At 67.4% G+C, this 113618-nt stretch carries 96 protein-coding genes and 1 tRNA gene (2 of these 97 running past the window's edge); 59 read left to right on the top strand and 38 right to left on the bottom strand.

The window, feature by feature from the left end; translation table 11 throughout:
- Positions 1-1259, bottom strand: the 5' portion of a protein-coding gene (gene recQ, locus H6A07_RS02790; RefSeq protein ID WP_204813225.1) for a DNA helicase RecQ. The gene continues 664 nt to the left of window position 1, outside the view; 1259 of the gene's 1923 nt are visible here — the first part of the coding sequence; its start codon is at positions 1257-1259; its stop codon lies beyond the left edge, outside the window.
- Positions 1260-1399: 140 nt separating this feature from the next.
- Here recQ and H6A07_RS02785 point away from each other — a divergent pair, with 140 nt between their 5' ends.
- From H6A07_RS02785 to H6A07_RS02775, 3 genes are all read left to right on the top strand, one after another.
- Positions 1400-2140, top strand: a complete 741-nt coding sequence (locus tag H6A07_RS02785; RefSeq protein WP_204813216.1) for a sigma factor — start codon at positions 1400-1402, stop codon at positions 2138-2140.
- On the top strand, positions 2137-2898 hold the full coding sequence (locus H6A07_RS02780; RefSeq protein WP_204813213.1) for an anti-sigma-I factor RsgI family protein: 762 nt from the start codon (positions 2137-2139) through the stop codon (positions 2896-2898). The genes H6A07_RS02785 and H6A07_RS02780 overlap by 4 nt, the downstream gene beginning before the upstream one ends.
- Before the next feature lie 101 nt (positions 2899-2999).
- On the top strand, positions 3000-3965 hold the full coding sequence (locus H6A07_RS02775) for a PepSY domain-containing protein (protein WP_204813211.1): 966 nt from the start codon (positions 3000-3002) through the stop codon (positions 3963-3965).
- 72 nt (positions 3966-4037) lie between these two features.
- Here H6A07_RS02775 and H6A07_RS02770 read toward each other — a convergent pair whose 3' ends face one another.
- Positions 4038-5183, bottom strand: coding sequence for an Mbeg1-like protein (locus H6A07_RS02770; RefSeq protein ID WP_204813202.1), 1146 nt, complete (start codon positions 5181-5183; stop codon positions 4038-4040).
- Between the two features lie 160 nt (positions 5184-5343).
- On the opposite strand from H6A07_RS02770, the gene H6A07_RS02765 reads away from it, so the two are divergent.
- Positions 5344-5790, top strand: a complete 447-nt coding sequence (locus H6A07_RS02765; RefSeq protein WP_204813200.1) for a MarR family winged helix-turn-helix transcriptional regulator — start codon at positions 5344-5346, stop codon at positions 5788-5790.
- 33 nt (positions 5791-5823) lie between these two features.
- The gene (locus tag H6A07_RS02760; RefSeq protein ID WP_204813190.1) at positions 5824-6669 is read left to right on the top strand and encodes a DegV family protein; all 846 of its coding nucleotides are present in this window, start codon (positions 5824-5826) and stop codon (positions 6667-6669) included.
- Positions 6670-6681: 12 nt separating this feature from the next.
- On the opposite strand, the gene H6A07_RS02755 is transcribed toward H6A07_RS02760, so the two are convergent.
- A complete protein-coding gene (locus tag H6A07_RS02755; protein WP_204813188.1) occupies positions 6682-7263 on the bottom strand; it encodes a TetR/AcrR family transcriptional regulator in 582 nt (193 codons plus the stop codon).
- 181 nt (positions 7264-7444) lie between these two features.
- On the opposite strand from H6A07_RS02755, the gene H6A07_RS02750 reads away from it, so the two are divergent.
- The 4 genes from H6A07_RS02750 (at position 7445) to H6A07_RS02735 (ending at position 13450) form a co-directional block, all read left to right on the top strand.
- A complete protein-coding gene (locus tag H6A07_RS02750; RefSeq protein ID WP_204813186.1) occupies positions 7445-8146 on the top strand; it encodes an ABC transporter ATP-binding protein in 702 nt (233 codons plus the stop codon).
- A 3-nt stretch (positions 8147-8149) separates the two neighbouring features.
- Positions 8150-11698 (top strand): FtsX-like permease family protein, encoded by a 3549-nt coding sequence (locus H6A07_RS02745; protein ID WP_204813184.1) that lies wholly within the window; start codon positions 8150-8152, stop codon positions 11696-11698.
- Between the two features lie 158 nt (positions 11699-11856).
- Positions 11857-12729, top strand: coding sequence for a helix-turn-helix domain-containing protein (locus H6A07_RS02740; protein ID WP_204813182.1), 873 nt, complete (start codon positions 11857-11859; stop codon positions 12727-12729).
- A 13-nt stretch (positions 12730-12742) separates the two neighbouring features.
- Positions 12743-13450 carry a hypothetical protein gene (locus tag H6A07_RS02735; RefSeq protein ID WP_204813180.1) on the top strand — a complete coding sequence of 236 codons (708 nt, stop codon included), beginning with the start codon at positions 12743-12745 and terminating at the stop codon, positions 13448-13450.
- 113 nt (positions 13451-13563) lie between these two features.
- Here H6A07_RS02735 and H6A07_RS02730 read toward each other — a convergent pair whose 3' ends face one another.
- The 3 genes from H6A07_RS02730 to H6A07_RS02720 are packed head-to-tail and all read right to left on the bottom strand — an operon-like array spanning position 13564 to position 15935.
- Positions 13564-14370 (bottom strand): amino acid ABC transporter ATP-binding protein, encoded by an 807-nt coding sequence (locus H6A07_RS02730; RefSeq protein ID WP_239471004.1) that lies wholly within the window; start codon positions 14368-14370, stop codon positions 13564-13566.
- A complete protein-coding gene (locus H6A07_RS02725; protein ID WP_342636545.1) occupies positions 14363-15016 on the bottom strand; it encodes an amino acid ABC transporter permease in 654 nt (217 codons plus the stop codon). Before H6A07_RS02725 ends, H6A07_RS02730 begins: the two co-directional genes overlap by 8 nt.
- A 52-nt stretch (positions 15017-15068) precedes the next feature.
- Positions 15069-15935: a transporter substrate-binding domain-containing protein gene (locus H6A07_RS02720; RefSeq protein WP_204813178.1), complete on the bottom strand. Its 867-nt coding sequence runs from the start codon at positions 15933-15935 to the stop codon at positions 15069-15071.
- Between the two features lie 330 nt (positions 15936-16265).
- Here H6A07_RS02720 and H6A07_RS02715 point away from each other — a divergent pair, with 330 nt between their 5' ends.
- A complete protein-coding gene (locus H6A07_RS02715) occupies positions 16266-16865 on the top strand; it encodes a manganese efflux pump MntP (RefSeq protein ID WP_204813176.1) in 600 nt (199 codons plus the stop codon).
- 24 nt (positions 16866-16889) lie between these two features.
- Here H6A07_RS02715 and yihA read toward each other — a convergent pair whose 3' ends face one another.
- Positions 16890-17477 (bottom strand): ribosome biogenesis GTP-binding protein YihA/YsxC, encoded by a 588-nt coding sequence (gene yihA / locus H6A07_RS02710; RefSeq protein WP_204813174.1) that lies wholly within the window; start codon positions 17475-17477, stop codon positions 16890-16892.
- A gap of 209 nt (positions 17478-17686) precedes the next feature.
- On the opposite strand from yihA, the gene H6A07_RS02705 reads away from it, so the two are divergent.
- The gene (locus H6A07_RS02705) at positions 17687-18619 is read left to right on the top strand and encodes a fructosamine kinase family protein (protein WP_342636544.1); all 933 of its coding nucleotides are present in this window, start codon (positions 17687-17689) and stop codon (positions 18617-18619) included.
- Positions 18620-18626: 7 nt separating this feature from the next.
- Here H6A07_RS02705 and H6A07_RS02700 read toward each other — a convergent pair whose 3' ends face one another.
- Complete coding sequence (locus tag H6A07_RS02700) at positions 18627-20270, bottom strand: OPT/YSL family transporter (RefSeq protein ID WP_204813170.1); 1644 nt, start codon at positions 20268-20270, stop codon at positions 18627-18629.
- A gap of 110 nt (positions 20271-20380) precedes the next feature.
- Between H6A07_RS02700 and H6A07_RS02695 the strand changes: the two genes are divergently transcribed.
- The 10 genes from H6A07_RS02695 to H6A07_RS02650 all read left to right on the top strand — a co-directional run bounded on the left by H6A07_RS02695 (position 20381) and on the right by H6A07_RS02650 (position 34801).
- Entirely contained in the window at positions 20381-21166 is a 786-nt protein-coding gene (locus H6A07_RS02695; protein ID WP_204813168.1) for a type III pantothenate kinase, read from the top strand.
- Between the two features lie 345 nt (positions 21167-21511).
- Complete coding sequence (locus H6A07_RS02690) at positions 21512-22513, top strand: substrate-binding domain-containing protein (protein WP_204813166.1); 1002 nt, start codon at positions 21512-21514, stop codon at positions 22511-22513.
- A gap of 108 nt (positions 22514-22621) precedes the next feature.
- On the top strand, positions 22622-24139 hold the full coding sequence (locus H6A07_RS02685) for an ATP-binding cassette domain-containing protein (RefSeq protein ID WP_204813164.1): 1518 nt from the start codon (positions 22622-22624) through the stop codon (positions 24137-24139).
- Positions 24136-25236, top strand: a complete 1101-nt coding sequence (locus H6A07_RS02680; protein WP_342636543.1) for an ABC transporter permease — start codon at positions 24136-24138, stop codon at positions 25234-25236. The genes H6A07_RS02685 and H6A07_RS02680 overlap by 4 nt, the downstream gene beginning before the upstream one ends.
- Position 25237: 1 nt before the next feature.
- On the top strand, positions 25238-26272 hold the full coding sequence (locus tag H6A07_RS02675; RefSeq protein ID WP_204813162.1) for an ABC transporter permease subunit: 1035 nt from the start codon (positions 25238-25240) through the stop codon (positions 26270-26272).
- A gap of 167 nt (positions 26273-26439) precedes the next feature.
- Positions 26440-27936, top strand: a complete 1497-nt coding sequence (gene araA, locus H6A07_RS02670; protein ID WP_204813160.1) for an L-arabinose isomerase — start codon at positions 26440-26442, stop codon at positions 27934-27936.
- 61 nt (positions 27937-27997) lie between these two features.
- Complete coding sequence (locus H6A07_RS02665; protein WP_204813158.1) at positions 27998-29608, top strand: xylulokinase; 1611 nt, start codon at positions 27998-28000, stop codon at positions 29606-29608.
- A 56-nt stretch (positions 29609-29664) separates the two neighbouring features.
- Positions 29665-30375 (top strand): L-ribulose-5-phosphate 4-epimerase, encoded by a 711-nt coding sequence (locus H6A07_RS02660; protein ID WP_204813156.1) that lies wholly within the window; start codon positions 29665-29667, stop codon positions 30373-30375.
- 199 nt (positions 30376-30574) lie between these two features.
- Positions 30575-33058 carry a phosphoketolase gene (locus tag H6A07_RS02655; RefSeq protein ID WP_204813154.1) on the top strand — a complete coding sequence of 828 codons (2484 nt, stop codon included), beginning with the start codon at positions 30575-30577 and terminating at the stop codon, positions 33056-33058.
- Between the two features lie 738 nt (positions 33059-33796).
- Entirely contained in the window at positions 33797-34801 is a 1005-nt protein-coding gene (locus H6A07_RS02650) for a substrate-binding domain-containing protein (RefSeq protein WP_204813152.1), read from the top strand.
- 57 nt (positions 34802-34858) lie between these two features.
- On the opposite strand, the gene H6A07_RS02645 is transcribed toward H6A07_RS02650, so the two are convergent.
- On the bottom strand, positions 34859-35839 hold the full coding sequence (locus tag H6A07_RS02645; protein WP_204813141.1) for a serine hydrolase: 981 nt from the start codon (positions 35837-35839) through the stop codon (positions 34859-34861).
- A 156-nt stretch (positions 35840-35995) separates the two neighbouring features.
- Between H6A07_RS02645 and H6A07_RS02640 the strand changes: the two genes are divergently transcribed.
- Both H6A07_RS02640 and H6A07_RS02635 read left to right on the top strand, forming a co-directional pair.
- A complete protein-coding gene (locus H6A07_RS02640) occupies positions 35996-36661 on the top strand; it encodes a TetR/AcrR family transcriptional regulator (protein WP_342636542.1) in 666 nt (221 codons plus the stop codon).
- Positions 36661-41295 (top strand): 2-hydroxyacyl-CoA dehydratase, encoded by a 4635-nt coding sequence (locus H6A07_RS02635; RefSeq protein WP_204813137.1) that lies wholly within the window; start codon positions 36661-36663, stop codon positions 41293-41295. The genes H6A07_RS02640 and H6A07_RS02635 overlap by 1 nt, the downstream gene beginning before the upstream one ends.
- A 227-nt stretch (positions 41296-41522) precedes the next feature.
- On the opposite strand, the gene H6A07_RS02630 is transcribed toward H6A07_RS02635, so the two are convergent.
- A complete protein-coding gene (locus H6A07_RS02630; RefSeq protein WP_204813135.1) occupies positions 41523-42848 on the bottom strand; it encodes a CapA family protein in 1326 nt (441 codons plus the stop codon).
- 148 nt (positions 42849-42996) lie between these two features.
- Here H6A07_RS02630 and pepT point away from each other — a divergent pair, with 148 nt between their 5' ends.
- The 5 genes from pepT (at position 42997) to H6A07_RS02605 (ending at position 47518) form a co-directional block, all read left to right on the top strand.
- Positions 42997-44247, top strand: a complete 1251-nt coding sequence (pepT, locus tag H6A07_RS02625; RefSeq protein WP_204813133.1) for a peptidase T — start codon at positions 42997-42999, stop codon at positions 44245-44247.
- Between the two features lie 4 nt (positions 44248-44251).
- On the top strand, positions 44252-44791 hold the full coding sequence (locus tag H6A07_RS02620) for a hypothetical protein (RefSeq protein ID WP_204813131.1): 540 nt from the start codon (positions 44252-44254) through the stop codon (positions 44789-44791).
- Positions 44792-44799: 8 nt separating this feature from the next.
- Positions 44800-45654, top strand: coding sequence for an HAD hydrolase family protein (locus tag H6A07_RS02615; RefSeq protein ID WP_204813129.1), 855 nt, complete (start codon positions 44800-44802; stop codon positions 45652-45654).
- A complete protein-coding gene (locus tag H6A07_RS02610) occupies positions 45651-46445 on the top strand; it encodes an HAD family hydrolase (protein ID WP_204813127.1) in 795 nt (264 codons plus the stop codon). Before H6A07_RS02615 ends, H6A07_RS02610 begins: the two co-directional genes overlap by 4 nt.
- A gap of 377 nt (positions 46446-46822) precedes the next feature.
- Positions 46823-47518, top strand: a complete 696-nt coding sequence (locus tag H6A07_RS02605) for a copper homeostasis protein CutC (protein WP_342636541.1) — start codon at positions 46823-46825, stop codon at positions 47516-47518.
- Positions 47519-47713: 195 nt separating this feature from the next.
- Here the strand turns inward: H6A07_RS02605 and H6A07_RS02600 are convergent.
- The 4 genes from H6A07_RS02600 to H6A07_RS02585 form a co-directional block, all read right to left on the bottom strand.
- Positions 47714-47790, bottom strand: a tRNA-Met gene (locus H6A07_RS02600).
- 116 nt (positions 47791-47906) lie between these two features.
- Positions 47907-49241 (bottom strand): H2O-forming NADH oxidase, encoded by a 1335-nt coding sequence (nox, locus tag H6A07_RS02595; RefSeq protein ID WP_204813125.1) that lies wholly within the window; start codon positions 49239-49241, stop codon positions 47907-47909.
- Positions 49242-49563: 322 nt separating this feature from the next.
- A complete protein-coding gene (locus tag H6A07_RS02590) occupies positions 49564-50688 on the bottom strand; it encodes a hypothetical protein (protein WP_204813123.1) in 1125 nt (374 codons plus the stop codon).
- A gap of 400 nt (positions 50689-51088) precedes the next feature.
- On the bottom strand, positions 51089-52291 hold the full coding sequence (locus H6A07_RS02585; RefSeq protein WP_204813121.1) for a Wadjet anti-phage system protein JetD domain-containing protein: 1203 nt from the start codon (positions 52289-52291) through the stop codon (positions 51089-51091).
- 167 nt (positions 52292-52458) lie between these two features.
- On the opposite strand from H6A07_RS02585, the gene H6A07_RS02580 reads away from it, so the two are divergent.
- The 3 genes from H6A07_RS02580 to H6A07_RS02570 all read left to right on the top strand — a co-directional run bounded on the left by H6A07_RS02580 (position 52459) and on the right by H6A07_RS02570 (position 54707).
- Positions 52459-52896, top strand: a complete 438-nt coding sequence (locus tag H6A07_RS02580; RefSeq protein ID WP_204813119.1) for an FxLYD domain-containing protein — start codon at positions 52459-52461, stop codon at positions 52894-52896.
- 19 nt (positions 52897-52915) lie between these two features.
- Complete coding sequence (locus tag H6A07_RS02575) at positions 52916-53335, top strand: XRE family transcriptional regulator (protein ID WP_204813117.1); 420 nt, start codon at positions 52916-52918, stop codon at positions 53333-53335.
- A gap of 157 nt (positions 53336-53492) precedes the next feature.
- Positions 53493-54707, top strand: coding sequence for a serine/threonine protein kinase (locus tag H6A07_RS02570; protein WP_204813115.1), 1215 nt, complete (start codon positions 53493-53495; stop codon positions 54705-54707).
- On the opposite strand, the gene H6A07_RS02565 is transcribed toward H6A07_RS02570, so the two are convergent.
- Positions 54704-55312: an HAD family hydrolase gene (locus tag H6A07_RS02565; RefSeq protein WP_204813113.1), complete on the bottom strand. Its 609-nt coding sequence runs from the start codon at positions 55310-55312 to the stop codon at positions 54704-54706. The two genes, H6A07_RS02570 and H6A07_RS02565, sit on opposite strands and share 4 nt — an antisense overlap.
- 401 nt (positions 55313-55713) lie before the next feature.
- Here H6A07_RS02565 and H6A07_RS02560 point away from each other — a divergent pair, with 401 nt between their 5' ends.
- The 5 genes from H6A07_RS02560 (at position 55714) to H6A07_RS02540 (ending at position 59854) form a co-directional block, all read left to right on the top strand.
- A complete protein-coding gene (locus H6A07_RS02560) occupies positions 55714-57048 on the top strand; it encodes a Sau3AI family type II restriction endonuclease (RefSeq protein WP_204813111.1) in 1335 nt (444 codons plus the stop codon).
- Positions 57049-57110: 62 nt separating this feature from the next.
- The gene (gene dcm, locus H6A07_RS02555; RefSeq protein ID WP_204813109.1) at positions 57111-58412 is read left to right on the top strand and encodes a DNA (cytosine-5-)-methyltransferase; all 1302 of its coding nucleotides are present in this window, start codon (positions 57111-57113) and stop codon (positions 58410-58412) included.
- Positions 58405-58767 (top strand): arsenate reductase family protein, encoded by a 363-nt coding sequence (locus H6A07_RS02550; protein ID WP_204813107.1) that lies wholly within the window; start codon positions 58405-58407, stop codon positions 58765-58767. Before dcm ends, H6A07_RS02550 begins: the two co-directional genes overlap by 8 nt.
- Entirely contained in the window at positions 58767-59447 is a 681-nt protein-coding gene (locus tag H6A07_RS02545; protein WP_204813105.1) for a pentapeptide repeat-containing protein, read from the top strand. Before H6A07_RS02550 ends, H6A07_RS02545 begins: the two co-directional genes overlap by 1 nt.
- A complete protein-coding gene (locus H6A07_RS02540; protein ID WP_204813103.1) occupies positions 59438-59854 on the top strand; it encodes a PaaI family thioesterase in 417 nt (138 codons plus the stop codon). Before H6A07_RS02545 ends, H6A07_RS02540 begins: the two co-directional genes overlap by 10 nt.
- A 43-nt stretch (positions 59855-59897) precedes the next feature.
- On the opposite strand, the gene H6A07_RS02535 is transcribed toward H6A07_RS02540, so the two are convergent.
- The 3 genes from H6A07_RS02535 to deoC form a co-directional block, all read right to left on the bottom strand.
- Positions 59898-61091, bottom strand: coding sequence for a 6-phosphofructokinase (locus tag H6A07_RS02535; RefSeq protein ID WP_204813101.1), 1194 nt, complete (start codon positions 61089-61091; stop codon positions 59898-59900).
- Positions 61092-61197: 106 nt separating this feature from the next.
- Positions 61198-62127 (bottom strand): type I phosphomannose isomerase catalytic subunit, encoded by a 930-nt coding sequence (locus tag H6A07_RS02530; RefSeq protein WP_204813099.1) that lies wholly within the window; start codon positions 62125-62127, stop codon positions 61198-61200.
- Positions 62128-62142: 15 nt separating this feature from the next.
- Complete coding sequence (deoC, locus tag H6A07_RS02525; protein WP_204813097.1) at positions 62143-62853, bottom strand: deoxyribose-phosphate aldolase; 711 nt, start codon at positions 62851-62853, stop codon at positions 62143-62145.
- Positions 62854-63062: 209 nt separating this feature from the next.
- Here deoC and H6A07_RS02520 point away from each other — a divergent pair, with 209 nt between their 5' ends.
- The 7 genes from H6A07_RS02520 (at position 63063) to H6A07_RS02490 (ending at position 68962) form a co-directional block, all read left to right on the top strand.
- Complete coding sequence (locus tag H6A07_RS02520; protein ID WP_204813095.1) at positions 63063-63497, top strand: PTS sugar transporter subunit IIA; 435 nt, start codon at positions 63063-63065, stop codon at positions 63495-63497.
- A gap of 43 nt (positions 63498-63540) precedes the next feature.
- On the top strand, positions 63541-64038 hold the full coding sequence (locus H6A07_RS02515) for a PTS system mannose/fructose/N-acetylgalactosamine-transporter subunit IIB (protein WP_204813093.1): 498 nt from the start codon (positions 63541-63543) through the stop codon (positions 64036-64038).
- Positions 64039-64106: 68 nt separating this feature from the next.
- Positions 64107-64946 carry a PTS mannose/fructose/sorbose/N-acetylgalactosamine transporter subunit IIC gene (locus tag H6A07_RS02510; RefSeq protein ID WP_204813091.1) on the top strand — a complete coding sequence of 280 codons (840 nt, stop codon included), beginning with the start codon at positions 64107-64109 and terminating at the stop codon, positions 64944-64946.
- Positions 64947-64960: 14 nt separating this feature from the next.
- Positions 64961-65815, top strand: a complete 855-nt coding sequence (locus H6A07_RS02505) for a PTS system mannose/fructose/sorbose family transporter subunit IID (RefSeq protein ID WP_204813089.1) — start codon at positions 64961-64963, stop codon at positions 65813-65815.
- 154 nt (positions 65816-65969) lie between these two features.
- Positions 65970-66674: a GntR family transcriptional regulator gene (locus H6A07_RS02500; RefSeq protein ID WP_204813088.1), complete on the top strand. Its 705-nt coding sequence runs from the start codon at positions 65970-65972 to the stop codon at positions 66672-66674.
- Positions 66675-66820: 146 nt separating this feature from the next.
- Complete coding sequence (locus tag H6A07_RS02495; RefSeq protein WP_204813086.1) at positions 66821-68242, top strand: amidophosphoribosyltransferase; 1422 nt, start codon at positions 66821-66823, stop codon at positions 68240-68242.
- A 12-nt stretch (positions 68243-68254) separates the two neighbouring features.
- Positions 68255-68962 carry a YdcF family protein gene (locus H6A07_RS02490; RefSeq protein WP_204813084.1) on the top strand — a complete coding sequence of 236 codons (708 nt, stop codon included), beginning with the start codon at positions 68255-68257 and terminating at the stop codon, positions 68960-68962.
- Between the two features lie 137 nt (positions 68963-69099).
- Here H6A07_RS02490 and H6A07_RS02485 read toward each other — a convergent pair whose 3' ends face one another.
- From H6A07_RS02485 to H6A07_RS02465, 5 genes are all read right to left on the bottom strand, one after another.
- The gene (locus H6A07_RS02485) at positions 69100-70314 is read right to left on the bottom strand and encodes an NADP-dependent isocitrate dehydrogenase (protein ID WP_204813082.1); all 1215 of its coding nucleotides are present in this window, start codon (positions 70312-70314) and stop codon (positions 69100-69102) included.
- 349 nt (positions 70315-70663) lie between these two features.
- On the bottom strand, positions 70664-72268 hold the full coding sequence (locus tag H6A07_RS02480; RefSeq protein ID WP_204813080.1) for a DUF3825 domain-containing protein: 1605 nt from the start codon (positions 72266-72268) through the stop codon (positions 70664-70666).
- Positions 72269-72313: 45 nt separating this feature from the next.
- Positions 72314-73159: a tRNA (guanine(46)-N(7))-methyltransferase TrmB gene (gene trmB / locus H6A07_RS02475; RefSeq protein WP_204813072.1), complete on the bottom strand. Its 846-nt coding sequence runs from the start codon at positions 73157-73159 to the stop codon at positions 72314-72316.
- A 52-nt stretch (positions 73160-73211) separates the two neighbouring features.
- Positions 73212-73856 carry a 5'-deoxynucleotidase gene (gene yfbR / locus H6A07_RS02470; protein WP_342636540.1) on the bottom strand — a complete coding sequence of 215 codons (645 nt, stop codon included), beginning with the start codon at positions 73854-73856 and terminating at the stop codon, positions 73212-73214.
- A complete protein-coding gene (locus tag H6A07_RS02465; protein ID WP_204813070.1) occupies positions 73856-75523 on the bottom strand; it encodes a putative manganese-dependent inorganic diphosphatase in 1668 nt (555 codons plus the stop codon). The genes yfbR and H6A07_RS02465 overlap by 1 nt, the downstream gene beginning before the upstream one ends.
- 157 nt (positions 75524-75680) lie before the next feature.
- Between H6A07_RS02465 and ettA the strand changes: the two genes are divergently transcribed.
- The 5 genes from ettA (at position 75681) to H6A07_RS02440 (ending at position 83132) form a co-directional block, all read left to right on the top strand.
- Complete coding sequence (gene ettA / locus H6A07_RS02460; protein ID WP_204813068.1) at positions 75681-77360, top strand: energy-dependent translational throttle protein EttA; 1680 nt, start codon at positions 75681-75683, stop codon at positions 77358-77360.
- A gap of 258 nt (positions 77361-77618) precedes the next feature.
- On the top strand, positions 77619-78587 hold the full coding sequence (locus H6A07_RS02455; protein WP_204813066.1) for an L-lactate dehydrogenase: 969 nt from the start codon (positions 77619-77621) through the stop codon (positions 78585-78587).
- Positions 78588-78742: 155 nt separating this feature from the next.
- Positions 78743-79498, top strand: coding sequence for an ABC transporter ATP-binding protein (locus H6A07_RS02450; protein ID WP_204813064.1), 756 nt, complete (start codon positions 78743-78745; stop codon positions 79496-79498).
- Positions 79498-81300 carry a putative ABC transporter permease subunit gene (locus tag H6A07_RS02445; protein ID WP_204813062.1) on the top strand — a complete coding sequence of 601 codons (1803 nt, stop codon included), beginning with the start codon at positions 79498-79500 and terminating at the stop codon, positions 81298-81300. Before H6A07_RS02450 ends, H6A07_RS02445 begins: the two co-directional genes overlap by 1 nt.
- Positions 81301-81389: 89 nt before the next feature.
- The gene (locus H6A07_RS02440; protein WP_239471003.1) at positions 81390-83132 is read left to right on the top strand and encodes a Tat pathway signal sequence; all 1743 of its coding nucleotides are present in this window, start codon (positions 81390-81392) and stop codon (positions 83130-83132) included.
- A 12-nt stretch (positions 83133-83144) separates the two neighbouring features.
- Here the strand turns inward: H6A07_RS02440 and H6A07_RS02435 are convergent, their stop codons facing one another.
- Genes H6A07_RS02435 through H6A07_RS02425 form a run of 3 tightly spaced genes read right to left on the bottom strand, consistent with a single transcriptional unit; the run spans position 83145 to position 86518 of the window.
- Positions 83145-84155, bottom strand: a complete 1011-nt coding sequence (locus H6A07_RS02435; protein ID WP_204813059.1) for an asparaginase — start codon at positions 84153-84155, stop codon at positions 83145-83147.
- A gap of 6 nt (positions 84156-84161) precedes the next feature.
- Entirely contained in the window at positions 84162-84983 is an 822-nt protein-coding gene (locus H6A07_RS02430) for an HAD family hydrolase (protein WP_204813057.1), read from the bottom strand.
- A 53-nt stretch (positions 84984-85036) separates the two neighbouring features.
- Positions 85037-86518: a DUF1846 domain-containing protein gene (locus tag H6A07_RS02425; protein ID WP_204813055.1), complete on the bottom strand. Its 1482-nt coding sequence runs from the start codon at positions 86516-86518 to the stop codon at positions 85037-85039.
- A gap of 209 nt (positions 86519-86727) precedes the next feature.
- On the opposite strand from H6A07_RS02425, the gene H6A07_RS02420 reads away from it, so the two are divergent.
- The 3 genes from H6A07_RS02420 to H6A07_RS02410 are packed head-to-tail and all read left to right on the top strand — an operon-like array spanning position 86728 to position 89824.
- On the top strand, positions 86728-88149 hold the full coding sequence (locus H6A07_RS02420) for an alpha/beta hydrolase-fold protein (protein ID WP_204813053.1): 1422 nt from the start codon (positions 86728-86730) through the stop codon (positions 88147-88149).
- Complete coding sequence (locus H6A07_RS02415) at positions 88150-89364, top strand: ATP-grasp domain-containing protein (protein WP_204813051.1); 1215 nt, start codon at positions 88150-88152, stop codon at positions 89362-89364.
- The gene (locus tag H6A07_RS02410) at positions 89354-89824 is read left to right on the top strand and encodes a GNAT family N-acetyltransferase (protein WP_204813049.1); all 471 of its coding nucleotides are present in this window, start codon (positions 89354-89356) and stop codon (positions 89822-89824) included. The genes H6A07_RS02415 and H6A07_RS02410 overlap by 11 nt, the downstream gene beginning before the upstream one ends.
- Before the next feature lie 230 nt (positions 89825-90054).
- Here H6A07_RS02410 and epsC read toward each other — a convergent pair whose 3' ends face one another.
- The 5 genes from epsC to H6A07_RS02385 all read right to left on the bottom strand — a co-directional run bounded on the left by epsC (position 90055) and on the right by H6A07_RS02385 (position 94494).
- Complete coding sequence (gene epsC / locus H6A07_RS02405; protein ID WP_204813047.1) at positions 90055-90669, bottom strand: serine O-acetyltransferase EpsC; 615 nt, start codon at positions 90667-90669, stop codon at positions 90055-90057.
- On the bottom strand, positions 90669-91580 hold the full coding sequence (cysK, locus tag H6A07_RS02400; protein ID WP_204813045.1) for a cysteine synthase A: 912 nt from the start codon (positions 91578-91580) through the stop codon (positions 90669-90671). Before cysK ends, epsC begins: the two co-directional genes overlap by 1 nt.
- A gap of 111 nt (positions 91581-91691) precedes the next feature.
- The gene (pth2, locus tag H6A07_RS02395; RefSeq protein ID WP_204813043.1) at positions 91692-92126 is read right to left on the bottom strand and encodes an aminoacyl-tRNA hydrolase; all 435 of its coding nucleotides are present in this window, start codon (positions 92124-92126) and stop codon (positions 91692-91694) included.
- A gap of 46 nt (positions 92127-92172) precedes the next feature.
- Positions 92173-93351: a cation diffusion facilitator family transporter gene (locus H6A07_RS02390; protein ID WP_204813041.1), complete on the bottom strand. Its 1179-nt coding sequence runs from the start codon at positions 93349-93351 to the stop codon at positions 92173-92175.
- Positions 93352-93396: 45 nt separating this feature from the next.
- Positions 93397-94494, bottom strand: a complete 1098-nt coding sequence (locus H6A07_RS02385) for an acyltransferase family protein (RefSeq protein ID WP_204813039.1) — start codon at positions 94492-94494, stop codon at positions 93397-93399.
- A 192-nt stretch (positions 94495-94686) separates the two neighbouring features.
- Between H6A07_RS02385 and H6A07_RS02380 the strand changes: the two genes are divergently transcribed.
- The 7 genes from H6A07_RS02380 to H6A07_RS02350 all read left to right on the top strand — a co-directional run bounded on the left by H6A07_RS02380 (position 94687) and on the right by H6A07_RS02350 (position 104114).
- On the top strand, positions 94687-95190 hold the full coding sequence (locus H6A07_RS02380; RefSeq protein ID WP_204813037.1) for a prepilin peptidase: 504 nt from the start codon (positions 94687-94689) through the stop codon (positions 95188-95190).
- Between the two features lie 220 nt (positions 95191-95410).
- Positions 95411-96301 carry an HAD family hydrolase gene (locus H6A07_RS02375; protein ID WP_204813035.1) on the top strand — a complete coding sequence of 297 codons (891 nt, stop codon included), beginning with the start codon at positions 95411-95413 and terminating at the stop codon, positions 96299-96301.
- Positions 96298-97167: a methylenetetrahydrofolate reductase gene (locus tag H6A07_RS02370; RefSeq protein ID WP_204813032.1), complete on the top strand. Its 870-nt coding sequence runs from the start codon at positions 96298-96300 to the stop codon at positions 97165-97167. Before H6A07_RS02375 ends, H6A07_RS02370 begins: the two co-directional genes overlap by 4 nt.
- A gap of 3 nt (positions 97168-97170) precedes the next feature.
- Positions 97171-97884: a vitamin B12 dependent-methionine synthase activation domain-containing protein gene (locus H6A07_RS10355; protein ID WP_204813030.1), complete on the top strand. Its 714-nt coding sequence runs from the start codon at positions 97171-97173 to the stop codon at positions 97882-97884.
- A gap of 69 nt (positions 97885-97953) precedes the next feature.
- Positions 97954-100398 carry a homocysteine S-methyltransferase family protein gene (locus tag H6A07_RS02360; protein ID WP_204813028.1) on the top strand — a complete coding sequence of 815 codons (2445 nt, stop codon included), beginning with the start codon at positions 97954-97956 and terminating at the stop codon, positions 100396-100398.
- Between the two features lie 171 nt (positions 100399-100569).
- Positions 100570-102396 carry an NAD(P)-binding protein gene (locus H6A07_RS02355; protein WP_204813026.1) on the top strand — a complete coding sequence of 609 codons (1827 nt, stop codon included), beginning with the start codon at positions 100570-100572 and terminating at the stop codon, positions 102394-102396.
- A complete protein-coding gene (locus tag H6A07_RS02350; RefSeq protein WP_204813024.1) occupies positions 102390-104114 on the top strand; it encodes an NADH-dependent [FeFe] hydrogenase, group A6 in 1725 nt (574 codons plus the stop codon). Before H6A07_RS02355 ends, H6A07_RS02350 begins: the two co-directional genes overlap by 7 nt.
- 243 nt (positions 104115-104357) lie before the next feature.
- Here the strand turns inward: H6A07_RS02350 and H6A07_RS02345 are convergent, their stop codons facing one another.
- The 4 genes from H6A07_RS02345 to H6A07_RS02330 all read right to left on the bottom strand — a co-directional run bounded on the left by H6A07_RS02345 (position 104358) and on the right by H6A07_RS02330 (position 109312).
- Entirely contained in the window at positions 104358-105602 is a 1245-nt protein-coding gene (locus H6A07_RS02345) for a hypothetical protein (protein WP_204813022.1), read from the bottom strand.
- Between the two features lie 59 nt (positions 105603-105661).
- Positions 105662-108046 (bottom strand): DEAD/DEAH box helicase, encoded by a 2385-nt coding sequence (locus H6A07_RS02340; RefSeq protein WP_204813020.1) that lies wholly within the window; start codon positions 108044-108046, stop codon positions 105662-105664.
- Between the two features lie 274 nt (positions 108047-108320).
- A complete protein-coding gene (locus H6A07_RS02335; protein WP_204813018.1) occupies positions 108321-109043 on the bottom strand; it encodes a LytTR family transcriptional regulator DNA-binding domain-containing protein in 723 nt (240 codons plus the stop codon).
- Positions 109040-109312: a hypothetical protein gene (locus H6A07_RS02330; RefSeq protein WP_204813016.1), complete on the bottom strand. Its 273-nt coding sequence runs from the start codon at positions 109310-109312 to the stop codon at positions 109040-109042. The genes H6A07_RS02335 and H6A07_RS02330 overlap by 4 nt, the downstream gene beginning before the upstream one ends.
- A gap of 294 nt (positions 109313-109606) precedes the next feature.
- Between H6A07_RS02330 and H6A07_RS02325 the strand changes: the two genes are divergently transcribed.
- Positions 109607-110524: a DUF5104 domain-containing protein gene (locus H6A07_RS02325; protein WP_204813014.1), complete on the top strand. Its 918-nt coding sequence runs from the start codon at positions 109607-109609 to the stop codon at positions 110522-110524.
- Here H6A07_RS02325 and H6A07_RS02320 read toward each other — a convergent pair.
- From H6A07_RS02320 to H6A07_RS02310, 3 genes are all read right to left on the bottom strand, one after another.
- Positions 110521-111846: an ATP-binding protein gene (locus H6A07_RS02320; protein ID WP_204813011.1), complete on the bottom strand. Its 1326-nt coding sequence runs from the start codon at positions 111844-111846 to the stop codon at positions 110521-110523. The genes H6A07_RS02325 and H6A07_RS02320 overlap by 4 nt on opposite strands.
- Before the next feature lie 105 nt (positions 111847-111951).
- The gene (locus tag H6A07_RS02315) at positions 111952-113010 is read right to left on the bottom strand and encodes a zinc-binding dehydrogenase (protein WP_204813009.1); all 1059 of its coding nucleotides are present in this window, start codon (positions 113008-113010) and stop codon (positions 111952-111954) included.
- Between the two features lie 79 nt (positions 113011-113089).
- Positions 113090-113618 carry the 3' end of an MFS transporter gene (locus H6A07_RS02310; protein WP_204813007.1) on the bottom strand. Its footprint extends 920 nt past the window's final position, so the window shows 529 of its 1449 coding nt (coding positions 921-1449); the start codon falls outside the window, past its right edge; its stop codon occupies positions 113090-113092.

Raw genomic sequence — 113618 nt, 5'->3', positions numbered from 1 at the left:
CCGCAGTACGCGGGCGCCTCCTCGCCAAAGTAGCGCAGGATGTGGGCGCGCAGGCACTCGGTGGTGGTGGCGTAGAAGACCATCTGGCGCAGCCGCTCGGCGTCGCGCTCGGCCAGGGTCGCGCGCTCCTCCTCCGTGAGGTCCTCGCGCGGCTCGCTCCGGGAGAGCAGGAACTCGGCCGTGTGCACGTCGCCGGGGGAGTAGAGCAGCAGGCACTCGGCGCGCGTGCCGTCGCGGCCGGCGCGCCCCGCCTCCTGGTAGTAGTTCTCCAGGCTGAGCGGCAGGTTGTAGTGGACCACGTAGCTCACGTTGGATTTGTCGATCCCCATGCCAAAGGCGTTGGTCGCCACCATCACGCGGGCGCGGTCGTAGAGAAATTCGTCCTGGTTGCGCTCGCGCTCGGCTGCGGGCAGGCCCGCGTGGTAGCGCGTGGCGGCCAGCCCCTCGTCGCGCAGCGCCTCGCAGACCTCCTCCACCGCGCGCCGGCTCGAGCAGTAGACGATGCCGGAGCGCTCGGCGCGCTCACGGCAGAAGGCCACGAGCGCACGGTCCTTCTCGGCACGCCCGCGCGGGCGCTCCACGGCAAAGAAGAGGTTGGGGCGGTCAAAGCTGGCCAGGACCTCGAGCGGGTCCCGCAGCGCCAGCGCCTCGCGGATGTCCCTGCGCACGGCACGGGTGGCGGTGGCCGTGAGCGCCATCACCGGCGGCCGCGCGGGAAGGGCCTCCAGGAAGTCAACGATTCGCTGGTAGCTGGGTCTGAAGTCGTTGCCCCACTGCGAGATGCAGTGTGCCTCGTCCACGGCGAGCAGGCTCACGCCGCGCGCGGTCACCGTCTCCACGAAGGCCGGGTCGTCGAGGCGCTCGGGCGCCACGTAGAGCAGGCGCAGCGCGCCGGAGGCGACGCCGTGGAGCACGCTCGCCCGCTCGCCGGCCGAGAGCGTGGAGTTGAGGTAGCTCGCGGCCACGCCCATCTGGCGCAGTGCCCCCACCTGGTCGGCCATGAGCGAGATGAGCGGGGAGACCACGATCGTGAGGCCGTCGAGCGCAAGCGCCGGCACCTGGTAGCAGATCGACTTGCCCGCCGAGGTGGGCATGACGGCCAGCACGTCGCGCCCGGCGAGCGCGGCGTCCACGATCTCTGCCTGGTGCGGGCGGAACTCCTGGTAGCCAAAGGTCTGGCGCAGTATGTCGAGCGGCGTGGGCACGCGCACCCCCTCGGGCGGACGGTTCTTCTCGTCCTTCCATTGTGCGCCTTTCACGGGACGGCACGCCTCTCGCCGTTTCTTACGCGTGGCTTACATTCCGGCCGTTGCCGGTCGGTAACCTGAGTTGCTCAGGCAATCATCGCCGCGACCCCGAAATCGGGGCACGTCGCGCGCATTCTTTCACAGGGGGCACGATGAGACGAGACGGGGATCTGGTGACTCGGGTCCTTGCCGCAAAGCGGGATCCTCGCCACGCAGACGACCTCGTACGCGACTACCTCCCGTTCATCAGGTCGGAGACCGCAAAGTTCATGGGGCGGTCGCCGCAGCAGGGGAGAGACGACGAGCTGGGGATCGCCATGTTCGCATTCCACGAGGCAGTGCTCTCATATGATCGGGTGCGGGGCGCGTTTCTGCCGTTTGCGGCGATGAACGTGCGCAATCGTCTCGTGGACTTTGCGCGCAGGGAGCGCCGCCACGCCGACGTGCTTTCCCTCGACGAGGGGCGCCCCGACGGCGACGAGGGGGACGGACGTCCGCTCGTGGAGACCATCGCCTCCGAGCGGGACGAGATCGGCGAGCGCCAGACGCGCGAGGCCTCTCGTCGCGAGATTGCCCAGTTTGGCGCGGAGCTCGAGTCCTTTGGCCTGACCTTTCTCGACGTGTCCGAGAACTGCCCCAAGCAGCAGCGCACGTTCGAGGCGTGCCGGCGCGTGCTCGACTGCGCGCGCAGGAACCCCGAGCTGCTCGACCGCCTGCTGCGGACGAAGAAGCTGCCGATGGCGGAGCTCTCTCGCAGCTCGGGGGTGGAGCGGAAGACGATCGAGCGGCATCGCCGCTATCTCGTGGCCGTTCTGCTCGCCTTCACGAACGGGTTCGAGATCATTCGCGGTCACCTGCGAAAGATCGTTCCGACAGGGGGTGACGGGCGATGAGCTATCTCGTCATGGAGTGCCGCCCGGCCTATGCCGTGGTCCTGGACGAGCAGGGGAGGTTTGCCCGTGTGCCCAACCTCGGCTACGAGGTGGGGCAGAGGCTCGACGACGTGGTGATGCTCGAGGCCGAGGTGCTTTCGTTCGAGCAGGCGAGGCCGAGAAGGGCGCGGCGCGGGCTCGTTGCGGCGCTCGCGGCCGCTGCGTGCCTGTGCGCGCTCGTCATCGGTGGCTTTGCGGTGTGGCAGACGCCCATCGGCACGGTTCACATGAGCATCAATCCCGAGGTGGGCATCGACGTCAACCACTTCGATCGAGTCGTTGGAATCGAGGGAGAGAACGAGGATGGCGAGAAGCTCATCGAGGGCTTCTCGTACTACGGGCGCCCGATTGACGAGGTCTCTGATGACCTTGCGCTGCGGGCCAAGGATCAGGGCTGCCTCGTGCCGGGCGGGACGATCAAGATCAGCGTCGAGTCCGATGACGAGGAGTGGCGCGTCGCGACGGAGGACCGCCTCATCGTCGAGCTTGAGGTGCATCTGGAGCAGCCGGTGGCCCCCGAGCCTGAGGTTGTCGAGGCGGACCCCGTTGAGGAGCCTCCGGAGCAGGTCGCGCCGGAGGCGGAGGCTCCGGAGGCGCCCGCCCCCGCGCCCGTACAACCCGCTCCCAGCTATGACGACGACTGGGATGACGATGACGACGGGGACGATGACGACTGGGATGACGATGATGACGACGGGGACGATGACGACGATGACTAGTCGGGAGAAAAAAGTTATTGGGCGACCCCGGTTTTGAGACGGTCTCTCCGCACCCTCTCACCGTACGGCAAGAAAAGGGCTCAACCACCAAGGAGGACACCATGAAGACCACGAGCCTGAAGATGAGGGGCATCATCGCGACCGCGGCCGTCGGCGCCGCCCTTGTGGCAACCCTGGGAGGGTGCGGGGCCGCCCCGGAGGCGACCCAGGCCACTTCGACGGGGGCGCCTGCGGAGACGGCGTCGACGAGGGCGGCGGGCGTTCTGCTCCTGAGCGTCAACCCCGAGATCGAGATCGAGTATGACGAGAAGGGCCTCGTGACCGAGGTCGAGGGCGTCAACGACGAGGGCAAGGGCATCGCGGACGGCTACAGCGGGTTTGAGGGCCGGGAGTGCCGCGAGGTCGTGTCCGAGCTCGTGACCGAGATCTACGAGTCCGGACACTTCAACCAGACGATCGATGGCCACGACCGCAACGTCGTCGTCAAGCTCGAGCAGGGGTCGGAGTATCCCGGAGACGACTTCCTCGCGGGGATCGAGAGCGACGTTCGCTCGACCGTTGGCGGCTTTGGCCTGCAGTCCGACGCGCTTGCCGTTGCCCCGGAGCAGCTCGATGAGCGCGGCTACATTGGAATCGATGCCGCCAAGGACATCGTGCTCGCTCAGCTCGGCCTGAGCGAGGCGTCGTTCAACGACCATGAGTACGAGCTTGATGACGGTGTCTACGAGCTTGAGTTCACCTCGGGTGGCGTTGAGTACGAGTACGAGGTCGACGCGAGGACCGGTAAGGTTCTCGAGGCCGACGTCGACGGGAACGACGACTGGGCCGGACGCGACTCCTGGGACGACTGGCACGATGACCGCTATGACCGTGACGACGACTGGGATGACGATCGCGACGATGCCCAGGACGACTGGGATGACGATCGCGACGATGCCCAGGACGATTGGGATGACGATCGCGACGACTGGGACGACCAGGACGATCGCGACGACTGGGACGATGACGACGACCGCGATGACGACCACGACGACTGGGACGATGATGACGACCGCGATGACGACTAACTGACGGCGCACGCGAGTCAATCGGGGCGGGGCGGCTCATCACGAGCGCCCCGCCCTTCTCGTCCTCCGGCTCTAGAACAGCTCCGAGAGCCCCTTCGCCCCGGCGCGCGCCGCCGACGCCGCGAGCTTGCCGAGCGCGGGGAGCAGCACGTCGCGCGACTCCTGGTCGAGGTTGCGGGCGGCCTCCGTGAGCAGCGCGGGCGCGTCCGCCCCGCTGAAGATCACGGCTCCCACGCTTGGTGCGCCGGACGCCGCGAGCGCTCGGAAGAGGGCATCCACCACGCGCGGCGTCTCCTCGGGTGAGAGCGACGCGAGCCAGGTGTCCATGAGGTCGTGCGTGAAGACGGCCGACGGGGCCAGGGCGTCGGCGTAGGCGAAGTCGTTCCCGTCCACCTCCCAGGTGAAGACGCTGTGCTGCTCGATGCCGCGCGCCGAGCTGCGAACTACGTGCGGCTCGACGGGCGTGTCCATGAGCATCCCGACCACGGATTCCTCGGGTACCGTGCGATGGACGAGGTCGCGCACGGGCTCGAAGTCCTTCTCGTCCAAGAAGCCCGCCTTGAAGCCGGGGCCGTCGTGGTCAAAGACGCGCACGATGTGCGAGCGCACCTCCTCGGGAGCGCGCAGCGCCGCGTAGGTGGCGAGGTTGCCGCCCTTGGAGTGGCCGCCCACGTAGAGGCGCCGCGGCAGGCGACGGGCAACGGCGCGCAGGTAGTCGGCCGCCATGCGCTGAGCGGGGACGGGCGGGTCCAGGGCCATGTCGAAGTTCTCGCGCCAGCCGGTGAAGCTGTCGTCGGTGCCGCGAAAGCCCACGTAGGCAAAGTCGCGCTCCGCGCCGGCGGGCGAGCGCCACACGAAGGCGGTCGCCGAGAACTGCACGTGCGCGTCCTCGTCGAAGCGCGAGGCGCAGTCACGCAGCTCCAGGTCGCGGAAGCGTGGGCTTGCCACGAGCGCCGCCAGCTCGCGTTTGACCCCGTCGGGCGCGAGGCCGCAGAAGAGCCCGTCGAAGCGCTCGGCGCGCAGCAGGTCGGAAAAGCGCGTCGGCCGGCGCAGTCGGGCGCGCAGCCGATCGAGCGCACCCCCGTCCCACAGCGCGTCGGGGATGACGCCCTCGCCGCGCACCATGCAGAACTGCGAGAGCGCCGCCGAGTCCACCGGGCCCAGCGGGCGCTCGTCGAAGCTCTCCAGCGCGGTCTCCAGATAGTCGAAGAGGTCCATGCGTCGCCTTTCTCGCTTCTCCTGAGATACCCGATTGCGCGGGCGAGAAGACCGGCGCGCCCGAGCGGCATGACGGAACCGTGGTGAGGGGCCTGAAGATGTTGACAAGGTAACAACTTCGTCGCTACTGTGGACGCGTCGGCAGACGTCGGGAGGCACCATGGGGGAGACCCGCTTCGAGGACTTCGTGGGCATCATCGGTGCCCTGGGCAAGGAGATCCAGCGCATCAAGACCGCCGAGGCCAAGCGCCTGGGGTTTCGCGGCTCGGACGTCATGTGCCTCTACTACCTCGTCAAGCACCCCGAGGGCCTGACCGCCGCCGAGCTCGCGCGCATGGTCGACGTGAGCCGCGCCGCCGTCTCGCGGACCGTGGCGCACCTCGCGGAGGACGGCTTCGTGGAGGTGGGCGGCTCCGACGAGGAGGCCTCGCGCTACCGGGCGCCCATCCGCCTGACCGAGAAGGGCCGCGAGGCCGCGCGACCGCTCGACGACATCATTCACCGAGTCCTCGACGAGGCCGGCGGGGAGCTCGCCACGCGCCAGCGCCTGCAGATGTACGATTCGCTCAACCACATCCTCGAGAGGCTCAGGACCTTCGGGCGCTAGCGTCCCGACCGGGCAGACAGAAGGAGACAGACCATGGCCGTTCGCATCATCACCGACTCCGGCTTTGACATCCCCGACCAGAGCGACCCGCGCCTCACGGTGCTGCCGCTGGGCATCACCTTCGGAGAGACCACGTACGCGGACGGCGTGGACCTCACCAACGACCGCTTCTACGAGCTGCTCATAGAGAGCGACGAGCTTCCCAAGACGAGCCAGGCCACGCCCTTTGCCTACCAGCAGGTCTTTGACCAGGTTCGTGCGGCGGGGGAGGAGGCCGTGGTGATCACGCTCTCCTCGGCGCTCTCCGGGACCTATCAGAGCGCCGTGACCGCGGCGGCGGACTATCCCGAGGTCCACGTGGTGGACGGCAAGAACGCCACGATCGGCCAGGGCATCCTCGTGCTCTACGCGTTGCGCCTCGCGGACGAGGGGCTCGGCGCGGCCCAGATCGCCGAGAAGGTCGAGGGCGCCGTGGGCCGCGTCTGCCTGCTCGCGCTTCTCGACACCCTCGAGTACCTGCGTCGCGGCGGCCGCATCCCCAAGAGCGTGGGTATGATCGGCGAGGTACTCTCCATCAAGCCCGTGGTGGGCGTGGAGGACGGCGAGGTCGTGATGCTCGGCAAGGCGCGCGGCTCCAAGAACGGCCGCAGCCAGCTGCACCAGCAGGTCGAGAAGTTCGGGATCGACTTCGACATGCCGGTCCTGCTCGGCTACACGGGCCTCTCGGACAAGGTGCTGCGCAAGTACCTCGAGGACAACCGCGCCATCTGGGAGGGCCGGGTCGCCGAGGACGAGCTGCCGATCACGTCCGTGGGCGCCACGATCGGCACGCACGTGGGCCCGGGCGCCATCGCGCTCGCGTTCTTCCGTAAGAACTAGCGGCGGCGCGGACTAGCGGGCATCGGGCGCCGGCCCCGCCGCCGGCGCTCCCTGGGCGATGCGCAGCACGATCTGGATGAGCTGGTCGATGGGCATCGGGTCGTCGTCGGCGGTCCAGATGCGGATGATCGCGAGGATGCCGGAGAGGTAGAACTCTCGGACGATGGCGCGCGTCCGGGCGTCGGTCTCGTCTCCGGGCAGGAAGAAGCGGTCCACGAGCGGGCTGATGATTCTCTTGAGCCGGTCCGAGAACGCGGGGTCCCCGTGCGGGCCCAGCAGGACGCGCGTGTAGTCGCGCGAGCGCTGCGCGAGCCGCAGGATGAGGCCCATGTGCTGCGAGAACTCGAGCGTGTCCCCCTTGAGCAGGCGCTCCTGGACCAGCCGCTCGATGTTGCCGAGCACCGTGCCCTCGATCTCCTCGAGCAGCTCGTAGACGTCGTGGTAGTAGAGGTAGAAGGTCGCGCGGTTGTACCCGGCGCGGTCCGTGATCTCGCGGACGGAGATCCGCTCGACGGGGCGCTCGGCGTAGAGCCCCCAGAACGCCTGACGGAGGTTGGCGCGCGTCTGCTCGGTGACCTGCGGCTGCTTCCTCATGGCCGCCTCCCTCCCGATGTGGAGAAGGGACAGTCCCTTTTCCACGTTTGCCTCCAGATTTGTGGACGTGGCGAGAAGGGCGCGACACTTGCGCCGCGCCTGTCGAGCACAGGTTCTTCTCGCCCGGCGCCCCCAGTATACTTCGATGTAGACAACACGCTGTCGAGCAATCGGAGCTGGGATGGCCTACATCGAGTTCACGGACGTCGTGCGGACCTACGGCGAGGGCGACGCCAGGATTAACGCCCTCGACGGCGCGAGCTTTATCGTGGAGCGCGGCGAGCTCGCCGTGATCCTGGGCGCGTCCGGCGCGGGCAAGACCACGGCGCTCAACATCCTGGGCGGCATGGACAGCGCCACCTCGGGAACCGTGGTGGTGGACGGGCGCGACATCTCGTCGGCGGGCGAGAGTGACCTCGTGCTGTACCGTCGCGCGGACGTGGGGTTTGTCTTCCAGTTCTACAACCTCGTGCCCAACCTCACGGCGCTCGAGAACGTGGAGCTGGCCACGCAGATCTGCCCGGACTCGCTCGACCCGGAGGAGACGCTCGCCAAGGTGGGCCTGGCCGAGCGCCTGGCCAACTTCCCGGCGCAGCTCTCCGGCGGCGAGCAGCAGCGCGTCTCCATCGCGCGCGCCCTGGCCAAGAACCCCAAGCTGCTGCTCTGCGACGAGCCCACGGGCGCGCTCGACTACCAGACGGGCAAGCAGATCCTGCAGCTCCTGCAGGACATGTGCCGCGTGGAGGGGATCACGGTCGTGATCGTCACGCACAACGCGGCGCTCGCGGACATGGCCGACCGCCTCATCCGCTTCAAGAGCGGCCGCGTGACCTCGATGACCGTGAACCCCGCGCCCAAGCCGATCGCGGAGATCGAGTGGTAGCGCATGGCCGCCCGCCGGAACACCTCCGCCTTTGCCAAGGGGATCCTGCGCACGGTGCGCGGGAGCCTCAAGCGCTTCGTGGCGCTGACCACGATCACGGCGCTCGGCGTGACGATGCTCGTGGGCCTGCGGGCCGCTTGCGTTGACCTGCGCAACTCCGCGGACCGCTTCTTTGACGAGCAGAACCTCTTTGACGTGCGCGTGCAGTCCACGCTCGGCCTCACGAACGAGGACGTGTCGGCGCTCGCGGCGCTGCCGGGCGTGGAGGCCGCCGAGGGCGGCTGGTCGGAGACCGTCTACACGACGGTGGGATCCGCCTCGGAGAAGGTGGACGTCAAGGCGCTCTCGCCGGACGGGATGAACGAGCCGCTCGTGCTGGAGGGGCACCTTCCCGAGCGCGACGACCAGGTGGCGGTGACCAAGCGCTTCCTGGACGACTCCGGCCTCTACCTGGGCGACACCGTGACCTTCCAGGGCGCGGACGACGGCGACGAGGACGCGACCGAGGTCTTTGAGCGCAAGGAGTACACGATCATCGCGGTGGTCCTGGACCCGATGGAGATCAACGCGGGCGAGGGGACGATGTCGTTCCGCTCGAGCGGCGGCTCGCAGTACTCGTTCTTCGTGCTGGACGACAACGTGGTCGACCCGGAGACCTACACGGTGGCCTACCTCGCGGTCGAGGGGGCCGAGGCGCCGCTGTGCTACTCGGCCGAGTACGAGGACACGGTCGACGGGGTCTTCCAGAGCGTGGAGGACGCGCGCGCCGAGCGCGAGCGGGCGCGCGGCGAGGGGCTGCGCGCGGATGCGACGGCCGAGGTGGACGACGCCGAGGCAGAGGCGCTCGAGGAGCTGGGGGACGCCGAGGCGGAGCTCGACGACGCCCAGGCGGAGATCGACTCCGGGCGCGCGGAGCTCGACGACGCGGCGGGCGAGCTCGCCTCCCAGGAGGCGGACGCCCACCGGCAGCTGGGCGACGCCCAGGCCGAGATAGACTCCGGGCGTGCGCAGCTCGCCGCCGCCGAGGACGAGCTCGACGCGCGGAGCGCGCAGGTCGAGGCGGGGCTGCAGACGATGGCCGCCGAGCTCGGCTGCAGCGTGGACGAGATTCCCGGCGCGCTCTCCTCCGCGCACGACCAGTCCGTCGCGGGACGGGCGAGCCTCGAGACGGTGGCGGGCATGGTCGCGCAACTCGCGGGGGACGCGTGGCCCGGCGCGGAGTGGGAGGCGCTGAGCTCCGCCACCACCGCCGAGGAGGCCGACGCGGCGGCCGCCGCCTTCAACGCCGCGATAGAGCCCTTCGTGTCCGAGACGCAGGGCGCCGTATCCGACATCGTCACGATCGTCGAGTCCGACGCGGTCCAGGAGTTCATCGCCCAGTACCACGAGCTCCCCGAGGAGCAGCGGCAGCAGATCGAGGAGATCATCGCCGGGACGGACCCTGCGGTCCAGGACGCCCTCGAGCGCGTCCTCGCCGGCGACGTGAGCCAGATCGTCTCTCAGCTCGACAGTATGAGCCAGACGCTCGGCCAGGCCTACGAGCTCGGCAGCGGGATGGCGGCGGTCGTCGCCGGCGAGGTGCAGCTCGCGGAGGCCGAGTCCGGCTATGCCACGCTCGTCGACGCCCGCGCCCAGATCTCCGCCGGCTACGAGCAGGTCGCGGCGGGCAGGGAGGAGCTGGACGCCGGCGCGACGCAGCTCTCCGAGGAGCGGGCGAGCGCCCTCGCCCAGATCGCCGACGGCTGGGACCAGATCGAGGACGGGCGGGCCGAGCTGGACGACGGCCAGGCGGAGCTTGACGAGGGCCGCGCCACCTTCGAGCAGGAGCGTGACGACGCGCTTGCCGAAATCGCTGACGCCCGCGAGGAGATCGAGGACCTCCCTGACGCCACGTGGTACGTGCAGGATCGCTCGAGCCTCTCGAGCTACGCGAGCGTGGACTCCGACGCCTCCTCGATCGAGGCCATCGGCACGGTGCTGCCGGTCGTCTTCTTCGTGGTGGCGGTGCTGATCAGCCTCACCACGATGACGCGCATGGTGGAGGAGGAGCGCGGGCTCATCGGCGTCTACAAGGCGCTCGGCTACGGGCGCGGGCGCATCCTCTCCAAGTACGTGCTCTACGCGCTGGCGGCGTGCGTGCTCGGCTGGCTCGTGGGCACGCTGCTGGGCTTCGTCGTGCTGCCGAGCATCATCTTCACGATCTTCTCGACCATGTACGCGCTGCCGGGCTTTGTCTACGGCTTCGACGCGGCGTACTCTGCGGTGTCGCTCGCGCTCTTCACTGCGGGAATCGTGGGCGCGACGGCCCTCACCTGCCGCCACGAGCTGCGCGAGACCCCCGCCTCCCTCATGCTGCCCAAGGCGCCCAAGGCCGGGTCACGCATCCTGCTGGAGCGCGTGGGGCCCCTCTGGCGGCGGATGAGCTTCCTGAACAAGGTCACGGCGCGCAACCTCTTCCGCTACAAGCAGCGCTTCTTCATGACCACGCTCGGCGTGGCGGGCTGCGTGGCGCTGCTCGTCACCGGCTTTGGCATCCGCGACACGGTGCTCTCGCTCTCGCCGCGCCAGTACGGCGACGCGGGCGTGACCGGCTACGACCTCATGGCCGTGACCTCGGCGGACGACCTGGACGCCGCCGCCGACGAGCTTGCCGCCGACCCGGGCGTCTCGGACCTCGTGCGCGTCTACACCGACAACCTCACGGTGAGCTACGGCGACGACCAGGAGACCGTGCAGCTCGTGGTGGTGCCGGAGGGGGTGAGCCTCGAGGGCTACGTGCGCCTGGTCGCCGAGGACGGCTCGACGGTCTCCCTGGACGAGGCGCAGGTCGCCATCACCAAGAACGCGGAGCAGGTCATGGGCTTCGCCGTGGGCGACGAGCTGGGCCTGCAGGACTCCACGCTCGCCGAGGGCGAGACCGCGCCGCGCGCGATCGTCCTCAGCTACCTGGGCAACACGCTCTACATGACCGAGGCAGCCTACGAGGAGGCGTTCGGGGAGGAGCTGGAGCCCAACGGGCTTCTCGCCCATCTGACGGGCTCGGCGGACGAGCAGGTCGCGCTCTCGGAGCGGCTCTCCGAGGACAGCCGCTACCTCTCCGTGGTCTCCACGCAGAAGCTCGTGAACGACTTCTCCAGCGCGTTCACGCTGATCAACACTGTGGTCTACGTGGTCATCGTGCTGGCGGCGGCGCTGGCGTTCACCGTGGTCTTCACGCTCTCCAACACCAACATCTCCGAGCGCGAGCGCGAGCTCGCCACCCTCAAGGTCCTGGGCTTCAAGCGGCCCGAGGTTCACCGCTACATCAACACGGAGACGCTCATCCTCACCGGGATCGGCGTGGTCATGGGCCTGCCGCTGGGATATGCGCTGGCGCGCAGCCTCACGTGGATCCTGCGCATGCCGTCGCTCTACTTCGACGTGGTGGTGGATCCGCTCACGTACGTGATCGCGGCGGTCATGGCCTTTGCGTTTACGCTGGTGGTGAACCTTATCACCAACCGAGCGCTCGACCGCGTGGACATGGTCGGCGCCCTCAAGTCCGCGGAGTAACAGGAGTAAGAGGGGACGGGTTTTTTGTCTGCCACTAGTTTGGTGGCAGACAAAATAACCTGTCCCCTCTGTGGCAACCGAGGTTCATACGGCGTTTGCCACGGGCGCCGTGTCTGTGCGCCCTATACTCGCGTCAGGCGAGAAGAACGGAGGCGCGCATGGACGGCTCCCGGATCCCCCAGGCTTCGCCCGAGGTGGAGCGGCGCTTCGAGGAGCGCGGCCTCACGGACCGCGAGCGAGACGCGGTGCGCTCCGCGCTGCGCGGCATGACGGCGGCGGCAGCGGCGGAGGTCATGGGCGTGAGCGCCTCGACCGTGGGAAGCCTGCGTCAGCGCGCCTATCGCAAGCTCGGCGTGCGCGGCGCTGCTGAGCTGGGCGAGAAGGACGAGGACTCGTCTGCGGACGCGACTCCCGCAGACGACGCCGTGCGCGCGGCCCTTCTCGCCCATGGGCTCAGCGAGACCCAGGCGGACGTGCTTACCCTCGTGGCGGCTGGCCGCAGTTCGGCGGAGATCGCGGAGGCGCTCTCCATCGCGCTCGGCACCGTGAGCTCGGCGCGTGCGAACGGGTACCGGATGCTGGGCGTCCACTCCCGCGAGGAGCTGGCGGCCTTGCTCGCCGAGGAGGCAGCCGCCCCACGGCGACGCCGGGCGTGTCGGCTCGCTGCCGCGTGCGTGGCGGCGGTCGTGGCCGTTGCCGTGACGGTTGCCGTCTGGCAGGGCGCAACATCGGCGCTGACTGAATTCCCTTCTGATGAGGGGGTTGTAACGCATTTCAACGTAAACGAGCGCGGACTGACCTATGGGTCGATTGAAGACGTCGAAGTCCTGTCTCCCTCTGGAGACACCCCGTTATCGGACAATCTCCCCGACCTTATCCGCGTGCGCGGCCGCAGCGGAAACGAAGGATACGTTTACAGCGAGGACCTATTGAAGGGAGGGACGGGTAGAGAAGTCCCTGTATTTGAGAAGGACGGCATTACGGTAATAGATGAATTTATTATTCAACAGATATGGAGTGGAGATGAATAGAATAAGGTAATTTATGGTGTCGGACCTGGCGTTGATTGCCGGTGCAGTGCTGGTCCTGACGATGGCTCCAGCTCATGCATATGCTGCAGAAACACGTGGAAGCAGTGTGTATAAAACATACGACGGTGTTAACTATGAGGCTTACAATACGCTCTCAACTGCTGCGCTGGCTATGGCAACCCCAAGAATTGTTGCCTCAAAGACCTTGCCGGCTGGAAGTCTCGGTCTAGACGCCATGCTTGTGGAGAATGGATCAATCATTGATTATGTTACAAGATATACAGGTGTAAGTGGCAGCTCTCTTAGAGCCACCGCTTCAGCGGAATTCGTTTCTGGAAGGCAATATCGTGCTTGGGGTAGAGCGCGCGTTTATGACGGATCGGCAATGGGAGAATATCGGATACTCGATATACCACAGAGCCCTATACTCGCTTCCAGAACCATTGAAATGTCCAGATATGGGGTTACCAATGGAGGCAAGACATACGGTTCAATTACCCTCAGCGACCAATTGGGGTTTGAACCTGATTTAATTCAAGCGGTCGCAGAAAACGGGGCTACTGGGTATGTCCGCAGAGAAGACCTCTGGACTCCAGAGCCGGATAATCCCCAGGAAGCAGTTGTCGAGTACGGAGTGGAGAGGACCAGATCAATTCCCGTCTACAATCTTGCAGGAAGCGTAGTCGGATGGTTCTCTCTCCGATATGGAGGGACCGACTAACACGTTGGATTCGCCTTCAGTTAATGGCGAATGGGCGGAATCATCCGTAATTCGAACATTGGTTGATGGTACGCCAAGGTAAGGGACTTGCTAAAAAGGGGTCTGACCCCTTTTTAGCAAGTCTCGCGCTGGGCGAGGAAGGCGCGGGTGCGCTCCTCGCGTGGGTGATCGATGACCTGCTCGGCCGGGCCTTCCTCCACGATCACACCGCCGTCCATGAAGATCACGCGGTCCGCGACCTCGCGCGCAAATCCCATCTCGTGCGTCACGATCACGAGCGTCATGTTCTCTGCGGCGAGCTCCTTGATCACGCGCAGGACCTCGGCCGTGAGCTCGGGGTCGAGTGCGCTTGTGGGCTCGTCGAAGTAGACGATGTCGGGATGCATGGCCAGCGCCCGGGCGATGCTCGCACGCTGCTGCTGGCCGCCGGAGAGCTGGCAGGGCACCTTGTCCTCGTTGCCTGAGAGGCCCATCTTGGCCAGGAGCGCCCGGGCCTCCGCCTCCGCCTCGGCGCGGCCGCGCCTCTGCACGCACACGGGTGCGTCCATCACATTGCGCAGCACCGAGAAGTGCGGGAATAGGTTGTAGTTCTGGAATACGAGGCCAAAGCGGGCGCGCGCCGCAGCCAGGACGTTCTTGTCGCCATACGCACCGCTGCGGGCGACCGTGACGTTCTCGTAGGAGAGGTCGCCGCCGTCGAGGCGTTCGAGCAGCGTAAGGCAGCGCAGCAGCGTGGACTTGCCGCCGCCGGACGGGCCGATGATAGCCACGACCTCGCCGGGCGCCACGGAGAGCGAGATGTCGTGCAGGACCTCCACGTCGCCGAAGCTCTTGCGCGCGTGCGCGAGGCTGACCACGGGGCGCGCGGAGCCGACGTTCTTCTCGGCCGTGTCCTTCTCGGCTGTGCGAGCGCTAGTCATGGTAGTAGCTCAGCTTTCTCTCGATGCGCCCGGCGACGAAGTCGATGAGCAGGTTGAAGACCCAGTAGAACGCCGCCGCGATGGCAAAGGGCAGCATGGAGACCTGGCTCGCCACGAGCTGCTTGGCCACGGTGAACATCTCGATGACGCCGATGGAGAAGGCCAGCGACGTGTCTTTGACCAGCGTGATGACCTCGTTGGTCATGGCGGGCATGATGCGCTTGACCACCTGCGGCAGCACGATGCGCACGAACGTCTGCGCGCGCGAGTAGCCCAGGACCTCGGCGGCCTCGTGCTGGCCGCGCGGGATTGACTGGATGCCGGAGCGGTAGATCTCCGCGAAGTAGGCCGCGTAGTTGACGATGAAGGCCACGATTGTGGCGTACCACTTGCTGTCCGTGGTGAGGCGGATGCCAAAGACGTAGTACGGCACGAAGTAGATGGCAAACATCTGCAGCATGAGCGGGGTGCCGCGCATGATCGAGATGTACAGGCGGGCGAGAAGCGCGAGCGGCTTGAAGCGGCTCATGCGCGCGAAGGCCACGAGCATGCCGAGCGGCAGCGACCCCAGCAGCGTGAGTGCGAAGATCTGAAGGCTCACGAGGAATCCCTCGGAGAGCATGCCGGTCATGGTGAGAAGATCCACGGCGTTCCCTTCCTGCAAAGTTGTCTAAAAGGGTCAGACCCCTTTTAGACAACTACGCGAGGCACCAGTTGTCGTAGGAGATGCCGTCGGCGGCGTACTTGTCGCAAAGGTCGGCCACGAAGCCGTCCTCGTCCATGGCGCGGAGGGTGTCGGTGACCGTGGCGGCGGTGGCGTCGTCACCCTTCTTGAAGCCCACGGCGTAGTGCTCCTCGGAGAGGAACTCGTCCAGCTGGACGTAGGCGTCGGGCTTGGCGGCGAGCTGGTAGGCGGAGATGGAGAGGTCACAGGCCACGGCGTCCACGGCGCCGGACTCGAGCTGCATGAAGGCGGTGTTGTAGTCGCCGATGGTCTCGAGGCTGCCGAAGGTGGCGGCAAGGTCGGCCTGGGTGGCGTCGTCGCCGGCGAGCACGTTGTAGGCGGCGGAGTCGACTTGCGTGATCACGGCCTTGCCCGCGAGGTCGTCGAAGCTCGTGATGCCGGAATCGGCGCGCACGACGACGACCTGGCCGTTGATCATGTACGGCTCGGAGAAGGTGTAGTCGTCCTCGCGACCCTCCATCGTGAAGCCGTTCCAGATGCAGTTGATGGCGCCGCTGTCGAGCATGGTGTCCTTGGCGTCCCAGTCCACGGGCTCGAGCTGGACCTCCCAGTCGTTGCGGGCGGCCACCTCCTGGGCGAGGTCCAGGTCAAAGCCGGTGTACTCGCCGTCGTCGCCCACATAGCCGTAGGGCGGGTAGGAGGAGTCGAAGCCCACGATGAGCTTGCCGGTGGAGGCGGCGCCGGTGTCGACGGTTCCGGACGTGGCGTCGGCGGCGGGCTCGGCATCGTCGCTGGTGGCGGGTGCACCGCCGCAGCCGACGAGCGCGACGGAGGAGAGGCCGGCGGCGGCGAGGGAGATGAACGACCTTCTGTTCAACATGGGTGATCCTTTCACGAGGTTCTTCTCGGCGGGTGGTACTTTACTCAACTAAAGTGCACGGTCGAATATACGCTTTAGCGCAGTGGAGCGCAAGGCGGTTTTCATGCTGGTAACAGATGTGGGCCGCAGGTTGCTCCGGGTTGCTGTGCCAATCGTTAGGGCGCAAATAATTAGCATACACTGGATGTGTGAACCTGAAAGTTCTTCCCGCGTTTTACCGAGAAGCGCTGAGCCAGTGTATGCTAATCGCCGGTAGGGGGAGCGCCAAGCCCTGCTTCCCCGATCCTGTGGTAACTTCTCTTGTGCCGTCGGCCGGAGAGGGGAGACGACATGGGAATCGCCGAGCTGCTGCTCATAGCCGTGGGGCTTTCGATGGACGCGTTTGCCGTCTCCATCTGCCGGGGCCTGGGGATGCGTCGGCTCAACCTGCGCACGGCTGCGGTGCTGGCGTTCTTCTTCGGCGGCTTCCAGGCCCTGATGCCGCTTATCGGCTGGGCGCTCGGCAGCCAGTTCATGTGGCTCATCGGGCCGGTCGACCACTGGGTGGCGTTTGCGCTGCTCGCCTTCATCGGTGGCAAGATGCTCTGGGAGGCGGTTCACGAGGAGGGCGAGAAGGACGGCGAGGCAGGCGGCTGCGACTGCGGGGCCGGGGATACGAGCGGCATCGACCTGCGCGAGTTCCTCGTGCTGGCGGTGGCCACCTCGATCGACGCGCTCGCGGCGGGCATCTCGTTTGCGGCGCTCAACGTTGACATCGTGCTCACGGTGTCGCTCATCGGCGTGATCACGTTTGCGCTCTCGTTTGCCGGCGTGGCGGTGGGGCACTTCTTCGGCGCGCGCTACGAGAAGCCCGCGAGCGTGGTGGGCGGCGTCGTGCTCATCCTGATTGGCCTCAAGGTGCTGCTCGAGCACCTGGGCGTGCTGGCGTAGAAGGCCGTTCGGTGCGTCCCGCGCTTAAAGGCACGCCTCGGCGATGCGGCGGCGGAGGTCGTCGATGCCCTGGCCGGTCTCGGAGGACGTGACGATCACCTGGTCGCGCCCGATGCCCAGCTGGCGCGCGATGGCGGCCGCCTGCTGTGCCTGCTTGGAGCGGCCGAGCTTGTCCGCCTTGGTGAGTGCCACCACGAAGGGCAGCTCGCTCTGCTGCAGGAAGCCCACCATCTCATGGTCCAGGCGCTGCGCGTCGTGACGGATGTCCACGAGTGCGATCACCAGGTTGAAGCTGCGCTCCTGCGCAAAGTAGCCGGATATGAGGTCCGCCCAGCGCTGCTTCTCCTTCTGCGAGACCCTGGCAAAGCCGTATCCCGGCAGGTCGACAAAGCGGATGCCGTCCACCTCGAAGAAGTTGATGTTGGCGGTCTTGCCCGGCGTGGCCGAGACCTTCACCAGGCCCTTCCGCCCGAACAGCTTGTTGAGCAGCGAGGACTTGCCCACGTTGGAGCGTCCCGCCACCGCGACCTCGGGTGTGGTGGAGGCGGGGAGCTGCGCCACGGTGCCGTACGAGGCCTCGAAGCGCGCGGTCTGGTAGTTGATGCCGGCCATGGGTGTCCTTTCGGGTGCGACTGCGTGAGGCAATTCTAGCGTGTGGGCGGCTGCGGGGCGACTGGGGCGCGAGGAGGGGCCCGGGCTTGCAAAACGCTCCTTCGTGTGATGTTTCGACCGCCTCGGCTGCAAAACGGTCTCTCGCGTGATGGGGTTTTGCGGCAAAATGTGAAAGTGATTCGAATCTTAATACGCAATCCTGCGCAAACGTGAACTTGAAAAATCGATGTGCCGCTCTGAGAGGAAATTCGCATCACACGAAGAAGAGTTTTGCACTCGGGACGGGCAAAATATCACACGAGCGCCGGTTTTGCATCGTAGGGGGAGACATGGAAGAGACGTTCGTGAAGACGGCGGGGTTCGGGGACAACCTGCCCGGGGAGGCGGCGGCCCTGCGCTGGCTCGCGGAGGCGGAGCCCGCAGGGGGCATCCGCGTCGTCCGCGTGCTGCGCGTGTCTCCCGACGAGCTCGTGGAGGAGCGCGTCGCGACGGGCGTCCCGTCCGCAGCGGCGGCCCGGCGCATTGGCGCCGGGCTGGCGCGCCTGCATGCTGCAGGCGCGCCGTGGTACGGCTGTGTGCCGGACGGCTGGAACGGTGATCCCTGGTGCGGCCGTGCCCGCACGCCCTACGTTGCGCGCGAGGACGCGTCCGCGACCTGGGGCGCCTTCTTCGCCGAGCACCGCGTCATGAACTACGTGCGGACCCTCGTCGACCAGGGCGACTTCGGCCCCTCCGAGCTGCGTCTCTTCGAGCGCGTCTCCGCGCGCCTCGCGTCGGGGCAGTTCGACGCCCCGCAGCCGGCGCTCGTGCGCGAGGCGGGCGCGCCCTGCGCCCGCCTGCACGGGGACCTCTGGGCCGGCAACGTCCTCTGGGACGCCGACCCGTCGGCGCCCACGGGCGGCGTCCTCATCGACCCGATGGCCTACGGTGGCCACGCCGAGACGGACCTGGCCATGCTCGCGCTCTTCGGCTATCCCTTCCTCGACGACGTGCTGCGGGGCTACGACGAGACCTCGCCGCTCGCGGACGGCTGGCAGGAGCGCGTGGGCCTCCATCAGCTGGCCCCGCTGCTCCTGCACTGCGTCCTCTTCGGCGGCTGGTACCTCGCCGAGGCGGTCTCGACGGCCCGCCGCTACGCGTGAGCCCGCGCTATCCCGCGAGCCCGCCGATCACGGACGCCAGCGCGATCACCACACCAACGATCGACTCGCCCCCCAGCACGCCGGAGGCCACGACGACCCCCTTCTCCTCGGCGTCGCCCACGCCGCGCGCCGCGCACACGCGGTCGTAGACCCACTTGACGCCGGCGCCGAGCGCGGCCGTGAGCGACATGTAGAACGGCAGGTAGACGCCGAGGCCAAACATCATGGCCGGCAGCCCGGCCCAGTAGAGCACGATGCCGCCGAGAAGCCCGATCACGAACCCCGGCACGCTCGGGATGCCCGAGACCATCGTCGCGACCACGCTCGCCTGGGCGGAGACGAACATCTGGCCCGAGCCGAACGCGCCCGGCCCGTACGCGGCGAACAGCGTTACCAGCACGGCCACGGCCACGACGGTCCCGAGCAGCGCGCCGATGGCCTGGCCCACCCACATCGCGCGCGGGCTCGTCCCGATGATCGCGCCCGTCTTGAAGTCGCTCATGACGTCGCCGGCCAGGCCGCACGCCACGGCCACGACGCCCGCCACGTAGAAGAGCTGCACCTGGCTCGCGTCGGAGAACGCGGCAACGGCGAGCAGCACGATCAGCCCGAAGATCTCCATCGGGTCGATGCCCGTCTGGCCCACCGACTGCGCGCTCATAATCGTGGTCACAAAGGAGAGCAGCACCACGACCACCGCCACGACCGGCCCCAGTCCGAGCGCGATGCAGACGAGCAGCGCCGCTGCGGCCACCATGAGCGCGAGCACGCCAAAGTCGAGCCGCCCGCGCCGCGAGCGCTCGCCGGAGAGCGCCCCGCGCCCGCGCAGCAGCCCCGTTGCGTGCGGGAGGATGTCCTTCAGGACCACGCCCGCGCCGGAGCCCATCATGAGTCCCATGCCCAGGCTGGACACGATGCCCTGCGCCGTCGCCACGTCCCAGAGGCCGGCCGCCGAGCCCCCCACGATGACGCCGAAGTTGCCCACGAGCGCGCCGAGGAACCAGAACGCCACGGCAAAGCCGCCCACCAGAAAGCCCACGGAGAGCATCTGCGGGGAGTTGTAGATCGCAAAGCTTACGCCGGGGATCGGCAGCTGCGCCACGAGCGAGGGCATCCAGCCCAGCGCGTCGCGCGCCACGCACCACAGGCCCGCCAGGCCCATGGACCCGAAGAGCCGCCTGCCGGTGACGCCGCCCGTCTTGGTGGCCATGAGAGTCTCGGCCGCCGCCGTGCCGATGGGGTACTCCAGGTCGGACTCGTCAACGAAGCGCCGCCTGATCGCCGCCGTGCACACGAGGCCCAGCAGCGTGCCGGCCAGCGCCACGGCCAGCATCTCGACCCAGCTCACCTCGTCGGCGAGGCCGAGCATCCAGATGCCGGGAATGGTGAACGCGAGGCCGCCGGCCACCATGGAGCCGGCCGACATCACAATCTGCGTGACGTTGGCCTCGTTGAGGCTCCGGTGCCCGAAGGCCCGCAGCAAGAACAGCGCGACGATGGAGGTGAAGATGGTGGGCCACGGCAGCGCGCCCATCTTGAGGGCGGTGTAGACCGACGAGGCCGTGATGATGACGCAGCCGACGCACCCGATGGCGATGCCAGCGGGGCTCAGCTGCCCGCGCCACGAGGCGCGAGAGCTCTGCTCGCTCATATGTGCTCCTTCGTATATCCGCTCCCCCGGACGGGGAGTCGGGTTACGGCATGGACTGATACAGTATATATAGAGAACGCGCGAGAAGAACGACGAGTTTCGGAGGCCCCATGACAGACACCGCCGAGAAGAGCGTGCTGACCGTCGACGTCGGCAACACGGTGACGCGGCTGGGGCTGTTCGCGGGAGGCCGCCTCACGGGCGCCTGGGGCTTCACCACGCCCGACCGCCTCACCTCGGACGAGGCCTGGCTCCAGGTCAGGGGCGCGCTCGACGGGGCCCCGCTCGACGGGGCCATCCTCGGCTGCGTGGTCCCGCCCCTCTCCGACGCCTGGCGCGAGGCGCTCGCCCGCGCGTGCGGGTCGCGGCCGCTCGTCGTGGGGCCCGGGCTCAGGAGCGGCGTGCGCATGCGCTACGACGACCCGGCCGAGATCGGGGCCGACCGCGTGGCGGACGTCGTGGCCGCGCGCGAGCGCTACGGGTCGCCCGTGGTGGTGGTCGACCTCGGGACGACCACGAACTTCGAGGTCGTTGACGGCACGGGGGCGTTTCTCGGCGGCATCATCGCGCCCGGCGCCGCGCTCGGTGCCCGCTCGCTCAACGCCGCCGCCGCGCGCCTGCCCATGATCGAGCTCCGCGCGCCGGCGACCGTGATCGGCCGAAACACGCGCGCCGCCATGGAGTCGGGCGTGGTGCTCGGCGAGGTCGCGCGGATCGACGGCCTCCTCGACGCCATCGCCGACGAGATGGGGGAGCCCGCGCCGGTGGTCCTGACCGGCGACGGCGCCCGGGACATGGCGCGCCTGCTCAGGCACGAGGTGGCGGTCGACGAGACGCTGACCCTCCGTGGGCTCTGGAGCATCTGGAAGGCCAACCAGAGGGCCTCTCGGATGTAAACACATCTAAACAATTCCTCAAAAAAGCGCCGAAATTGGGATAAACAGTTACTAAACAATCCGCTTGCAGGCGAATATGGGCCACTCAGCGGAGTAGGAACGTGCCCATCTGTAAGCAAGGCGTAAAACTAAGCCAGTGACAATTCGAAGAAACGACGCCGTGCCCCGGTCGTCCTGCATGCCTTGGGCCTGGGGGACCTCACGCGGGACGCGGCAAGGCACGAGGGGGCGTCCCGCCCGCATGGGGGCGCGCAGGGTTCAGCTAGTAAGTAAACATGCGATTCACTGTTTACTTATGGTCAGTAGGCTGTCGTAAGACAGACAGTAAAGGAAGGGGAAAGGGACATGAGCATTTCGAGAAGGAACTTCCTGAAGGGCGCCGGCCTCGCTGGTGGCACGCTCGCTCTCGTTGGCTGCGGCGGCGGTGGCGGCGACGCCGCGACCGACGGCGGCGATTCCGGCTCCGGCGAGCTCATCTCCGTCGGCATCATCAACAACGACCCGAACGAGTCCGGCTACCGCACCGCCAACGACAAGGACATGAAGGAGACCTTCACTGAGGAGAACGGCTTCAAGGCCGAGTTCGCCTACAGCATGAAGAACGAGGAGCAGATCGCCTCCGCGCAGCAGTTCATCCAGAACGGCGTGAAGTACCTGCTCGTCTCCGCCGCCGACACCGCCGGCTGGGACACCCCGCTCCAGGACGCCAAGGACGCCGGTACCCAGACGATCCTGTTCGACCGCGTCGTCGACGCCCCCGAGGACCTCTACGTTGCCGCCGTCGTCTCCGACATGGACGCCGAGGGCCAGACCGCCGTTGACTGGCTGACCGACCAGGGCCTCTCCGAGTACAACATCATCCACATCCAGGGCGTCATGGGCTCCTCCGCCCAGGTCGGCCGCACCGGCGCGCTCGACAAGGCCGTCGAGGCCAACGGCTGGAACCTCGTGACCCAGCAGGCCGCCGACTGGAACGCCGAGACCGCCCAGCAGATCACCCAGTCCGTGATCGACGCCGGCACCCCGTTCAACGTCATCTACGCCGAGAACGACGACATGGCCAAGGGCGCCGTGGCCGCCCTCGACGCCGCCGGCATCACCCACGGTAAGGACGGCGACGTCATCATCATGGGCTTCGACCACAACACCTGGGCCCTCGAGGAGGTCATGGCCGGCAACTGGAACTACGACGGTCAGTGCAACCCCTACCAGGCCTCCACGATTCTGGACATCATCAACACCCTCGAGTCCGGCGGTGAGGTCACCGAGAAGAAGATCATCATGGAGGAGGGCTACGCCGACTGCGACAACGTCACGCAGGAGTACATCGACGAGAACGGCATCTAAGTCGACAGGCGAGCTATTCACGTGACTGATTGACTGCTCGAAGGGGCGCGACGCGACTGATACAACGTCGGGGCCGCGCCCCTTCCCGTTAAAGGAGGTGAACTACCGGTGAACGAGAACCATCTTGTTGAGATGCGGGGCATCTGCAAGTACTTCCCAGGCGTGAAGGCGCTGCAGAACGTCGACTTCACGCTCCGCCCGGGCGAGGTCCATGCCCTCATGGGCGAGAACGGCGCGGGCAAGTCCACGCTCATCAAGGTTCTGACCGGCGTGTACGAGAAGGACGGCGGTGACATCTACCTGGAGGGCCATGACGGCGCCGTCTCCATCCGCTCGCCCCAGGACGCCCAGGACCTGGGCATCGCCACCGTGTACCAGGAGATCACGCTCTGCCCCAACCTCACGGTGGCGGAGAACATGTACATCGGCCGCGGCCACAAGAAGACCGAGAACTGGAAGAAGATGTACGCGGACGCGGACAAGATCCTCCAGAACCTCGGCATCCCCGTGAGCGCCAAGCAGCAGCTCGGCAGCTGCTCGATCGCCATGCAGCAGATGGTGGCCATCGCCCGCGCGGTGGACATGGACTGCAAGGTCCTCATCCTCGACGAGCCGACCTCGTCGCTCGACGAGTCCGAGGTCGAGAAGCTCTTCGGCATGATGCGGCAGCTCAAGGAGCGCGGCGTCGGCATCATCTTCGTCACGCACTTCCTCGACCAGGTCTATGAGATCTGCGACCGCATCACGGTCATGCGCGACGGCCAGCTCGTCGGCGAGTACGAGATCGAGAAGATGCCGCGCGTCGACCTCGTCGCCGCCATGCTCGGCAAGCAGATGGACGACATGGCCGACATCAAGGGCGACTACACCACCTACTCCGGCGAGGACGCCAACGAGCTCGTCTACGAGGCCGAGGGCCTCAAGAGCAACGCGGCCGTCTACCCCTTCGACTTCCACGTCAAGAAGGGCGAGGTCACGGGCTTCACGGGTCTTCTCGGCTCCGGGCGCTCCGAGTGCGTGCGCGCCATCTTCGGCGCCGACCACGTGACGGGCGGCAAGACCAAGAAGGCCGGCAAGGACGTCAAGATCTCCAAGCCGCTCGACGCCATGAAAAACGGCATCGCCTACCTGCCCGAGGACCGCAAGGGCGACGGCATCATCGGCGACCTCTCCGTCCGCGAGAACATCATCCTCGCGGCGCAGGTGCTCCGCGGCTTCCTGAAGCCCTTCTCCAAGGCCGAGACCTACAAGATCGCCGACGAGTACATCAAGCTCCTCGACATCAAGACGGCCTCCGCCGACACCCCGATCGCGTCGCTGTCCGGCGGCAACCAGCAGAAGGTCATCCTGGCGCGCTGGCTCTTCACGCACCCGGACTACCTGATTCTGGACGAGCCCACGCGCGGCATCGACATCGGCACCAAGGTCGACATCCAGAAGCTGGTGCTCCAGCTCGCCTCCGAGGGCATGAGCGTCACGTTCATCTCCTCCGAGCTCGACGAGATGATCCGCACCTGCTCCAGGCTCGTCGTCATGCGCGACCGCCACGTCGTGGGCGAGCTCACGGGCTCCGACCTCAACCAGAACAAGATCATGAGCACCATCGCGGGAGGTGAGGCAAAGTGACGATCGAGAAGAACAAGGAGGGCAACTTCTTCAAGCGGCTGCTGCACAGCCAGATGATCATCCCGATCGCGGCGCTTCTCGCGCTCGTGCTGTTCAACCTCATTGCTGACCCGTCGTTCTTCGCCATTTCGCTCGGACAGGACAGCGCGGGCAACCCGGTTCTCTCGGGCCAGCTCATCTCGATTCTCAACAACGGCTCCGAGCTCGCCATCCTGGCGATCGGCATGACGCTCGTCACGGCGGCCACCGGCGGGCAGGACATCTCCGTCGGCGCCACGATCGCCGTGGCCGGCTCGGCCATGCTCGCCATGCTCTGCGGCGGCAACATCCACCCCGACACGCTCGCGGTTCCCATCATCGTGGCGTTTCTGGTGGGCGTGCTCGTGGCCATGCTCTGCGGCGCCTTCAACGGCGTGATGGTGGCCATCTTCAAGGTCCAGCCGATGGTCGCGACGCTGATCCTCTACACGGCCGGCCGTTCCATCGCCGCGTGGATCAACAACAACCAGCTCCCGATCATCCCGACCGACTCCGGCTTCGGCATCTTCGGCGGGTTCATCCCCGGGATCCCCATCCCCACGCCGTGCTTCATCGCCATCGCGTGCTTCGTGATCATCTTCCTCGTGCTCAAGTTCACGAGCCTGGGCCTCTACGTCCAGTCCGTGGGCATCAACGAGCGGGCCTCTCGCCTGAACGGCCTCAACCCCACGTTCATCAAGTGGCTGACCTTCGTCATCCTCGGCGTGTGCGTGGCCGTCGCCGCCCTCATCAAGGTGAGCCGCCTCAACACGATCAACTACCAGACGATCGCGGCCGACATCGAGATGGACGCCATCCTGGCCGTCGCCCTGGGCGGCAACGCGCTCTCCGGCGGCAAGTTCAACATGGGCTCCTCCATCCTCGGCGCCTACATCATCCAGTTCCTCACCACCACGCTCTACAAGTTCAACGTCGCCTCCGCCGCCCTGCCGGCGTACAAGGCCGTCGTCGTCATCGTGCTCGTGGTGCTGAGCGCCCCGGTCGTGCGCGCCAAGCTCTCCGCGTTCTGGAAGAAGATCCGCGCGCCCAAGAACAGTGAAGTGGAGGTGGCGAAGTAAGATGGCGGACCTCAAGAAGAAAGCCGTCGGCAAGCGCAGCATCACCGACACCAACCTCCTGCTCACCATCACGATCGTCGTCTTTGCCCTCATGTACCTCTTTGCCATGTTTGGCCTGGGCAGGGGCTTCCTGAAGTGGCAGACGTTCTTCAACATCCTCAACACCAACGCGTCGCTCATCATCACGGCCATCGGCCTCTCGATCGTCATGATCTGCGGCAGCATCGACATCTCCGTCGGCGGCGTCGTGGGCCTTGTGACCATGTGCTGCGCGGTGAACCTCGACTACATGGGCGGCGACCCCGTCACGGCGCTCGCCATCGCGCTGGGCATCGGCCTCGCGTTCGGCGTGATCCAGGGCTTCCTGGTGGCGTATCTGGAGATCCAGCCGTTCATCGTCACGCTGGCGGGCATGTTCTTCGCGCGCGGCCTGACCACGATCATCCACGCCGAGCCGTTCAACGTCCAGAACGAGGCATTTCTCGCCCTCAAGGACACCCGCATCACGATTCCGTTCCTCGGGTCGCTCAACAACTCCGGCAACTTCACGCCGGCCTACATGGAGATCGGCGTCGCCGTGGCGCTCATCCTCGTGATCCTGGCCTTCGTGCTGCTGCGCTGGACGAGCCTGGGCCGCAGCTTCTACGCCCTCGGCGGCAACCGCCAGAGCGCCCTCATGCTCGGCATCAACACCAAGCGCTCGCTGTTCCTCGCGCACCTGATCAGCGGCGTCCTCGCGGGCATCGCCGGCTACGTCTACATCATGCACTCCGCCTCCGGCGCCGTCACCAACGCCGACGGCATGGAGATGAACGCCATCGCGGCGTCCATCATCGGCGGCACGATGCTCTCCGGCGGCGTGGGCAACATCATCGGCACGTTCTTCGGCGTGCTGTCCCTCGGCACCATCCAGAACATCGTCTCCTCCGCCGGCTTCTCCGACGCCTGGTGGTCCAAGATTACCGTCGCCGCGATGATCTGCCTGTTCCTGGTCATCCAGAGCATCGTCCTGGCCCGCAAGAAGCAGGTCGAGTGACGGATCGGTTCCCCGGGTGACGCCTCGCCCTCGGGGCGTCCCCCTTCCCTCCCCGTGCCCCGCCCCGGTCTTCCGGGGCGGGGTCTAAGGGTAACGGGGGCGTCGCGCGGCCCACGCGCATCTCGACCGGCGCGTGAGCGCCCTCCCGCCTCAGGAAAGGACAAGGCATGCTTGAGATCAAGAGGTACCGCTTCTACTTCTGCCCGTGCACCCAGGACCTCTACGGAGACGAGGTGCTGCGTCACGTCGCCGAGCACTCCGCCGAGGTCGTCGCGGCGCTCAACGCCTCCGACAAGATCCCCTACGAGGTCGTGCTCAAGCCCAACCTGCTCACGAGCGACGTGATCAAGGCGACGTTCAACGAGGCCAACATGGACCCCGAGTGCGCCGGCATCATCACCTGGGCGCACACCTTCTCCCCGTCCAAGAACTACATCGCGGGCCTCACGGACCTGCGCAAGCCGCTGTGCCAGTTCGCGACGCAGTACAACGAGGAGATCCCGTACGACACCATCGACATGGACTTCATGAACGAGAACCAGGCCGCCCACGGCGAGCGCGAGCTCGGGCACATCTTCGCCCGCATGCGCTGGAACCACAAGGTGGTCTTTGGCTACTGGAAGGACGAGGCGGTCCTCGCCGAGCTCGGCCAGTGGATGCGCGTGGCGGTGGGCGTCAACGAGTCCCGCAACATCCGCGTCTGCCGCTTCGCGGACACGATGCGCAACGTCGCGGTCACCGACGGCGACAAGGTCGAGGCGCAGCAGGTCTTTGGCTGGACCGTGGACGCCTGGCCCGTGAACGAGCTCGTGCCCTACGTCGAGGCGGTCACGCCGGCCGAGGTCAAGGCCCTCACCGACGAGTACTACGACACCTACCAGCTCGTGCTCGACGGCCGCGACCCCGAGGAGTTCCGCCGTCACGTGGAGGTCCAGGCGGCCCAGGAGATCGGCATCGAGCGCTTCCTCGTGGAGCACAACTACAACGCCTTCTCCGACCACTTCGGCGACCTCGGCGGCCTCAAGCAGCTGCCGTCGCTGGCCATCCAGCGCCTCATGCAGAAGGGCTACGGCTTTGGCCCGGAGGGCGACTGGAAGACCCCGGCGATGGTGCGCCTCATGAAGGCCATGACCGCCGGCGACGCATCCGCCAAGGGCTCCGCCCTCATGGAGGACTACACCTACAACCTGGTCCCGGGCAAGGAGGGCATCCTCGAGTCCCACATGGCCGAGGTCGACCCGTCCGTCGCCGAGGGCACGGTCTCCATCCGCGCGACGCCGCTCTCTATGGGCGACCGCGAGGACCCCGCGCGCCTGATCTTCACCGCCAAGACCGGCCCGGCCATCGCCACGTCCCTGATCGACCTCGGCAACCGCTTCCGCCTGATCATCCAGGAGGTCGACTGCAAGAAGGTCGAGAAGCCCATGCCGATGCTGCCCACCGGCACCGTGTTCTGGACCCCGCGCCCCAACCTCAAGATCGGCACCGAGGCCTGGATCTACGCCGGCGGCGCCCACCACACCGCGATGTCCTACGACCTCACGGCCGACCAGATGGTCGACTGGGCGGACGCGATGGGCGTCGAGAGCGTGGTCATCGACGCCGACACCACCATCCGCGACTTCAAGCGCGACCTCATGCTCGGCGAGGTCTGCTACCGCTAGCGTGGAAAAGGGACAGCCCCTTTTCCACGTCGCGGCCGCGTCCACGTAACAAGGAGAGAACATGGCACTCACCAAAGAACAGATCGTCGCCGACATCGAGTCCGGCGCCACCGCGCTGGGCATCGAGTACGGCTCCACGCGCATAAAGGCGGTGCTCGTGGGCTCCGACAACGAGCCGATCGCCATCGGCGCCTTCGACTGGGAGAACTCCCTGGTCGACGGCTACTGGACCTACGGTGACGACGAGATCTTCGCGGGCCTCGCCGCCGCGTACGCGTCCATGAAGCGGGACGTGGCCGAGAAGTACGGCGTCACGCTCAAGCGCGTGGGCGCCCTCGGCATCTCCGCCATGATGCACGGCTACCTGCCCTTCGACGCGGACGGCAACCTGCTCGTGCCGTTCCGCACCTGGCGCAACACCACCACGACGCAGGCGGCCCACGAGCTCTCCGAGCTCTTCGCGTTCCATACGCCCGAGCGCTGGAGCGTCTCCCACATCTACCAGGCCGTCCTGAACGGCGAGGAGCACGTGCCCCACATCGCCTTCTTCACGACGCTCGCCGGCTACGCGCACTGGCGCCTCACGGGCGAGAAGGTCCTCTCGATCGGCGACGCCTCGGGCATGTTCCCGATCGACTCCGAGACCCACGACTACGACGCGGCCATGGTCGCCAAGTTCGACGAGCTCGTCGCCTCCAAGGGCGTGGTCTGGAAGGTCGAGGACCTGCTGCCCAAGATCTTGGTGGCGGGGGAGTGCGCCGGGCACCTCACCGCCGAGGGCGCCGCGCTTCTCGACGCCGAGGGCGACCTCGAGCCGGGCTGCCCGCTCTGCCCGCCCGAGGGCGACGCCGGCACCGGCATGATCGCCACCAACTCCGTGGCGCCGCGCACCGGCAACGTCTCTGCGGGCACCTCGGTCTTCTCGATGGTCGTGCTCGAGCACGCGCTCAAGGACGCCACCGTGCCGGAGATCGACCTCGTGACCACGCCCGTTGGCGACCCGGTGGCGATGGTCCACTGCAACAACTGCACCTCCGACATCAACGACTGGGTCGACCTGCTCTGCGACTTCTCCGAGCTCATGGGCCAGAAGCTCGACAAGGGCGAGGTCTACGTCAAGCTCTTCAACGCCGCGCTCGCAGGCGACAAGGACGCTGGCGGCCTCGTCTCCATCCCGTTCATCTCGGGCGAGACGGTCATGGGCGTCCAGACAGGCTACCCGCTCGTGGTCCGCGGCCAGAACGCGAACTTCTCGATCGCCAACTTCATGCGCATGAACATCATGGCCGCCTTCGGGGCGCTGGCCGCCGGCAACGAGGCCCTGCGCGCAGAGGACGTGAAGATCGACAAGCTCTACGGCCACGGCGGCATCTTCAAGACGCCGAAGGTCGCCCAGAGCCTGCTCGCCGCCGCGCTCGAGGCACCCGTGACCGTCATGGCCACCGCCGGCGAGGGCGGCGCCTGGGGCCAGGCCGTCGCCGCCGCCTACATGGCGCGCCACGAGGAGGGGGAGTCCCTGGCGGACTACCTGACCAACAAGGTCTTCGCCGACATGGAGGGTACGACGCTCGAGCCCGACGCCGCCGACGTCGAGGGCTACCGCGCGTTCCTGGCCGCGTTCCGCAAGGCCAACGAGGCCGAGAAGGCCGCCGAGGCCGCCTTCACCGCGTAGTTCACCACGCAGGGGCGGGGGCATCCCCCGCCCCGTCGAGAGACTGGAGTCAGAACATGATGCTCAAGGAGCTTCGCGAGAAGGTCTACGAGGCCAACATGGACCTTCCCAAGCACGGCCTGGTGGTCTTCACCTGGGGCAACGCCTCCGAGTTCGACCGTGAGAGCGGCCTCTTTGTGATCAAGCCGTCCGGCGTGGACTACGACGAGCTCTCTCCGGAGTCCATGGTGGTGTGCGACCTGGAGGGCAAGGTCGTCGAGGGCGACCTCAACCCCTCCTCCGACACGCCGACCCACGCCTATCTCTATCAGAAGTGGGGCGACAAGATCGGCGGCGTCGTCCACACCCACTCCTCCTGGGCGGTGTCCTGGGCGCAGGCCGGCCGCGACGTGCCCGCCTACGGCACCACGCACGCCGACTACTTCTACGGTCCCGTGCCCTGCATGCGTGGGCTCACCGAGGCCGAGATCGAGGAGGCCTACGAGCTCAACACCGGCAAGGTCATCGTGGAGGGCTTCGAGGAGCGCGGCATGGACCCGGTGGCCGTGCCGGCGGTCCTCGTGCGCAACCACGGGCCCTTCTCGTGGGGCAAGGACGCCGCGCAGGCCGTCTACCACGCGGTGGTGCTCGAGGAGGTCGCCAAGATGGCCACGCGCACCGAGGCGCTGAACCACGATGTGGAGCCCGCCCCGCAGTACCTGCAGGACAAGCACTACATGCGCAAGCATGGCCCCAACGCCTACTACGGCCAGGGCGGCGCGCACTAAGCAAGTACGGTGAGACATCACCCGTGCCCCACCCGGATGGTTCCCGGGAGGGCGCATCGGCGTAATCCGCTACTAAACACTTGCTAAACAAAAAAGCCAAGAAGTACAAGATTTTTCGTCTTATACTGATGTAGAGCGAGTAAAAACAGAACCTAAACATGTGGACACAAGGTGTGCCCACAGAGAGAAGGGACGCAGCATGGCAAACCCCGTCATCGGAACCCCGTGGAAGAAGATGGAGGGCCCCGTCTCCGAGGAGGAGCTCAAGGGCGTCGACCGCTACTGGCGCACCGCGAACTACCTCTCCGTGGGCCAGATTTACCTCCGCTCCAACCCGCTCATGCGCGAGGGCTTCTCGCGCGAGGACGTCAAGCACCGCCTCGTGGGCCACTGGGGCACCACGCCGGGCATCAACTTCCTCTTTGGTCACGTGAACCGCCTCATCGCCGACCACCAGCAGAACGCGATCTTCCTGATGGGCCCCGGTCACGGCGGCCCGGCCGGCACCGCGCAGAGCCTGCTTGACGGCACCTACCGCGAGGTGCGCCCCGACATCACCGACGACGAGGCCGGCCTCCAGAAGTTCTTCCGCCAGTTCTCCTACCCCGGCGGCATCCCCAGCCACTACGCGCCCGAGACCCCCGGCTCCATCCACGAGGGCGGCGAGCTCGGCTACACGCTCTCCCACGCCTACGGCGCGGTGCTCGACAACCCGAGCCTGCTCGCGGTGGCCGTCGTGGGCGACGGCGAGGCCGAGACGGGCCCGCTCGCCACGTCCTGGCAGACCAACAAGTTCATGGACCCGCTGACCGACGGCATCGTCCTGCCGATCCTGCACCTCAACGGCTACAAGATCGCCAACCCCACGATCCTCGCCCGCATCTCCGACGCCGAGCGCGACGAGTTCTTCCGTGGCATGGGCTACCACCCCTACAACTTCGTCGCCGGCTTCGACGACGAGGACCACTCCTCGATCCACCGTCGCTTCGCGGCGCTGCTCGAGGCCGTCTTCGACGAGATCTGCGACATCAAGCGTCGCGCCGCCGCCGGCGAGGCCTCGCGCCCGTTCTACCCGATGATCGTCTTCCGCACCCCCAAGGGCTGGACATGCCCCAAGATGATCGACGGCAAGAAGACCGAGGGCTCCTGGCGCGCGCACCAGGTGCCGCTGGCCTCCGCGCGCGACACCGAGGCCCACTTCCAGGTCCTCAAGGGCTGGATGGAGTCCTACAAGCCCGAGGAGCTCTTTGACGAGAAGGGCGCCATCCGTCCCGAGGTCAACGACTGGATGCCCAAGGGCGAGCTGCGCATCGGCGCCAACCCCAACGCCAACGGCGGCCTGATCCGCAACGAGCTCACCCTGCCCGACACCCGCAAGTACGAGGTGCCGGTCGCCGAGAAGGGCCACGGCTTCGGCGCCGTGGAGGCCACGCGCGTCCTCGGCGAGTACACGGCCGAGCTCATCAACAACAACCGCGAGTCCTTCCGCATCTTCGGCCCGGACGAGACGGCCTCCAACCGCCTGCAGCCGTCCTACCAGGTGACGGACAAGCAGTGGTTCGGCGTCGGCGAGGGCGACTACGACGACCCCGCCAACGACGAGCACCTCTCGCCCGTCGGCAACATTATCGAGCAGCTCTCCGAGCACCAGTGCGAGGGCCTGCTCGAGGGCTACATCCTCACTGGTCGCAACGGCCTCTGGAGCTCCTACGAGTCGTTCGTCCACATTGTCGACTCCATGGTCAACCAGCACTGCAAGTGGCTCGAGGCGACCGTGCGCCACATTGACTGGCGTGCTCCGATCTCCGGCCTCAACATGCTGCTCTCCAGCCACGTCTGGCGCCAGGACCACAACGGCTTCTCCCACCAGGACCCCGGCTTCGTCGACGTTCTTCTCAACAAGAACTTCAACAACGACCACGTGGTGAACATCTACTACCCGGCCGACGCCAACCTGCTGCTGGCCGTCGCCGAGCGCGCCTACAAGTCCACCAACTGCGTGAACGCGATCTTCGCCGGCAAGCAGCCCGCGCCGACGTGGCTCACGCTCGACGAGGCGCGTGAGGAGCTCGCCGCCGGTGCCGCCGAGTGGAAGTGGGCCTCCAACACCGCCGACGGCGAGGAGCCCGACGTCGTGCTCGCCTGCTGCGGCGACGTCCCCACCGGCGAGGCCATGGCCGCGCTCGACCTGCTCGACAAGCTCGGCGTCAAGGTGCGCCTGGTCAACGTCGTCGATCTGCTCAGCATCCAAAACGCCTCCGAGAACGACCGCGCCATGTCCGACGAGAAGTTCGTCGAGCTCTTCACGGCCGACAAGCCCGTCCTCTTTGCGTTCCACGCGTACCCCGGCACAATCCGCCGCCTCATCTGGGGTCGTCCGAACCACGACAACTTCAACGTCCACGGCTACAAGGAGCAGGGCTCCACGACCACGCCGTTCGACATGGTCCGCGTGAACGACATGGACCGCTGGGCGCTGGCCGCCGACGCGCTGCGCATGGTCGACGCCGAGAAGTGGGCCGACCAGATCGCGGAGTGGGAGCAGTTCCGTCTCGACGCCTTCCAGTTCGCCGTCGACAACGGCTACGACCACCCGGCGTTCACCGACTGGAAGTGGCGTGACGCCTCCGACGCCGACGACGCCGTGAGCGCCACGCAGATGACCGCGGGCGACAACGAGTAGGTAGCGCTCGCCATACCCACCCGTAAGGCCCGGCCGGTCCTTCTCCCCAGCTCATTGCGCTGCGCGCAAAAGTCGCTGGGCGAGAAGGACCGGCCGGGCCGGCTGCGTACGCCGAAAAGTCGTCGACCGAGGGGCGGGGCTGGGGCGGGGGACTTCCGGGAAACGCCGACCTTGTCCCGACCCACTCTACGAATCGCCGACCTTGTTCCGGGCGGCCCCGGGAATCGCCGCCCTTGTCGCAGGGCGCTCCGAGAAAGCGCGCCCTTGTTCCAGTGCCGTCCAGGAATTGCCGACCTTGTTCCGGCCGCTTCCGGGAAATGGCGCCCTTGTCGCAAGGTGTTCTAAGAAACGGCGACCTTGCGCATTCGTAGGAGACGGCGGTTGCGCAAGGTTGGCGATTCTTAGAGTTGCCTGGGCCAAGGGTGACGATTCCTAGAGTTGTCCGGAACAAGGGCGGCGATTCCGGGAAGCGGTCGGTACAAGGTCAGCTTTTCCTGGAACGCCTCGCGACAAGGGCGGCGATTCGTAGAGTGGGTCGGGACAGGGGGCGCGTTTTCTTGGAAGGGCTGGCGACAAGGGCGGCGGTTCTCGGAAGGGCTGCGCGACACGGGTGGGGAATTCGGGTGCGGGCGGCCGTTGGCGGAACCGGCTGACGAAAACAGGTTCTTGTCGGTGGCACAAAACGTTTTGTGGTGTTAAATGGGTTGTGTTTAGAAAACAAGAGGGGCGGGGGGACCGATGAGAAACGTGGGGGTTCGTGAGATCAGCAGGAAGACGGGCTTCTCGCCCGCCACGGTCTCGAACGCACTCAACCATAAACGCGGCGTGAACAAGGACACGGCCGCCCTCATCATGCGCGCCGCCCACGAGCTCGGCTACGACCGCCCGAGCCGCGTCACGCACGTCAACTTTGTCCTGGCGCGCAAGACCGGCCTGATCCTGGACGAGGGAACGTTTCACACCGGCGTGATCGAGGGCGTCGAGCGCGCGGCGAGCGCCCAGGACATGAGCACGATCTTCACGACCGTCGAGCTCTCCGACAGGCAGACCGCCGCGCTCCAGGCCAGCGAGCTCACGCACGAGTCCGCCAGCGCGGTGGTCCTGCTGGGCACCGAGATGGCCGAGGAGGACTACGACCTCTTCCGGGGGTCCGAGGTCCCGCTCGTGGTCGTGGACGGCTGGAGCGACCATCTCTTCCTGGACAGCATCGTCACCTCCAACGAGAACTCCGCCTTCCGCGCGGTGAGCCACCTCATCGACATGGGCCACCGCGAGATCGGCTACATCGCGGGGTCGTACCGCATCAAGAACTTCCCGCTGCGCGAGCGCGGCTACCGGCGCGCCATGCGCGAGGCCAACCTCACCGCCAACCCGGACTTTCGCGTGGAGGTGGGGACGACGGTCCACACCGCCTACGAGTCGATGCGCTCCTGGCTCTCGACCAACCCCGCGCTGCCCACCGCCTTCTTCGTCGAGAACGACATCATGGCGCTCGGCTGCATGCGCGCCATGACGGAGTGGGGCGTCCGCGTCCCGGACGACGTCTCGATGTTCGGCTTCGACGACCTCTCCTTCGCGAGCATCTCGACCCCGCCGCTCTCCACGATGCGCGTCCCCAACCGCGAGATGGGCGAGCTCGCGGTGCGCACGCTCGTCGACCGGATGCGCGAGCCACGCAGCTACACGAGCGTGGTGCACCTCTCCACGACGTTCGTGGAACGCCAGAGCGTCGCGCGCCTCTAGCCCCGGTGCGCCGTCCGGTCCGTCCGGGCCCCGGCCTGCCGCGCGCCGCCCGGCGCCTCAGTCCTCGTAGTAGGCGACCTCGTCCCCGCACATCGCCGCGTGCGCCGCGTCGAGCGCGTCCACGAGGGGCGTGAGCGCGTCGAGGTCGGAGCTGAGGTCGGTCATGATCACCATGACGTAGTCCCCCGTGTCCGAGAAGACCACGCCGGCGTCGTTGGAGGACTCGAGCCCGCTGCCGTCCGCCGGGTACCAGCCCGGCTTGCTCCACACCTCGCAGGTGCCGCGCAGCTGCGCGCCGATGGGCGAATGGTTGGTCTGCGCGAGGTAGCCCGCGAGCTCGTCCGCGCCCGCCTCGCCGGAGGTGCCGTAGCGGTAGATCTCCTCCCAGATGGCCGCCAGCTCGTTGGCGGTCGTGTCGGGGTAGTAGTACACGCCGCCCTTCTTGGCCGCCTCGGGGGCGCCGTTGGCGGTGAGCCAGGAGGCGTACGCCGAGAGCCCGTAGGCGTCGAGCAGGGTGTGGTAGGCGTCGTTGTCCGAGTTGATCAGGCAGTTGGCGACCGTCCCGGAGAGGGAGCCCGCGCCCCCGTTGGTCTCGTAGATCCAGGTGCAGTACGAGGCCTTGATGCTGCTCGCGGGGTACATGAGCGTGTCGGCGTTGTACCAGAGGCCGCGGCGCGACTCGAGGTCGACGAGGGCCACGCAGACGGTGCAGCCCCGGTCCTCCAGGGCCGCGATCTGCTCGCGGACGTCGGCGAGCTCCGCGCGGTCAAGAAACGCGTCCGGCGCGGTAACGGTGAGGCCGGTCTCGTCGGTGGTGGTGTGCACGGGCGCCTCGGCCATGGTCACGGGCTTGGCCGGCTGGTCCTGCACGACCGGCTCCTCCTCGGCGGCGTCCTCCTCCTGCGTCTCCGGCGCGGCGGCCTCGGGCGCGGCGGCCTCGGGCGCGGCGGCGAGGCGGGGGAGCAGCACGGCGCCGACCGCGACGAGCGCCGCCAGCACCACGACAACGGTCAGACCGATGGCGATTCGCTTCTTCATGAGGCCTCCCAACCCAGCCATTCTCTCACGGCGGGGCCGCGAGGGGAGGTTCTTCTCGGCAATGTGTAGTTGCTGTGCCGTCGCCAGTTTCTGCACAGGTTGTGCAATACTACGCACGCTGTGAAAAAACGTCGGAAGGCATCCATGCAGGAATGCGTGCTCAGCACCGATAGGCGCAGCGTCCGTACCCGGCAGGCCCTCCGGGACGCCCTCGCCCGCGAGATCGACGCGACGGGCGACCTCTCCCGCGTCACCGTGACCGCGGTGACCGAGCGTGCCGGCGTCACGCGCCGCACCTTCTACTCCCACTTCCGCGACATCCCCGACCTCGTGAACCAGATCGAGGAGGACACCCTCTCCGAGCTGCGCGCCCCGCTCGCGCGCCTGGCGTCGTGCCACCTGGACGACCTGCGCGCCGCGCTCGACCGCGGCCGCCCCGCCCCCGGCGCCGCCGAGCTTCTCGCCTGCGTGCGCGAGCGCGGCGACTACCTGCGCCCGCTGCTGGGGGAGGGCGGCGACCCGGCCTTCGCCGGCCGCATCAAGAAGCTTGTCCACGAGGTCATCGGCCTGCGCGCGCTCGAGGGGCTCGACCTGCGCGCCCTCGGCCCCCTCTTTGACTACTACCTCACCTTTGCCATCTCCGCCGAGGTCGGCGTGCTGCTGCGCTGGCTCGACGGCGGGATGCGGGAGAGCGTGCCCGTGATGGCGCGCCTCATGACGGCGCTCATGTTCGTGCGCCCCGGCGACCTCTACGACAACCCCATTGACCTTGACCTGCCCAGCTTCGCCCTTGCCGCGATGTGCTCCGAGGAGGACAACTGATGACCGATAAGACCGCCGCATCCATCCAGGCCGAGAAGAGCGCGCGCAAGCCGCTCGAGCTCAAGGCGGACGGCGCCGAGCTCTCCCCGGCGCGCCCCACGGACTTCTCCCACGCGCACCTGCGCCTGGGCATCGACGTGGGCTCCACCACCGTCAAGCTCGCCGTCATCGACGACAACGACAACCTCGTCTACGCCAACTACGAGCGCCACCACACCGACATCCGCGCCACGGCCAAGGAGCTCTTCGCCCGCGCGCGCAAGGTGATCGGAGGCGCCCCCATGCGCGTCTCCATCACCGGCTCGGGCGGCATGCTGCTCGCCAACTGGCTGGGCCTGGAGTTCGTCCAGGAGGTCATCGCCTCCAAGCGCGCCGTGGAGACGCTCATCCCGCAGACGGACTGCGCGATCGAGCTGGGCGGCGAGGACGCCAAGATCATCTACTTTGACAACGGCATCGAGCAGCGCATGAACGGCACCTGCGCCGGCGGCACGGGCGCCTTCATCGACCAGATGGCGAGCCTGCTCCACACGGACGCGGCGGGCCTGAACGAGCTCGCCAAGGACGCCACGCAGATCCACCCGATCGCCTCGCGCTGCGGCGTCTTTGCCAAGTCCGACGTCCAGCCGCTGCTGAACGAGGGAGCCAAGCCGGCCGACATCGCGGCCTCCATCTTCCAGGCCGTGGCCAACCAGACGGTCTCCGGCCTTGCGTGCGGCCACCCCATCCGGGGCCACGTGGCGTTTCTCGGCGGCCCGCTCCAGTACCTCTCCGAGCTCCGCAAGCGCTTCTACATCACGCTCGACCTGGACGACGAGCACATCATCGTGCCCGAGAACGCCCACCTCTTCGTGGCCACGGGCGCGGCCCTTGCCGGCGAGTCCGAGAAGTACGTGACCTTCGACGAGGTCATCTCCGCCCTGGAGAACCTGAAGGACACCCAGGGCTCCGAGGTCGCGCGCCTCGAGCCGCTCTTCGACTCCGAGAAGGACTATCAGGAGTTCAAGGAGCGCCACGACCAGCAGGTGGTCCCCAAGGGCGACCTGGCGAGCTATACGGGCCGCGTGTTCATCGGCATCGACGCTGGCTCCACCACGATGAAGTGTGCCGTGGTGGGCGAGGGCGGCGAGCTGCTCTACACCTGGTACGGCAACAACAACGGCGACGTGCTGGGCACCGCGCGCCGCATCATGGACGACATCTACGACCGTCTGCCCGAGGGCTGCACGATCGGCCACGTGACCACCACCGGCTACGGCGAGCAGATCCTGATCGAGGCCCTGCGCGCCGACTCCGGCGAGATCGAGACCGTGGCGCACCTGCGCGGCGCCAAGGCCTTTGTCCCGGACGTCCAGTTCATCCTGGACATCGGCGGCCAGGACATGAAGTGCCTGCAGGTCAAGGACGGCGTCATCGAGCACATCATGCTCAACGAGGCGTGCTCCTCGGGCTGCGGCTCGTTCATCGAGAGCTTCGCCGTGTCCATGAACATGACTGTCCAGGAGTTCGCGCAGGCGGCCGTCACCGCCACGAGCCCCGTTGACCTGGGCAGCCGCTGCACGGTCTTCATGAACTCCCGCGTCAAGCAGGCGCAGAAGGAGGGCGCGACCATCGGCGACGTGGCGGCGGGACTGTCCTACTCCGTGATCAAGAACGCGCTCTTCAAGGTCATCAAGCTGCGCGATTTCGACGAGATCGGCCAGTGGTGCGTGGTCCAGGGCGGCACCTTCATGTCCGACGCCACCCTGCGGGCCTTCGAGAAGCTCACCGGGCGCGACGTCATCCGCCCGGACATCGCCGGCTGCATGGGCGCCTACGGCGCGGCCCTTCTCGCCCGCGACCGCGCCGGCGCGGCGGGCACCTCGCAGATCCTCTCCCGCGAGGACATCGACAACCTCAAGGTCAAGCACACCAACGTCCACTGCGGGCGCTGTTCCAACAACTGCCTGCTCACGATCAACGACTTTGGCGGCGGTCGTCGCTTCATCACGGGCAACCGCTGCGAGAAGGGCGCCGGCGGCTCCAAGGCCAAGAAGAACGAGGCGCCCAACCTCTTTGAGTTCAAGAACAAGCTACTCTTCGACCGCCCGGTGCTGGACCCCGAGGAGGCCCCGCGCGGCACGGTCGGCATCCCCCGCGCGCTCAACCTCTACGAGAACTACCCGTTCTGGCACGCGTTCTTCACCAAGCTGGGCTTCTCGGTGGTGCTCTCGGACCAGACCTCGGCCAAGACCTATGACGCGGGCATCGAGTCCATGCCGTCCGAGAGCGTGTGCTACCCGGCCAAGCTCTCCCACGGCCACATCATGAACCTCATCGAGAAGGACCCGGACTTCATCTGGATGCCCTGCATCCGCTGGGAGCGCCAGGAGGACGAGGGCGCGACCAACCACTACAACTGCCCGATCGTCATGAGCTACCCGCAGGCGCTGGGCCTGAACGTGGACGAGCTCGGCCAGGGCTCCAAGATCGAGTTCCTCTCGCCGTTCATCCCGTACGACAAGAAGAAGGAGCTCAAGCGTCGCCTCTACGAGCTGATCTCCGGGCAGCGCGAGAAGGACGCGGCCGCCGGGCGCGGCCGGGTGCGCGGCGAGCACATCACGCGCGCCGAGATCGACGCGGCCGTGAACGCCGCCTGGGAGGCCGACCTCGAGTTCAAGGACGCGATGCACCGCGCCGGCGACGAGGCGCTGCGCTGGATTGAGGAGCACGACGCCCACGGCATCGTGCTCGCTGGCCGTCCCTACCACAACGACCCCGAGATCAACCACGCGATCCCGGAGCTGGTGCACTCCTTCGGCTTTGCCGTGCTCACCGAGGACTCCGTCGCGCACAAGATGAAGCCCGAGCGCCCCATCCGCGTCATCGACCAGTGGATGTTCCACAGCCGCCTCTACCGCGCGGCGCGCTTCGTGGCCTCCCGGAACGACCTCGACCTCATCCAGCTCTTCTCGTTCGGCTGCGGCCTTGACGCCCTGACCACCGACCAGGTCCAGGAGATCCTGGAGGCCTCGGGCAAGATTTACACCGTCCTCAAGATCGACCAGGTGTCCAACCTGGGCGCGGCGCGCATCCGCATCCGCTCGCTGATGGCCGCCCTCACCGAGCAGCGCGAGGAGCTGCGCCGCGAGGCCAGCCGGGGCGAGATCCGCGAGGTCGAGCCCGTGGGCGTCCACCAGGCCGACGGCTCGCTCGAGCGCGCCCGCGCCACCCAGCCCGGCCGCGTGCCGGTCTACCGCGAGGCCGCCAGCGCCGCCTTCGAGAAGGTTCGCTACACCGAGGACATGCAGAAGGCGGGCTACACGATCCTCGTGCCGCAGATGGCGCCGATTCACTTTGAGCTCATCGAGGAGCTCTTCAAGAGCTCCGGCTACAACGTGGTGCTGCTCCCCTCCGTTGACCAGGGCGCCGTGGAGGCCGGCCTCAAGTACGTCAACAACGACATCTGCTACCCCTCGATCCTGGTCACGGGCCAGATCATGGAGGCGGTGCTCTCCGGCAAGTACGACCTCTCGCGTCTGGCGGTGATCATCACCCAGACTGGCGGCGGCTGCCGCGCCACCAACTACATCGCGCTCATCCGCAAGGCCCTCAAGGACTCCGGCCACCCGGAGATCCCGGTGATCAGCCTCACCGCCGCGTCCGGCCTGGACGAGAAGAACCCCGGCTTCAACGTCTTCAAGGACCCGGCGCTGCTCATCAAGGCCGTCTACGCGCTGCTCTACGGCGACCTCATCATGCAGCTGCTCTACCGCGTGCGCCCCTACGAGGCCGAGCCCGGCGCGGCCAACGCGCTCTACGACCGCATGATGGCCGAGGCCAAGGGCGCGATCGTGGCCGGTGGGCGCAAGCGCTTCTACGACCTCTGCCAGCGCACGGTCGACGCCTTCGAGGCGCTGCCGCTCGTGAACGACCGCTCCAAGCCGCGCGTGGGCGTGGTGGGCGAGATTCTGGTCAAGTTCCACCCCACGGCCAACAACCAGGTGGTCAAGGTCATCGAGCAGGAGGGCTGCGAGGCCAACGTGCCGGGTCTCGTGGACTTCTTCCTCTTTGGCATGACCAACGCGATCAACACCAACGCCGAGCTGGGCACCAAGGCGACGAGCCGCCTCAGCCACATGGCGGGCATCAAGTTCATCGAGGGCTTCCGCGCGCCGATCAACAAGATGCTCGAGAAGACCACGCGCTTCTCGCCCTACCCGGACATCTTCGAGCTGTCGGCCAAGGCCGAGCAGGTGCTGTCCCTCTGCAACACGATGGGCGAGGGGTGGCTGCTCACGGCCGAGATGTGCGACCTCATCGAGACCGGCACGCCCAACATCGTGTGCTGCTCGCCGTTCGCGTGTCTGCCCAACCACGTGGTCGGCAAGTCCGTGATCAAGCGGCTGCGCCAGATGCACCCCGAGAGCAACATCGTGGCCGTGGACTACGACCCCGGCGCCTCCGAGGTGAACCAGCTCAACCGCATCAAGCTCATGATCTCCGTGGCCAAGGAGAACTTCCGCCAGAACCGCGGCGGCTTCAAGCTGGAGAACCCCGACGACCCCACGGTCGGCGAGGACTACGGGATCCCGCTCTCCGCGGAGCAGCGCGCCCGTCTGGCCGAGATCCGCGCCCACGCCGGCGTGGACTAGGGTGACCCGGGGCGGAGGGGAGACGGCTTCCCTCCGCCCCCCCCTTCGGCGAAGGTTGTGCGCAGCGCCGAAGGTTGTGCGCACCCTGCGAGAAGAGCGTTCTTCTCGCCAGGCTATCTACCTGGCGATTTGCTTTCGGTGCCGCCGCGCATAACCGTTGGTGATGCGCATAACCGTCAGCACTGCGCATAACCGTCAGCAATCGATCGGTTAGGCGGCGGGGGGCGTCAGGCGTCTATCTCGAAGTCGTCCCCGAGCGAGTTGACCACCTGGGAGCTCGTGTCGCGCAGCCAGGCGAGGGGGTCGTCGAGTCCCGCGAGCACCGGGTTGGCGGCGGCAAGCTCGGGCGCGTAGTCCGCGAGGGGATAGACGGCGAAGGCGCTGCCGTCGGTGTGCATCACGAGCGGGGTCCAGACCACGTTCTCAACGCTCACGTCACCATCCTCGCCGCGGACGAAGTCGCAGCTCAGCATTCCCTCGAGCTGGTTCTGCGGGCTGGGCGCGTCGTGGTTGACCACAAAGTTGCCGAGCGAGTAGGCCACGAGGGTCCGGTTGCCGCCCTCGCCCGTAAGCCAGGTCATGGGCCCGATGACGTGCGGGTGCGAGCCGAGGACCACGTCGACCCCGAGGTCGGCCAGGTACTGGGCGTACTCGGTCTGGTAGTCGTCCGCCTCCATGAGGTTCTCGGTGCCCCAGTGCATGGCCACGAGCACGACGTCCGCCTGCTCCCTAGCGCGGGCGACGTCGTCGGCGATGCGGTCCTTGTCGATGAAGTTCACGGCGTAGTCGGGCACGTCGTCGCGATCGTAGCCGTTGAGCCCGTAGGTGTAGTCGAGCAGGGCGAACGTGATGCCGTTCCTCTCGACCGTGACGATCTTCTCGGCCTCCTCCGCGCTCGTGGCCGTGCCGGTGAAGGCGACGGGCTGGGCGTTCCAGACCGCGCGCGAGTGCTCGTTCGCGCCAAATGCGCCCCAGTCGTAGGAGTGGTTCGTCGCGGACGCCACGAGGTCAAAGCCCGTGTCCACGATCGCGTCGGCCATCTGGTCGGTGGTGTTGAACGAGGGGTAGCCCTTGGGCCCGATGTCGTCACCGCCGAGATGCGTCTCCTCGTTCACGTAGGCGAGGTCCGCCGAGCTCACGAGGTCGCGCACCGGGGCGTAGACGGGGCGGTAGTCGTAGTCGCCGTCGCCGACCTCGCCGGCCTGCGCGTCCGCGTAGGCGGCGATGTCGATCTCGGGGAGGTTGTCGCCCACGGCGACGAAGTGCACGGTCGCGGGGCCAGCGGGCTCGGGCTCGGTTGCGGGTGCCGGCGCGGAGAGGGCGCCGTGCAGGGCGAGCGCGAGCACAGCGACGAGCGCGACCGCCGCCCCGACGCCGACGAGCGGCAGGGCCCGCGTCTTGGTGCGTTGCTTGGGCCTGGCGTGGCCTCTCGGGGTCTCGCGTGCCTTCGGCTCTGCGTGTCGCTTCTGCGGGGTTTCGCGCCGCTCGGTCAGGGGCGTCCCCCGACGGTGCGGCTGCTTCGTGCGCCTGCGCTCGCTGTAGCCCTCTGACATGGTGCCTCCTCACGCGTCCGCGTTCATTGTAGGATGCGCGGGAGGCGCGGCGCGCGGCTTTCTCCGGACGTTCCGTGACCTCCGGCTGACACTCGGCGCGGCTCCCTGCGCTAGACTAGCAGGCGAGAAAAACGTCTAAGGAGGCACCATGTCCGACGTCCTTGAGCGCTTCATGCGCTACGTGCAGATCGACTCGCAGTCCGACCCCGACAACATGGACGAGACCCCGTCCACGCCGCGCCAGCACGAGATGGCCCGCTACCTGGGCGACGAGCTGCGCGAGATCGGCTGCACGGACGTGACCGTGGACGAGCACGCCTACGTCACGGGAACGCTCGCCGCCTCCGCCGGCGCCGAGGCGTGCCCGGCGCTCCTGCTCTGCGCCCACATCGACTCCTCGCCCGACGCCCCGGCCGCTGGCGTGCGCCCGCACGTGGTCCGCTACGAGGGCGGCCCGCTCGTCGCCGGCGTCGTGGAAGGCGAGCCGGTCCAGACCACGCCGGACCAGGTGCCCGACCTCGATAGCTTCGTCGGTCAGGACATCGTCTGCTCCGACGGCACCACGCTCCTCTCCGCCGACGACAAGGCCGGCGTCGCCGAGATCTGCGCCCTTCTCGCCCGTCTGGCGGCGGACCCCGCGCTCCCGCACCCTGCCATCAAGGTCGCCTTTGTCCCGGACGAGGAGATCGGCCACGGCGCCGCGCTGCTCGACCTCGAGGCGCTCGGCGCGCGCTGGGGCTACACCGTGGACGGCGAGGCCCTCGGCGAGTTCAACTACGAGTGCTTCTCCGCCTGCGAGGCCACGGTGCGCGTGCGTGGCGTGATGGTCCACCCGGGCAGCGCCAAGGACGTCATGGTCAACGCGATCACGGTGGCCTCCGAGTTCCAGCAGCTGGTCCCGGCCGCCGAGCGTCCCGAGCACACGGAGGGCCGCGAGGGCTTCTACCACCCCACCGACATCGAGGGCACCGCCTCCGACGTCACGCTCTCCTACATCCTGCGCGACTTTGACGCCGCGGACTTTGACGCGCGCAAGGAGACCTTCCGCCGGATCGCGGTCTTCCTCAACGACCGCTACGGCGAGGGCACCGTCGAGGTCTCCTTCCGCGAGCAGTACCGCAACATGGCCGAGAAGTTCGGCCCAGAGGACCGGCGTCTGATCGACTACGCGCTGGAGGCCAACCGCGAGGTCGGCATCGAGCCGGTGGCCGTGCCCGCGCGCGGCGGCACCGACGGCGCCCAGCTCACGTTCCGCGGCCTGCCCTGCCCCAACATCGCCACCGGCGGCTACAACGCCCACTCCGTGCGCGAGTTCGTCCCCGTGCGCAGCCTCGAGCTCACCGTGGACCTGCTCGAGCGCCTGGTGGCCAAGTTCGCCGCCGCGCCGGGGGAGGCGTAGGCCCGTGGCGGTCCCGTTTGTCGCCGTGGCCGTCGACGTGCTCGTGCCGCTCGTCGCCCTCGTCGCGGGGCACGTGGGCAACGTGCGCATCGCGGAGCGCCACCACAGCCACCATGACACCTATGTCGTCTCCGCCGAGTTCACGCGCTCCCTCGCGCTGACCATGACGTTCATGGCGGCGCTCGGGCTGCTCCTCGCCTGGCTCTGCGAGCGCGACGTCTTCCTGACCGGGGCGGTCACGGTGCTGAGCTTCTTCGACGCGTTTCTCGTCACGTGCTTCGTCATGTGGTGCTGCGTCTGCCGCTACCGCGTCTCGACCTTCGGCGACTGCATGGTGGTCACGCCGCTCGTGGGCCCCAAGGTGTGGGTGCGCTACGACCGGATCGACCGCCTCGAGTGGGCGGGGGTGCGCTCGGGCACGGGCTTTCGCAACCTGGTCGTGTGGGTCGACGGCCGGCGCGCGGTGACCCTGCTCGGCATCGTGGACGTGGAGCAGATCATCATGAGCATCGACCGCTTTGACCTGCTGCCGCAGGCGAGCTAGGGGGTCCCGTGATCAGGCTCGTCCTCTCCGACATGGACAACACGCTCGTCCCCTTTGGCAGCCCGCACGTCTCGGCGCGCACCCTGGGGGCCGTCCACGCGCTTCTCGACGCCGGCGTGCTCTTCGGGCCGGCGACGGGCCGTGACTGCGTGGAGATCGAGCGCTTCTTCCAGGGCGACGAGGCGGGCCTCATGACGGGCGTCTTCTCCAACGGCAAGCGCGTCCGCGCGAACGGGCGCCCCGTGCGCACCGTCCTTCTCGACCATGACGCGCTCGTGCGCATCGACCGGGCGCTGCGCCCCGAGCCGGGCATGTTCCTCGTGTGCTACCCGGAGGCCACCGACCTCACCAACCCCGCCTACGGCGTGGGGGTCTCGCGCGAGGAGCTCGCCGTCTGGGAGCCGATCACCAAGTTCACGGGCACGGCGGTGGACGAGGTCCCCAATGAGGACTTCATCGCGGCAACGATCGCCTGCTCCGGTGGTCCGGAGCGCATGGACCGCTGCCGGCGCATCGTCGCGGAGGCGGCGCCCGACGTGCGGATCGTCTCGCCCATCCCGTCGTGGTTCGACATCCTGCCGCCAGGGGTCTCCAAGGCCGACGGCCTCGAGGTCCTTCTCGACGCGCTGGGCATCGACGTCGACGAGGTGGTCTTCTTTGGCGACGCCGAGAACGACCTGGAGATCATGCGCCGGGTCCCGCGCTCCGTCGCCGTGGCCAACGCCACCGACGAGGTGCTGCGCACGGCCCGCTACCGCGTGGGGGCGAGCGCCGACGAGGGGGTCGCCGACGCGCTCCTTGAGATCGTTCGTGCGACACGGGCGGGCGAGGTGCCCGCGTTTCTGACCGAGGAGGCCTCATGATCAAGCTCATCGCATCCGACATGGACGGCACCCTGCTCGACGAGGACTCCCGGGTTCCCGAGGAGACCTTTGAGCTGATTCACCGCCTGGCCGAGAAGGGCGTGCGCTTCGTGGCCAGCTCGGGCCGGCGCTACGACACGCTGCGCTGGTTCTTTGGCCCGGTGGCGGACGAGATGGACTACGTGGCCTCGCTCGGAACGCAGGTCTACGCCGACGGGCGCCTGCTGGACCGCGAGGTCTTCTCCACGCTCTCGGTGATGCGGCTCTTTGAGACGTGCCAGCTCTTTGACTGCCTTCACCTCGCACTCTACGACGCGCATCACGCCTACCTGCTCAACGACCAGAGCAGCTATCTCCGTGAGCTCGACAAGGACCTGCCCGACGCGATCTGCGTCTTTGACCCGCCGTCGCCGGACGTGAGCATCATCAAGGCCGCCATCTGCTGCGACCGGCCCGAGCAGATCATGGACATGGCCTACGTGCTGGAGCGCGAGCTCTCCGAGTGGTTCACGTTCCTGCCGAGCGGCTCGCGCTGGATCGACGTGACGCCGCGCCACGTGAGCAAGGCGACGGGCCTCGAGCAGGTCATGCGCTACTGGGGGATCGAGCGCGACGAGGTCATGGCCTTCGGCGACTCGATGAACGACTACGCGATGCTGCGCTACGTGGGCCACCCGTGCGTCATGGAGAACGCTCGCTACGCCGTGAAGCAGGTGGCCCAGCGCGTGATCGGGTCCAACGCGGAGCACGCCGTGCAGGCCGCGATGCGCGAGCTGCTGGAGACGCTGTAGGGGCTGCGGGGCGCTTGGGGCCCGGGTGCGGGTGCGGGGTCCGGCTCCGGGATTTGGCGACCTTGTCCCGGGGTCGTCTAGGATTTGCCGCCCTTGTCCCGGTGCGCTCCGATAATCGCCGCTTTTGTCCCGGCGAGAAGGACCTCTGCCTGCGCAAACCTGCCGATTCCCGGAGTTCTTCTCGTCAAGGTCCCGGATTCTCGGATCAACGTGCGCCAAGCCCTGCGATTCCCGGATCGGCGTGCGCCAAGGTCCCGGTTTCTCGGAAGACCCCGGGACAAGGTCCCCGATTCTCGGACGGGCGGCCGTGTGGGCGTTCTCAGGCACGGCGACTGCCGCTATCATGAGGGCAACGATTCCGGGGCGATGGGAGACTCATGACGCTGCTGAGGGAGTTCTGCGCGGAGAACGTCGAGCGGGTGCCGGCGGCCATCGTCGCGGGGGCGGGAAGGATCGAGCTCTGCGACAACCTGGCCGCGGGTGGCACGAGCCCGAGCTACGGCGTGATTCGCGCCGCCGTGGGCATCGCGCGCCGGACCGGGACCGCCGTCATGGCGATGGCGCGCCCGCGCGGCGGCGACTTCGTCTACACCGCCGACGAGGAGCAGATGATGCTCGACGACGTCGCGATGGCGCGCAGCCTGGGCGTCGACGGCGTCGTCTTTGGCTGCCTGACCGCAGACGCCCGGACGGGCGAGCCGGTAGTGGACCGCGAGATGACGGCGCGCCTGGTCGAGGCGGCGCACGGGCCCGTGACCGACGGGGAGGGCGTCGAGGTGCCGCCGGTCATGGTGACCTTCCACATGGCCTTCGACGAGCTTACCGAGGAGCGTCAGCGCGAGGCGATTGACTTTCTCGCGGGGCTGGGCGTGGAGCGCATCCTCACGCACGGCGGCGCGGCCGGCACCCCGATCGCGGACAACCTCGACCGCCTGCGCCGCCTGATCGCGCACGCGGACGGGCGCCTGACCATCCTGCCCGGCGGCGGCATCACCTTCGAGAACGCCGAGTCCGTGGCCGATGCCCTCGGCGTGCACGAGGTCCACGGTACCAAGATCGTGAGGCTGGGGTAGGGCGCCTGCCCGTCGCCGGCTTTGGCCGAGTGTACGAATTATTTGATGTACGTGCCCGCTCGGAACCGCCCAACTGGGAAAACGCCGGCGAGAAGAACGCGTCCGGGCCGACTTGGCGCGCCAATTCGTACACTCGGCGAAGGGGTGCGCACACGAAAAACCCGGAGGCCATGAGACCTCCGGGTTGCAAGTTCATGGTCGCGGGGGCAGGATTTGAACCTACGACCTTCGGGTTATGAGCCCGACGAGCTACCAGACTGCTCCACCCCGCACTGTGGTGCACCTCGTGTGTGCAAGGAATAACTATACGCATCGATCCTCTCGGCTGCAAGGGCTTTCTCGATTGTGGAGGGTTCTCCACAGTTCTTCTCGCCCGCGCAGCCGGCCCCTACTCCGCGCCGAGCGCGCACATGGTGATGTAGTTGTACGGCTGGTTGAAGTGCGGCAGGAAGAAGATGTCCAGCAGCTTGAGCTTGTCGATCGTCACGCCCTCCTCGACGGCGAGCGAGAACATGTGGATCGCCATGGAGACGTCGTACTCGCTGGCGAGCTGGGCGCCCACCACGCGCCGGCTGCCCTTCTCGTAGACGATGCGAATCTTGACCTCGGCGTTCTCGCGCATGAAGCCCGGGCGCTGCAGGTCGGTGAAGTCGGAGAACGCCACGTCCATCCCGGCGCGCCCGGCCGCCGCCACGGAGAGGCCGGTGGAGCAGAGGTTGAGCCCAAAGACGGAGATGGCGTTGGAGCCCTGCACGCCGATGGCCTCGAGCGGGGTGCCGCCCACGTTGTGGCCGGCCACGATGCCGGAGCGCACCGCGTTGGTGGCCAGCGCGATGTAGGTCTCCTCGCGCAGCGCGTTGGAGTAGATCGTCGCGCAGTCGCCGACGGCGTAGACGTCCGGGTCGCTGGTCCGCTGGTGGGCGTCCACGCGGTAGGCACCCTTCGCGCCGAGCTCCAGGTGCTCGCGGCCCAGCTCTACGTTGGGGACAAAGCCGATGGCGTTGATCACGAGGTCGGCGGGGTAGCTGTCCTTCTCGGTGGTGACGGAGCGCACGTGGCCGGCGTCGTCGCCCACGTAGGAGGTCACCGCCTCGCCAAAGTGGCACTCGATCCCGCCCTCGGCCAGGCGCGCGTCCATGAGCTCGGTGAACTCGGGGTCGTAGTAGCTGGCCAGGGAGTGCGGCGCGATGTCGAAGAGGCGCACGCGCTTGCCGCGGCGCCGGGCGGCCTCGGCGATCTCCACGCCGATGTAGCCCGCGCCCACCACGGCCACGGTGTCCACCTTGGGGTCGGAGACCTGGCGGTCCACCTCCTGGCCCTCCTGGAAGAGCTTGAGGAAGCTGATGCCCGCAAGGTCGTGGCCGGGGATCTGCGGCGCGATGGGCAGCGAGCCCGTGGCCAGGATCAGCTTGTCGTAGGGCACCTCGAGCGAGCTGCCGTCCGCGCCCGCGCAGCGCACCACGTGCGCGCCAAAGTCCACGGAGGTGACGCTCGTCTCCATGTGGATCGTGGCGCCCTTGGCCTCGAAGGCCTCCTTGTTGGTGTAGAAGAGCTTCTCGTAGGAGTCGATCTGGCGGCCGACCCACAGCGCGGTGCCGCACCCGAGGTAGCTCAGGTTGGTGTTGCGGTCGATCATGGTGACGCGCGCGTCCGGGTAGTTGTCCAGCAGGGTGTTGGCGGCGGCGATGCCGGCGTGGTTGGCTCCGACGATGACGACGTTCATGGGGCTCCTCTCGGCTTGGGTCGATGCCCGAATTGTAACTAAATAAGTAGCATATCGGCGCGAGAGGGAAGCGTGCGTCGGCGAGTGGCTGCACAAAGCTGGCGACTTGGCAGAGATTTGCGGCCTACACTGCACGTTTGGGGCGACTTGGCAGACAACGCGGCGGCATTGGCGGACGCGACCAGCGGTTCTTCTCAGCATGGTGCACAAAGCACCCGACTTGGCAGGCCATTCTCTGCCAAGTCGGGTGCTTTGTGCGCTCGGACCGGCATTTCTCTGCCAAGTTGGCTCTTTCGTGTAAGCTGGCGAGAAGAACCGTCCACTAGACGCCGTACGCGTCCACAGGCACGACGTCCCAGCCGGCATCGTCGGCGGCGTCCCGGTTGGGTGCCTGCCCTGTTCCGCACGCCCTTCTCGCCCGCGCCCGCGCGCGTCCGCTCCAGTGGATGCCGTCGATGAGCTCGAGCTCCTCGTACAGCTCCTGGCGGAGCCGGCGCTGCTTCGCCGCGCGTTCGGGTGTGAGGCGTGGGGCCGGCATGCCCAGCGCCTTTCGGATGATTTCTGCGAGTCCGTCCAGGTAGTCGAGGTCGCCGTACTGCTTGGCCGTGACGATGTGCTCGTCCAGCCCGAGCGCGATGAGCTCGGTGTGCCGCTCGGCGTCGCGTGCGTGGGCCTCGGCGCTGTCGTGGTCCTTCCCGTCGTACTCGACCGCGACGCCACGCACGGCTCCGCGGCCCGCTCCCTTGGGAGCTCGCAGGAGGATGTCGGGCTTGCGGATCCCGTGTCTCATCGCATCGTGCACGTGGTGCACGGCGATCGGGTCGTTCATGGACAGCACGTCAAAGCCATAGCCGCCCCGCGTCCTCGCGAGCCCGAGCCGCAGGGAGAGCTTCGTCTCGCGCGGGGAGCCCGACCGGACGCACGCGCACGCGAGCGCACGCCGAACCCGCGCCGTCCCGCGCTCCGAGCCGAGCGCGTCGAGATGGGAGAGCACCAGCTCGGGAGTGGTGAGCGGCGTCTGGCGCTGGAACATCCCGTCCTCGAGTCCTGGTGCGATGGCGTAGAGGCCAAGGAGCTCGGAGAGCAGGAACGTCAGCTCAAGATCGGTGAGCTCGGGGGCCATGGTCACGGGCAGGTGCTCCGGAGAGACGCATCGGATGCCGGGCGCGACCTCGAAGGCCGACCCGGAGGGGAGCTCGGCGGGAGAGGGATGGGTGCGCATCAGTGCCGTGCGCGAGCGGCGTGCACCCCTGGTCACGAGCAGCTCGAGGGGTCGTGCCGCGCGGGTTAGTTCCGGCACGGCGGCAAGGTGCGCGCGAAGCTCCTCGTTGGTGGGCGCGCGGTCGGGGACGCGTGCGTCGCAGCGCTCCCGCCGCTCGAGGCGCCAGCGCAGTCGGGAGCTACGCAGCGTCTCCAGGGCCGTGGCATGTGTGAGCAGAATGTCCATGCGTGCATGGTAGCAAAAATATCAATAGTAGAATGTAAAAACAAGAAAAAAGCTGGTAATTGACCTAACACAAAACTATCGTGAATCTGACACGAATCTATCGAGGACCTTGTGCGCTTCGAGCGCGACCGGCTCGGCGCCCCTCTTGCCGTACGTCGCGTCTTGGTGCGCACAGGGGTTCCGACTTGGCGGCGAGGTGGGGTGATGCCTGCACGAAAGAGCCGACTTGGCAGGAATCCGTCTGCCAAGTCGGCTCTTTCGTGCGGGCTGGCGAGAAGAACCACAGGTCGCGGTTCTTCTCGCCCCTGCATCGTCTGCCAAGTTTGGTGCTTTGAACATCTGCAGGCGAGAAACTCTGCCAAGTCGGCAATTATTCGCGTCCACGCGCGAGTGGGCGTTTCTACAGGTCGCGAGCGGTGAGAATCTCCTGCGGGATGAGGCGTGCTCCCTCGACGACGGCGCGCAGGTAGGCCATCTCGTCCGCGCCCAGCACGCCCTCCATGAGCTCGAGGCCGACCACGCGCACGCCGCCCTGGTCGGTCTCCTCGTTCATAAGCGGGTCGGGGAAGCGGCGCATGGCGCGACGCAGCATCTTGCGGTAGGCGGGCGCGAACGGCTCAACCGAGAAGCGCCCGTCCGCCATGTCGACGAGCTTGGCCAGGATGGAGAGGCCGGCGCGGTCGACGTCGCCCCAGTAGAGCACGCGCACGTCGTCCGCGTGCAGCGTGTCGATAAGATCGGGCAGCTTGTGGGGGTCGTCCACGAGGTAGCCGTTACCAAAGACGACGCCGTGCACACGCTCGCCGAGGAGCTTCTTGCGGCCGTCCACGAAGAGGGCGTTTCGCATGTTGACCCAGGGGTCGAGGTTCTCGGAGACAACGAGGCGCAGGTGGCGGTGGTGCTTGGGGATGTGGTGCAGCAGCTCGAGTTTGACCTGCGGGCGGCAGCTCACCACGTCGGTGATGCCCATGAGGTGCAGCAGCTTGCGGCCGTCGGACTCCACGGCGAGGAACTTCTCGTCGCCGAAGAGCTGGTAGGAGAGCTCGCGCAGGCTGAGCGTGCCGTCGCCGAGGGTGGCGCCGCCGGCGAGCGCGGCGTCGAGGGCGCGCAGCTCGCGCTCGTAGCGAAGGAAGGCGTCAGGGGTGCTGAGCAGCCAGCCGTTGATCCACAGGCGCGGGTCGAGGTCGATGATCTGGCGGCGCACGTCGTTCAGCTCGGGCGTCTGCTTGCGGACGGTGTCCAGGCCGGTGAGGCCGCGCGCGGCTCGGCGCGCGGGCGGGCGCGGCGGCTCGGTGCGGGCGATCGAGCGCTCGTCCTTCTCGGCCGGCGCGTCCTGGTCCTGGGGGACGCGCAGCGCGTAGCCGTTGCCCGCGGGCTCGAGGACGCCGGCGTCGACCAGCGCCTCGAGCGCCGTCTGGTCCGCACCGTACTTCTCCAGGACCGCCGTCACGTCGTCAGCGGGCAGCGGGCTCTTGCGCAGGCGGACGAGGCCGCTCGCGATGCCGCCGGCCACGCTGCGGAACTGCGCGGGGAGCTTCTTGCCGATGATCTTGGCGAGCGTGAGCACCGTGTCGTGCTCCTGCTCGGTGAGTCGGTGTGCCATGGGGGTCCTTATCTGTTGGTTGCCCTCACAGCATAGCGCGTATCGCGCGGAGAGGCCCGGCCCCGCGCGTTTCATTAGCTCCCAGCTAATGAAACGCCAGATGAATATCCGTATCGTCGGGGACGTCGGCACAAGGTGCCCTGCGGGGCGTGAGGAAAGGAACGGACATGGCGGCAAAGGAAGGCAAGAAGGGCATCGGGAAGATCGTCCTCATCGTGGTGGTTGCGATCGTGGTGATCGGAGCGATCGGCTCGATGGGCGGCAAGGGCGGGACGGACCAGGCGCCTGCGGGCGAGGAGGCCCAGACGAGCGAGCAGCAGCCCGCCGAGGAGACGGAGCCGTACACCATTTCCGACGAGCAGCTCGACACCTCGAACCAGTTCGCGGTCTACATCAATGGTACGCTGACCAACAACACGGAGAACGAGGCGAGCTACATCCAGGTCGAGTACAACCTCTACGACGCCGACGGCGCGCAGGTGGGCACGGCGCTCGCCAACACCAACAACCTCAAGGCCGGGGGCACGTGGAAGTTCGAGGCCGTCGGGACCGCCTCGCCCGACGAGGTGGCGTCCTACGAGCTCGTCGACGTCACCGGCTTCTAGAACGCGGGGGGGGGGCTTCATGAGCGAACCGCTGACCGAGGAGCTGCTCGACGAGCTCCTCTCCACGTCGAGCCTGGACGAGTATCTGGAGGAGCACGAGCCGCGCGCCCTGAGCCTCTCCGAGTACCTGCAGCAGCTGCTGGAGGAGAAGGGCCTCGAGCGCTCGCGCGTGGTGCGCATGGCCAACCTCAACGATACCTTTGGCTACCAGATCTTTCAGGGCACGCGGCACCCGAGCCGCGACAAGGTGCTGCAGATCGCCTTTGCCATGGCGCTCACGCTGCGCGAGACCAACCGGGCGCTCACCGCAGCGGGCGTGAGCGAGCTCTACTGCAAGGACCGGCGCGACGCGATCATCATCTTCTGCCTGGACCGGGGCTGCTCGCTCCAAAAGGTTAACGAGGAGCTCTACCGCTTTGGCGAGAAGACCATCTGCTAGCGTTTCGTCTGCGGCTGCCTCGGGTGTCAAAAAGGGGCGACTTGGCAGCGCGCATCCTGCCAAGTCGCCCCTTTTGTGCACCTGCCGGCGCGACTCTCTGCCAAGTCGGCCACTTTGTACGCCCCGTCTCCGCGCCGCCCTCTGCTAGGATGGGCGCATGGAAGATGAGCTCTCAAACTACCTCGCGGCGCTCGACCGCGACAGCTGCTACCGCGTGGACGCGACGCTCAAGCAGGGCCCGCTCGAGACCACGCAGCGCGTCTACTTTGTGGGCGAGAACGGCTCCGAGCTGGGCCCCTTCGTGCGCAAGTACCTCGCCCCGGGGCTGGGCGGCGCGTACGAGAGCGTGTTCGCGGCCCAGCGGCGCGGCGTGCGGCTCCCGCACCTGCCGCGCATTGTGGAGTGCCACCGCCAGGGCGAGCGCCTCGTCGTGGTGATGGAGCACGTGGGCGGGGAGACGCTGGCCGACGCCGTGGCACATGCGAGCGACCGACTCGACCTCGTGCGCCGCGTCTTCCCCGACCTCTGCGACGCGGTGAGCGAGCTCCATGAGCTTCTCGACCCGCCGGTCATCCACCGCGACCTCAAGCCGGGCAACGTCATGGTGTCCGACGGCGGCGTCACCCTCATCGACCTGGGCATCGCGCGCAGCTGGCACGCGGGGGCCGAGCGGGACACCACCCACTTCGGCACGCGCGCCTACGCGCCGCCGGAGCAGTTCGGCTTTGGGCAGACGGACGTCACGAGCGACGTCTACGCCCTCGGCATGCTGCTCTTCTTCTGCCTGACGGGGCGCGACCCCGCGCCCGAGGACCGTGCGCGCGGCTTTGTGGCGGACGGCGTGCCGGAGACCCTGCGCCCGGTCATCGTCCGCGCGACCGAGCTCGATCCCGCGCGGCGCTTTCCGTCTGTCCGCGCATTCAAGGAAGCCCTGCTCGCCGCGCTGTCTGCCGCCCCGGGCGAGAAGAACGCAGGCGAGAAGAACGTGCCGCCCGAGCCGCCTGCGTTCGAGGCGCCCCGCACCGAGCGCCCCGCCCTTCTCGCCCGCGTCCCGCGCTGGCTCGGCGCGCTGTGGGACGTGGTGGTCGTGGGCGTCGTGGCGGTCCTCGTCATCGGGTGCGTGATGGCCGTCATTGACCCCACGCCGGAGAACGCCGCCTGGCCCACGTGGTATCTCCTGCTCTCGTACTTTGGCTTCCTGGTCCCGACGTTTCTCGTCGCGGGCTACCTGCTGCTCGACCGGCGCCCGCTGCGGCGGGAGATTCCCGCGCTCGCGCGCCTCACCGTGCGCCGCGAGACGGCCGTGGGGCTCGTCGTCATTCTCGTCCTGTTTGTGGCGTGGGTCGTGGCGTCGGCGGTCGCGCAGGCCTAGCCCAGCGCGCGGATCGTGGCCTCCAGCTCCGCGACGTCACCGGTGAAGTGGTACGCGTGCATGCCGGCGACGCGCGCGCCCTCGCAGTTGTCCGCGTTGTCGTCCACGAAGAGGCACGCCTCGGGCGCGAGGTCGTAGCGCTCGCAGAGGAGGCGGAAGATCGCGGGGTCCGGCTTCATGAGGCGCTCCTGCGCGGAGACGAGGCAGCCGTCGAGAAGGGGCGTGATCGGCGCGTGTCCGAGCTGCTCCATGATGCGCGTGTTGGCGTTGGAGAGCACATAGATGCCGTAGCCCTCCCGCTTGAGGCGGATGCCCAGCTCGTTGACCGCGTCGAGGGGCTCTGAGAGCTCCGGCCAGCGCGCGAGGCACTCGCGCAGGTTGGGGTGCAGGCGCTCGGGGAGGTGCGCGGCCGCCACGCGCGCCATCGTCTCGTGGCTAACGGTGCCGGAGTCGAGAAGCGCCCACGTGACGGAGCCGAAGAGGGCGTCGTTGAGTAGCGCCGCGTCCTCGGGCGTGTCCGTGAAGTGCGAGGCGAAGTACGGGCCGTCAAAGGTCATGAGCACGTTGCCCATGTCAAAGACGATCGCGCGCAGCTTGCGGTCCATGTGGCTCCCTTCGTTGCCTGAGGCGAGTATAACGCGCGGCGTGCGAGGATGCCCCTTCCCGTGGTTTGGGTTCATGCTTCGTGGTCAAGTCGAAAGACGAATCACGTTTGAGCAGGTCAGCGGGGGTGTGGTCCACGGGGCTAGTTGGGAAGGTGGCGAAACGTGAACCCAAACCTCGGCGAGGGCGTTGGGAGTGGAGACATCAGACGGGTTCTGTTCGTCTTGGGGACAGGGAGACGTGCTCTGCTTGTTCGCCAAGATGGTTTCAGGAGTCCATGGGTGATGCCGGCAATTATCCCAGTTCGTACAGAGTGTCTATCAGGAGAAAAGGACGATGCCGATTTAGGCCGATTCGGATAAAGTCGGTTCAGTGATTCCGTTTGGAGCGGAGGGGGACGTCTATGGGTGAGATGTGGATTGACTATGACCCAAACGACCCGGAGTCCATTCTTGAATATGCGGGACATCTGGCTGGAAAGACTCTCCGCGAAGCGACTGGAGCAACAGATATTGATGACCCTCGTAGGAGGAGAGGGGCCTTCGGCAACGCACTTGAAGAGCTCTATTTTGGTCTTACGGCAAACAGCAGGCCGACCGCAGACTTCGATGGAGCTGGACTTGAACTCAAATCAACTCCGCTCAAGAAGAACGGAAAGGGAGAGCTTTCCGCAAAGGAGCGTCTCGTCATTTCGCAAATCAACTACATGACTGTGGTCAACGAGGACTTTGAGCACAGCCATCTCATGGAGAAGGCAAAGAGCATACTGCTGGTGTCGTATCTCTATGAGCCTGACAAAAGCCCGTTGGACTATGAGATTAAATCTGTCGTCCAGTGGGGCTTCCCCGCCGAGGACCTTCCTCAGATTAAGTGCGACTGGGAGACGGTCGTAAACAAGGTTCGAGCGGGCCATGCCGAGGATATCTCCGGTGGCGACACCTTGTATCTCGAGGCGTGTACCAAGGCCAAGGACTCGTCCGTAAGAACCGGGCAGCCTTTCTCGGATGTTCCGGCAAAGCCGCGCGCCTGGGCGCTTAAAGCCTCATACATGACGGCAATCCAACGTCGGATTCTTGATCAGTTGAGAAGAATTCCAAGGGAGGCTGAAGAGAAGGACCTCAATCTTCTCGGGCTTCTCAGGAAGAGGTTCTCTCCGTACTTCGGGATGACCGAAGAAGAACTGGCGACGCAATTTGGCGTCTCCAAGTCAAAGAATCGTTGTGCGCGCATCACCAAGAAGATTCTGGGTGTTGCCGACGACGCGGAGATTGAAGAGTTTGCAAAGGCGGGTATCGTTCCCAAGACCATACGTCTCAAGAAGGGCGGTCGTCCAAAGGAGGCACTGTCCTTCCCGGCGTTCAGCTACTTCGACCTTGCTGAGCGAGACTTTGAGGACTCCGACTTTTTGGGCTATCTCCAGAAGAAGTATCTTTTCGTACTCTATCGCGAAGACGAGGCGGGCGCCTATCGACTTCGTGACATCTGTTTTTGGCAGATGCCGGAGGGTGACCTCAGGGACGCGAAGCGCTGCTACGACCAGATGCGAGACAACGTGCGGAAGGGGCGTGCCGAGATATCGGTTAAGTCTAGTGAAAACAGATGCTGCCACGTAAGGCCACACGGGCGTGATTCGCGGGACACGCGTCCACAGCCGTTTGGCCCGCCTGTCGTGAAGAAGTGTTTTTGGTTGAACCAGGACTATCTGCAGAGCGAGATTGAACGGGTCCTGTCGAGTTGATCTCGTCCGGTCGATCGGTTATGATGATCTGGCAATGCGACACAGATAGCGAACGGAGAAACGTGTCGTCCGAGAAGACCATCAAAGTGGCCGAGCTCTTTGCGGGCGTCGGTGGGTTCAGGCTGGGGCTCGAGGGATACCACAACCCTGATGAGCCTGATATGGAGCTGCCGGCGGCGGGCCCCTTCAAGACCATCTGGGCCAATCAGTGGGAGCCGCCGGGAACCGAGACCAAGCAGTTTGCAGCCCGCTGCTACCGAGCCCGCTTTGGCGAGGACGCTGTGCTGAACGAGGACATTCACGTCGTTCTTGACCGGTTCGAGCGCGGCGAGGTGGACATCCCTGACGTAGACATGGTGGTGGGGGGATTTCCCTGCCAGGACTACTCCGTCGCCAGGCCCCTCTCGCAGGCGGGTGGTATCGAGGGCAAGAAGGGCGTGCTCTGGTGGGATATCTACCGCTTCCTCAAGTTGAAGAGCAGACCGGAGAGCCCCGTCCGATACGTTCTTCTCGAGAACGTCGATCGCCTGCTCAAGAGCCCCGCGTCTCAGCGCGGCCGTGATTTTGCGATCATCCTGTCCTGTCTCAACGACCTTGGCTACTCGGTTGAGTGGCGTGTGGTGAACAGTGCGGAATACGGGTTCCCGCAGCGACGCAAGCGCACGTACATTCTTGCGCGCCTGACGGGGGAGCAGTGGAATCTTGACGCTCAGATTTCCTGTGGTCTGATGGCACGGGCGTTTCCTATCGAAGAGCCCGCCTCCGAGACGATTCACCACGTTGACATCCCGGATGACCCCTATATTGCGACGCGTGAGTTCAACAAGGGAGGAAAGGACTCGCCCTTTCTGGACGCCGGCGTCATGCAGGACGGCCACGTTGCGACCTGCAAGGTGACCGAAGTGTTCACGGGCGCGCGGCGGGTGCTTGGTGACGTTCTTGTCGACGATTCCGACGTGCCGGAGGAGTTCTTCATCGAGCCGGAGCAGCTTCCCAAGTGGGAGTACCTCAAGGGTGCGAAGAGCGAGGAGCGCGTCAACAAGAAGACGGGATTTACCTACCGATACTCCGAGGGGGCGATGGCGTTCCCCGACGCGCTCGACCGTCCTTCTCGCACGATTCTTACGGGCGAGGGCGGTCGTGGTGCCTCTCGGTTCAAGCACGTCATCAAGACCAAGGATGGACGTTACCGCCGACTCGTTCCCGATGAGCTCGACCAACTCCAGGGCTTTCCTCGGGGCTGGACCGACACCGGAATGACTGACGGCAGAAGAGCCTTCTGCATGGGCAACGCCCTTGTCGTCGGTGTGCCCCATGCGATAGGGAGAGAGATTGCAGAGATTGAAAGGACCCGCCATGTCTAACGTGCTGTTTGTTGAGTATCCGAAGTGCAGTACCTGCAGGCGCGCCAAGGCGTGGCTGGACGCGCACGGCGTCGCGTACACCGACCGGCACATCGTCGAGGACAACCCGACGGCCGAGGAGCTCGCCGCGTGGCAGGCGCGCTCCGGGCTGCCCGTGCGCCGCTTCTTCAACACGAGCGGCCGGCTCTACCGCGAGCGCAACGTGAAGGCGCAGCTTGACGCCGGCATGACGGACGCGGACGCGTTCGCGCTGCTCGCCGAGGACGGCATGCTGGTCAAGCGGCCGATCGTCGTGGGCGAGGGCTTCGTGCTCGTGGGCTTCCGCGAGGCCGAGTGGGAGAGGGCGCTGCTGTAATGGCGCGCCCCCGGCGGCCCGCCCGCTCCGCGCAGGTGCGCGACGACCTGGGGCAGAACCTCGGCCAGGACGAGCTGCTCGCCGCGCTCGCGGCGCCGGACGCGCACGTGGCCAACACGGCGCTCTCGGGCCTCGAGCTCGCGGACGTCGCGGCCAACGGCACCGTCTTCGAGAACGTCATCTTTCGCGGCTGCGCCTTCGAGCGCGCGAACCTCTCCAACTGCACGTTCACCGACGTGCTCTTCTCGGGCTGCCGCTTTGTGCGCTGCGACCTGGGGCGCAGCTGGCTCAATCGCGTGGACTTCCGCAGCTGCTCGGCGCCGGGGCTCTCCTTTCTCAAGGGCCGTCTCTCCGGCGTCTCCGTGGCGGACAGCCAGCTTTCCTACGCGGACCTCTCCGAGGCGACCGTCGAGCGGCTTGTGGCCAGCGAGACCAAGCTCACCGAGGCGAGCTTTCACGCCACGCGCCTGCGACACCTCGTGCTCGACCGCTGCGACCTCACGCGTGCGACCTTCTTCCGCACGAGCCTTGCCGGTGTCGACCTCTCCACCTGTGACATCGCTGGGCTGCGCGTCTCGAGCGACCTGCGGGAGCTGCGCGGCGCCGTCATAGACCCCGACCAGGCCGCGGAGCTCATGGGGCTTCTCGGCGTCAAGATCAAGGAGGACGAATGGCTCTGATCGACGAGAATGCCTCCCTCGAGGAGGTCCAGGCCGTCTTCAAGAACGACCACTTTGCCACCGACGCCTGCGGGTGCCGCGTGGTGGAGGCCGCGCGCGGCCACGCGGTCACCGAGTTCGACATCACGCCCGGTCATCGCAACGAGAAGGGTGGCGTGATGGGCGGCGCCATCTTCACGGTGGCCGACCTCGCGTTTGCCGTGGCGTCCAACGTGGGCGAGTCCGTTACGGTCTCCGTGAGCAGCACCATCGAGTTCATGAGCGCCGCCAAGGGCGAGAAGCTCATCGCCACGGCGGACGTGGACAAGAACGGCCGCACGCTCGCGTTCTACACCTGCTCCGTGACCGACGAGCTGGGCACGCCCGTCGCCCGCGCCACCCAGACCTGCATGCACCTGCAGCGCTAGGGGTGGCGGGAGGGAGGGCGAGCTCCCTCCTTTGCCGCCCCCGCTAGTCGAGCGAGGCGAGCTCGATGGGGATCCAGTCGACGAGCGGGCGAACGTAGGTGAGCAGCTCGTCGGTGACGCCCATGCCGTCCTCGCTGATCCACGCGCGTGGCACGTGCTTGACCTGGTTGGCCACGGAGAGCACGTCCACCAGGCGCGTGCGGACCTCGTAGGGATCGTCGCTCACGCGCTCGAGCGCGCACATCTTGGTGGTCTCGCCGGCCAGCGCGGCCCGCACGCCGGTGCGCCCCAGCTCAAAGGCCTCGTCGAGGTCGACCTCGCTGGCCACGTAGCTCGCGCAGCGCTGCAGCGTGGAGAGCTCGATCGCGCGCGTCTTGCAGTGCAGGTGCTCCTTGGCGAGCGCGGCCAGGTAGCGCGCGGCGCCCGAGAGCGCGGCCAGGTGGCCGAACTCGTCGACGCCCACGCCCTCGGCCCGCGCGGCCGCCTCGCAGACCAGGCGGCCGTCCGGCGTGCGCACGCCCTCGCTGACGCCCACCATCACGGTGTTCTTCTCGGCCAGCAGCTCGGAGATGCGTGCCAGCAGCGCCGCCTCGTCGAGCGGGGCCTCGGGCAGCAGCACGATGTCGGGGCCCGCGAGCGCGGAGGCGGCGGCCAGCCAGCCGGCGTCGCGGCCCATGATCTCCACGAACGTGACGCTCTTGAGGTCGTAGACGTCTGCGTCGCAGGCGATCTCGCGCATGGCGGTGGCCACGAAGCGCGCGGCGGAGCCGTAGCCGGGGGTGTGGTCGGTCTGCACAAGGTCGTTGTCGATGGTCTTGGGCACGCCGATAAAGCGGATGTCGCTCCCGTACTCGCGGCCGTAGGCGCCGAGCTTGGCGATCGTGTCCATGGAGTCGTTGCCGCCGATGTAGAGCACGGCGGTGGCGCCGAGCTCCCGGAAGCGGGCGAAGAGGCGCTGGTAGGTGGCCTCGTCGTCGGCGGGGTCGGGAAGCTTGTAGCGGCAGCTGCCGAGCCAGCTCGAGGGCGTGCTGCGCAGGTGCTCGAGGTCGCGCGGGTCGCCGAAGGAGCGGCTCAGCTCAACGGTGCGCCCGTCGAGAAACCCCTGGATGCCGTAGCGCATGCCCACGACGCGCGCGCCCGCGTCCATGCCGGCGGCGATCACGCCCGCCAGGCTCGCGTTGATGGCGGCGGTGGGTCCGCCCGACTGTCCGACCAGCACGCACTTCTCGTCCGTCATGGCGCCTCCCGTCCTCTCGGCATCTGATGCTTCCACGATACCCCAAAGACCGAGCCCGGTGACAGAGGGGGGTCACCGGGTTCGGTCAAGAGGGTGGGTTCGGGTGTTATCTGGCTCGGCTGCACAGAACGCGGCACGGGCCCTTGATGTCTACATGTCGCGCCGAGGCGGGAATGAGGGCAGAATGAGTGTACGGGAGATGAGCTGATCCGTCGGGGGTTTCGATTTCTGCATCTCCTGCGACGGCGGTGATGACGCGATATACGTCCTCAAGATCAAGCCCCCACTCGTCTCGGACATCAACAACATCAATGGAGAGCAGTCTGTGATTGACGCCCGTCCGCACCTGTGTCGGCCCTTCGTGAGAGAAGCGACCGAAGCTCACGGGGCTGGGGTGGGGAGAAACGTCGAGAACGTCAAATCCTTTCTCAACGTGAAGTTCTCGGCCGCGTCCCCAGTCGCACAGGCGGTAGGTAGTGAAGCCGAGAGTGCTCAGCTCGACAGCAAAGATGCCGGGGCCAAAGGCATGGAGTGTCCCAGCGGGAATGAGGATGAGGTCGCCCTCGGAGACGCCGACCTGCCGCCCGTAGGTGTTTCCAATCGTATCGTCGGCTGCTGCGGCGCGCAGGGCCTCAATATCATCGGTCAACGAGCCGGCTATGAGCGTGGCGTTCGGCTCAGCTTCCAAAACGTACCAGGCCTCGTCCTTTTCGTGGTCGTCCTCATGGGCCTGGGCATATGCCTCGTCGGGGTGAACCTGGACCGAGACGACCTCGCTTGCGCTCAGTAAGAGCGTTTGAACGACGCCCATGTCGGGGAGGTCACCCACGATTTCGTCGTGGTGTTCGGCAATCAACTGGTCGAGCGGAACGCCGTCGAAGGGTCCTCCCTTCACGTTTGTGACCATGCCGCGGTGTGCGGTTAGGTCAAAGCCCTCTCCGTAAAGAGGCTCCTTCCCAAGTCCGCGTACCTCGTTGATGCGCGCACCCGACCAGATGGGGGAGATATAGTTCGTGGAAAACAGCAGTGGTCCCATGATGCGCCTCCGACACTAGATCTCAATATAGTCGGTGCCATTCTCGGTCATGCGACGCCTAAATTCCTCGATGATGGGGATTCCCGCGCTGCAACCGATGCGTTCAGCGCCGGCGGCGACCATGGCGGCAAAGGTATCAGCGGAGCGGATGCCGCCCGCTGCCTTGACCTTGACTTCAGGACACACGTGAGCACGCATGAGACGCACAGCTTCGACTGTGGCGCCGCCTTCGACCGTCCCAGTGGAGGTCTTCACGAACGTGGGACGAACCTCGCTGGCAATCTCACAGATCCGGACGATTTCGTCATCGGTAAGGAAGTAAGTCTCAAGAATCACCTTGGAGGGGACATCGGCCTCGCGGCAGACTTCTACGATCTGCCTCATCTCGTCAGCGACGTAATCCCAGTTGCCTGCCTTCACCTCAGTAAGGTTGATCATGTAGTCGATCTCGTTGGCACCGTTTGCGAGCGCGTCAGTAGTCTCGAAGACCTTCGATGCGATTGTCGTCTGTCCCAGGGGGAAGCCAATGGCGGCTCCAGTGTCAATGTCCGTTCCCTTGAGCAGCTTGGAACAGAACTCGGACTGGACCGAGTTTACTGCGACCATCTTAAAGTGGTAGGCCTTCGCCTCCTCACAAAGGCGATGCATGTCCTCACGCGTGGCACAGGGCTTTACATTCGTGTGATCGATGAGCCGGGCGAGCTGGTCGAGCGTGTAGCGTGCCATTTCCAATCCTTTCATCGAGGTTCTGGGATGCGCCCATCCTGTTATGTACGATAGCAAACTGACTATAATATACGGACAAAATAATAAAGAATGTCTGATATGTACCGTTCATAACGAAAAAATTGCCACCCGCGGGACTTACATATCCATCTGAATACATCCCCAACAAGTTTGTGTAACAGTAAGACCGAACACTTCGAGGAGGACGTATGAATGTGATCGTCACATCTCACGCAACGCTCTGCGATGGGCTTGTCGCCGCATTTAACATGCTTGTGTCGTCGAGTTCTGGCCACATACACTGCCTTGGTTTGACGGAAGAAGGCGTGGGGGAATTCAGGAGCCGTCTGCGGGCGCTTTGCGATGAATTGCTTCGTCAGGGCGATGTTCTCATTATGTCCGATTTATTAGGTGGGACGCCATACAATGAAGCAAACATTATATTCCAGGAGAATCCCGACCACGTACGGCTCGTCGCAGGGACGAACTTTCCCATGCTCATCGAGGTTGGTCTCCTGACCATGGATGAGTGCAGTCTCGAGGACGCCTATCAGACCGCCCTTCTCGTGGGGCGGCAGGGTGTTGTTGGCGCGAAACGATTCGAGGACAAAGGTGACGAAACGGCGGATGCGGACCTCTTCTAGTCCACGGGCCGTCATTCATAGGAAAGCTGAGAAAGGAGTAGGTATGGCGATTACGCTCGCACGTGTTGACGACCGGGTGATTCACGGTCAGACGATGACGAGGTGGGTTGCGCAGAGAGGGGCAGACTCGATTATCGTCATCAGCGACGCTGTCGCCTCCGACTCGCTTCGGGTCAAGGTGCTCAAAGCAGCTGCCGGTAACATCAAGTTCGGTGTCTTTAGTATCCAGCAGGGTGTTGCTGCCCTCGAGAAGGTTCACGCCTCCGATAAGCGGTTCTTCATCATCTCGGACACCATCAAGGGCTTTGCCGACCTCACGCGCTTGGGCGCCGATTACGGCGGGGTTCTTAACATCGGGAATTACAGCATTGTGAGCGAGGGCGCCCGGAACCTGGGCAATGCGTTTCTGCTCAACGAGAGCGACGTCCGAGAGCTCGACTATCTCGCGAGTCAGGGGATCGACATTCAGTTCCAGGCGATTCCTGACGACGCCCCCAAGTCGTGGGCGGTTATGAAGGAAAAGTACAACGCTCTCGGGTAGCGGGCGGACAGCGCGAGCTGCCGTCGGGACATAGGACTGGTAAACGGAGTTAGTACGAGGAGGAAAGAATGGATGCGGCACTGTTGTTTCAAGCGCTGATGTGTGGCCTTTTCTGCTATTTGGGCGCAATCCAAAGTCCGTGGTTGCTCGGTATGACGGGCGGCTACTACATAGTTGGCCGTCCGCTCGTGGCCGGTTTGCTCTGTGGTCTGGTGTTTGGCGACGTTACCCAAGGCGTACTTTGTGGCGTTGCGGTCCAGGCGGTGTTCATCGCCAACCTTTCGACGGGTGGGGCGACCAACTCGGAGATTACCTACGCCTCATACGGTGGAATTGGCCTTGCCATGGCGACCACTAAAGATCCTGCCGTTGCTGTCACCCTTTCCATTCTCGTGGGACAGACGCTGGGCCTTATTTTCTATAACGCGCAGGTCGTTCTTACCTCGTTTTTCAATAGCGGCGTTGAGAAGGCGGCTGAGAACAATGACGAGCATGGGATTACCCTCATGCACATCGTCTATCCCCAGCTCGTGACACTCGTCTTCCGCGCCGTTCCCGTCTTTCTCGTTGTCTACTTCGGGCAAGGCGTTGTCGATAGTCTCCTGAGCAGCGTCCCCGAGATCGTTACTCACATCATCTCGGTTCTGGGCGGTGTGCTCCCTGCGCTCGGAATCGGCATGCTCATGAATATCGTGATTAAGAACAAGATGCAGCTCATCTTCTTCTTTGCGGGGTTCGTCCTCGTCTCGTTTGCGGGTCTGAGCATGGTCGCGGTGGTGTTCCTTGCCGCGCTCGTCGCGTACTTGACTTATCTCGCTGCGAATAAGCAGGAGGGGCAGATGGCTGTGGAGACAGTCGCCGAGCCGTCTGCCCATGAGGCTGCCTACGAAGACGACGATCTCTTCTAAGAAAGGAGAAGATAATGGCAAACACCGAAGACGCCGTCCGCGTTCAGAAGTCGGAGAACCCCGGTCGACTAACCAAGAAGGACCTCAATACCATCTGGCTCCGCTGGGCGTGCACGCACCTCTCTTCGATGGGCTGGGAGAAGCTTCAGGGTCCTGCGTATGCCTGGTCCTATATCCCCTTCGGACACAAGTACTATAAGGATGATCCTGAAGCCCGCAGGCGTCTGCTGATGAGGCAAGCGGTGTACTTCAACACCGAACCCCAGACCGGGCAGCTCATCAACGGAATAACCGCCTCCCTCGAGGAGAACATCGCCCTCGGCGGCGGAGTTTCTGAGGAGATGCCCAACAACGTCAAGACGACGCTCATGGGTCCCCTTGCCGGCATCGGTGATTCTGTCATGCAGGGCATTGTTGTTCCGATTCTGCTCTCCATCGGCATGAGTCTCGCCTCAGAGGGCAGTGCGATTGGTCCGATTTTCTATATTGTCGCCTATGCCATCGTTGGCACTGCGGTCTCGTTCGGATGCTTCCGGACGGGATACAAGATGGGCGTGAGCGCTATCGACCTCATCGTCGGCGAGGGTGCGCGCCGCATTATGAACGCCTTTAACGTTCTGGGAATTATGGTCGTTGGTGCACTGGCTGCGGGCAACATTGCTCTCACGACGACGCTGAGTATTCCTCACGGCACCGAGGAGTGGCTCCCGCTGCAGGACACGCTTAACAGCATCTTCCCGTGTCTTCTGCCGCTTATCGCTGTTCTTCTCACTTGGTGGATGATCAGCAAGAAGCACTTCTCGCCAACGAAGGTGATCATCATTTTCATTGTTGCGGTCACTGTCTTCTGCCTGCTTGGTGTCTTCTAGTTGGTGAATACAAGCTATGTTCTGAGCGCCGGACCGGGAAAACCGGTCCGGCGCCTCTCGCGTCTTACGTCGTAGAACAGAGTTGAGACGTGTTGGTGAAGCGTCTCATATGACATACAATTAGAAAAATATGCTCGAAAGACTGGATGAACCGATGGCTCTCTACACAGAGATTCGAGATGACCTCTACGAGAAGATCAGTGATGGGACCTATCCCGAGGGGATGCCCATCCCGTCCGAGATCGAGCTCTCGCAGAGCTATGGGGTGAGTCGCTCGACTATTCGCCAGGCGCTGCAGATTCTCTCCGATGAGGGGTATCTCGAACGGAGGAAGCGTCGAGGCAGTATCGTAACGCGGCCCAAGGTCGATCAGTTTATGGCCATGGGAATCAGAAGCTTTGAGGATGAGCAGCGAAACGTTGGACGTGTCATACGCACTACGGTGATCAACTTCAAGAGAGTTCGCGCAAATTCGGATGTTTCGAAGAACCTTGAGGTCTCCAACGGCTCTGAAGTATATAAGCTTGTGCGTCTGCGTTACGTGGATGACCGTGCCAACGTATTTGTTGAGAGCTACATTCCCTGTGCGCTCTATCCGGATTTTGAGGACTACGACTTCGAGACCAAGCGGCTTTATGCTGCAATGACTGAGCGAGGTAAGCCGGTCGTGCGCGCGCGTCGACGGCTTGAGGCAATTAAAGCGACTGCCGCGTTCGCCGCTCTCCTCGACGTGGAGCCGGGAGATCCCCTGATTTTGCTGCACACCGTGGGGCGCAACGAGGATGGTGTTGCCGTTGAGTACTCCATTGCGACGTATCGCGGGGAGAATAACGTCTTTGAGTTCGACGTGTCCAACTAGGGGCGTCCGGAACATAATGTGTATCTCCGTTTCCTTCTGAAGTCCCGATGTTTCGATTTCATTCGGAGTGTGGGGACGAAGAGAGGCGCGAGTATACTCGTGAGGTCCAAAAAGGTGCGGCAAGGCCGCAGACTATCGGAGGTACCATGGGGGCGTTCTTCGGCGCTGTCTCTCACCGCGACGTTGCTCTGGACGTGTTCTTTGGCGTTGACTACCACTCTCACCTCGGGACCCGTCGCGCGGGGATGGTCACCTGCCGCGAGGGCGGCGGCTTCAACCGCCAGATCCACTCCATCGAGAACACCCCGTTCCGAACCAAGTTCGAGCATGACCTGCCCACCCTCTCGGGCACCTGCGGCATGGGCTGCATCTCCGACAACGACCCGCAGCCGCTGCTCGTCCGCTCCCACCTGGGCGTCTACGCCATCTCAACGGTGGGCGCGATCGCCAACCAGGACGAGCTCGTGGCGCGCTTCGAGGAGGCGGGCCACCAGTTCGCCGCCATGGGCTCCGGCGCCGTCAACGTCAACGAGCTCGTGGCCGCGCTCATCAACTCCCAGGCCAGCATCGTCGAGGGCATCCGCTACGCCCAGGACGAGATCGAGGGCTCGCTCACGCTGCTCATCATGACCGAGGCCGGCGAGCTCATCGCCGCGCGCGACAAGATGGGCCGCCTGCCGGTGCTGATCGGCCGTGACGACGACGGCTACTGTGTCTCCTTCGAGTCCTTCGCCTACGGCAAGCTCGGCTACGCGGACGAGTACGAGCTTGGCTCCGCGGAGATTGTGCGCATCACGCCGGACGGCTACGAGACGCTCTCACCGGCGCGCGACGAGATGCGCATCTGCGCGTTCCTGTGGGTCTACTACGGCTACCCCAACTCCAACTACGAGGGCGTGAACGTGGAGGTCATGCGCTATCGCAACGGTGCCATCATGGCCCGCGACGAGCGCGCGGCAGGCCTCCTGCCCGAGGTGGACTACGTGGCCGGCATGCCCGACTCGGGGCTTCCCCACGGCATCGGCTACGCCAACGAGTCCGGCGTGCCGCTCGCGCGCCCCTTCGTCAAGTACACGCCCACCTGGCCGCGCTCCTTCATGCCTGCCAACCAGGAGGTTCGCAACCGCGTGGCCAAGATGAAGCAGATTCCGGTGCCCGAGCTCATCCGCGACAAGCGCCTGCTGCTCGTTGACGACTCCATCGTCCGCGGCACCCAGATGCGCGAGACGATTGACTTCTTGCGCGACACCGGCGTGGCCGAGGTCCACATGCGCTCGGCCTGCCCGCCGATCATGTACGGCTGCAAGTTCCTCTCGTTCTCCCGCAGCCGCTCCGAGTACGAGCTCATCGCCCGGCGCAAGGTCCGCGAGCTGGAGGGCGACGAGGGCGAGAAGCACCTCGACGAGTACGCCGACGGCCGCAGCGAGCGCGGCCGCTGCCTGCTGCGCTCCATCTGCGAGGAGATGGGCTTCGACTCGCTGGAGTACCAGAGCCTGGACGGCATGCTCGAAGCCATCGGTATCGACCGCAAGAAGGTCTGCACCTACTGCTGGAACGGCCGCGACTAGCTGAGGGCTCGTATGGTCTACGTCCTCGTTGGGCTTGGTGCGCTGTCGCTTGCCTATGGCGTGCTCATGGCCGTGCTCTATCCGGCGGGCGGGTTCTTTCTCGTGTGGCTGGCGCTGGGGACGGCGCTTGCGGCGGCGGGGCTCGTCGAGCGGGTGCGCCTGGTCGTGTGCGCGGTTCTGCTCGTCGTTCTTCTCGCCGTGGGCGCGCTTTTTGCGCTCATCATGACCACGGCCGCAGCGACGCCTCCCGCAGGGCTCGACTGCCTGGTCGTGCTGGGTGCCGGCCTGCGTCCCGACGGCACGCCGACCGAGACGCTCCAATACCGTCTGGACGCCGCGCTGGCCTATCTCGAGGACAATCCCGGGACCAGCTGCATCGTGTCGGGCGGGCAGGGCCTGGGGGAGAGCCGGACCGAGGCGGACGCCATGGCCGAGTACCTGGTCGCGCACGGCCTCGACGCCGACCGTGTCACCAAGGAGGAGCGTTCGACCTCCACGGTGGAGAACGTTCGCAACTCCTCCGAGCTTCTCGCCCCGGGCGCGACGGTCGCGGTCGTCACCAACGACTTCCACCTCTATCGTGCGTTGCGCATCGCGCACAAGAACGGGCTGTCCGAGGCCTACGGCCTGGCAGCCCGCACGAACCCGCTCTATCTGCCGCAGGCGACGCTACGCGAGTGCTTTGCGATTGCCAAGGACGCGCTCGTCGGCAACCTGTGACGCTAGCGCGTGCCCGATGGATAGGGAGCTCGATTAGCATACACTGGCTGAGTTGCCTATGGTAAAACCCCAGTTGCCAGTTTGGGATTCTCTTGCCAGTGTATGCTATTTGCCAAGAGCTTCGGCCTCCGGACGGGTTACGCGGCGGCCTCGGCGTCCAACGTCTCGCGGATGGCGAGGATGAACTCGCGCGTGCCGAGCGTCTCCGGGTCGGGGAGGCTCGTGATGCGCGCGAGGTCGCCGGTCATGCGGCCGGACTCGATCGTGTGGACCGTGGCGGCCTCGAGGCGGTCGGCAAAGTCCACGAGCTCGGGCAGCTCGTCCAGCTCGCCGCGCTTGCGCAGGGCGCCGGTCCAGGCAAAGATCGTCGCCACCGAGTTGGTCGAGGTGGGCTCGCCCTTCAGGTGCTTGTAGTAGTGGCGCTGGACGGTGCCGTGCGCGGCCTCGTACTCGTAATAGCCGTGGGGCGAGACGAGCACCGAGGTCATCATGGCGAGGCTGCCGAATGCGGAGGACAGCATATCGCTCATGACGTCGCCGTCGTAGTTCTTGCAGGCCCAGATGAAGCCGCCCTCGGACTTGACCACGCGGGCCACGGCGTCGTCGATCAGCGTGTAGAAGTACTCGATGCCGGCCGCCTCGAAGCGCTCGCGGTACTCGGCCTCGTAGAGGTCCGCAAAGACGTCCTTGAAGCGGTGGTCGTAGGTCTTGGAGATCGTGTCCTTGGTGGCGAACCACAAGTCCTGGCCCGTGGAGAGCGCGTACTCGAAGCAGCTGCGCGCGAAGCTCTCGATGGAGGCGTCGAGGTTGTGCTGGCCCTGGACCACGCCCGGCCCGTCGAAGACGTGGACGAGCTCGCGGCGCTCGGTGCCGTCGGCGGCGGTGTAGACCAGCTCCACCTTGCCGGGGCCGTCGACGCGCATCTCGGCGTTCTTGTAGACGTCGCCATAGGCGTGACGGGCGATGGTGATGGGCTTCTTCCAGCAGCTCACCACCGGGTCGATGCCCTTCACCACGATGGGGGCGCGGAAGACCGTGCCGTCGAGCAGCGCACGAATCGTGCCGTTGGGGCTCTTCCACATCTGCTTGAGGCCGTACTCTTCCACGCGTGCGGCGTTGGGGGTGATGGTGGCGCACTTGACGGCCACGCCCAGGCGCTTGGTCGCCTCGGCGGAGTCGACGGTGACCTGGTCGTCGGTCTCGTCGCGGTGCTCCAGGCCGAGGTCGTAGTACTCGGTCTTGAGGTCAACGTAGGGGCAGATGAGCTCGTCCTTGATAATCTGCCAGATGATGCGGGTCATCTCGTCGCCGTCCATCTCGACGAGCGGGGTCTTCATCTCGATCTTGGCCATGTCGTCCTCCCGGGTCGGTCGAATTCCGGGTGAAATGTACCACGCCGAGCAGAGGCGCCCGCCGCCGATGCAAAAGAAGAGACGTTCCGGACATATGGGGTTCTGCAAAACGAGCTCTCGTGTGATGTTTGGCGCGCTACGAAAGCAAAACGGGCTCTCGTGTGATGGGTTTTGTGCCCCCTTTTGTCCCGCCATCGCACTCACTCGCGGAAAGGGCCAGGATTCGAAATTAAATATCGAATCAAATGCACAAATGGGCCCAAAAATCCATCACACGAACGCCTCTTTTGCGCTCACGGAAGCAAAATCATCACACGAGCGTAGGATTTGCAGACAAGGCCTCCGAAGACTAGCTGACGAGCCAGCTGGGCTGCTCGGCGCTGACAACGCGGGCGCAGACGTAAGCGTCCACGCGGGGGAGCGTCGCCACAATCTCATAGCCGTGCTTCGTGACGGCGAGCGCGAGTGCCCCCTCGGCTGCGGGGACGAGCAGCCTGACCTCGTTGGCGATGGGATCATAGGCCGGAGTTGCCAGACGCGGGTTTCGGAGGAGGGCCTCTCGATAGGGGAGCTCGGGAGCGGGCAGGCCGGAGTCGAGCGTCATCTCGGCAAGTGCGGAGACGTAGCGGGCCGGGAGCGCATGACCGACGGTGGAGAACCCGTCCAGGGACCAGGGGATGTCACCTGACATGCTGGAGAGGTTAGCGTGGATGGGGAGCTTGTCCGGGGTGAGCAGGCCCGTGTCAAAGTCGGCGGCTGCGCCGTCGTCCGAGACGGCGAGCTTGCCCTCGGCCCTGACGCGCGTGAACGTCATGGTGAGGTAGTCGCGCAGCACGCGACGGCCCTCGCCCCAGTCCTCGGGGGCGGCGAGCCCGGCAAGCCGCTCGAGGGCCTTCTCCCAGGAGCCGATCGACACGACCTGGGCGAAGGAGCGCTCGGGGTCAAAGGAGTCGCCCGGGCGCAGGAACGCCGACCACGGCCCCCGGGCCCCCTCGTCGAGGCCCTCGAGGCCGACCTCGGCGCTCTCGCCGGCGTCAACGTCGACGAGCGTCCAGCGCTTTCCGGCGACCGTCTTGGCCGATCGCCGCAGCGTGACCGTCACGGGATCGGTGCCCCCGGCGCGCAGGTAGCGGAGCGGGAAGGTCGCGTTGCTGCGCGTCCCCTCCACGGACCCGGTCGAGCGGGCGACGCGGAAGTCCTCCTCCAGCGTCGCCATGGGGTCGACGTCGGGCGGGAGGACCTGGTAGAGCTTGCTGAGCAGGTCGTCCGGGCAGCGGACGTCCCGGTAGAAGTCCTGCGGAAGGTCGCTCTGGGCCCGGCTCCTGCGAGGCTGACCCGAGGCCTGCTCGGGGACGTAGGTGATGGTGAGAGAGATCGAGGACCGGGGTTCCGGCTCCGGGCTGGGGGCCGGCTCAGGATCGGGCTCGCCCGCCGCCTCCGGCGCCGGCTCTGGTTCGGGTTCCGGCTCGGGCGTCGTCTCAACCTCGGGCTCCGATTCGGGCTCGGGCGCCGGCTCCGGTTCGACGGTCGGCTCGGGCGCCATCTCCGGCTCCGCTACGGGCTCCGGCTCGATAGCCTCCTCCGGCTCCGCGACCCGCTCGACGTGCCTCGGCCTGACGGGCTTCAGCGCCTTGGCCCCACGCCGCCGCTTCCACGGCTTGTTGCCCGGGGCCTTCGCGTCGCCGCGCCCCAGCTGCTCGAGCGCCCGGTCGTACTCCTCGTTGGCGAGCACCGTCGCGTAGACGTAGCCCTTCTTGAAGACGGTGAGCTTGACGAACTCGCCCAGCTGCTCGCAGAGCTCGCGCATGCTCGAGCACCCCAGGTCCTCGACGCACAGGCCGTCCGCCTCGAGCACCTCCTCGACACGCGGCAGCAGCGTCTGCCTCCCCACGCCAATCTCGCGCGAGAGCAGCTGGTACAGATACAGGCGGTTGCCTGGGGCGATTTTTGGCATGGCGACCTCTCTCGGGGCGCCCGCGGACGCGGGCGGGGCTCTACCTTACTCCCCAATTGTGGAGGCGCTCTGCGAGCCCCTCCTGATCGCGCGGTTTCTAAGGTTCGTGACCGTCGCCTCCATGCCGTGCGGCGCGTAGGCCAGGCTCTGCAGCGTCTCGAGGTCCTGGGGCAGGTACGCGGCCAGGGAGAGCTCGGCGGTCTGCTTGACGTGCTCCGGCGCCGGCCCCGGCGTCGCGACGAGCGCCAGCACGCGCGCGCCCTGCGCGCCGAGCCGCCGCTCGTACTCGCTCGACGGTTCGTTCGGCCGCTCGGCCCGGGCGTCGCGGCTCTCCCAGAGCAGCTCGTAGCCGGCAAGGGGCACCTGCGTCAGCATGAAGTCAAAGAGCGGTTGGCTGTCCGTGCGCAGACGGACCTCGCCCCCGTCCGTCAGCACCTCGCGAAAGTCCATCAGGCGCTCCATGCTCGCCATCCGCTTGCCCGCGTCGCGCTTGCGCGGGAACGGGGTGGGAAAGTTGAGGTAGATCACGGAGAGCTCGCCGGGCGAGAAGAACTCGCGCACGCGCATGCCCGTCCCGGGGACCACGACCACGTTGGGAAGGCCGCTCTCGCAGGCGCGCTGCGCGGCGTAGGCCACGCAGAAGGGCTCCGAGTCCATGGCGACGAAGAGCACGTCCGGCTCGCGTCGGGCCGCCTCGACGGCAAAGCCCCCCTTGCCGCAGCCGAGATCCAGCCGAACCTCCGAGAAGGGCGCGGAGCCGAGGGGCGCGCAGGCCTGCGCCCAGCGCCCGCGCCATGCGGCGGGATCGAGCTCTATTGCGCGACCGTAGCGCTCGAGGCGCTCCTCGAGCACGAAGTTCTTGGGCAGTCGGGCGTGAAGGGCATGGGGCATGGGCCGGGGCTCCGTTTCCTGATGTGGAAAAGGGACTGTCCCTTTTCCACATTCACAGCAGTTCGTCGAGGGTGGCGCCGTAGGAGGGGAAGAACTCCCGCATGAAGTCCGCCACCTCGGGGAGCTCGGCGGCCATCTCGTCGACGGCCGTGCGGCAGCTCTGCTCGGCGCTCCGGAACTCCGTGTTGCCGGCGCGCTCCTCCTCGACGCACTTGGCGAGCGCGGACACCTTGTCCGCCGCCTTCACGAGGCGTCGCAGGTAGCGCTCGTCCTTGTCCGCGTCGTCGGCCGGCCAGAGGACGTCCTCGAGCGCGGGGCGCAGGTCGGCGGGGAGCGTGTCGAGCAGGCGCGTCTCGGCGCTGCGCTCGACGGCCTTGTAGGCGTCGCGGATGGTCCCGTCGTGGTACTTCACCGGCGTGGGCAGGTCGCCCGTGATGATCTCCGAGGCGTCGTGATAGAGCGCCACGAGCGCCGCGCGCTCCGCGTCGAGCGCCCGCCCGTACCGGACGTTGCCGATGACGCAGAGCATGTGCGCGATGAGCGCCACCTCGAGCGAGTGCTCGGAGAGGTTCTCCGCCCGCGAGCTGCGCATGAGCGACCAGCGCTCGATGTATCTCATGCGCGAGAGGATCGCGAGGAAGTGCGACTCCCGCGCCCTTTCCGTGCCGCCTGCGGGCCCCGCGTTCTTCTCGGCCACTAGTCCTGGTCCTCCTGGATGCTCTGGAGCGTTGCCATGAGCGCGGGGATGACCTGCTTCTTGCGGCTCACCACGCCGGGCAGCAGCGCCAGGCCGTCGTGCGGGTCCACGTCGAAGGCGCGCGCGATGATGCCCTCCGCGCCCTCGCCGTACCAGAGAATCTCGCTCGACGAGCTCTTGACGTCGGTGAACAGGTAGAAGACCAGCGGAAGCTCCTCCTCGCGCGCGGCCTCGGCGAGGTAGGGGCCCACGAGGGCCTCCGCGGCCTTGCGGCTCTTCTCGGTCATGTAGCTGCCCTGGCCCACGCCGAACTTGACGTTGCCGCGGGAGAAGACCTTGAAGTCGGCGCCAAAGACCTCCTCGGCCGTGCGCCCGGTGAGGTCGGCGCCCGCCTCGAACATGGCGTCGGCGTAGGAGTCGATGTCCACGTCGGCGATCCGGGCGAGGTCCTCGGCGGCGGCGCGGTCGACCTGCGTGCAGGTGGGGGAGCGGAACGCCAGCGTGTCAGAGAGGATCGCCGAGAGCATGAGGCCGGCGACGTTCCTGGGGATCTCGACGCCGTTCTCGCGATACATCATGTGGACGATGGTGCAGGTGCAGCCCACGGGCATGTTGCGGAAGTAGGCCGGCCCGCTGGTCTCGATCGAGCCGATGCGGTGGTGGTCGATGATCTCCATGATCTCCGCCTGCTCGAGCCCCTCGACGGACTGCGAGCGCTCGTTGTGGTCCACGAGGATGACGTGCTTGCGCTTGGCGGACAGCAGGTTGGGCGAGCTCACGAGGCCCACGTACTTGCTGTTCTCGTCGATGACGGGGAAGAAGCGGTGGCGCGAGCGGGCCATCATCTTGCGCGCGTCGTCGATCGCGGTGTTGACGCTCACCTTGAGGATGCCCTCGGAGAGCATCTTGGCGCGCACCGGGATGGACATCGAGACGAGCCGCGCGGCGGCGTAGGTGTCGTACGGGGTAGTGATAATCGCGCAGCCGTGGCGCTCCGCCGAGGCGATCACGCGGTGCGAGATGTGCGCGCTGCAGCAGATGATGAGGCAGCGCGCCTCGCACTCGACGGCAAACTGCTGGGTCTCGTAGCGGTTGGTGGTGAGCACGATGTCGCCGGGCTCGACGGTGTCCTCCATGAGCTCGGGCGTGGTGCCCACGCGGACGTTGCCGCCGTCGACGCGCGCCGTAGGGTCGCCGAGGATCATCTCGCCCTTGAGCGTGTCGATGATGTTGGCGTAGCAGGTGTGCGACTCGCCGATCACGCTCGTGTCAAAGACGTCCATGTTGGCGTTGGCGATGTCCTTGACGGCGATGAGGCCCTCGAGGTTGTTGTCCTCGTCGGTGACGCAGAGGGTGTCGGTCTTGGCCTCGCGCATGAGGTTCCACGCGGAGAACAGGCTCATCTCGCCGTCGATGCCGCCCTGGCGCTGGATCTCCGTGTCCTTGATCTGCGGGGTCACGGAGGTGATGAGCTGCGGCTCGTCGAAGCCGAAGTGCCGCAGCGCGAACGCGGTCTCGCGGTTGACGGCGCCCGCGCGGCGCGGCTCGTAGATGTTGGTGTGCTCCACCTCGTTCTTGAGGTGGGCGTAGGCGATGGCCGAGCAGATGCTGTCCGTGTCCGGGTGCAGGTGACCGATCACGTTGATCTTGCGGATTCCCTCAGGCATGGGCGCTCCTTGCGAGTGGCTGCGTTGCCTCTGATTGTGCCACGTGCGGCGGACACATTCGTGCAGGCCGTGTGAACTTGCTCAAAAGGGGTCTGACCCCTTTTTGGCAAGTATGATGGGAGGACGAGAAGAACCCCGCGAGAAGGCGAGAGACCCCATGGCAGAGTTCGTGTACCAGCTGATCCGCGCCCGCAAGGCCGTCCACGACAAGGTCATCCTCGACGACGTCACGGTGGGCGTCTACCCCGGCGCCAAGATCGGCGTGGTGGGCCCCAACGGCGCCGGCAAATCCACGCTGCTCAAGGTCATGGCCGGCCTCGAGGACGTCTCCAACGGCGAGGCCATGCTGAGCCCCGGCTACACCGTGGGCATCCTCCAGCAGGAGCCGCCGCTGGACGAGGACAAGACCGTCCGCGAGAACATCGAGCAGGCCTTTGGCGACCTGCTGGCCAAGATCGAGCGCTTCAACCAGGTGAGCGCCGAGATGGCGGACCCGGACGCGGACTTTGACGCCCTGATGGCCGAGATGGGCCAGCTCCAGGACGAGATCGACGCCGCCAACGGCTGGGACCTGGACTCCCAGCTCTCCCAGGCGATGGACGCCCTCCAGTGCCCGGACCCGGACGCGCCCGTCTCCATCCTCTCCGGCGGCGAGCGCCGTCGCGTGGCCCTGTGCCGCCTGCTGCTCGAGGCCCCCGACCTTCTGCTCCTTGACGAGCCGACCAACCACCTGGACGCCGAGTCGGTCCTGTGGCTGGAGCAGTTCCTGCACCGCTACCCCGGCGCCGTCATGGCCGTCACGCACGACCGCTACTTCCTGGACGACGTGGCCGAGTGGATCTGCGAGGTGGACCGCGGCCAGCTCTACCCCTACGAGGGCAACTACTCCACCTACCTGGAGAAGAAGGCCGCGCGCCTGGAGGCCCAGAGCCAGCAGGACGCCCGTCGCGCCAAGAAGATGAAGTCCGAGCTCGCGTGGGTGCGCTCCAGCCCCAAGGCCCGCCAGGCCAAGAACCGCGCCCGCCTCGAGCGCTACGAGCAGATGGAGGCCGAGGCCCGCGCCTCCAAGCGCGTGGACTTCACGGACATCCACATCCCCGTGGGCCCGCGCCTGGGCGCCAAGGTGCTGGAGGCCGAGCACCTCTGCAAGAGCTTCGGCGACCGCGCGCTGATCGACGACCTCAGCTTCTCCCTGCCGCGCAACGGCATCGTGGGCGTGATCGGCCCCAACGGCGTGGGCAAGTCCACGCTGTTCAAGATGATCGTGGGCCAGGAGCAGCCGACGTCGGGCACCCTGACGGTGGGGGAGACCGTGCAGCTCTCCTATGTTGATCAGATGCGCCAGGGCCTGGATGCCGAGAAGACCCTCTGGGAGGTCGTCTCCGACGGCAACGACTACATCCGCGTGGGCGAGACCGAGATCCCGAGCCGCGCCTACGTGGCGGCCTTCGGCTTCAAGGGCTCCGACCAGCAGAAGCGCGCCGGCGTCCTCTCCGGCGGCGAGCGCAACCGCCTGAACCTCGCGCTCACGCTGCGCCAGGGCGGCAACCTGCTGCTCCTGGACGAGCCCACCAACGACCTCGACGTGGAGACCCTGGAGAGCCTGGAGGAGGCGCTCGAGGAGTTCCCCGGCTGCTCCGTGGTGATCTCACACGACCGCTGGTTCCTCGACCGCGTTGCCACGCACATCCTCGCCTGGGAGGGCACGGACGAGAACCCCGGCCGCTGGCACTGGTTCGAGGGCAACTTCGAGGCCTACCAGGCGGACCGCGAGAAGCGCCTCGGCGCGGACGCCGCCAAGCCGCACCGCCTCCACCGCAAGCTCACGCGCGACTAGCGGCGGCGCGACGCGCTCGGCAACTCGTTGGGCCTCCAGTGCCAGAATTGACCCTCTGGCGGCGAGAATCTGGAAGCGGAAGCCCACGCAGTTTGCGAGCGTCTGCGGCGCGCCCGCACTTCTCGGCGAACGGCGTCGTTTTCTCGAAACATTCTCCTCACAGAATGTCCACAGCCGGTTAGAATGAAGGGGCGTCCCCACGGGGCGCCCTTTTTTGTGTGAGAGGCGGCGCTCGGCGCCATGACGATAGGAGCTCGCATGCACGGAGAAGACATCCGCACCCGCAAGGCGGTCATCATCGGCGCCGGTCGCGTCGGCAGCCACGTGGCCCTCTGCCTCATGTTCCAGCACCTCGTGAACGAGATCGTGTTCGTGGACGTCAACAAGGACGCCGCGCGCGCCCAGGCGCTCGACCTCGACGACCTGGCCTCCGGCCTCGGCGACTCCTTCACCATCCGCGTGGGCGACTACGCGGACTGCAAGGACGCCCACTTCGTGATCCTCACCGCCGGCCGCAGCCGCCGCCCCGGCGAGACGCGCCTCCAGATGCTCGACGGCACGATCAAGGTGCTCGACGGCATCGTGGGCCCGCTCAAGGAGTCCGGCTTCCACGGCATCCTGATCAGCGTCTCCAACCCGGCCGACATCGTGGTGGAGTACCTCTACCGCAAGCTCGACCTGCCGCGCAGCCAGGTCTTTGGCACGGGCACCGCGCTCGACTCCGCGCGCCTGCGCCGCGTGCTCTCCGAGACGATCGACGTGGGCAGCCGCCAGATCCAGGCCTTCTGCATGGGCGAGCACGGCGACTCCATGTTCATCCCCACCTCGCGCATCTCCGTCGAGGGCATCGGCCTGCGCGAGTACCTGTCCCTGCGCGACGACGTGGTGGACTCCATCGACTTCGACGACGTGATGCGCCGCGTGCGCGAGTCCGGCGCCGCGATCATCTCCGGCAAGGGCTGCACGGAGTTCGGCATCGCGTCGGTGGTGTCCACGCTCGTGACCTCGATCCTGCACAACGAGAAGCGCGTGGTGCCGCTCTCCGCCCACCTCGACGGCGAGTACGGCGAGTCCGGCATCTCCGCCGGCGTGCCCTGCGTCATCGGCGACACGGGCGTCGACGCCGTCCTGGAGATCGACCTCTCCTACGACGAGCGTCGCGCGATGCGCAAGTCCTGCGCGATCATCCGCGACTACTGCGAGAAGGCCCTCCCGGCCGAGGCGTAGCGCCGGGCGAGAAGAACGTCGACATGGGGGCGGGGCGCGGCGCGGGCTGCCCCCGCCCCCTTCGTGACCAAACCGTAACCCGCCGCTTGTCGGGGGGGGGTTCTCCTGTCGTAGAATGGCGCGCGTGACTGTTTGGCCACGACGACGGGAGACCCATGATCCGGATCGACCACGTTTCCAAGTCCTACGACGGCGGCGCCACCCGCGCGGTGCGCGACCTCTCGCTGGAGATCCGCTCCGGGGAGATCTTCGGCCTGCTCGGCCCCAACGGCGCGGGCAAGTCCACGCTGCTCAACATGCTCGCCGGCGTGCTCGCGCCCACCTCGGGCACGATCGAGCTCGACGGCGTGAACGTGGCCACGGACCCGCTCGCCGCCAAGCGCAACCTCTGCTACGTGAGTGACTCGCCCGATCACCTGCTGCGCCTCAAGGGCCACGAGTTCCTGCGCTTCATCGCGGACGTCTACGAGGTGCCCGAGGACGTGCGCGGCCCGCGCATCGCCGAGCTCGCGCGCGAGTACGGCATGGAGGGCGAGCTGGACAACCAGATCCAGTCCTACTCCCACGGCATGCGCCAGAAGATGATGATCATGGGGGCACTTCTGCCCGACCCGGCCATCTGGATCCTCGACGAGCCGATGACCGGCCTCGACCCCAAGGCGTCGTGGCTGCTCAAGCAGTCCATGCGCCGCCACGCGGACGCGGGCAAGACCGTGCTCTTCTCCACCCACGTGCTCGACGTGGCCGAGAAGGTCGTGGGCCGCGTGGGCGTGATCGCCCACGGCGAGCTGCTGTTCGTTGGCACCGTGGACGAGATGCGCGAGCACTTCCGGATGGGCGGCTCCCTCGAGGAGATGTTCCTCGAGCTCACCTCCGACGAGTCCCCGCTCGCCGCCGGGGAGGGCGCGTGATGGCGCGCGCGACGACGGAGCCCCAGGGCCTCTCCTGGCGTCAGTTCCGCGTGATGCTGCGCGTGATCCGCAAGGGCGAGCAGCACCTGGACCAGACCGGCATGGGCCTCGGCGGCGACGAGACGGGCGAGAAGCGCGGCGGGCTGTGGGGCAGGCTCGGCGCCGGCGCGCGCACGGCCGCGATGGTCCTGCTCCTGCTGTTGGTGGCCGCGATGTTCTTCATGATGGGCTACATGATGGGCGAGCTCGGCACCACGCCGTACGCCGCGTTCAGCCTCTGCGTGGTCTGCCTCGTGGGCCTCACGGTGCTCACGGGCCTCTACCAGGCCGTGAACATCCTCTACTTCGTGCGCGACCTCGGCTACTACCTCACGCTGCCCGTCTCCGCGACCACGATCATGTGGGCCAAGCTGACGCACTTCCTGGGGATGTCGCTGCTCGGCGACCTCATCGTCCTGCCGGTGGGCCTCGGCTGCCTGCTGGCGACCGGCGCCTCCCCGCTCGCGTGGGTCACGATGACGCTCGCCTTCCTGCTGTGCGCCGTGGCGATCAACCTCGCGCTCGTGATCGTGTGCGTGCCCGTGATGCGCTTCTCGCGCCTCGCGCACGACAAGGACCGCTTCTCGCGCGTCTTTGGCGCGGTGGTCGTCGTCTTTGCGCTGGCCGTGGGCGTGGGCAGCCAGTTCGCCCTGCGGGGAGACGGTCTGGCGTCGCTCGCGGCGGGCTCGAGCGACCTGCTCTCGGGCGGCGTCCCTGCGGTCGTAATGGGGCTCCTGTGCCCGCCGTCGCTGCTTGCGCGGCCCGTCGTGGCGGGCGGCGTCCCGGAGGCCGCAGCCGGGCTTCTCGGCATGGTCGCGACCGTGGCCGTCTACGCCGTCATCCTCTCTGCGGTCGCGCGGCGCTGGTACTTCGAGGGCGTGCAGGCGCTCCAGGGCGCGGGCGGCCGGCGCGGCCGCCGGGTGGAGGGCGCCGAGCTCAGGCGGGCCACGCGCACGCGCGGCGCGTTCGCGGCCAACCTCAGCCGCGACTGGAAGACGCTGGTGCGCGTGCCGGTGTTCTTCAACCAGTTCGTCCTGAGCTCGCTGCTCATGCCGCTCTACTTCGTCGTGATCATGGTGGTGGGCGGCGCCATGGGCGTCTCGCAGGCGGCCGACGCGGGCCTCGACCCGGCGACGCTGCTCGAGATGGCGCGCTCGCTGACGGCGGGCCTCACCTTCGACAGCGTGGCGCTCGCGTGGTGCGCCGTGGGCGTGCTCGTCTTTGGCCTCTTCCTGGGCTTCTCGTCCTACTCGTTCACGATGGGCGTGAGCCGCGACGGCGAGGACTTCTTCTTCATGCGCGGCCTGCCCATGGACTGGGGCGCCTACCTCGCCGCCAAGTTCGTGGCCCCGTTCGCGCTCTCCACGGTGCCGATGCTGGTGCTCATCGTGGCGCTTCTGGTGGTGCTGGGCGTGCCCGCCGCCTCGGGCGCCTACCTCGTGGCGGTCTACCTGGGCGCCACCGCCTCGCTCGGGCTGCTCTCGCTCGGGCTCGGCGCGCTCTTCCCGCGTCTCGCGTGGGACAACGAGGCCCAGCTCGTCAAGGGCGGCGGGGCCACGCTGATGGTCTTCGCGGGGCTCGTCGTGGGCGTCGTCGTGATGGCGCTGCCCGCGCTCGCGCTGCTCGCCGGCGCGCTCTGGGAGGTGCTCGCGGTCCCGGTCGCGCTGGCCCTGGCGCTCGCCGTCTTCGTCGCGGAGTGCGCCGGCCTCGCGTGGTGGGTGCTCGGCCCCTGCGCCCGCAGCCTCTCCCGCCGCGAGCGCTGACGTGGAAAAGGGACAGTCCCTTTTCCACATTGCCGTCCGGCGGGTATGAGACAATCGACGTCGGCACAGCATCCCGCGAAAGGACCCCGATGCCCCACAACGGCTTTGACTTCCAGGACCTGTTCGACCGCCTCAATCGGCAGGGCGCGCCCGGCAACATGCCGCGCCCGGGCACCTCGTTCGTGGACCGGCTCGCCTCCTGGGGGCGCCGGGCGCTCGTCATCCTGGCCGTCGTGCTGGTGGTGGCGCTTCTCGCCTGCTACTGGTGGTTCCACCCCTCCCTCAACCTGCAGAGCATGCAGGTGTGGACGTGGATCGTGGGCATCTGCGTCGTGGCGCTTCTGGTCCTGCCCGTGCTGGCGGCGCGCAGCGTCAAGAACGAGCGGCTGTTCCGCCGCCTCATGATCGTGCCGGCCGCGCCGATCGTGGGCTTTCTCGTGGGCCTGCTGCTCTCCCAGCCGTTCTTCCCCGGCAACGCCGAGCGCTACGCGAGCGTGCTCGACACCACCGACGGCGTCTTCGCCGAGGACATCCAGGAGGTCGACTACTCCGAGGTCCCCGTCATCGACCGCGACTCCGCCATCCTTCTGGGCAACCGCGCGATGGGCTCCATCCCGGAGTACGTGAGCCAGTTCGAGATCGCGGACACCTACAGCCAGATCAACTACCAGGGCCGCCCCGTGCGCGTGAGCCCGCTCGTCTACGCGGACCTCTTCAAGTGGTTTGCCAACCGCGACTCGGGCATCCCGGCGTACGTGCTCGTTGACATGGTGACGCAGGAGGCGGAGGTCGTGCGCCTGGACGAGCCGATCATGTACTCCGACTCCGAGCCGCTCGCGCGCAACGTTGACCGTCACACGCAGCTCTCCTATCCCGGTCTCATGTTTGACCAGAAGTCCTTCGAGCTGGACGAGGAGGGCCACCCCTGGTGGGTCTACCCGGTCCAGCGCCGCACGATCGGTACCTTTGGCGGCACGGACATCTACGCCGTGGTGCTCGTGGACGCCTGCACGGGCGAGACGGACTTCTATGCCGTGGAGGAGGTCCCCACGTGGGTGGACCGAGCCTACCCCTCCGACCTGCTGATCGAGCAGTACAACTGGAGCGGCATGTACGAGAACGGCTGGCTCAACTCGTGGCTCGGCCAGGAGGGCGTGGTGCGCACCACGCCGGGCACCAACGGGCAGCTGGGCTACAACTACATCGCGCAGGGCGAGGACATCTACCTCTACACCGGCGTGACCTCCGTGACGGCGGACGACTCGAGCGTGGGCTTCATCCTGGTGAACCAGCGCACCGGAGAGTCGCACTTCTACCCGGTGGCGGGCGCGACGGAGGCCTCGGCCATGGCGAGCGCCGAGGGCCAGCTGCAGAACCTGCGCTACCAGGCCACCTACCCGCTGCTGCTCAACGTGGCCGGCCAGCCCACCTACTTCGTGAGCCTCAAGGACGACGCGGGCCTGGTCAAGATGTTCGCGATGATCAACATCGAGCAGTACCAGAGCGTGGCCACGGGCTCCACGGTCGAGGAGTGCCAGGAGGCCTATCTCGCGCTGCTTGCGGCGGACGGCCTGCTCAGCGAGGAGGAGGCGGAGGCCGCGGGGGCAACGGTGGAGGTGTCCGGCGAGGTGGCCACGATCGCGCAGGCGGTGGTGGACGGCAACTCGCACTTCTACGTGACGCTGGCGGGCGACGCCTCGGGCATGATCTACGACTTCGCCCTACCCGACCTGCTGGAGATCGTGACCTACCAGCCGGGTGACCAGATCGCGTTCCGCTGCGCCGAGAAGAACGAGGAGGCCGCCACCGTCACGGTGACCGAGTTGCTGTAGCGCCGGGCGAGGCTACCGTTGCTGTACGGAGCGGTCGTGGTTGACGGGCTCGTAGAAGAGGCGCGCGACCTCGTCGGGGTCGCGGGTCTGGCCGAGCGTCCACATCGTCTTGGCGACGAGCGCCTCGGTGGTCATGTCGTCGCCGCGCAGGATGCCGCGCCGATCGGCGTAGGCGCGACCGACTTCGTAGACGCCGAGGTCGAGGCCCTCCTCGGGCACCTGCGTGGTCACGACGAGCGTGCGGCCGGACCCCACCCAGTCAAAGATCGCCCGCTGGTAGGCCCCGTCGTAGGCGGGGATGCCGCCGATGCCGAAGGTCTCCAGGATCACGGCGTCGTAGTCGGGCGCCAGCAGCTCGAAGATGGACGGGCGCAGCTCCGGGGTGAGCTTGAGCACGATGACGCGGTCGTCGAGGGCGTCCGTGAAGCGCGGGCGCCGACCGTCCTTCTCGCCCGGCGCCGGGACGGCGGAGCGCACGACGCGGTCGCCGCGCACGTAGGCGAGCGGCGGGAAGTTCATGCTGGTGAACGCATTGAAGCTCATGGTGCGCTGCTTGCGGGCGCGCGTGCCGCAGATGACCTCGCCGCCAAAGACCACGCTCACGTCGCGCGACGCGGGGTCGCAGGCGTAGAGGACGCTGTGGTAGAGGTTGAGCTTGGCGTCGGTGAAGGGGTTGGCCATCGGCTGCTGGGAGCCCGTGAGCACGATGGGCTTCTCGCTGTCCCGGATAAGGTAGGAGAGGGCGGCGGCGGTGTAGGCCATGGTGTCCGTGCCGTGCAGGATCACGAAGCCGTCATAGCGGTCGTAGGCCTCGCGGATCACGGCGGCGATCCGCAGCCAGTCGCGCGGGCGCATGTTGGTGCTGTCGATGTTCAGCGGCTGAACAAAGTCCAGTTCGCAGAGGGTGTCGAGCAGGGGGACGCGCGCGGCGAGCTCGCGGCCGGTGAGGGTGGGCGTGAGGCCGGAGCCCTCGGGCGTGGACGCGATGGTGCCCCCGGTGGCGACGATGAGGATGCGCCCCATGGCGGCCTACCCGGCGAGCAGGTAGCGGCGGATGGCCTCGGCGCAGCCGTCGGCGTCGTTGTCCGCGACCGTGACGTCGGCTGCCTCGAGGACGGCCTCGCGGGAGTTGCCCATCGCGACGCCGAGGCCGGCGGCGCGAATCATCGGCAGGTCGTTGTAGGAGTCGCCGACCGCGATGGTCTGCTCGTGCGGGACGTGCAGCAGGTCGGCGAGGGCGAGCAGGCCCGTGCCCTTGTCGGTGCCGCGCGCGGTGAACTCCAGGCTTGAGATCTCGGCCTTGGCGAGCTCGACGGGCAGGTCCGCCACGCGCTCGATCAGACGCTCGCGGGCCTCGGGGGTGCGGGAGTGGACGATGAACTTGGGGATGCTGATCGAGGGGTCGTCCAGGACGGTCGCGATGTCATCCACGAAGGTGCCGGTCGCGCGATAGAGCTCCCGGTAGGGGCCCATGTTGTAGTCCGCCACGCGGTCGATGAACGAGCGCTGGAAGTAGACGCCGCGCCCGGAGAAGGCCTCGACCATCACGTCCTCGCCCGCGAGCAGCTCGTGGACGCGCGCGACGATCGCGTGGTCGAGGGGACGCTCCTCGAGGAGGCGGCGCTCGGCCAGGTCGTAGACGATGGTGCCGTTGCAGCAGACGGCGTAGCGGACGTCGCGGAAGCCGTCGTTGGCGATCTCGACCATCTTGGGGCAGCGGCCCGTGCAGATCGCCACCGTCTTGCCGGCGGCCATGGCGTCTCGTATGGCGTCCGTCGTGGAGGGCAGGACCCGCTTGTTGGAGTCGAGCAGCGTGCCGTCCATGTCAAAGGCGATGAGCTGGTAGGTCATGCGGGCTCCTTGCACATGGGGGTGACGTCGGGCCGGGGGGCGCGGCGGGCGGCCTAGCGGTGATAGTAGCCGCGACGCTCGTACTTGGGCTCGCAGCAGACGTTGATGCCGAGGTTGCGGTAGGTGCTCTTGTCGGCCTCGGAGAGGATGACCGAGAAGTACGCGTCGCAGCCGGCGAGCTGCTCGAGCGCGTCCACGGTGGCCTCGGCCTGCGCATTCTCCGCCGAGGAGAGCGAGAGCGCGATGAGCATCTCGTCGGAGTGCAGGCGCGGGTTGTGGCTGCGCAGGTGCTCGGTCTTGAGGTGGCAGATCGGCACGAGCGCCTCCTCGCTCACCACGTAGGTCTCCTTGGGGATGCCGGCCATGTGCTTGGCGGCGTTGAGCAGAAGCGACGCCGCGGCGCCCATGAGCTCGGAGGTCTTGCCGGTCACGAGCGCGCCGTCGGGCAACACCATCGCCGCCGCCGGGCCGCCGGTCGCCTCCTCCTTGGCGAGCGCCGCCTGGTGCGCGGGGGAGTGGTCGCAGGTCACGTCCACCTGGCTCATCAGCAGCTCGATCTTGTCGAGCGCCTCCTTGCCCTCACCGGTGCGGCGCAGCTCCTCGGCTGCGGCGAACCAGCGGCGCACGATCTCGTTTCTCGCCGCCTCCTGGCAGACCTCGTCGTCGGAGATGCAGAGTCCCACCATGTTGACGCCCATGTCGGTGGGGGACTGGTAGGGGCTCTCGCCGGCGATCTTCTCCATCATGGCCTTGAGCACGGGGAAGGTCTCCACGTCGCGGTTGTAGTTGACGGTGACCTCGCCGTAGGCCTCCAGGTGCCACGGGTCGATGATGTTGCGGTCGTCGAGGTCGGCGGTCGCGGCCTCGTAGGCCACGTTCACCGGGTGCTTGAGCGGGAGGTTCCACACCGGGAAGGTCTCGTATTTGGCGTAGCCGGCCTGCACGCCGTGCTTGTGCTCGTGGTAGAGCTGGCTGAGGCAGGTGGCGAGCTTGCCCGAGCCCGGGCCGGGGGCCGTTACCACCACGAGCGGGCGCGTGGTTTCGATGTAGTCGTTCTTGCCGAAGCCCTCGTCGGAGACGATGTGGTTCACGTCGGAGGGGTAGCCGTCGATCAGGTAGTGGCGCCACACTGAGACGCCCATCGCCTCGAGGCGGCGCTGGAAGGCCTCGGCGTGCGGCTGGCCGGTGAAGTGCGTGATGCAGATGCCGCCGACCATGAGGTCGCGCGCGCGGAACGAGTCCATGAGGCGCAGCGCGTCCTCCTCGTAGGTGATGCCGATGTCGGAGCGGCGCTTGGCGTTCTCGATGTTGTCCGCGTTGATGACGATGATGGCCTCGACGTCGTCCTTGAGGCTCTCGAGCATGCGGATCTTGGAGTCGGGCGCAAAGCCGGGAAGGACGCGGCTCGCGTGGTAGTCGTCAAAGAGCTTGCCGCCGAACTCGAGGTAGAGCTTGCCGCCGAACTGCCCGATGCGCTTGCGGATCTTCTCCGCCTGAAGAGCGATGTACTTGTCGTTGTCAAAGCCGATGCGCATGGGGCCCCTTCCCTCAAAGTCTCACGATAGGAAAGGGTATCACGAGCCCCGCCCGCCGCCGCGCCACAAACTGCGGCCCCACGGGGCCCCGACATGGCGGAAGTTTCCGATTTGTGTCACCCTTACACAGGCAAAACATGCGTCCCGGGCGCGAGCGGTATCATGACTGATGCGCATTCGGGGACATGATCCAACCTTTTGGGGGAAACATGGACAAGAAGAACATCATGTGCACGAGCAGCATCCTCGGCCGCGACCTGCACGTTATCTCCTACGGCAAGAAGGGCCTGCCCGTCGTGGTCTTCCCGACGCAGGGTCAGGCGCCCGAGAGCCTGGAGGAGGTCGGCGTCATCGACGAGCTGGCCGACTACCTGGACTCCGGCACCATCCAGCTCTTCTGCACCGAGACCATCGACGACGAGTCCTGGGGCGGCACCGGCGACGCCGCCGAGCGCGCCCAGCGCCAGGAGACCTACTACCACTACGTGGTCGACGAGCTCGTGCCGCTCGTGGCCAAGATGGGCAAGACCAAGGCGCGCCCGCTGGCCCTCGGCTTCGACGCCGGCGCCACGCAGGCCTCCGTCGTGGCGCTGCGCCGCCCGGACCTCTTCCAGGGCTGCGTCTGCCTCTCCGGCTGCTACGACGCCCGTCGCTACTTCGGCGACTGGATGGACGCCACGCTCTACGACAACACCCCCTGCGCGTTCCTGTCGCAGATGCCCGTCGACCACCCGTACGTGGCCGTCTACAACCAGCGCCAGCTGCTGTTCTGCACCGGCCAGGAGGGCTCCGAGGCCGACGCGCTGCGCTCCACGCGCGCGCTGGGCGAGCAGTTCGCGCGCCTCGGCGTGGACGTCTGGTGCGACTACTGGGGCGCGGACGTGACGCACACCTGGTTCTGGTGGAAGAAGCAGCTGCGCTACTTCCTGCCGATCGTGCTCGCCGACGTGGAGAAGACCACGGCGGCCGAGAAGCCCGCCCCCAAGAAGCGCGCGACCACCCGCAAGAAGACGATTGCGACTGCTGCCGCGAAGAAGCCGGCCGCGACCAAGACGGCCGCCAAGAAGGCCGAGAAGGACGCGGACGCCGAGAAGGACGTCGCGCCGAAGGCCGCTGCCGCCAAGAAGCCGGCCGCGACCAAGACGGCCGCGAAGCCCGCTGCGACCACGGCCCCTGCCGCGAAGCCTGCCGAGACCAAGGCCACTGCCGCGAAGCCGGCCGCCGAGGAGAAGAAGCCGGCCGCCAAGAAGGCGACGACGGCCCCGAAGGCCGCCGCCAAGAAGCCAGCTGCGACCAAGGCCGCGACCCCGGCCAAGGTGGAGAAGCCGGCCGTCCCGGCCAAGGCCGAGAAGCCCGCGACGCCCGCCAAGGCCACCAAGGCCGCGGTTCCCGCCAAGGCCGTGAAGGCCGCCGCCCCGGCCAAGGCTACCAAGGCAGCGACGCCGGCCAAGGCCGAGAAGCCCGCCGCTCCCGCCAAGGCCCCGGCCGCCAAGAAGCCGGCCTCGACCAAGGCTGCCGCGACCAAGCCCGCGACCAAGCCCGCCGCCGAGAAGAAGCCCGCTGCCGCCGCCAAGCCCGCGACGACCAAGCCCGCCGCCAAGCCCGCGACCAAGGCCAAGAGCGCCAAGTAAATGAACTTCGTCTTCGTCTCGCCGCAGTTCCCGCATGTCTACTGGCAGTTCTGCGTGGCATTGCGGCGAGACGGCGCGCGCGTCCTCGGCATCGGCGACACGCCGTACGACGCGCTCGCGCCCGAGCTGCGTGACTCCCTCGACGAGTACTACTGGGTCCACGACCTCGAGGACTACGACGAGGTCTATCGTGCCGTCGCGTACTTCTCGTTCCACTACGGCAAGCCGGACTGGATCGAGTCGAACAACGAGCACTGGCTTCCGCTCGACGCCCGCCTGCGCGAGGACTTCAACGTCGCGCACGGCCCCCGGCCGGACACCGTCGCGCGCTGGCAGAGCAAGGCCGCCCAGAAGCCCCTCTACGCCGCCGCCGGCGTCCCCACGGCGCGCCAGACCTGCCTCACCACCTTTGACGAGACCCGCTGGTTCATCGGCGAGATGGGCCACTACCCCGTCTTCGCCAAGCCCGAGGTGGGCGTCGGCGCGGGCGGGACGCGCGTCCTCGCCTCTGACGCCGACCTGCGCGCGCTTCTCGCCGACCACGGCGACGTGCCCTACGTCATCGAGCAGCTCGTCCACGGGAGCATCTGCTCCTGGGACGCCGTGCTGGACAGCCGGGGGGAGCCGCTCTTTGAGAACCAGGAGGAGTTCCCGCCGTCGATGGCCGACGTCGTCTACGGCGGGCTCGACCTCGCGTATCGCTCGTGCCCGACCGTGGACCCCGAGCTCGCGCGCCTGGGGCGGGCCACGGTGCGCGCCTTCGGCCTCACGAGCCGCTTCGTCCACCTCGAGTTCTTCCGGCTGGACCGCGACCACCCGGGCCTCGGCGCCGCCGGCGACTACGTGGGCCTCGAGGTCAACGTGCGCCCGCCCGGCGGGACCACGCCGGAGATGATGGACTACGCGCACGGCGTGAACGTCTATCAGATCTGGGCCGACATGATTTGCTTTGACGAGCGTCGCGTGGAGGGCTGCGGCACGGACGCGTTCTGCGTGTATGCGAGCCGTCGGGACGCACATCGCTACGCGCACTCCCACGAGGAGGTGCTTACGCGCTTTGCCGACGCGATCGTCGCGCACGGGCGCGTGCCCGACGCGCTCTCCGACGACATGGGAAACTATCAGTACACGGCGCGCCTCGAGACGAGCGAGGCGGCGGACGAGTTCGTGGCGTACGTCCACGAGAGGGAGCGTGAGGAGACGGATGCAGATTAGACGGGCGGCCGAGAAGGACCTCGAGGGCGTGCGCAACCTGCTGAGCCAGGTGCTCGAGGTGCACGCGGCGGGGAGGTCGGACATCTTCCGCTCCGGGACGCGCAAGTACACCGACGAGGAGCTGCTCGCCCTGTTTGCGGACGACGCGCACCCCGTGTTCGTGGCCGTGGACGACGACGGGACCGTGCTCGGCCACGCCTTCTGCGAGGTCCAGGACTATCGGGAGTCCAACAGCTGGCAGCCCATCGTGAGCCTCTACATCGACGACATCTGCGTCGACGAGACCCATCGCGGGCGGCACGTCGCCACCGCCCTCTACCGGTACGTGCTCGACTTCGCGCGCGGGCTGGGCTGCCACAACGTGACGCTCAACGTCTGGGAGTGCAACCCCGGCGCCCGCGCGTTCTACGACGCGATGGGCATGACCCCGCTCAAGACCTGCCTCGAGCAGGTATTGTAGGCTACCGTTGCACAAGACTGCCGACTTGGCAGAGGATGGCGTTGCGGCGCGTACGAATTGGCCGACTTGGCAGGAAATCCCGTGCCAAGTCGGCCCTTTTATGCGGCAAGCGAGAAGAACGCCCAGTTGGTGGTTCTTCTCGCTCTGCCAAGTTGGCATCTTTTTGCGTCAGCGCGGTTGAATCTCTGCCAAGTCGGCCTGTTTGAGCACGGGGCATGGGCCGGCAGAGCCTACGACTCCATGAGCCAGCTCTTGCCAAAGTCGTCGGTGACGCAGACGACGTCGTTGACGAGGGGGCAGGCGCGGGTGCGCACGACGCGCGCCGGGTTGCCCACGACGGTGACGTTGGCGGGGACGTCGTCGACGACGACCGAGCCTGCGCCGACGCGGGCGTTGTCGCCGACGGTGATGGCGCCGAGCAGGATGGAGCCGGCGCCCACGAGCACGCCGTTGCCGAGCGTGGGGTGGCGCTTGCCGCCGTGCTTGCCGGTCATGCCGAGCGTGGCCCCCTGGTACATGAGGCAGTCGTCGCCGATGACGGCCGTGCCGCCGATGACCACGCCGATCCCGTGGTCCACGGTGAAGCGTCGGCCGATTCTCGCGGCGGGGTGGATGTCGGCGCCGTACCTGACGCGCGAGCGCCTGGCGAGCCACAGGGCGAGCGTCCGGTGACCGCGCTCGTAGAGCCAGTGCTGCCGGCGATAGGCGCGCACGATGCGAAAGCCCACCGAGAAGCGCGTGACGTCCTCGACGGAGTCGGCGGAGGGGTCGCGCGCGAAGGCGGCCCGCGCGTCCTCGCGAACGAGCGCGCGGAGCTGCGACCAGCTGGTCTTCTCGCCCGCCATCACGCCTCCACGGAGAGGTAGCGCTCGCCGGTGTCGGGAAGCACAGCGACGACGGTCTTGCCCGCAAGCTCCGGGCGCGCGGCGAGCCGGAGCGCTGCAGCCACGGCGGCACCCGAGGAGATGCCCACGAGCAGGCCCAGCTCGCGTTCGAGGCGGCGCCAGGTGGCGAGCGCGTCGGCGGAGCTCACGGGGACGATCTCGTCCACGAGGGAGCGGTCGAAGTTGCCGGGGACGAAGTTGGCGCCGATGCCCTGGATCGCGTGCGGCCCGGCCGCGCCGCCGGCGAGGACCTGCGACTCGGCGGGCTCCACCGCGACGGCACGAACCTGCGGGTTTAGCTCCTTGAGGTAGCGGGCGGAGCCGCAGAGCGTGCCGCCCGTGCCCACGCCGGCCACGAGCACGTCCACGGCGCCGTCGGTGTCCGCCCAGATCTCCGGGCCGGTGGTCTCGTAGTGGGCCTGCGGGTTGGCGGGGTTGTCAAACTGTCCGGCGATGATGGAGTTGGGGGTGGTCGCGGCCAGCTCCTCGGCGCGCGCGACGGCGCCGGCCATGCCCTCGGCGCCCGGCGTGAGCTCGATGCGCGCGCCGTAGGCGGCCGCGAGGGCGCGGCGCTCCACGCTCATGGTGTCGGGCATCGTGAGGACGAGCCGGTAGCCACGCGCGGCGGCGACCATCGCGAGGCCGACTCCGGTGTTGCCGCTCGTGGGCTCGATGATGGTGCCGCCGGGGGAGAGGCGCCCGGTGCGCTCGGCGTCATCGACCATCGCGCGGGCCACGCGGTCCTTGGCCGAGCCGCCAGGGTTGGCGGCCTCGAGCTTGCCCAGGACGCGGGCCGTCCCGCCGGCCAGCGGCGAGAGGTCCACGAGGGGCGTCGATCCAATGAGATCCTCAACGGTGCGTGCGACGCGCATGGTGCCTCCTTGTTCGGGTGGCCCAAGCGTGCCACGCATAAACCCACCCTACAAGTAGGAATTACGGACCGGAAACATTGCCTAAAAGGGGTCAGACCCCTTTTAGGCAACTCAGTAGAGCGGCAGGTCGCCGGTCAGCGGGTCGACCTTCTCGGCGGGAAGCGGCTCGAAGGCGAGGCAGGTGTAGGTGGGCTCGCCGTGAAACTCGGTGTGGCCGGCGTCGCGGACGAGCGCCACGCAAAAGCCCAGCTCGCGGCCGCGCGCCGCGAGGTCGAGCAGCTCCTCCTCGGAGTCCACGTAGACGCACACCTTGGCCACGCCCGCGTCGAACCAGTCCGTGAGCGGTGTGACGTCGTCCTCGTCGTGCTCGACCCAGGCCCAGCCGTCGCTCGCACGCAGGTCAGCGCCGCGCCCCTCGCGCACGAGGGCCATGAGCACGGCCTCCACGCACGCGTGACCGGCCTGTGCGGCGATCTTGCCCTTGCGCATCTTGAGGTCGCGGCGCATGACGATCATCTGCTTGGCGCGGTAGCTGCTGGAAGGCATGTCACTCCAATCTGGGATGTGGAAAGGAGACAGTCCCTTTTCCACATCACTGGCGGGGGGAGACGTAGGAGTCGTCGATCGTGATCTTGCAGATGGCGCGCGGGTAGCGCTCCCGCACGAGGGCGGAGATCTTCTCGCGCAGCTCGGCGGCCGAGAGCGCGCAGCCGGCCGGCCTCACGCAGTCAAAGATCACGTTGGTGTGCGTGGGTCCGGGCACGCAGCGCAGGTCGTGGATCGAGAGGCGCTCGTCGATGCCCTTCACCGCGAGGTCGATCCAGTGGCGCATGTCGCGGACCTGGGGGTCGTCGGTGACGATGGGGTCGTAGTGCAGCGTCATGATCAGGCCCTCGTCCACCTTGAAGTCCTGCTCGATGTTGTCGAGAAGGTCGTGCTGCGCCAAAGGGTCGCCCTCGGCGGCCATCTCCACGTGCGCGCTCGCGAACTGCCGGCCGGGGCCGTAGTCGTGGATCATGAGGTCGTGCGTGCCCAGCACGCCCGGGTAGCCCATGATGCGCGCGCGGATGTGCTCCACGTAGGCCGGGTCGGGCACGCGGCCCAGAAGCGGGCTCACGGCCTCGCGCACGAGCTCGACGCCGCTCCAGCAGATGAAGCCTCCCACGGCCAGGCCCGCCCAGCCGTCGAGGTCAAAGCCGGAGAGCTGCGAGACCACCGCCGAGGCCAGGACCGCCGCCGTGGATATGACATCGTTGCGCGAGTCCACCGCAGTGGCCGCGAGGGTTTCGGAGTCGATCGCGCGCCCCAGGCGCCGGTTGAAGGCCGCCATCCACAGCTTCACGAGCATGGAGGCCACGAGCACGACGACCACGGCCGGGCCGAACTCGGTGGGCTCGGGGTGGGCGATCTTGTCGGCCGAGGAGCCCAGCAGGTTGAGGCCGATTGCGCACACGAGCACCGCCACCACGAGGCCGGCCAGGTACTCGTAGCGGCCGTGGCCGTAGGGGTGCTCCTCGTCGGCGGGGCGGCTGGCCAGCTTGAAGCCCAGCAGGCTCACCACGTTGCTGGAGGCGTCGGAGAGGTTGTTCACGGCGTCCGCCACGATGGAGACCGAGCCGGCGAGCAGGCCCACCGCGCCCTTCCCCAGGCAGAGCGCCACGTTGCACACGATGCACGTCACGCTCGCAAGCAGCCCGTAGCGCGTGCGGACCGCAGGGTCGGACGTGTCGTCCGCGTTCGGGACGAACGTTCTCACGAGCCAGTTGGTCATCTGATATGCCCCCTCACGTTGCAGCGTGAAGAAGTATACCCACTCTCAGGAGAGGCGGGCCAGGCGCAGGAGGGGAAGGCGCACGAGCTGGTCGAGGGCAAGGAGCAGGGCGAGAAGGGCGACGCTCCCCGCGAGCCCCGTCGCGAGCAGGGCCGCCTCGCCGGACGCGAGTGCGGAGGCGCACAGGTCCGTGACGGCGGGGCGCCAGAGCGGGGAGAACATCGACTGCGCGACGTAGAAGCCGAGGATGGAGCGGGCGAGGGCGCGGCAGGTGCCGGAGACGCGCGGGGGCCAGTCCCGCCGCGGCTCGCGGGCGGCGCGCGCGAGCGAGGCGGCGGCGAGCGCGAACGAGAGGGCGGAGGTCGACTTGAAGGAGAGGGCCTTGATCAGGTCGGTGGCGCCGGCGAGCCCGGCGGCCCCCTCGACCGCCGCCGCGACGAGGGCGAGCGGGACGAGCAGGCGCCCGGCGCGGTCCCGCAGGGCCGGGGCGTCGGCGAGCGCGCCGCCGACGAGGAAGGACGTGAGGTAGCTCGCCGCGCTCATGAGCTTGCGCCACTCGAGCAGGCCGCGTTCGTCGCTTCCGGGGGAGACGAAGGCGATGTAGGCGTTGACGAGAAGAACGGCGACCACGAGCGCGCAGACGACGGCGCACGGGCGGCGCGTCCGCGCCCAGACGAGCCCGATCAGCGGCGTCACGACGACCGTTGCCAGGTAGACCCAGACGAACTCGAGGCCGCCCACGAGCCAGCCGGCCTCGTGGACGGAGACGCCGGGCATCGGGACCACCCACGCGCTCACGCCAAGCGCGATCGCCGCGTAGACGGCCACCGTTGCCAGGATGGGCAGCGCCCGGCGCGCTATCGCACGTGCCTGGGCGCGCCAGGGCTCGCGCTCCCGGGCGGAGCGGACCGCGCGTGGGACGAGGAAGTATCCCGAGATGAGGAAGAAGACGTGGTTTCCGTAGGCGCCGAGCAGGCTCACGAGGCCGAGGGTCGCACGCAGCGCGGGGGACGCGTCCCACGTGCCGTCGACCATCGCGTCAAACCAGGGCTGAAACGTGTGAAAGACCGCGATGCCGAGAATGGCGACGAGGCGCAGCGCCTCGATGCGGGGATTGCGGGGCCGTGCGCCTCTCTCGCTCATGTCATCCTCTCGTCGCGTTCGCGCCCCAGTATACGCCGCTCGCCGAGACTCCGGGAATCCTCCGCAGGCGGGCGCCTCCGTTCGCGCAGGTGGGACACGGTCCGGCGGGCTCCCGTTGCAAGCCCTCCGTTTTCTAGAAGCGGGCGCCGGGGCGCGTCCCTACAATTCCGCGCAAGGAAAGGGGGACGAGACATGGTGGAGTTCGTCGTCACGACGGCCTGCGCGGGCGTGCTCGCCGCCGCGCTCGGGGTTGCGGCGGCGACCGACCTGAGCTGCAGGATCGTGCCCAACGGATGCGCCCTTGCGGTGGCGCTCTCCGGCCTGGTGCGCGCCCTCGCGCGTATCCTCGCGGGCACGGGCGGGGCGGCACCGCTTCTGCGCGCGGCGGGCGGCGGGGCGCTCGTCCTTCTCGTCATGCTTGCGGCGGCAGCGCTCTCGGGACGGCACGGGCGCGAGCCGGGTGTGGGCGGGGGAGACGTCAAGCTCCTCTCTGCGGTCGGCGTGTGGACGGGCCCGGTCGGGGGCCTTCTGGCGGTCGGACTGTCGTGTCTGGTGGGCGTCGTCGGGTGGGCGGTCTCGGCGCCGCTGCGCCGCCGACGACGGGCCGCCACGGGCGCGATACCGCTCGCCCCCGCCGTCGCGGTGGTGACGATGCCCCTCGTCCTCGCGGGGCTCCCCGTCGCGGCGACCCTCTGAGGTGTCGGCGCTACCGTCCGCGACTTTCTGTGCTACGCTCTCGCCGGAGCGGGTTATACCTAGAAATGGCCGCATGTCGAGCCCCCAACACCGGCGTGCGGCGTTTTCGGGCGCGGCGGCCCCCGACCGTCGCGCCTGCGCCTTCCCGGCGGCTGCGCGCGGGAGTCGCGAGGCGCTCTGACTCGCGGCCCGCCGCAGCCGTACCAGGGAGGGAACGCCCATGATTCGCCTTGTGCTCAGCGACCTCGACGCGACGCTCATCTGGCGGGACGACCACGTGATAACCCCCTTCGCCCTCGAGGCGATCCGCGCGCTGCGCGCGGCGGGCGTCCACTTCGCGCCCTGCACGGGGCGCATCTACCGGGACCTCCCCCACATGTTCGCCGGCGACGAGCAGGCCTGCTCCACCGCCGTGACGAGCAACGGGCAGCTCGTCTACCTGGACGGCGAGCTCGTCGAGCGCGTCGCGATCGACCACGGGGAGCTCGTGGGCGTGGCCGGGGAGCTCTCCGGGATCGCCGACGCCTACCTCGTCGTCGAGTACGGGGGCGAGAAGGTCGCGGTGGGCGCGGAGCTCTCCTTCGTGGTGGCGCACCCGGACAACTTCTGGCGGGTCGAGACCGCGGTCCCGGAGGTGCCCGAGGAGCCCTGCTACAAGGCGAACGTCCGCGTGGTGGGGAGCTTCGAGCGCTGCCAGGAGGTGGCCGCCCTTCTCGCCGCGCGCCGCCCCGCGCTCGACTTCGTGTGCCCGATGCCCGGCACGCCCCACATCGACATCACGCCGCACGGTTTTGGCAAGGACCACGGCGGCGACTTCCTCATGGAGCGGCTGGGCCTCGCGCCCGAGGAGGTCTGCTGCTTCGGCGACGCCGAGAACGACCTCGCCGTGCTGCGGCACTACGAGAACTCGGTCGCCGTGGCCAACGCGGTGCCCGCGGTGCGGGAGTGCGCCCGCTACCACATCGGCCCCGCCGACCGGGACTCTGTTGCGCGCGCGTTTCTCGACATCGCCGAGGCGACCGCTGCGGGCCGCCTGCCGTCGTTCATGTGTGACAATAGGGGTCCCAATTACGTTCCACGATCGACGCGTCACGGAGGGGACGAGGCATGAGGATCGCTGACAAGCTCGCCGCGCGACAGACCTTCTCGTTCGAGATCTTCCCGCCGAAGGGGGACCTGCCGCTCGAGGAGGCGTACGCCATCGCGGGCGAGATGGCGGCCGACCGCCCGGACTGGATCTCCGTCACCTACTCCGCCGGCGGCTCGGGCAACTCCGCCAACACCGTGCCCATCGCCGCCTCCATCGAGCGCGACCTCGGCGTCACCGCCCTCGCGCACCTCACCTGCCTGGGCTCCGTGCGCGCGGACGTGGACGCCTACGTGGCCCGGCTCGCCGAGGCGGGCGTGGAGAACGTGCTCGCACTGCGCGGGGACCGCGCCCCCGGGCTCGAGGCCCGCGACTTCTCCCACGCCTCCGACCTCATCGCCTACCTGCGCTCGAGCGGCGCGGACCTGTGCATCGGCGCCGCCTGCTACCCGGAGGGCCACGTCGAGTCCCCGAGCGAGCGGGAGAGCTTCGAGAGCCTCTACAAGAAGCAGGAGGCCGGCGCGGACTACCTGGTCTCCCAGCTCTTCTTTGACAACGAGGACTTCTACCGCTTCCGCGAGAAGTGCCTGCGCCACCGCGTGCGCCTGCCCGTCGTGGCGGGCATCATGCCGTTCACGAGCGTCAAGCAGATCCAGCGCATGGCGTTCACCTGCGGCGCGTCCATCCCCGCCAAGGTCGTGAAGCGCCTCGTCCTCGCCGGGGACGACCCGGCCGACCAGGCCCGCGCCGGCGTGGAGTACGCCTGCGAGCAGCTCGCCGACCTCGCCGCCAACGGCGTGGACGGCCTGCACGTCTACAGCATGAACAAGCCGGCCGTCGCGCACGCCGCCCGCAAGGCGCTTCTCGCCTGCGGGTACCTGGGGGCCTAGCGCGTGGAGGCGGTCCAGACCTACGACGTCCCCTCCGTGGACCGCGCGGAGGTCCTGCGCTACCTCGGCTACGCCGGGCAGCCGCTCTCGGGCGAGCTCGACGCGCGCATCGACGCCGGCATCGCGCGCTCCCTCGAGGTGGGCCGACCGCGCGGGTGCGTGCGCGTCTTCGACGTGGCCACCCGGGGCGAGAAGGACGGCGCGCCCGTGATTCGCCTGGACGGCTGCGCGCTCGAGCTGCGGGGGCGCTCGATCGCCGCGCACCTGGACGGCGCGGTCGCCGTGGGCGTGCTCGCCGTGACGGCCGGCCTCGCGCTGGACGCCGAGCTCCGGCGCCTCTCGCTCACCGATCCCGTCGGGCAGCTCGTCTGCGACGCCGCCGGGTCGGCGCTCGTCGAGCGCGCCGCCGACGCCGCCGAGGCGAGCGTGGTGGCCGTCGCGGCGGGCCGGGGGCTCTTCTGCGGCTCGCGCTTCTCGCCCGGCTACGGCGACCTTCCGCTCGACACCCAGGTCGCGCTGCTCTCCGCGCTCGACGCCCAGCGGCGCCTGGGCGTCACGCTCTCGGCCGACTTCCTCATGTCGCCCAGCAAGAGCGTGACGGCGGTGATCGGCCTCTTCCCGGAGCCGCGCGCGGAGGCGCTGCCGAGCTGCGCGACCTGCCACTGCCGCGACTTCTGCCCGCTGAGGCGCTCGGGGCGGACCTGCGGGCGCGGCTGAGCGGAGCCCGTTTCCCCCCGGAAACCTTGTGCTGCTAGCATGGGCGAAAAAACCGACGACGGGAGCACCATGTCCGATTCCACGCACACCGACCTTCTCGCCACGGCCCTCGCCGGGGACGGCTTCCTGCTCCTGGACGGGGCGATGGGGACCCAGCTCCAGGCGCGCGGCCTGGCGGCCGGGGAGCTGCCGGAGCTGCTGTGCCTCACGCACCCGGAGGTGGTGACGGAGGTCCATGCCGCCTACGTCGCTGCCGGCGCGGACGTGGTGACCACCAACACCTTCGGCGCCAACGCGGCCAAGCTCGGGGACGCCGCGACCGTCGAGGAGGTCTTCTCGGCCGCCGTCGCCTGCGCCCGGGCCGCGCGTCCGCGCTACGTGGCCGCCGACCTCGGGCCGACGGGCCAGCTCCTCGCCCCCATGGGACCGCTCTCCCTCGACGACGCCTACGAGTTCTTCGCGCGCCAGGTGCGCGCCGCTGCGGCGGCGGGCGCCGACCTCTTCGTCATCGAGACCATGTCGGACCTTGCGGAGGCAAAGGCCGCGCTGCTCGCGGTCCGCGAGAACTCGTCGCTTCCGGCCCTGGTCACGATGACCTTCGAGGAGGACGGGCGCACCTTCCTCGGCACCACGCCGGAGGTCGCGGCCCTCACGCTCTCCTCGCAGGGGGCGGCGGCCGTGGGCGTCAACTGCTCGCTCGGCCCCGCCGAGGTCGCGCCGCTCGTGGCGCGCATGGCGCCCTGGGCCCGCTGCCCGCTCATGGTCCAGCCCAACGCCGGCCTGCCCCACGTGGAGGGCGGCGTCACGGTCTACGACATCGGGCCCGAGGACTTCGCTGCGGCCGTCGCGCCCATGCTCGAGGCTGGCGTCACCGTCCTGGGCGGCTGCTGCGGCACCACCCCGGCGCACATCGCGGCCGAGCGCGCGCTGCTCGCTGGCCGCGCCCCTGCGCCCCGCGAGCTGCCCGACCGCTTTGCCGTCTGCGGGCCGCAGCGCGTGACGTCGCTCGCCCCGGGCGAGGTGGGCGTCATCGGCGAGCGCATCAACCCCACGGGCAAGCGCAAGATGAAGGAGGCCCTGCGCAGCGGCAACCACGATCACGTGATCGCCGAGGCCATCGCCCAGGAGCGCGCCGGGGCGCAGATCCTCGACGTCAACGCCGGCCTGCCGGAGATCGACGAGCGCGCCGTCATGTGCCGCCTGGTGGACGAGCTTCTCGGCGTGACCACGCTCCCGCTGCAGATCGACGCCTCGGACCCTGCCGTCATCGAGGCGGCGGTCCGTCGCTACCCGGGCAAGCCCCTCATCAACTCCGTGAACGGCAAGGCGGACTCGCTCGCCGCCGTGGTGCCGATCGCCGCGCGCTACGGCTGCGCGCTCGTGGGCCTCACGCTCGACGAGGACGGCATCCCGAGCACGGCCGCCGGCCGCCTCGCCGTGGCGCGCAAGATCGTGGCCGCCACGGACGCCGCCGGCATCCCCCGCCGCGACGTGGCGATCGACTGCCTCGCCATGGCGGCCTCGACCGACCAGACGGCGCCGCGCGCCATCCTCGACGCCATCCGCCTGGTCAAGGCCGAGCTCCCCGGCGTGCGCACCGTGCTCGGCGTCTCCAACATCAGCTTCGGCCTACCCTTCCGCCCGCTCGTCAACGCCACGTTCCTCTCGGCGGCCCTCGGCGCCGGGCTGGACCTCGCGATCATCAACCCCGGGACCCGCCGCATGATGGACGTCGTGGACTCCTGGCGCGTGCTCTCCGGCGAGGACGAGGCCGCCCGCTTCTACGTGGAGCACTACGCAAACCGCAGCGACTTGGCGCCGTCCCCCGCCCCGGGCGAGAAGAACCCGCAGGCCGAGAAGGACGGCGCGCCCGCCGCCGACGCCCCGTCCGACCCGGTCGAGCGCGCCCGCCGGCTCGTCCTGGACGGCCGCAGCGGCCCCATGCCGGACGCCATGCGCGAGGTCCTTCTCGCCCATGACGCGCTGCACGCGATCAACGAGGTGCTGGTGCCCGCCCTCGACGAGGTGGGGCGGCGCTTCGAGGCGGGGACGTTCTTCCTGCCGCAGCTCATGGCCTCGGCCGAGGCGGCCAAGGCCGGCTTCGAGACCGTGCGCGCGGCCTCTGCGGGCGACGGCGCCGCCTCGGCGGGGAGGGGGCCCGTCGTGGTGTGCACCGTGCGCGGCGACATCCACGACATCGGCAAGAACATCGTGCGGATGCTGCTGGAGAACTACGGCTTCGAGGTGGTCGACCTCGGGCGCGACGTGGCGCCGGAGGCCGTGGCGGACGCCGTGGTGGAGCGCCACGCGCCCCTCGCGGGCCTCTCCGCGCTCATGACCTCGACGGTCCCGGCGATGGCCGAGACGATCGAGCTCCTGCGCGAGCGGGCCCCCTGGTGCAAGGTCGTCGTGGGCGGCGCCGTGCTCACGCCCGAGTACGCCGAGATGGTCGGCGCCGACTTCTACGCCAAGGATGCCACCGAGACCGTCCGCATCGCCTCTGAACTTGCCTAAAAGGGGTCAGACCCCTTTTAGGCAAGTTTTCGACGCCGTCCGCGCGCCCAACCGCCCTTCTCGCCGAAAGGCCGGAAACACACGTGCAATCTCCCGCTACCATGTGACCCCAATGTGTCGCGGCCGAGGGGGCCGCGACGACCGTACTCCGTGAGTGCAAGGAGAGGGCCTATGGCAAGAATGCACGTCATGGAGCAGAGCGAGTCCCAGGCGATCATGTCGAGCATGCACGAGATGCTCGAGAAGCGCCTCTCGGTGAGCTCGCTCGCTCCGTGCCCCGTCGAGTTCACGGCCTCGTACGTGGCCATGTGCGCGACGCAGAGCTGCGGCAAGTGCACGCCGTGCAGAAACGGCCTGCGCATGCTGCGCCATCTGTTCAATGACGTCCTGAACAACCGCGCCACGATGGAGACGCTCGACCTCATCGAGTCCACCGCCCGCACGGTGTACCTCTCGAGCGACTGCGCGATCGGCTACGAGGCCGGCGAGGTGGCCCTCATGGCCATCCGCGGCTTCCGCGACGACTTCGAGCACCACGTGACCAAGCACGCCTGCGGCTTCTCGCAGCACCAGACGGTGCCGTGCGTCTCCGGCTGCCCGGCCGGCGTGGACATCCCCGGCTACATCGCGCTCGTCGAGGCCGGCCGCTACACCGAGGCCGTGCGCCTCATCCGCAAGGACAACCCGCTGCCGCTGGTCTGCGGCCTGGTCTGCGAGCACCCCTGCGAGATGCACTGTCGTCGCGGCATGGTGGACGACCCGATGAACATCCGCGGCCTCAAGCGCTACGCCGTGGACCACGCCGGCGACTACCGCCCCATCATCAAGGCCCCCACCAAGAAGACCGTGGCCGTGATCGGCGGCGGCCCGGCGGGCATCTCCTGCGCGTACTACCTCACGCTCATGGGCCACAAGGTCAAGATCTTCGAGCAGCGCGCGCACCTCGGCGGGATGCTGCGCTACGGCATCCCCAACTACCGTCTGCCGCGCGAGCAGCTCGACTCGGAGATCCAGTGGATCCTCGACTGCGGCATCGACGTCGAGCTCAACCACAGCGTGGACGGCGAGGAGATGAACCGCCTGCGCGAGGAGTTCGACGCCGTCTACCTGGCCATCGGCGCGCACGCGGACAAGAAACTCGGCCTTCCGGGCGAGGACGCCGAGGGCGTCATGTCCGCCGTCAAGCTCCTGCGCGACATGGGCGACGACAACCCGCCCGACTTCAAGGGCCTCACGGTCACGGTGGTCGGCGGCGGCAACGTGGCGATGGACGTGGCCCGCACCTCCGTGCGCCTGGGCGCCGAGAAGGTCATCATCGCGTACCGCCGCCGCGTGGCCGACATGACGGCCCAGGACGAGGAGATCGCCGGCGCCGAGGCCGAGGGCTGCGAGGTCATGGACCTGCACGCGCCCAAGGAGGTCGTCGTGGACGAGGCCGGGCGCGTGGCCGGCCTCAAGGTCACGCCGCAGATCATCGGCGGCCTCAAGCGCGGGCGCCCCGCGCCGCGCCCGGCCGAGGGCGGCGACGTGGTGGTCCCGTGCGACCGCGTGATCGTTGCCATCGGCCAGGACATCGACTCGGCCACCTTCGAGGAGCAGGGCGTGCCCTGCAAGTGGGGCCGCATCGTCACGGACCCGGACGGCGCCGTGCCCGGCCAGGACGGCCTCTTCTCCGGCGGCGACTGCCAGAGCGGCCCGGCCACCGTCATCCGCGCGATCAACGCGGGCAAGGTCGCGGCCGGCAACATCGACAACTACCTCGGCTACAACCACCAGATCGAGCTCGACGTCGAGCTGCCGCCCGTGCAGTTCAAGGGCAAGATCTCCTGCGCGCGCTGCGAGATGCGCGAGCGCGAGGCGGCCGAGCGCATCAACGACTTCGACATCGTCGAGAACGGCCTCACGGACGAGGAGGCGCACCAGGAGGCTTCGCGCTGCCTGCGCTGCGACCACTTCGGCTTCGGCGCGTTCCGCGGGGGGAGGATCGAGCAGTGGTAAACCTCACCATCGACGGCCGCGCCGTGAGCGTGGCCGAGGGCACGTCCATCCTCGACGCCGCCGCCACCGTGGGCATCAAGATCCCCACGCTCTGCTACCTCAAGGATCTCAACGAGATCGGCGCCTGCCGCGTCTGCGTGGTGGAGATCGAGGGCATCGACCAGCTCGTGGCCGCGTGCAACAACACCGTGCTCGACGGCATGGTGGTGCGCACCAACAGCCCCAAGGTCCGCGCCGCGCGCCGCATGAACATGGAGCTTTTGCTGGCCACGCACGACTCCGAGTGCACGAGCTGCGTGCGCTCCGGCAACTGCACGCTGCAGACGCTTGCCAACGACCTCGGCATCTCCGACCTGCCCTACGAGAAGCGCCTCATGCACGACCCGTGGGACAAGAACTTCCCGCTCATCCGCAACAACGACAAGTGCATCAACTGCCTGCGCTGCATCCAGGTGTGCGAGAAGATCCAGGGCCTCGGCGTCTGGGACCTCGCCAACCGTGCCACGCACACGAGTGTGAACGTCCGGGGCGGCGGCTCGATCGCCGAGTCCGACTGCACCCTCTGCGGCCAGTGCATCACGCACTGCCCGACGGGGGCCCTGCGCGAGCGCGACGACACGCAGAAGGTCTTCGACGCGCTTGCCGACCCCGAGAAGGTCGTCGTGGTGCAGATCGCGCCGGCCGTGCGCGCCGCCTGGGGCGAGAGCCTGGGCCTCCCGCGCGAGGAGGCCACCGTCGGCCGTCTCGTGGCGGCGCTGCGCCAGATGGGCGTGGACTACGTCTTTGACACGGACTTCTCGGCCGACCTCACCATCATGGAGGAGGGCACCGAGCTCCTGCACAAGCTCGCGCACCGCGAGGAGAACACGTTCCCGATGTTCACCTCCTGCTGCCCGGGCTGGGTGCGCTACGTCAAGGCCGTGCGCCCCGAGCTCACCGACCAGCTCTCCACCTCCAAGAGCCCGGGCCAGATGTTCGGCGCCGTGGCCAAGAGCTACTTCGCCGAGCTCAAGGGCATCGACCCGCACAATATTTTCTGCGTGGAGATCATGCCGTGCACGGCCAAGAAGGCCGAGGTCGCCATCCCCGTCATGAACGACGCCTGCGGCGATGCGGACGTGGACGTCTCGCTCACCACGCGCGAGGTGGACCGCATGATTCGCGCCGAGCACATCGACGCCACCACGCTCCCCGAGGAGGAGTTCGACCAGCCGCTCGGCACCGCCACCGGCGCGGGCGTCATCTTCGGCGCCACCGGCGGCGTCATGGAGGCGGCGCTGCGCACCGCGTACCACGTGGTGACCGGCGAGACCCCGCGCCCGGACGCCTTCTCGGAGATCCGCGGCCTCGACGGCTGGAAGGAGGCCACGTTCGACCTCGCCGGCACGCCGGTGCGCGTGGCGGTGGTCCACGGCCTCGCCAACACCGCGTTCCTCCTGGATGCGATCGCGGAGGGCGCCGTGGAGTACGACTTCGTTGAGGTCATGGCCTGCCCCGGCGGCTGCGCGGGCGGCGGCGGCCAGCCCATCCACGACGGCGAGGAGCTGGCGGGCGTCCGCGGAGACGTCCTGTGGGGCCTCGACCGCAGGGCCAAGCTCCGCAACTCCTACGAGAACCCCGCGATCCAGGCCATCTACCGGGACTACCTGGGCGAGCCCAACTCCGAGCGCGCCGAGGAGCTCCTCCACACCGACCACCACGCCTGGAGCATCCACTAACGTGGAAAGGGGACAGTCCCTTTTCCACATTCGGGCCCGGACCGTCACCCCCACGGTCCGGGCCCCTTTGCTGACGGAGATTATGCGCACCCGTGTAGGTTATGCGCACTCCCGCAGCTTATGCGCATGCTGTCCCTCAACAAAGCCGCAGCTCAGCGCCCTGGGCGAGAAAAACGTCGCGCCGTTCCGTGCGCATAACCTACGCGAGTGCGCATAACCTGTCAGGAGGCGCGGGCGGTCCTCTCAGCAGCAGGCGGGAATGACGGCGTCGTCGGGCAGGACGTGCGAGAGCTCAGCCGCCAGGCCCTTCTCGTCGGCCGGGGCAATCTCGAGCAGCTGGCGAACCCGTTGCGAGATGTAGCGGTTGAGGGCGGAGAGGCGCGCCTCCGGGACGGGGTGGAGGGGGTGGTTGGAGAACTGGAAGTCGATCATCCCCCGTAGCGCCTCATGGTGCCCCTCCGACATGACGAGACGGGCCACGCTGTCAAAGGTGAGGTTGCTGCCCGCCGGTCGCCTGATCGCCCCCTGCCGGGGCCAGGTCGGATAGTCCTGCTCCATGTCGCCGGGGAAGAGCGCCAGGTTGTGGTCGAAGAGCGGCGCCATGCCCAGAAGCTCGCCCGTCAGGTTGTTCCGGAGAAAGCCAAAGTTGTTGGCGTGGCGGTCGGTGTTGCAGACGAGCGCGTCGAAGACGTACATGGTCCGCAGCGCGCCGAAGGCCTCGTCGGATACGCGCCGTGCCGCCTCGAGCGCCGCCGGGAAGAGGGACTGCTGGGTCGCGGTCCAGAAGGGGACGTATGCGGTTGCGGCGTCGTGCATGAGCGGGCAGACCGAGGCGAGACGACCCTTCCATTCCTTCAGGTCGTAAAAGACGTGAGACACGCCAAAGGCCTCCGCCGCCTGCGCCGCAAAGAACTCAGAGTAGGGTTCCATGCCGGAGTTCGCAAAGCCCTCGGTGCCGCCCTTGTAGAGCCACAGCTTTCCGTCCACACGGCGCCATGCCTTGGGAAACTGGCCGTCGGTCGTCCATTCGCTCGAGAGTCCGGCCTTGTGCCGCTGACTCGTGGTATAGCCCGTGTAGGCGACCAGCGCCAGTGTCTCGTCAAGATCGTTGTCAAAGAGGTTGTGCTCCGCCCAGGTTCCCGGGAAGCCTGCAGGCACGACCCAGTAGGCGTCGTTGACAGAGAGCCCGAGACACACGTCAAGAATTCCGAAGGTGCTGTCGTCCGTGACGCCCGCCTGGGCGAGGATCTGGTCCACGAACCTTCGGTTCTTGGGAATGACCCGGGTCTCGAGCCACGAGAGCAGACGCTCTCCCGATTCGGGGTCGGGCCAGAGCGGAAGGGGGAGCAGACGGCGATTCGCGGTGACAGGCTCGTCCACAGAGACGGAGACCGTTCCAAAGGCGTCCCGAGTTGCCGTGAAGACGAGAAGGACCTCGTCTTGCAGCCTGAGTTCGTAGCGCTTGTGCGACTGTGATGGCGAGGGCACGGTCTCCACCTCCTTCTCTGATCATCATATCATCGGCCTAACCAGGTGATTCTGCGGGGCTACCACTCGGCCACGCGGGCCCTCATGCCCGCGACGTCGAGCACGCCCTCGGCGAAGCCCTTGCGGACGAGCTCGGTGGGCACCAGCTCGTCGTACTTCTCGAAGTAGGGGACCTCGGCCGGGTAGAGGAGCTCCATCGGGTCATCGAGGCGCTCTGCCGCGTCCTTCACCACCGAGAAGAACTCCTGCTCGCCCGCCTTCATCACAAAGGTCATGAAGTACGGGCGCGACGAGTTGACGCCCTTGATGCCCAGCTCCCCGGCGCACTTGATCTTGATTAGGCGCTCCAGGGCGAGAAACGCGTAGGTGCCGAGCCACGGCAGCAGGCACCACATGGTCTGCTCCTTGTCGTTCTCGCCCAGGCAGACGAGGGGGCCGGCCGTGAGCTCGGAGTTTCTGGCCACGCGCCGCGCCTCGCGCAGGCGAGCGCGGGCGTGCTCGCGCAGGTAGGGATAGGGCGCGCTCTCCTCCAGCACGCGGCGCATCCGCTCGAGGATGTGCGTGTTGATGTCTCCGGCCACGTCGCCAAAGTACGCCGGCACCTTGCCCTTGACCTGCGTGACGTAGAGCAGGTGCCGCTCGTGGTCCACCTCGTCCACGATCCAGACGTGCCCCGCGATGGCCACCTTCTCCCCGGGCGGGGGCGGGGCGCAGAGCGTGCCGATCTCCTCGGAGCCCAAGCGCACGGTGTACTCGACGTTCTCCTGGAAGACGGCGAAGAACTTGTAGGAGCTGGTCACGCGCTCGCCGGCGAGGCCCACGATGAGGCCGCCGCCCTCGGTCTGCTCGAGGTAGTCCAGCTCAAGCAGGTGGCGCAGCAGCACGCGGAAGTCGTCCGCCGTCACGCGGTGGAAGTAGGTGAGCGTGAGCACGCGGCTCGCGAGCTGGGCGGGGGAGAGCTCCCCCTCGCCGGCGAGCGTGGCCAGCGTCTGGTGGCAGAGCAGGCTGTAGGGCAGGCGGTTCAGGTTGGGCGGCTCCACCCAGCGCTCCTCCCGGTAGAGCTGGACGAGCGCGATGCCCTGCAGCAGCTTCCAGGGGATGGTCTCCGGCAGGAGCGTGCGCGCCTCCGGCTGCTCCTCGCGCATGACGAACCACATCTCCGGCGGGGCCTCGCGCCGGCCGGTGCGGCCCATGCGCTGGAGGAACCCGGACACGGTGAACGGGGCGTCGATCTGGAACGCGCGCTCGAGCCGGCCCACGTCGATGCCAAGCTCCAGCGTGGCGGTGGCCACGATCGAGAGGTCGGAGGCGTCGTCGCGCATCTGCTCCTCGGCGGACTCGCGGATGGCGGCCGAGAGGTTGCCGTGGTGGATGAGGAAGCGGTCCGGCTCGCCGTTGGCCTCGCAGTAGGCGCGCAGCGTGGTGCAGACCTCCTCCGCCTCCTCGCGGGAGTTGCTAAATATCAGACATTTCCTGCCCCTGGTGTGTTCGAAGATGTAGCCGATACCCGGGTCGGCATTCGCAGGCGCCAGGTCCGTGGGAGGCTCGGGAGGGCCGGGGCTTATCGCCGTGCTCGGACAATCCTGCTCGCACGGACAGGCCGCCGGCCTGTCCGGCTCGTGCGGAACTGCGCGCGGAGGTAACCCCCCGGCCCCATGCAGGGATTCCTCCGGCTCGACCGCGATGACGTCGGCATCGACACATCCGTCCGAGGTTTGGACTTCGGACTCGTCGGCCTGCGGGCCCGTCTGGTAGAAGTGCTCCATCGAGAGGCGCCAGACGCGTGGTGGCTCCTCGACGCGCGGGATCACGCAGTCGCGGCCGGTTCCGGCGGCAAGAAACGCGCCCACGGCCTCCGGGTCGCCGATCGTGGCGGAGAGGCCGATGCGCCGTGGCTGTACGCCCGCAATTCTCGCCAGACGTTCGATGAGGCAGAGGCATTGGCCGCCGCGGTCCTGCCGCAGGAGGGAGTGAATCTCGTCGATCACTACGTAGCGCAGGTCGCAGAAGAGCTTGGACACGACGGTGTGCCGGCGCATGAGCAGGGCCTCGAGTGACTCCGGCGTGATCTGCAGGATGCCCGACGGACGTCTCATGAGGCGCGCCTTGTGCGAGGCGGAGACGTCCCCGTGCCAGTGCCAGACGTTGATCCCGGCCTCCTCGCAGAGGTCGGTCAGGCGGTAGAACTGGTCGTTGATCAGGGCCTTGGTGGGGCCGATGTAGAGCGCCCCCACCGAGGCGGGCGAGTCCTCCCAGAACTCGGTCAGGATGGGGAAGAAGGCGGCCTCGGTCTTGCCGGACGCGGTCGAGGCGCACAGCAGCACGTGGTCGTCCGTGTCAAAGATGGCCTCGCCTGCGGCGACCTGGATGCCGCGCAGGTTCTCCCACTCGTGCGCGTAGATGAAGTCCTGCACGAACGGTGCATATCGGTCAAAGACGCCCATGAAACCACCTCGTCGTCAGTATACGAACAGACGTTTCGTAGGGCAAGACGTCCGTGACCATTCCACGTGCGGTTTGGGTTCACGCCGCGCCGCCACGCACGTGCGCCAGAGGTGGCGGGTGAAAACACCGCTTACAAATCCGGGCGCATGGTAGGCTGGCGGTGGCTCGGTGCTTACGGTCTGGCGCGGAATGCAGGTTTTTCTCGTCCAGATGCGCAACGCGCCGGGTTTCGTAAGCGGTCACGTGCTCCGACGGTGCAACGCCCCGGCAACGTTAAGCGCCCGTGTCGGCGTTCGTGCTCAGCGTCTCTCGCAGCTCGGCGACGCGCCGACGGCTCACGGGCAGCGTGGTGCCGTCGTCGAGCGTGAGCTCGCTCGCGCCCACGGAGCGAACGTGGCGCAGGTTCACTACCACGGAGCGGTGGCAGTAGGCAAAGCGACCCTCCGGCAGCGCCTCGGCAATCTGGGCGAGCGTCATGTTCATCTGGATGGACTCCCCGTCCGCGAAGTGGATGGCGCGGACGCGGTTGAGCGAGTCCACGTAGGTGATGTCGTCGGGCAGAAAGCTCACGGCCTGGGAGGGCGTGGAGGGCACGACGGGCTCGTCCGCCACGGGCAGCGTCGCCTGCTGCTCAAGCTCCGCCACGCGCTCGCGGGTGCGTGCCAGCTCGGCGGCGAGGGCGTCGCGCGCGCGAGTGTGTTGCCGCAGCGTCTGCTCGAGTGCCGCGCGCTGGGCCGCCTGCTCGCTCGCGAGGCGGACCATGCGCAGGAGCCACCACATGAAGACGACGCAGTCCACGCTGACGACGATGGCCAGGGGGAAGTACTGCTGCTCGTAGGTGAGGGGAGGTAGCCACGCCCCCAAAAGCAGCGTGAGGAGGATCACCAGCACGAGCGCGGTCATGCGCCACCACAGGGAGGGGGAGATGTGCGCGTCGAACGCCCGCCGGAGCGCATGCATGACGGGGATCATGGCAAGGAAGAAGACGGCGTTCACGATGACAAGCGCGATGAGGAAGCCGGGCGGTACATGAAGCCGTCGGAGCCCTCGTCCAGGCGCAGCAGCGCGCTGGCGTTTGACGTGGTGAACGTCACCAGAAAGCCGTAGAGCGCGACGAGCGAGAACGCAAAGGCCTTATGGGAGCGATCGGCGTCCACCTCGCGCGCGTAGAGCACGAGCAGCGCCACCACGATGGCGAGAAACACGAGGTTCTGGCACGTCTTTCTGACGAGGACCCAGAAATAGGTCGCGTCGGGAACCGGCATCGTTGCCACTAGGAGAAACGGTACGAGCCCGACGGCGACGATCGCGCCCGCCTTGAGCCAGGCGCGCCGTGTGCCCGTGCGGAGGCGGCCACGGAACGGCACGAGGCAGAGCGTCGCGCACGGCACGATCTGTGCGAGCAGGCCAATGATGTTGCGGATGAGACTTCTGTCATGGTGGGCCCCGTGGGTTGATCGTCTGAATCCGATGATATGCCCCGTCGTCAGGTAAAACGTTGGGGATGAGCCATTTGCTAACATACGTACTGTACTTGATGTGTTACTGGAGGGGGCCTTATGGGTCGGGGAGACGCGGAGCGCGTCAGGCGCCTTGCCGCGTGCGCCCTTGCGCTGGTCGCGGCCATCCTGTGCGCAGGATGCTCGGAGGGCATCGACACCCTGGCCCGCTATGTCGGCAGTCGCGTGACGGGTGAGCAGTACGTGAGCCCGCGCGGCCAGGTCTGTCTCGACGCGGCGGAGGCCCTTGTCGGCGCGCTCGAGGCGGGGGACGAGGACGCGATTGTCGGGCTCTTCTCGCCCAGCGCGCGAGCGTCCTCCAAAGACCTTGAGGAGCGTGCGCATGAGCTGGTGGAGGGCTGCTCCGGCCAGTCCGAGTACCTCGACAGCCAGTCGGTGACGCGCCCCGTGGAGTCCGAGCAGGTCGATGACGGCAAGCGCCGCGTGGAGCTCTCGGTCGAGTTCTCGTTTGCCCTGGGCGGCCAGAACTACTGGTGCTACCTGACGACCGTGAGCGAGAACGACTTTGACGAGGACGAGGTGGGCGTCTCCACGATCATCGTATGGTCCGAGGACGCGTACTCGGCGATGCTCTACGACGCGCGGGGGACGGACTGGCCCGACGCGCCGGGCCTGCACCTCGAGCTGTCGTACCCCCTTCAGTGGGAGACGTGCCTCGTGAATAACGACCCCCTGCGCCATGAGGCCGGGGACGCCATCTCTGACGTTGACGAGGTCGCGGCGTTTCTCGACGAGGGCGAGAAGACTGTCGACGACTTTGAGGGGCGCTTTGGCCAGCCCTGCTGCGTGTCGTGGACGGGCGACGGGCGCGTCTACTACGAGCTCGCGGGCAACGGGGAGGACCCCCGCTATCTTGAGGTAAACGCAACGGCGTCGGACGAGCCGATCTACTCCGTGTATGTGGTGGGCGAGCGTGACGTGGTCGAGAAGGTGTGGGACGGGGACGGCGACGCCTAGATCGTGAACTCGGCGTAGGCGGCGTCCACGTCCTGGGCGCCGGCGGCGACGGTGGGCGCGCTCACCGCTCCGGAGAACGCGTCGGTCTTGAGCAGGGCGTCAACGTCCGTCCCGGGGTTCTGGCACACGATGTCGAGAAGCTCGATGAAGTCGCGGATGACCTCGCGCGGCGTGAGGTGGGTGTCCGCGCCCACGCGGCCGAACTCCACCTGGAGGAAGCTCACGAGCTGCGCCTCGGTGAGGGCGCGCTCGTAGCCGAAGTAGCCGGCGTGGATGTCAGCGAGCTTCTCAATGAGGACGAGCAGCTCCTCGTAGGTGAGTGGCTCGAGATGGATGACCGGGGCGAGCATGTCCGCGAGTCCCGCGCTCGCAAAGCGTCCCTGCGAGAGGCGGCTGCGCAGCGCCTCATAGGAGAAGACGCCGCGACGGCGATCCTCGATTGACTGCGGCGTGCCGCCCATGATGATGCCCAGGTGGTGAGCCTTACCCTGGAGCGTGTCGTTGTACATGGTGAGGATCTTCTCGTAGTTGTACTGACGCGAGGTGGCGTTGGGGATCTTGTAGAGATTCACCAGCTCGTCGATGAGGACGATGAGCCCCTGGTAGCCGGCGCCCACGAGGAACTGCGCAAAGAGCTTGAGGTACTCATACCAGGTGTCATCGGTGATGCAGGCGTTGACGCCCAGCTCGCCGCGGGCCTCGGTCTTGGTGCGGAACTCGCCGCGCAGCCACTTGACCACGCCGTCGCGGCGCTCGTCGTTGCCCTCGAGGCTCGCCTGGTAGTAGAGGCGCAGCACGCTCGTGAAGTCGAACCCGCAGACGAGCTCGCGGATGGGGGAGAGCTGTTCGGCGAGCGCCTCCTCGGCGTTGGGCGCCTCGCGCAGCGCGGCGACCCAGCGGTCCAAAACGAGCTGCAGCGCCCCGCCCTCAGGGCGCGTCTTGGTGGAGAGGTTGCGAATGAGCTCGCGATACGTGGCGAGCCCCTGGCCCTGGCCGCCCTGGAGGCGGCGCTCGGGGGAGAGGTCGGCGTCGGCCACCACAAAGTCGTTGCCCATCGCGTGTGTGCGGATGGTCTGCAAAAGGAAGCTCTTGCCGGCGCCGTAGCGACCTACGAGGAAGCGGAAGCTCGCGCCGCCGTCTGCCACGAGCTCCAGGTCGTGTAGGAGCGCCCGGATCTCGCGCTCGCGTCCGACGGTGACGTAGGGCAGCCCGATGCGCGGCACGACGCCGCCCTTGAGCGAGTTTATGATGACCGCCGCTATGCGCTTGGGTACCTTCGGCGTGCCTGTCACGGAGCCTCCCTTCCCCGACGGGCCTCCCATGATAGCATGCGCCCGGGACAGAGCAAACAGATGTTCTGCTCACAGAGAGGGGCCGGTCCCGAGTCTGTCGGGACCGGCCCCGAAGATGCCGCGCCGCCGGATGTGCTACCAGCTGATCTTCACGATCGGCTTGATGAGGTCGCGGGGCTTCTCGTCCATGACGCGGAAGGCGTCCTCGATCTCGTCGAATCCCTCAAAGGTGTAGTTGAGCATCTTGCCGGGGTGCAGACGACCGGCGCGGATGACGTTGAGCAGACGGCCGATGCGATAGGCGCCGCCGGGGCAGAACCCCGTCTTGAGGGCGACGTCGCTCATTCCGAGGCCCCAGAGCGCGGTTGGGATCTCGAAGGTCTCGGAAGCGTCGAAGTAGTTGATGTTGGAGATCACCCCGCCGGGACGCGTGAGCTGGAGCGCCTGGTTGACGCTCGACGCCCTGCCGCCGGCGATGATGCAGGCGTCGACGGGGCCGGCGAGGTCGAGGATCTGCTCGACCACGTCGCCCTCCTTGTAGCTCACGATGTCCGTGGCGCCAAACTCCCGCGCGAGGGCAGCGCAGTTGGGACGGGTGCCGATGCCGATGATGCGGCCGGCGCCGCGCAGCGCCGCGCCGGCGATCGCCATGAGGCCGACGGGGCCGATGCCAAAGACCACGACGGTGTCACCAAACTGCACGTCGGCCTGCTCCACCCCGTAGAAGCCCGTCGACATCATGTCGACGGTCATGAGTGCGTCCTCGACGCTCACGTCCTCGGGCTTGGCCACGAGGTTGGCGTCGGCGTTGTTGACGTGGTAGAACTCGGCGAAGACGCCGTCCTTGCTGCCCATGAACTTGAAGCTGCCGATGAGACGGCGGTCATGGGCGTTGTTGTCGTTGCGGCGCTGCAGCTGCGGGACCTCCCAGTCGGGCGTGTTGCAGGGCACTACGACGATGTCGCCGGGCCTGAAGTTCTGGACGAGTTCGCCCACCTCGACGACCTCGCCGATGGACTCGTGCCCGAGGATGAGGTTGTGCTTGGGACCCGATCCGCCGTGCATGCAGTGCGTGTCGCTCGAGCACGGTGCGACTGCGACGGGGCGCAGCAGCGCGTCGAGCGGGCCGACCTGTGGGCGGTCCTTCTCCATCCAGCCGGGGTTGTTCACTTCTATGACGCCGTATCCACGCATGTTGGTGATCCTTTCCTTCGGGAGCGGCATTGACCCGCCGCTCGGACAACCTGGTTCTTCTCGCCGGTCCCGGCTCCTGCTAGGAGGTGTGGCCCTCGCGCCTGTCGAGCACGAAGATGCGCACGAGCGTGATGATGATGCCCACGATCACGAGCCCCATGAGGATGAGGAAGGTGCGCGACATGCCAGTGATGAAGACGTCCGGCCGCTCGGGGATGTAGGCGGTCACGCGATAGCCGGCGACGTCGCTCATGTTGCCGTAGAGCAGCGCCATGGAGACGGTGATGCCGAGCGACTGGCCGAGGTAGCGCATGAGGTTGCCAAGTGAGCCCACGAAGCCGAGCATCTCGGGCTTGGCGTGGCTCATGATCAGGGAGTTGTTGGGCGCCTGGAAGATGGCGCTGCCGAGCGAGGTACCCATCATGATCGCGACGATGAGCGGGACGGGGGTGTCGAGCGAGAGCGAGGCGAACAGGCTCAGGCCCAGCGCGAACAGCGCCGCACCGACGACGACGGGGATGTTGCAACCGATCTTGTCGGAGACGGTACCGGAGATCGGGCCGACGATGGCGTTCACGAGCGAGTACGTAGCCACGATGGCGCCCGCG

Origin of the sequence: Olsenella uli, from assembly GCF_016899935.1 — a bacterium.
Classification (GTDB): domain Bacteria; phylum Actinomycetota; class Coriobacteriia; order Coriobacteriales; family Atopobiaceae; genus Thermophilibacter; species Thermophilibacter uli_B.
The sequence above is the reverse complement of the archived record's forward strand: the minus strand, read 5'-3'. Positions and strand labels throughout refer to the sequence as shown.

Bases quoted from the DNA above. Each gene is read 5' to 3' on its own strand.
- H6A07_RS02665 (WP_204813158.1), top strand. From the start codon at position 27,998: ATGGCACTCACCAAAGAACAGATCGTCGCCGACATCGAGTCCGGCGCC.
- H6A07_RS02325 (WP_204813014.1), top strand. From the start codon at position 109,607: ATGGGTCGGGGAGACGCGGAGCGCGTCAGGCGCCTTGCCGCGTGCGCC.
- H6A07_RS02580 (WP_204813119.1), top strand. From the start codon at position 52,459: ATGGCGGCAAAGGAAGGCAAGAAGGGCATCGGGAAGATCGTCCTCATC.
- nox (WP_204813125.1), bottom strand. From the start codon at position 49,241: ATGAACGTCGTCATCGTCGGAGCCAACCACGCCGGCATCGCCGCCGCC.
- araA (WP_204813160.1), top strand. From the start codon at position 26,440: ATGCTTGAGATCAAGAGGTACCGCTTCTACTTCTGCCCGTGCACCCAG.
- H6A07_RS02570 (WP_204813115.1), top strand. From the start codon at position 53,493: ATGGAAGATGAGCTCTCAAACTACCTCGCGGCGCTCGACCGCGACAGC.
- H6A07_RS02540 (WP_204813103.1), top strand. From the start codon at position 59,438: ATGGCTCTGATCGACGAGAATGCCTCCCTCGAGGAGGTCCAGGCCGTC.
- H6A07_RS02375 (WP_204813035.1), top strand. From the start codon at position 95,411: ATGATTCGCCTTGTGCTCAGCGACCTCGACGCGACGCTCATCTGGCGG.
- H6A07_RS02445 (WP_204813062.1), top strand. From the start codon at position 79,498: ATGGCGCGCGCGACGACGGAGCCCCAGGGCCTCTCCTGGCGTCAGTTC.
- cysK (WP_204813045.1), bottom strand. From the start codon at position 91,580: ATGCGCGTCGCACGCACCGTTGAGGATCTCATTGGATCGACGCCCCTC.
- H6A07_RS02645 (WP_204813141.1), bottom strand. From the start codon at position 35,839: ATGAAGAAGCGAATCGCCATCGGTCTGACCGTTGTCGTGGTGCTGGCG.
- H6A07_RS02515 (WP_204813093.1), top strand. From the start codon at position 63,541: ATGGCGATTACGCTCGCACGTGTTGACGACCGGGTGATTCACGGTCAG.
- H6A07_RS02545 (WP_204813105.1), top strand. From the start codon at position 58,767: ATGGCGCGCCCCCGGCGGCCCGCCCGCTCCGCGCAGGTGCGCGACGAC.
- H6A07_RS02560 (WP_204813111.1), top strand. From the start codon at position 55,714: ATGGGTGAGATGTGGATTGACTATGACCCAAACGACCCGGAGTCCATT.
- H6A07_RS02550 (WP_204813107.1), top strand. From the start codon at position 58,405: ATGTCTAACGTGCTGTTTGTTGAGTATCCGAAGTGCAGTACCTGCAGG.
- H6A07_RS02735 (WP_204813180.1), top strand. From the start codon at position 12,743: ATGGTGTCGGACCTGGCGTTGATTGCCGGTGCAGTGCTGGTCCTGACG.
- yihA (WP_204813174.1), bottom strand. From the start codon at position 17,477: ATGGCCGGCATCAACTACCAGACCGCGCGCTTCGAGGCCTCGTACGGC.
- H6A07_RS02485 (WP_204813082.1), bottom strand. From the start codon at position 70,314: ATGGCCAAGATCGAGATGAAGACCCCGCTCGTCGAGATGGACGGCGAC.
- H6A07_RS02745 (WP_204813184.1), top strand. From the start codon at position 8,150: ATGGCCGCCCGCCGGAACACCTCCGCCTTTGCCAAGGGGATCCTGCGC.
- H6A07_RS02535 (WP_204813101.1), bottom strand. From the start codon at position 61,091: ATGACGGACGAGAAGTGCGTGCTGGTCGGACAGTCGGGCGGACCCACC.
- H6A07_RS02430 (WP_204813057.1), bottom strand. From the start codon at position 84,983: ATGACCTACCAGCTCATCGCCTTTGACATGGACGGCACGCTGCTCGAC.
- H6A07_RS02495 (WP_204813086.1), top strand. From the start codon at position 66,821: ATGGGGGCGTTCTTCGGCGCTGTCTCTCACCGCGACGTTGCTCTGGAC.
- H6A07_RS02750 (WP_204813186.1), top strand. From the start codon at position 7,445: ATGGCCTACATCGAGTTCACGGACGTCGTGCGGACCTACGGCGAGGGC.
- H6A07_RS02630 (WP_204813135.1), bottom strand. From the start codon at position 42,848: ATGTCAGAGGGCTACAGCGAGCGCAGGCGCACGAAGCAGCCGCACCGT.
- pepT (WP_204813133.1), top strand. From the start codon at position 42,997: ATGTCCGACGTCCTTGAGCGCTTCATGCGCTACGTGCAGATCGACTCG.
- H6A07_RS02490 (WP_204813084.1), top strand. From the start codon at position 68,255: ATGGTCTACGTCCTCGTTGGGCTTGGTGCGCTGTCGCTTGCCTATGGC.
- H6A07_RS02390 (WP_204813041.1), bottom strand. From the start codon at position 93,351: ATGACCAACTGGCTCGTGAGAACGTTCGTCCCGAACGCGGACGACACG.
- H6A07_RS02440 (WP_239471003.1), top strand. From the start codon at position 81,390: ATGCCCCACAACGGCTTTGACTTCCAGGACCTGTTCGACCGCCTCAAT.
- H6A07_RS02730 (WP_239471004.1), bottom strand. From the start codon at position 14,370: ATGACTAGCGCTCGCACAGCCGAGAAGGACACGGCCGAGAAGAACGTC.
- H6A07_RS02330 (WP_204813016.1), bottom strand. From the start codon at position 109,312: ATGCCGGTTCCCGACGCGACCTATTTCTGGGTCCTCGTCAGAAAGACG.
- H6A07_RS02320 (WP_204813011.1), bottom strand. From the start codon at position 111,846: ATGGGAGGCCCGTCGGGGAAGGGAGGCTCCGTGACAGGCACGCCGAAG.
- trmB (WP_204813072.1), bottom strand. From the start codon at position 73,159: ATGCCCCATGCCCTTCACGCCCGACTGCCCAAGAACTTCGTGCTCGAG.
- H6A07_RS02360 (WP_204813028.1), top strand. From the start codon at position 97,954: ATGTCCGATTCCACGCACACCGACCTTCTCGCCACGGCCCTCGCCGGG.
- epsC (WP_204813047.1), bottom strand. From the start codon at position 90,669: ATGGCGGGCGAGAAGACCAGCTGGTCGCAGCTCCGCGCGCTCGTTCGC.
- H6A07_RS02655 (WP_204813154.1), top strand. From the start codon at position 30,575: ATGGCAAACCCCGTCATCGGAACCCCGTGGAAGAAGATGGAGGGCCCC.
- H6A07_RS02775 (WP_204813211.1), top strand. From the start codon at position 3,000: ATGAAGACCACGAGCCTGAAGATGAGGGGCATCATCGCGACCGCGGCC.
- H6A07_RS02635 (WP_204813137.1), top strand. From the start codon at position 36,661: ATGACCGATAAGACCGCCGCATCCATCCAGGCCGAGAAGAGCGCGCGC.
- H6A07_RS02480 (WP_204813080.1), bottom strand. From the start codon at position 72,268: ATGCCAAAAATCGCCCCAGGCAACCGCCTGTATCTGTACCAGCTGCTC.
- H6A07_RS02370 (WP_204813032.1), top strand. From the start codon at position 96,298: ATGAGGATCGCTGACAAGCTCGCCGCGCGACAGACCTTCTCGTTCGAG.
- H6A07_RS02505 (WP_204813089.1), top strand. From the start codon at position 64,961: ATGGCAAACACCGAAGACGCCGTCCGCGTTCAGAAGTCGGAGAACCCC.
- H6A07_RS02650 (WP_204813152.1), top strand. From the start codon at position 33,797: ATGAGAAACGTGGGGGTTCGTGAGATCAGCAGGAAGACGGGCTTCTCG.
- H6A07_RS02605 (WP_342636541.1), top strand. From the start codon at position 46,823: ATGACGCTGCTGAGGGAGTTCTGCGCGGAGAACGTCGAGCGGGTGCCG.
- H6A07_RS02715 (WP_204813176.1), top strand. From the start codon at position 16,266: ATGGGAATCGCCGAGCTGCTGCTCATAGCCGTGGGGCTTTCGATGGAC.
- H6A07_RS02435 (WP_204813059.1), bottom strand. From the start codon at position 84,155: ATGGGGCGCATCCTCATCGTCGCCACCGGGGGCACCATCGCGTCCACG.
- H6A07_RS02340 (WP_204813020.1), bottom strand. From the start codon at position 108,046: ATGGGCGTCTTTGACCGATATGCACCGTTCGTGCAGGACTTCATCTAC.
- H6A07_RS02590 (WP_204813123.1), bottom strand. From the start codon at position 50,688: ATGGACATTCTGCTCACACATGCCACGGCCCTGGAGACGCTGCGTAGC.
- H6A07_RS02425 (WP_204813055.1), bottom strand. From the start codon at position 86,518: ATGCGCATCGGCTTTGACAACGACAAGTACATCGCTCTTCAGGCGGAG.
- H6A07_RS02765 (WP_204813200.1), top strand. From the start codon at position 5,344: ATGGGGGAGACCCGCTTCGAGGACTTCGTGGGCATCATCGGTGCCCTG.
- H6A07_RS02695 (WP_204813168.1), top strand. From the start codon at position 20,381: ATGACAGACACCGCCGAGAAGAGCGTGCTGACCGTCGACGTCGGCAAC.
- H6A07_RS02700 (WP_204813170.1), bottom strand. From the start codon at position 20,270: ATGAGCGAGCAGAGCTCTCGCGCCTCGTGGCGCGGGCAGCTGAGCCCC.
- H6A07_RS02315 (WP_204813009.1), bottom strand. From the start codon at position 113,010: ATGCGTGGATACGGCGTCATAGAAGTGAACAACCCCGGCTGGATGGAG.
- H6A07_RS02770 (WP_204813202.1), bottom strand. From the start codon at position 5,183: ATGGACCTCTTCGACTATCTGGAGACCGCGCTGGAGAGCTTCGACGAG.
- H6A07_RS02660 (WP_204813156.1), top strand. From the start codon at position 29,665: ATGATGCTCAAGGAGCTTCGCGAGAAGGTCTACGAGGCCAACATGGAC.
- H6A07_RS02690 (WP_204813166.1), top strand. From the start codon at position 21,512: ATGAGCATTTCGAGAAGGAACTTCCTGAAGGGCGCCGGCCTCGCTGGT.
- H6A07_RS02530 (WP_204813099.1), bottom strand. From the start codon at position 62,127: ATGGGACCACTGCTGTTTTCCACGAACTATATCTCCCCCATCTGGTCG.
- H6A07_RS02420 (WP_204813053.1), top strand. From the start codon at position 86,728: ATGGACAAGAAGAACATCATGTGCACGAGCAGCATCCTCGGCCGCGAC.
- H6A07_RS02585 (WP_204813121.1), bottom strand. From the start codon at position 52,291: ATGGCACACCGACTCACCGAGCAGGAGCACGACACGGTGCTCACGCTC.
- H6A07_RS02565 (WP_204813113.1), bottom strand. From the start codon at position 55,312: ATGGACCGCAAGCTGCGCGCGATCGTCTTTGACATGGGCAACGTGCTC.
- H6A07_RS02355 (WP_204813026.1), top strand. From the start codon at position 100,570: ATGGCAAGAATGCACGTCATGGAGCAGAGCGAGTCCCAGGCGATCATG.
- H6A07_RS02510 (WP_204813091.1), top strand. From the start codon at position 64,107: ATGGATGCGGCACTGTTGTTTCAAGCGCTGATGTGTGGCCTTTTCTGC.
- H6A07_RS02450 (WP_204813064.1), top strand. From the start codon at position 78,743: ATGATCCGGATCGACCACGTTTCCAAGTCCTACGACGGCGGCGCCACC.
- H6A07_RS02740 (WP_204813182.1), top strand. From the start codon at position 11,857: ATGGACGGCTCCCGGATCCCCCAGGCTTCGCCCGAGGTGGAGCGGCGC.
- H6A07_RS02500 (WP_204813088.1), top strand. From the start codon at position 65,970: ATGGCTCTCTACACAGAGATTCGAGATGACCTCTACGAGAAGATCAGT.
- H6A07_RS02780 (WP_204813213.1), top strand. From the start codon at position 2,137: ATGAGCTATCTCGTCATGGAGTGCCGCCCGGCCTATGCCGTGGTCCTG.
- H6A07_RS02380 (WP_204813037.1), top strand. From the start codon at position 94,687: ATGGTGGAGTTCGTCGTCACGACGGCCTGCGCGGGCGTGCTCGCCGCC.
- H6A07_RS02385 (WP_204813039.1), bottom strand. From the start codon at position 94,494: ATGAGCGAGAGAGGCGCACGGCCCCGCAATCCCCGCATCGAGGCGCTG.
- H6A07_RS02720 (WP_204813178.1), bottom strand. From the start codon at position 15,935: ATGTTGAACAGAAGGTCGTTCATCTCCCTCGCCGCCGCCGGCCTCTCC.
- H6A07_RS02675 (WP_204813162.1), top strand. From the start codon at position 25,238: ATGGCGGACCTCAAGAAGAAAGCCGTCGGCAAGCGCAGCATCACCGAC.
- pth2 (WP_204813043.1), bottom strand. From the start codon at position 92,126: ATGCCTTCCAGCAGCTACCGCGCCAAGCAGATGATCGTCATGCGCCGC.
- H6A07_RS02455 (WP_204813066.1), top strand. From the start codon at position 77,619: ATGCACGGAGAAGACATCCGCACCCGCAAGGCGGTCATCATCGGCGCC.
- H6A07_RS02755 (WP_204813188.1), bottom strand. From the start codon at position 7,263: ATGAGGAAGCAGCCGCAGGTCACCGAGCAGACGCGCGCCAACCTCCGT.
- deoC (WP_204813097.1), bottom strand. From the start codon at position 62,853: ATGGCACGCTACACGCTCGACCAGCTCGCCCGGCTCATCGATCACACG.
- H6A07_RS02415 (WP_204813051.1), top strand. From the start codon at position 88,150: ATGAACTTCGTCTTCGTCTCGCCGCAGTTCCCGCATGTCTACTGGCAG.
- H6A07_RS02610 (WP_204813127.1), top strand. From the start codon at position 45,651: ATGATCAAGCTCATCGCATCCGACATGGACGGCACCCTGCTCGACGAG.
- H6A07_RS02410 (WP_204813049.1), top strand. From the start codon at position 89,354: ATGCAGATTAGACGGGCGGCCGAGAAGGACCTCGAGGGCGTGCGCAAC.
- ettA (WP_204813068.1), top strand. From the start codon at position 75,681: ATGGCAGAGTTCGTGTACCAGCTGATCCGCGCCCGCAAGGCCGTCCAC.
- H6A07_RS02785 (WP_204813216.1), top strand. From the start codon at position 1,400: ATGAGACGAGACGGGGATCTGGTGACTCGGGTCCTTGCCGCAAAGCGG.
- H6A07_RS02760 (WP_204813190.1), top strand. From the start codon at position 5,824: ATGGCCGTTCGCATCATCACCGACTCCGGCTTTGACATCCCCGACCAG.
- H6A07_RS02575 (WP_204813117.1), top strand. From the start codon at position 52,916: ATGAGCGAACCGCTGACCGAGGAGCTGCTCGACGAGCTCCTCTCCACG.
- H6A07_RS02465 (WP_204813070.1), bottom strand. From the start codon at position 75,523: ATGCCTGAGGGAATCCGCAAGATCAACGTGATCGGTCACCTGCACCCG.
- H6A07_RS02520 (WP_204813095.1), top strand. From the start codon at position 63,063: ATGAATGTGATCGTCACATCTCACGCAACGCTCTGCGATGGGCTTGTC.